Genomic DNA, 81,010 nt, shown 5'->3' on the forward strand with positions numbered 1-81,010 from the left:
GGGACGACGCCGGTCAGGCCTGGACCGGTGGCGCCCGTTACACCGACGCCGGTTGCACCTGTCACACCCGTGGCTCCCTCACCAGCCAATAATGTGTAATCCGGGGACGTTCCCGGCGTGCCTGTTGGCGATGCCACATTTGTAATATACGTGCTGCCGTTAAATGTTACGACCTGACCCGCCGGATACGTTGGTGCTACTGCTGGATCGAATGGGACAACGCCGGTCAGGCCTGCACCCGTGGCTCCCGTTGCACCCGTATCTCCGGTTCCGCCCGTTACACCGACGCCAGTTGCACCTGTCGCACCGGTGGCTCCTGCACCAGCCAATAATGTGTAATCCGGGGATGTTCCCGGCGTGCCTGTTGGCGATGCTACATTCGCAATATACGTGCTGCCGTTAAACGTCACCACTTGACCCGCTGGATACGTTGGTGCAACTGCTGGGTCGAATGGGACAACGCCGGTCAGGCCTGCACCCGTGGCTCCCGTTGCACCCATATCTCCGGTTTCGCCAGTTACACCGACACCTGTTGCCCCTGTCGCACCGGTGGCTCCTACACCAGCCAACAACGTGTAATCCGGGGATGTTCCCGGCGTTCCCGTTGGTGATGCCACATTTGTAATATACGTGCTGCCGTTAAACGTCACCACTTGTCCTGCCGGATATGTTGGCGCTACCGCCGGATTAAACGGTACAATCCCACTCAAACCTACTCCAGTCGCTCCCGTTACACCCGTAGGCCCTGTTGGTCCTGCGCCTGCAATCAACGTATAATCCAATGATGTTCCCGGCGTCCCCGTTGGCGATGCTACATTTGTAATATACGTACTGCCATCGAAAGTTACAACTTGACCCGCAGGATACGTTGGTGCTACTGCTGGATCAAACGGAACTGCTCCATTCAAGCCCACGCCTGTTGCCCCGGTTGCACCGGTGGCTCCTACGCCAGCAAGCAATGTGTAGTCTGGTGATGTACCTGGGGTTCCAGTTGGTGAAGCTACATTAGTAATATAGGTACTACCGTCAAATGTCACTATTTGACCCGCTGGATAGGTTGGTGCTACCGCCGGATCAAACGGTAATATTCCACTTAAACCTATGCCGGTGGCTCCCGTTGCCCCTGTAGGTCCTGCACCTGCCAAGAGTGTATAGTCCGGTGAAGTACCGGGAGTTCCTGTTGGCGATGCCACATTTGTTATATACGTACTGCCGTTAAATGTTACGACCTGACCCGCCGGATACGTTGGTGCAACTGTGGGATCAAACGGAACAGAACCATCGAGTCCCACACCAGTTGCCCCAGTTTCTCCGGTGGCTCCAGTAGCTCCGGCCGCTGCTAGCAAAGTATAATCCGGTGAACTTCCCGGTGTACCCGTTGGCAATGCCACATTTGTTATATACGTACTGCCGTTAAATGTTACGACCTGACCCGCCGGATACGTTGGTGCAACTGTGGGATCAAACGGAACAGAACCATCGAGTCCCACACCTGTTGCCCCTGTTGTTCCGCCTGACACAAACAATGTGTAGTCTGGTGAACTTCCCGGTAAACCCGTGGGTACATTCACATTAACAACATAAAGACTGCCATTATACGAAACCACTTGACCTTGTACATAGCCAGGTGCCTGAACGGGATCAAAAACGGATATATCATACAGTCCAACTCCTGGCAACCCCTGCGGACCTGGTACGCCTTGAGGACCTACAGGACCTACAGGACCTACGGGTCCAGCTGCTCCACCTGGCCCGACTGAACCTGGCACCCCGGGTACACCCGGAACCCCTGGAACTCCCGGGGGACCTGGAGGACCAGGGGCTCCTGATGTACCAAATGAACTTGTAGCACGACTCAATGATACGGATATGGATCTAATTAACCCGACCAGTTTGTCTTTTTCTGTAGGAGGAACTTCTAAAAGCAACGTCACACTTAATAAATCATCGAGCAAATTTTGCAAGTTGCCTGCTAGATTAATAATAGCTACAGGCACAACTTCAGAACCTGCAATGGTTAGTTCCAGAACGGATTGCAACTCCGCTTTCACTCCAGCTCGGAAACCAGAGGTATTAACAAAGTTGAGCAAACTCCGCAAACTATTTTGCAACGCGACAATATTAGACGCTGTAGGCTGACTGACAGCCGCAGGAATAGTCACTGCCAGTGCTTTCAAAATGGATTCAAACTGCTCCACTTCACTCGATGTTATTGGAATGAACGGTGATCCCGCTCGAAACGATCTTCCTTCTAAAAAAGCTTTAATATTCACCCTTTTTCTTTCATCAGACATGCCTAATCCACTCCTCCTTTAACATCTTCGCTTTTCAAGCTTATGTTATATTAGAGGCAAACTTATCTTGGACACATATTTTGATGCAAAAAAAGTGAACATACTGTTCCACGTTGAACAAGATTAAACGGTACTGTTCAACAAAAAAGCACCCTCAGCATGAGGGTGCTTTCGCACTTTTTGTATGAAATCGGGCTATTTCGATGAATCCACCGGAAATTGTAAAATAAACTCAGTACCTTCGCCAAGTACGCTATTAACGATAATGGTACCGTGATGCGCATCTACAATGTTTTTTACAATTGCGAGCCCCAGTCCTGTACCGACACTTTCACCCCGAACACGAGCCTTATCTGCTTTGTAGAATCGTTCAAAGATGAATGGCAGATCGGAAGACGGAATGCCTACACCTTCATCTTTTACAGTCACTTTAGCTACAGGTGTCCGGATATCGGTTAACAGCTCTGCCGATATGACAACATTTTTGCCTGAGGGAGTATGCCGAAACGCATTATCCAGCAAATTGGTAAATACCTGTTCAAGCCGATCCTCATCGGCCTGATGAAGTTCAATGGAAGACTGCTTACACTCAAACCGAAGATGGATATCCTGTTCTTTGGAACGTACCGAGAACTTTCTGTATACACGCTCCAATAGTTCAATCAGATCCACTTCCTTCACGGCCATATCTGTATGACCCGCTTCCATTCGCGCAAGATCAAGCAGATCTTTAACCAATCTGCCCATACGCAAAGACTCATCATGAATCACTTGAATTAATTCTTCACTTTCTTCTGGGGAAGCCGCCATCCCATCCAAAAGAGCTTCACTATACCCTTGCATCATGGATAGCGGAGTACGTATTTCGTGAGATACGTTGGCGACAAAATCACGACGCATCTTCTCCAGTCGTACTTCCTCCGTCACGTCACGAAGCACAGCTACTGCGCCTCGAACTACACTATCCGCGTACAAAGGTGCCATCTGAACAGACCAGACTCCCTGCTGCACATGCACGTTAGAGTTCTGATCGCCGCCCTGCTCCATCACCTTTTTGAACAAAGGAACGAGTGGTTCCGGTACCTCTCGTGAAGAACTCACAGCATTCTCCGAATCCTGTCTCTCGCCCATCTGTGCCCAGTCCAAATCACACCAAGCCTGCATGATTTTCTCACCAGGTGGGTTTGTCAAAATAACCTTCCCCTCACCATCGAATGTCACTACGGCATCGGTCATGCTTCGGAGCACGCTCGCCAGATGTTCTTTCTCATGGTTAAGGTTGCGAATGTTATCTTCCAGCTGTGCAGCCATATGGTTAAATGTATTACCCAATTCTCCAATCTCATCGCTCGTTACAAGGGAGAGACGCGTACCGTAGTTTCCTTTTCGAATCGCATTGGCTGCCTGAATTAACTGCTGCATCGGCTGCGTAATTTTCGTAAAAAGAAACAGCGCAAAAAAGGTTGTCAAACTGAAACCGATAATACAAACATATGTGAACAAACGTTTGATATCTCTCGACTCAGATTCCGCAAAATTCGTATCAATATACGGCAGCAAAAAAAGACCCAATGCTATGAGTACACAGCCCACAAGGCAAATAATCGTAATCCATAACTTCCCGACCAGCGATCTCCAGAAACTAAAACTACTTCGGTACTTCCAGTTTATAACCCACACCCCACACCGTCGTAATCATCGCCGCTGACTCTGGCGAAACCTTGTTTAACTTCTCTCGAAGACGCTTCACATGCGTATCCACAGTACGAAGATCACCAAAGAATTCATAATTCCATACATCCTTCAGCAGCTCTTCTCTGGAGAAAACTTTATCTGGAGATGTCGCGAGATAATGCAAAAGTTCATATTCTTTTGGTGTTAGACTGATCTCTTCCCCACCTGCAGTTACGCGGTGAGCATCATGTTCGATGACCAAATGAGGAAATACGATATTGTTGCTTGAATTACTTTCCTTAGACAGATAAGCTGTCGCAGAAGAACGACGCAAAATCGCCTTCACCCGGTAAATCACTTCACGTGGACTGAACGGTTTAACGACATAGTCATCTGCTCCAACTTCAAAGCCCTGAACGCGGTTAATTTCTTCGCCTTTTGCAGTAAGCATCAAAACCGGGGTTGATTTCACCTGACGCAAACGGGTACATACTTCAACGCCGTCCATGCCCGGCAACATCACATCAAGCAAAATCAGACCATAGTCACCTGCAGTTGCTTTTCGCAGCGCAGTTTCCCCATCCTCTGCTTCATCGATTTCATAACCTTCTTTTTCGAGATACATTTTCAAAAGCCGTCGGATTCTTTCCTCGTCATCCACGACTAGTATACGGTTCTCATGTTCAGCCATTCCACTCCAGCCCCTTTGCAATAACTCCTCATCACTTCTATTATGTTCGATCTGGCGAACAATATTTGAATGCCCCATTGAACGTAGGGGCTTACGTATGTTGTTTCATGGATTTCTCTCGGGAACTTCACGAAACTACCTATCCTAGTCTGCCCCTGCGTATGAATGCAACCCGGCGATGATCAAATTCACACCAACGAGCGTAAACATAACGACCAAAAATCCAAGTACTGCAAGCCAGGCAGACTTGCGGCCCTGCCAGCCTCTGGACAAACGCAAATGCAGGTACACACTATAATATAACCATGTTATCAGTGCCCACACCTCTTTGGGGTCCCATCCCCAGAAGCGGCTCCAGGCAATCTGAGCCCAGATCATGGCAAAAATTAATGCTCCCAGCGTAAATATCGGGAATCCGATAGCAATTGCGCGGTAACTAATCTCATCGAGATCGTCAGCATCAATGCCATCCAGCATCGGTTGCAAAGCTTGTCCAAGCGGTCTTCTTACAATTAAACGAATAAGTCCATATAAGATCAGCCCTACAATCAAAGACCAGACTACCGTATTCAGTTTACGTCCAGCATTAACTCCGTTCATCCAGGAAGGTGTCTCAAGCAAAGGTTCCTTCATGCCAAGAAACGGTTTTATGCTCTCCACTTCGCTATTGTAAGGTGCAAAAATAGGAGGCATGCGATAAATCACTTTCTCTATTGTACTATTTTCCTGTACCTCTGTGTCAATGCTCGTGGTTTTCTGAACAAAAACCGCCTCATATCCGGATGCACGGAAAGCAAATACCGACCCGATAAACCCCACCACAACGACGATAGTGATTAATGTAAACTCAACCCATCCGCGCTGGCGTCTGGATGACTTATCTTTGCCACTGAAATCGACTGTGCGTAACAAATACATGAATCCTGCCGCAAAGCCTACGGCGAAGAATGCCTCGCCAAGCGCAGCCAACGTCACGTGGATCTTAAGCCATATCGATTGCAAAGCAGGGATCAGCGGCTGTACTTCCTGAGGAAATACGGCTGCATATGCCATAATAATGATGGTTAGTGGCAATGCAAATAGTCCTAGCAACGATTTTCGATAAATTGCGTAAACTACAATAAATGCGACCATAATCATCATGGATAGAAAACTCATAAATTCATACATATTACTTACTGGTATATGGCCTGCTCCAGCCCATCGTGTACCAAAGAAGATAAGATGTGCAGCTAATGCAACCGTTGATGCAATAAAGGCTCGCTTTCCCCAGCGTTCTACATGAGCTTGCGGGTCACGATTACTCCATTTCTTGCCCATGACGGCAACGCCATATAACATAAATGCAGCACAATATAGAAAAAAAGATACGATAAATGCGTCGCTGCTGAAATCCAATAAACTCATGTTTGGTTCCCCCCGTTATCCAACGACTTCTCATCCACTTCCACATTCATATGTTTTAACACAGCTGCAACCTCACGCCTAAATCCAAACCAGTTTTTGTTCGTATGGCCGCCTAGGGTGAGTTGTCCATCATCAATCCGAATCCAAATACGTCGGTGGTGCCAGTAAAAGCCCATAACCAGACCCAACATAACGATGCCTGCTCCAACCCATACAAAAGGCATGGCCTTATCAATACGGATATTGAGGTAACTCACGGACTGAATGATGTCCACCTTATCCATGCTATCGACCTCTAGCTGCAAAGGAATTTCTCCTCCATTCAGCTGTTTGTTAATTGCGTCCTGTTGAAAACGCTGTTTATCTATCTGCTTCGCAAAATACAAGTACTGCATGCCCTCTTCAGGTAAATTGGGCCCCTTGATGTTAAATAGAAATGCAGGCGCATTAGGCGAAGGGGACTTTGATTTTGGCTCTCCATTTTCATCCAGCCCAAAATCCATATATTTTTCTTTCACATTCAGACTATAAGGTCCAACTTCAAACGTTCGATGCGTATCCACCATAGCAATTTGGATTGCTCCATACTTCTCACCCGTCTGGGCATTGACCAGATCAGGCGTTACCGAACGAATTGTTGGTGTCAGATCATAATCAAACTGATATGCTTTCAAACCGTGGTAATTCAGTGGATGGTTCACTCGAACATCATGTCGGTCCACCTCGCTCAATTGAGGTTTTTTCGAAGGATCCGAGCAATCTGCCGTACATTCGTACAACACCACTTTGGTTTCAAACAGTTTTGGAACGGTTTTGTTCAGATTACGGAACTGTTCTGGAACCTCATCTTCACTGTAAAACTCAACATTAAACTGTTCATTCTTCAAATACATGGAGGTATTCGGTATTTTCTTGATCTCACCTTCGGGAAAAGCAACATGCTCATCCAGATTCAGCCCGGGAAGTCCACGAGCCAGTACTGCCAGTAGAAAGATAATCAAGCCGATATGGATAACATAAGGTCCCCAGCGACTGAATCGCTGTTTCTCAGCCAGCAATGCAGTACCCTCGGTATGCACACGATAACCTTTCTTTTTAAGCGGCGTAACCGCTTTCTTAATCCAGTCTTCTGATGCCTCTTCTATGGAGCCTTGGTACACCAGTCGCTGACGTGTAAGAAACTGCATGTGTTTGCGTATTTTCTGTTTATTCAGCGCTTTGTATAATGGAAGTACCCGGTCTAGACTGCATATGACCAATGAAGCACCGATCAGCACCAGTAGCAAAATAAACCACCAGGATTCGTATGTATGGGACAGACCCAGCAGATAATAGATATGACCCAACTGACCGTATGTGTCCTTGTAATATACGGATGGATCAATATTCAGAAATGTACTTTCTTGTGGATAGATCGTGCCAAGCATGGAACCTACAAGTGTAAACACAATCATGTAAACAGCAATTTTGACCGATGAGAAAAAGTTCCATATGCGGTCAATAATTTTGGGATTCGTACGCTGCGAACGACGCGCCATGCCATCATAACGCATTTCCAATACTTCATCCGATTTGACCTCGGCCTCCAGCAGCGGCTTGCCGCATGCTTCACACAGCACAGTGCCCACCGGATTCTGGTGTCCGCACTCACATTTCGTATTTTGGAACACGACTAGACCTCCTGTCAGGGCTGTTTCGCCAGTTGTGAAATTTGAGCGTCAAGTGTGTCCAAATCAAGTTGACCGATATGAATGGTGGAGATTTTACCCGTGTCGGAGACAAAAAATGTCGTTGGCATCGGAGATATACCGAAATCCCGGATCGAGTTTTTGTCACGGTCGAGCATAATCGGAAACGTAACGCCCACCTGTCGCACAAAATTTTCCACGGTCATCTGGTCTTCCCCAACATTGATACCAACAAATTGCACACCCTGGTCCTTCCATTTGTCCGCTTGCGCTTGTAGCGCAGGCATCTCTTTAACACAAGGCTCACACCAAGTTCCCCAGAAGTTGATCACCATGGCTTTGCCTTTGTATTCCTCAGACGTATGAACTTGTCCATCCAGGCCCAGCAGTTCAAAAGAAGGAGCCTTGTCCCCTTCTTTTGGCTTGCCATTCGAGCCGGATACCGATGTAGTAATCGCATATCCGCCCAACACCAGGATCAATAACAAAATGACGATTTGCACCGTTCTTCTTGATTTCCCCATGTGCTGCTCCCCTTTTAATTCAGCATTTTGCATAATTTGATTCTAAACGCTCCCGGGTACAAGACTTAGACGAATAACACCATTTCGATCTAAGTCTTGCTGATTGAAAGTCGCTCCGGGGATTTATGCAAAAAGCTTGAGTGACTAGCATTCGCATATAACGGTCTTGGATAACTGTGAACATCCTATGAACAATTATAGCGAATTTCGTCACAAAACTGCGGCGCTTTTATGAAAATTATGTGTCCTCACATTACCTTTTTTTCATTTTTTTGGCGGGTTCTGATTTTGCGAGCGTAATCAGGTTGTTGACTTCTTCTTTGGTTAGATTACGTGTGAGTCCCCGTTTCAGGTTTTGAAGCAAAATACCACCAAACGAAATCCGTTTCAGACGTGTTACCGGATGGTTAATCGCTTCAAACATACGTCTAACCTGACGGTTACGCCCTTCGTAAATTGTAATAGAGATAACAGATTCATTTGCTGCGGTATCCACATCTTTGTACTCAATCTCTGCCGGAGCTGTCATACCGTCGTCCAGCATAATGCCTGTCTTTAATTTCTCCAGAGCCGAACCATGTGGAACACCTTTAACGGTTGCATGATACGTTTTGGGTACGTGATGCTTCGGATGCGTCAACAAATGCGCAAACTCGCCATCATTGGTCAGGATGAGCAATCCTTCTGTGTCATAATCCAGACGACCCACTGGGTATACCCGTTCCTTGACACCTTTAAGATAGTCGGATACAATTTTCCGACCTTCAGGGTCTGAAGCACTTGTGATAACACCCTTCGGTTTGTTCAACATCATGTACACTTTCTTTTCACTGCGGATCGGTTTACCATTAACCGTAATCATATCCTCTTCGGGGTTCGCTTTCGTACCCAGTTCGGTTACGACCTCCCCGTTAACTTCTACTTTGCCGGACAGGATCAGTTCCTCGCTCTTGCGGCGGGATGCAATGCCTGCCTGTGCGATAATTTTTTGTAATCTTTCCATGTTTGTCATGTCACCTCACACTAATGATACCCATCAAGGCCGGAAATCACAAGGATAATCCATCGATTTTGTAAATGCAGGGGTTGTAAACACCTTTAGAGCTGCATTTAGCTAAGTATTTAGACCAAAAAAGCTCACCCTCTCACTACCTGTATGCGACAGGAGCGTTAAGGTGAGCCGTTCACTTTCAATCGTATGTAACCACTGCAATAAGCATAAGGTTAATTGGCTACTTTACCTGCAACAACGACCTGTTTTTTCGCAGGGGTTGCACTTTCTTTAATGAAGGATTGCAACGTTTTGGAAGTAATATAATAAGTACGTCCTCCGTATACAAAGGTCATCATGCCAATAACCCGATTGTTCTGGTCCAGAACAGGGCCACCTGAATTGCCTTGTGCCACTGATTTTACGATACTTCCAATGCCCTTCTTGCCTGGAACGTCCGAATCTTGTGAATTAAATACTCGGCTCTTGGCAATTGTATTATAAGTTGAAGGGAAATCTTCGTCCAACAGCACAAGTTCCCCGGCAGAATTTTTAGGAAATCCGATGGTATAGACAATTTGATTATCTTTGGCATTTGCAAACGTCACCGGTTGTGCATCGATTTCTTTGTCCAGCTTCAGCAATGCCATATCTGTCACCGGATCTGTTTTAACGATTTTGGCTTTAACCGGCTTGTCCAGATGACCTGGGCTTGCTACAGTAAGTGTGCCTTCATCCCCATCAGACAGTTCAGCATAATCCTGAACGACATGATAGTTGGTTAGCACCTCATCTTTGGAGATCAGTATAGATGTACCTACATCATAATATACTGAATCGGGTTCATCCTGCTTGACCAGACGTACGTTCACAACTGGAAAAGAATCCGCTGTAACGGCCAACTGAGCACGTAGTTGTTTATCGAAGTAACCCGTAAAATGAATCGTATTAACGGCTTGAGCCGCAGCCAACCCCGTCTGTCCTGCAAGCAACGCAATGGCAAGCATGCCTGACATTCCAAAGCGGAGCATTCGTTTCCAACTCTTTTGCATGGTTCTCACTCTCCTCCGCTATCATTCTAGCATAATTCGTATATCGGAAGGAGAGGGCATATTTTTAACCAAATACAATCAAACAAATGACCAAGGCGGCAATGAAACCAACTACATCGGAAAACAACCCTACTTTGAGCGCATAGCGACCATTACGTATGCCTACGGCTCCAAAATAAACAGTCAATACATATAGGGTTGTATCCGTACTTCCTTGAATCGTGGAAGCCATGCGGCCAATCATCGAGTCGGGGCCATAGGTTTTAATCAGGTCAGTCGTAAAGGCAAGCGAGCCTGTCCCGGTTAATGGACGCAAAATACCGAGTGGCAATACTTCTCCCGGAACCCCCATCCAGGACACAAGTGGTGCGAATAGGCTGATCACATAATCCAATGCACCGGAAGCACGGAATACACTGATCGCTACCATCATACCTACCAGATGGGGAATAATGCTAATTGCCGTAGAGAAGCCATCTTTGGCCCCATCAACAAAGGATTCGTAGACCGGGACCTTTTTGGTAAACGCATATAATGGAACAAACGCGATGATAACCGGAATGGCCCAGACGGAAATCCAGTTGATGAAGGTTAACAACTTTGCTCATCCTTTCATACCGGGATTGTCACTTTTATGTACACGCGGCGGCCTGTGAAGTGCCCTGTTTCGATACCAGCGATCGGCTACGATGGCTGCAAATGTCGCAATAATGGTTGCCATTAGCGTGGTGCCAACAATTTCCGTGGCATTCGCAGAATGATAATTAAGCCGAATGGCTATCAGGGTTGTTGGAATAATGGTGATACTCGCTGTATTCAGAGCCAGCAGCGTGCACATGGCAGGGGAAGCCGTTTGTTTATCCGGATTCAGCTCTTGCAGTTGCTGCATGGCTTTGATCCCCATTGGGGTTGCCGCATTGCCTAGGCCGAGCAGATTGGCACTCATGTTGGATAAAATGTAGCCCATGGCTGGATGATTCCGTGGAACATCCGGGAACAAGAAGCCAACAACCGGACCCAGTAGCTTTGCGATTCGTCCCAAGAGCCCTGCATCCTCAGCCATTTTCATCATCCCCATCCAGAACACGAGCACACTGATCAGCCCAAAACATACCGTTACTCCGGTTGCTGCTCCATCAAAAGCCGCTTGGGTAACAACTTCAATTTTCCCCTGTGCTGCTGCAAAAGCAAATCCAGTTACAATCATGAGAAGCCAGATTAGATTGATCAAAAGATAACCCTCCCCTCATTATGGAGATAACAAATGGCTTAATACTGCACGCCATGCGGAAGCCCAGGTAGAAATTTCACCGATACCCCCCAGAGTTGCATCCTCTGTCTTCGCCTCTGGCGGAATATAACTTCCTTTGCGATACACAGGAATTGAACCCACAAGTTTCCCATCAAGCTGCATATCAATTCGGCCGGCCAGTCCAAAAGTAGGATCAGTCGTTTTTGCATCTCCCTCTGTACTCTCTTGGACACGCTTATCGAGTAAAATCAGCTTTTTCGTCAATGAGGATGTCTCACTCTTCGCCAGAGGATAGGTGAACCCGCGGCCTGTGACCACATCCGTGTTTTGTACAGGCTGTTCTTTTTTTGCAATTTCCACCAAAGGGAAGTTTTCAAAACCGAAATCCAGCATACGTGCATGGTCATTCCAGTCGTCGCCATCGTTCAGGGTTACCGCAGCAAGCTGTTGTCCATTGCGAGTAGCAGAGCTGACCAGACAACGGAACGCTTTTTTGGTATATCCGGTCTTTACGCCATCGGCTCCCTCGTACAATCGCAGCATTTTATTTTTGTTTTGCCAGGAGTACTCCCAGCTCTCATTCGGATTTGGGGCCGATTTGTTCTCCGTAGCTACAATTCGTTTGAATACCGGATTCTTGAGCGCATACGCGGTTAGGCGTGCCAGATCATTGGCGGTAGAGTAGTGACCGTCTGCGTCAAGTCCATGGGGATTCATAAAATGGGAGTGGGTCAGACCAATTTGCTCTGCCTTTTTGTTCATTAATAACACGAAGCCTTCTTCAGATCCACCGACATGTTCAGCAATCGCCGAGGCCGCATCGTTACCTGATCGAAGCATGAGCCCATACAGCATGTTTTCCAGCGTCATTTCTTCACCCAGCTTGAGATAAATGGATGACCCTTCTTTGGCAAAAGACGAAGAAGTTACCTTTACTTTGTCATCCAGTTTACCGTGTTCAATCGCAACAATTGCTGTCATGATTTTGGTCAAGCTGGCAATTCTGAGTTCCTTATCCCCGTCCTTGCTGTACAATATTCGGCCCGACGTCACATCAATGAGAGCAGCGCTTTGCGCATGATTTGAGGGGCCAGGTATGGTTCCCTGGGCTTCAGCAAGTCCAAAAGAGGGAAACAAAAACAAGGGTACAAGCATGCATGCCATAAATTTCATTAATTTTCGCATCGATTCATTCCTCCGGGTCACTTGGAATCTTGTACTAGCTTATGACAGGACAACCCGAAGTATGTCCCAGTGTTAGCAAACAGCAAAAATCCCTCTCGCACATGCTGCGGAAGGGATCTTAACCGAATCATTATTTAGCTGTACGTAGAAGGATCAGGTGTGACAGGAATGCCGGACTCTGCCGGTTGGGCTGTATTACGATTGCGGAACATGTCCTGAATTCTATCCATCACATACGGTGTGGAATCGATCAATTTCTCGAACAGATGCGTTGAGTTATCAAGCGGAACGATGTGAACGCCTTGTTTTCCAACCACCAGGAACGCGATAGGACGAATGGATACGCCGCCCCCGCTTCCGCCTCCAAATGGCGAGGCAACCGATGCGGAGCTGGAATGTTCAGTAGTACTGTTTCCGCTGCTACCACCGCTTCCACCTTTGCCGCTTCCATCACTTACATGAAAATCACTGCCACCCGCAGCGAATCCGAATCCTACTTTACTGATCGGCAAAATCACAGTACCATCAGGTGTTTCGACCGCATCACCCACGATTGTATTGACATCCACCATGGCCTTGATATTTTCCATTGCGGTTTCCATTAAGCCTTGAATTGGATGATCTGACATTTAAATTCCCTCCAGTTTCAATTTAAGCTAGGTTTGATCTAACCATATCATCCCCAAACTTGAAGGGACTTATGTAAGCCAGCCATTTAACTAAACCTCAATACTTCAAGCCGCTGACTCGGCAAAATATAACCCGGCAGTTGCAAGCAAACTGTGGAAAATTTTTCGAATACTCTGTTTCTTCTTAACTAACGAAATGATCTAGCCAAGGAGCAGCCAAGGTGCATAGTTCCGTTCCACCCGCAGTTATCTTCATGAAATCTATATAACACGGGGACAATAAATACATATACTTATATTTGTGATTTACTGTGTTGTTTCTTCAGCTTCAGCTTGCGTTTGCGTCGTTGCTCTTGTAAGAGTTTGAACCACATCCGCCATCCTCCCTCTACTTGAAGCACTCGGGTTAACAACGTAAGTCCTGCGATCATGACTGCTGTAATCCGGATCTTTAGTTTCCAATCCAGTTCGGTTTGGAACTCCATCTCGTCTTCCCACACCGGTACAACTTGTAACTTTGGCGTTTGTTCAAAACGGATTTGATAAGAGAGGTATCCAATGATGATCGACTTGATACTCCACACCCAACCTATGAGAACAGCCGTATATGCTGCATCGCCGACGCCAATACGAGTAGACCAGGACAGATGAGTCATATGTACACGAGTGAGCGTTTGCTTGATCCAGAGCTTTAATGCTTCCGTTGCCCTGAGCATGATTTTTACGTCCTTAGCCCATTTTTTGACTTTACGTTTGTTAACACGCTCACTGCTCTGGGCTTCCCCCCTCGAATGATTCATTCGCTGCTCCGTTTTCACCAAAAAACCTTCCTTCATATTACGAAAGACAATACTAGGAATTTCATAGTTAATACGCACAATGCCATATAGCAGACGAACCGTAATCTTGGCATAATCATCGTGATTGTGTTTCTTGAATGTAAAATGCACATGAACATACGAGATGAGGACTGCGACAAGAAGCAGTGCGATCAACAAGCCGATTCCTCCAAGCCAAATCCACACAGGCCTTACCTCCAAGCCCTCAATTCTTTTCTCGTCTAGTATGACACTCTATATAGGAAAAAATTCACGTCTGACCTGAAAATTCCATTTAATCTTTGAACGCTCCCTTGCAATCCATTCCACATACCACGCCAAAAAAACCGGCACCCCGAAAGGGTACCGGTTTTGAATCGATCCAGACTGCAAAGTTATGAGTTCGAAGGATCATCTTCGTTATTAATATCGTTTGAATTTGCATCATCTTCGAGATTTGTACTATCCAGGTCCACATGCTGCACGTCCAATTTTTCAAAGAGCAGCTGTGTTTCTTCTTCCAGGTTTTCGGAATCTTCAAACAACCCCGGCTCCGGCAGATCTTTGAGCGAAGCCAAACCAAAGTAATCTAAGAAAGACTTGGTAGTGCCATAAAGGATTGGGCGTCCAATTGCCTCAGCCCGTCCCACTTCCTGAATGAGATCCTTGTTCACTAGGGTATGGATAGCACGTTCGGATTTTACGCCACGGATCTCTTCAATCTCCACCCGTGTGATAGGCTGACGATACGCCACAATAGCGAGCGTCTCCAAAGCCGCCTGGGATAAAGATGTACGTGCAGGTGAATAAGCCAATTTCTCAAAATAAGCCGCATGTTCCGGCAAGGTACCCAGTTGGACTACCCCTGCAATTTTAAGAATTTGTACGCCTCGTCCCTGCTTGGCAAATTCAGCGATCATTTCCTCAATCGCATCCGATACCAGTTCGGCTCGCTGATCCACGATCTCGGCGATTTGTTTGATACTCAGACCTTCTTCTCCGGACAAAAACAGCAGGCCTTCAATAATCGATTTCAATTTCGGAAAATCCATGATTCTTTGTTTCCCCTCTCCACTCCATAACGATATCCTCAAACATCCGCTCCTGATAACAGACAATCTGCTTCATCTTCATCAGCTCCAGCACCGCCAGAAAAGTTACGACAATCTCATGCCTATAAATTTGATTATCCAGCAACTTGGAGAATAACAGTCTGCCCCCAGGTCCCATACTTTCCAACGCGCCGATGACATCACGAATACGATCCTTAACCGAGATTTCATCCCGCTGGATCCGAGTCACGGTTGTCCGCTTCTCCGCCTTACGTAGCGCCTTCTGGAAGGCTGCAATCAGATCCGAGGTATGCAAACCCTCGACCGGATTCGATTGTGCTTCTACAGGCATATATGGCCGCAAATCCTCGGGCTCTTTGGAGAAAATAAGGCTGCGTTCCCACTCCCGTTCGTGCAAATGACGCGCAATTCCCTTGTATTTGCGATATTCAATCAGACGCGCAATCAGTTCTGCACGTGGATCATAATCTTCATCTTCCATATATGCATAATCCTCAAAGTCCTCGATTACCGGTGGTTTGGGCAGTAATAGTTTGCTCTTGATTGACAGAAGTGTTGCCGCCATTACCAGAAATTCACTCGTAATATCCAGCTCCAGCTCCTGCATCGAATGCAGATACGCCATATATTGATCGGTAATATCGCTGATGGGAATATCCTGGATATGAATCTCTGCCTTATCGATCAGATGAAGCAGCAGATCCAAAGGCCCTTCAAAAGTCTCCAGTTTGTATGTAACTACCGTCACTAGACGAATCCTCCCGCCAGAAAAATAAAAACCCCTGCTAAGCCGCCGAATCCGGTCTCCCGTTTTCGTCTGCGCAGAGCAGGGCACTATATTAAATAAGCACTATTTTAGCTGTTTCGTCAAGTTCGCCATTTCAATTGCTGCAGTAGCTGAATCCCAGCCTTTGTTTCCTGCCTTTGTTCCAGCGCGCTCAATGGCTTGTTCAATATTCTCTGTTGTAACCAGGCCGAAGATTGTAGGTACGCCTGTTTTCAGGTTAATTGCGGCTACACCCTTAGCCATCTCATTGCACACATAATCATAATGTGTTGTTGAGCCACGGATAACCGTCCCCAACGTAATGACAGCATCATATTTGCCACTTTCAGCCATTTTTTGGGCAATCAACGGGATTTCAAAGGCTCCTGGAACCCAAGCTACATCCACTTCATCATCTTGTACACCGTGACGTTTGAACGCATCCAGTGCTCCGCTGAGCAATTTGCTTGTAATGAACTCGTTAAAACGTCCTACGACTACTCCATATTTTAATCCTTCTGATACCAAATGTCCTTCAAAAAAGTGTGGCATTCAAGTCATCTCCCTAATTGTATTATATGATGTACGCAACTGATCTTTGGAAACTAGTTCACCCTGTTTAACCTCAGAAAAGCTACTCAGTTTTTTTCTTCATTCTGCTCGATATCGTCGAATTTTAGCATATGGCCGAGTTTCGCCTGCTTCGTGTGCAAGTAGACCGTATTATCCTCATTCTCTTCCATTTGAATGGCAACTCGTTCCACCACTTCAAGCCCGTACCCTTCAAGCCCTTTAATTTTGCGTGGATTGTTGGTTAACAAGCGAATTTGACGAACGCCAAGATCCTTAAGAATTTGGGCACCAATACCGTAATCTCGAAGATCGGCAGCAAACCCAAGCTTCAGATTGGCATCCACGGTGTCCAGACCTTCCTCTTGCAGTTTGTAGGCTTTGAGTTTGTTGATCAGTCCAATGCCTCGTCCTTCCTGTCTCATATAGAGCAGGACGCCATTGCCTTCGTCATGAATTTGTTTCAATGCTGCATCGAATTGTGGACCACAGTCGCATCGATGAGAATGGAATACATCCCCTGTGAGACATTCGGAGTGTACGCGAACCAATACAGGTTTAGATCCGTCTATTTCCCCTTTAACCAACGCAACGTGCTCCTTGTTGTCCACCGCATTGGTGTAGGCCACCGCCTGAAATTCACCAAAGTCCGTTGGCATACGTACAGCTACTTCGCGTTTAACCAACTGCTCCTTCTCATTACGGTACCGAATCATATCCTGGATGCTGATCAACTTCAGATCATGCTTACGGGCGATCTCCTGTAGATCCGGAAGTCTGGCCATCGTGCCATCTTCCTTGATCACTTCACAGATTACACCTGCCGGATAGGAACCGCACATAATGGCGAGATCTACAGCCGCTTCCGTATGGCCCGCGCGTCGTAGCACACCGCCATCTTTAGCAATAAGTGGGAACATGTGGCCCGGCTTGCGGAAATCTCCGCTTTTCGCTTCGGGATCAATTAGACCCTTAACTGTAATGGAGCGTTCATGAGCCGAGATGCCCGTTGTGGTATCTTTATGATCTACAGAGACGGTAAAAGCCGTCCCATGAAAGTCCGTATTTTGCTGGACCATAGGTTTCAGGTTGAGTTCATCGGCACGTTGCTGCGTAATGGGAACACACACCAGACCTCTGCCTTCGGTAATCATGAAATTGATCACTTCAGGTGTAGCCTTTTCCGCCAATGCGATAAAGTCGCCTTCATTCTCCCGATCCTCATCATCCACCACAATAACCGGTTTACCCTGCATGAGATCGTAGATGGCTTCCTCAATAGAATTCAGAATGGATTTCTCTGACATAGGTCCCCCTCCAGTTTCTATTTCAATTTATATTTGTAGTTAATCAATTACGATTTGTTAAGCAAATCCGTGATTAGCGAGGAAATCCTCACTGATACTTCTCGGCTTGCCCGCACCTGTCTCCTGATGTCCCTTACCATAGTTCAGCAGATGATCCACATATTTGCCCAAAATATCACATTCAATATTGATGGTATCACCCGTCTTTTTCACATTTAATACGGTCTCACCAATGGTGTGTGGAATAATGGATACAGTGAATGCGGACTGTGAAGTATGCACAACGGTCAGACTAATTCCGTCCAGGGTTACAGACCCTTTGGGTATCAGATATTTGAACAGCTGCGTATCATCAGGTTTGATCTCGAAAACAATTGCATTCTGGTCACGTGTAATGCTGCCAATGACCCCAGTGCCATCGACATGGCCCTGAACGATATGCCCGCCAAAACGACCACCTGACAGCATAGCTCGCTCCAGATTAACTTTGCTGCCTGATTGCAATTGACTAAGATTGGTATGTCGATATGTCTCGGGCATCACATCGGCAGTAAACCCGCCACCCTCCAGGGTTGTCGCAGTTAAGCATACCCCGTTTACAGCTACACTATCGCCAATCTTCAAGTCGTTCATGATGGCGGAAGCTCCGATATTCAGGACCATCGCTTCGCCTTTCCGACCTATGCGCCGGATCTGACCGACTTCTTCCACCAAACCGGTAAACATGCTACCGCCTCCTTTATTTATTTCGTTATCGTTAATTCATTTATTCAGGCCAAACCGGAATTCCGCCAATGCTAATATTATCTCCAACTTGCTCAATTTCCAGCTGATGCAATTGAATTGCCTGACTCATGCGCTCTACACCCTCGAAGCGGAAACTGCCTGGTGTTTCGTATCCTCCGACAATTTTCGGAGCAATGAACATGAGCAGTCGATCTACCAACCGGGCTTCCAGCATCGCACCATTCAGAGTACCTCCGCCTTCAAGCAGAATCGAACCAATTTCACGCTCACCAAGTTTGCTGAGTGCGCTCAGCAGATCAACACGTGGTCCTGGACCACAACGTATAATCTCCACCCCATAGGCTTCCAGCCGCTCAGCCGCTTCAGGGCTCGCCTCATCCGTTGTAAGCACCCAAGTTGGTGCAAGGCCATCCTTGACCATTTTCGCTCCTACAGGCAGACGTAGCTTGGAATCGACCACGATTCGTACTGGGCTGATCCCTTCCACTTGCAAACGAGTCGTGAGTTCGGGATTGTCTGCAATGACCGTTTCCACACCAACCATAATTCCTTGATGGCGGTGGCGAAGCGCGTGTACTATCTCGCGAGCTGACTCGTTAGAGATCCATTTGCTGTCACCGCTACGCGTAGCGATTTTGCCATCCAGAGTAGAGGCCGTCTTCAAAGTTACAAAGGGGAGACCTGTTGTAATGTATTTGATGAATTTCTCGTTCATCCGTCTTCCACGCTCTCGCAGCACTCCAACTTCAACTTCGATCCCTTGTTGACGCAGCATGCTGATCCCTCTGCCGGAGACTTGCGGATTCGGATCTTCGCAACATACGACGACACGTTTTACTTTCTCATGAATGAGACGTTCACTGCATGGTGGAGTCTTGCCATAATGGCTACAGGGTTCAAGCGTAACGTATACTGTACTGCCTTCAGCATCACTGCCCGCCATGTTCAGCGCATGAACCTCTGCATGACCCGTTCCCCGTTTGAGATGACTTCCGAGGCCCACGATACGTCCTTCTTTTACAACGACACAACCTACTACCGGATTGATTCCGGTCTGTCCTTGTGCCCGCTCTGCCATATCCAGTGCCAGCGCCATATAAAATTCATCATTAATCATTTCCAAGTCCGTTCACCCCACGGTTAAAATCTTAGTTATAGACCTCCCTTCCAACAGAGAGGCATGTTCCATATCCAATAAAAAATCCCCGTCGAACAAACCGTTCGATGGGGATGATGAGAGACATGTGTCACCAGCAGTACTATTGATACATTGCCAACAAAACATCGCCCAAAACTTCATTTCAGGCAAGTGAAAGCAGACACATACCTTAATGAACTTCAATTACAGGTAAAGAGCTTCTATGATGTGGCATATGTATGAAGATTTCCAGAAGTAACCGGATTTCTCCCTGCACAGGAAATGAATTCGTCAAAAACTGTACAGCAACACTCCTGCGGAATGCGGCCCCTAAGGACTGCACCCTCTCCTTCTCCCATCCAGACTATACTGTCGGTTCTGGAATTACACCAGATCAGCCATCTGCCATAGGCAGACGGGTCACGGACTTTGCATCAATGCTGGATAGATATCCTCACATACTGCATCACCGCCGGTAGGGAATTACACCCTGCCCTGAAGGATTCGTTGCGTTATTAATTGGATGTTAGCACTTTAACGTCAAAAAATCAATTGTTTTTTGTTCCTTTTTGTCACATACTAACTTTTAATAAGCTTAAGTGTAAACAAAAACCGCTTCGCTAATTGCGAAACGGTCTACATACGGTTATTGATTAAGCTTCTACTACTTCAACAGTTTCCATTTTGTCGCGACCTTCGAAAGCGTCTACGAACTCCATACCTTTGGTTACTTTACCAAATACAGTATGTTGTCCATCCAAATGCGGTTGCGGTTGGTAGCAGATGTAGAACTGGCTTCCGCCTGTGTTACGGCCTGCATGCGCCATAGCCAATGTTCCACGCTCATGTTTGTTCGGGTTGATTTCACAGTTGATTGTGTAACCTGGGCCGCCTGCACCGGAACCGTTAGGGCATCCGCCTTGAGCTACAAAGCCCGGAATAACACGGTGGAATACAAGACCATTGTAGAAACCGGAGTTAGCCAGTTTCTCAAAGTTTGCTACTGTGTTTGGAGCTTCTTGATCGAACAAATCGATTACAACTTCTCCGCCGTTTGCCATTTTGATTTTCGCTTGTTTCGCCATATGTAAATGACTCCTTTCGTATTGACCATCGTTAATGGTGCCAGAACGCATGACCCTGGGCCAAGCTTTATAGCACTTTTCTTAGTGTACACCGAAAATGGATTGATCGCAAAATAATCAGCAAGATTTTTTTCAAAATCCGGCCCTAAAGATGCAAAAGAAGACAAAAAAGGAGTGTCCTTTTTTGTCTTCTTCATATAGAGCTCCGCTATTTGAACTTAAATTAACGGGTAACTGGCTGTTTTGCAATACGCTCAGGTACCAGATCATTCTGGATGATGTCCTGATACGTCTCACGGCGTACGACAACATCCCCCTGACCGTCTTTAACAAATACAACTGCCGGACGACGAATCCGGTTATAGTTGCTTGCCATGGAGTAGTTGTACGCGCCAGTGCAAGCTACTGCGAGCAGATCGCCGCTCTGTACTTTAGGCAGGTCCAAATCCCAGATCAACATATCGCCGCTCTCACAACATTTACCAGCAACAGATACCGTTTCCTGAGCTGCCTCATTTGCACGGTTTGCCAATACAGCTTCATATTTGGACTCATACAGCGCTGGACGTGGATTGTCTGTCATTCCACCATCCACAGCTACGTATTTACGAACCCCTGGAATATCTTTGCTTGTTCCAACGGTGTAAAGTGTTGTTCCCGCTTCACCTACGATGCTGCGGCCTGGTTCAACCCAGATCTCAGGCACGGCATAGCCGATTTGAGCAAAATGATTTTTCACCGCATCCGTGATAGCTTTCACGTATTGTGAAACTTCAAGCGGTGTATCTCCATCAATATAGCGGATACCGAAGCCACCACCCAGATTAACCACTTTGAATGCCACGTTAAGACGCTCATACACAGCTGCTGCAAACTCAGCAACGCGTTGAACTGCCATTTGGAAACCTTCAACTTCGAAAATTTGTGATCCGATGTGTGAATGCACACCGAGTAAAACTAAGTTCGATTGTTTGGAAGCCAATTCAATGGCTTCAAATGCGGTTCCGTTTCCGATATCGAATCCAAATTTGGAATCCGTTTGCCCTGTCGAGATATATTCATGCGTATGCGCTTCAACACCAGGAGTCACACGCAGCAAAATGTTAACTTTCCGATTTTTGTCTGCGGCTACAGCTTGTAGCAAGTGCAGTTCATTGAAGTTATCCACAACGAAGCAGCCAATCTCTGCATCAAGCGCCATTTCGATCTCTTCCAATGTTTTGTTGTTACCGTGGAAGTGAATACGCTCTGCCGGAAAACCGGCTTGTAGTGCCGTGAACAATTCACCATCGGATACTACATCCAGGGAAAGTCCTTCTTCCGCAGCAAGGGCACACATAGCCATTACGCAGAATGCTTTACTTGCATAAGCAACCTGGAAACCCAGGCCTGAAGCACGGAACGCTTCCATGTACTCTCTGCAACGCTCACGAACTAATTGCTCGTCCACAACATACAGGGGAGTTCCAAATTGTTCTTTCAGGACGGTAGTATCGACTCCGCCAATTTCCAGATGTCCCTGTGCATTTATTTTACTTGTACCATGTAAATACATATCTGCATTCCTCACTTTTTATATACTGGAACAGCTGTTATTCCAATGATTTTACACCAGTATATCAAATTAGTGAATGAGAAGAATGGATTTTTCGGCAGATCATTTGTGTTTTTTACTTTTTTGCAGTTCCCCGTCCGGATCACTGTCCATTTTGGTATTGTCACGCGTTTTGTTGATCGAAGGACGTTTTTTATTCTCCAACAGTGGCAAACGGAATAAAAAGTTACCCAAAGCCTTTGCATTAAACGGTATGAATGGCCAGAGATACGAAGAGTTGTAGGAGCGATGCAAGGTGAGCGCCACAATAATGAAGGTCGTCCCGACAACGAATCCGGGTACCTTGAATATCGCCACAGCAACGAGCAAAAACAACCTGACCAATCGATTCGCCAAACCAAGCTCATAACTAGGTGTTGCAAACATTCCAATGGCGGCAATCGCCATGTAAAGTACAACTTCATTTACAAAATAACCTGTTTTCACGGCGATATCCCCGACTAAAATGGCCGCAATCAAACCCATGGCCGAAGCGAGTGGCGTCGGGGTATGGACTGCTGCCATCCGCAATAAATCCACCCCGAATTCAATAAGCAGGAACTGCAGAATCAGCGGAAGCTGTGCATTCTCGTGAGGGCCGATGAACTCCATTCCTGCTGGCTTAATGGCAGGGTCAATAACCATCAGCAACCACAACGGCAACAGGAAAAGTGAAATCAGAATACCCCCAAATCGTACCCAGCGCAGATAGGTTCCCATAAAAGCGGTCTGTCTGTTCTCTTCCGCATGCTCACATAGGTCAAAAAAGGTCGTGGGTAGAATCATTACACTGGGTGAAGTATCTACAAAAACAACAACTCGTCCGTCCATCAGATGGGAAGCTGTCACATCCGGTCGTTCCGAATACCGAACCAACGGATACGGGTGCCAGCCCTTGTTAATAATCGCTTCTTCAAGCTGCTTATCGGCGGCAGGGATACCGTCAATATTTACTCGTTTGATTTTTTCACGAACGGAATCTACCTGAACCTTGTCCACGATATCATCAATATACACAACGCAGACATCCGTTTGCGATCTGCGTCCGACCTGCATAATTTCAAACTTTAACCCAGGGTCCCGTATTCTTCGGCGTACTAACGCCACGTTGGTCAGAAGTGTCTCTGTAAATCCGTCTCTTGAACCACGGACCACTCTCTCCAGCGAAGGTTCCTCTGGTGAGCGTACCGGATAGCTACGGGTATCCATAACAATAACGGAACGATCCCCTTCGACGAACATGGCACTCATGCCTGTGAGAACCTTGTTAATGACGGCGCTCATCTTCTCCACTCGCTCAACTTGAATATGAGGAATGTAACATTCGAAATATGACTTCAGCGCATGTCCAGACACTTGCTCCGGTGTAAGATAAGTTAGCCTTTTTAACACTTCAAGCAGAATCTCATCCTTTGCAAATCCAGTCAGCAGCAACAAACCAACGTGTTTGCCACCCAAAACCATTTCCCTCATATTCACATCAAAGGACTCTCCAAGTCCCAACACTTGTTGAAGCGTATATCTGTTATCACTCATACGAGGGGAAATATCGTCGTTTTCCTGCCAATATTCTACCGATTCCTCGATACTGTCAGACATTTCATTTTGCTTCTTTTTTTCGTAAGCCTTCTTCTCTTCTTCCTCCTGAATCTCATAAGGAGATTTATGCATCATCTCTTCGGATGTTGCCTCGCTGGAGTTATGCCCGTCGTTGTCTGATCTTACGTCCATTTCCCATCCTCCTTAGGCCTAACGTTTCAACGCTGGTATACAAAAAAGTCAAACAAGGAGCCTGTCATCTTCCCCAAAATCATCGCAAGCAGCAATCCAAATAAATACGATTTCATGCCTAGTCGTTTCGCCAGCACTGGCAATACATTCAATACTTCAGTCAGTGCCGCCGCAAGCAGACCGATAAACACACCGCAAAACAGTCCGATGATCGGGCTAAGCAACAGTGCTCCATGCACCTTCCAGTGCCAAAAATCCGCAACGGTGCCGAGCAGCGAACCTCCGATTAAGGCCCCTTCATACCAATGGGTTTTGTCATAAGTTCGCGTAAGCTGAGCTAGTCTTGGGATCATATCAAGCACGAGAATAAGCGCAATCACACCACTTCCGACCGCGATCCCTCCCGCAATACCCAGCACAATGCTGATTGCTCCGTTAAGAACGCTCATCCGCATTCATCTCCCTGCGTTCCTCTTCATGCATACGTTCAGTTTCTTCAATCACCACATACTTGTCAACATTTTGCTGATATAGGAACATTTCCACTTCCAAAGGGGTAGGTTCTTCATTCCACTTTTTCTTGAATAAATGATTGAAGAACACGGCCATGCCAAACCCGATCCCGATGGAATACGCCACCTGAAACAGATACGGATGCTCATCCCGGCGGCCTGTAATCATCTCTACAATTCGAATCTGAACTTCCTGCATGTTTACGTCCGCATGAAAATTCATAATGGTCAACGCTGATCCAAAGAAAAGCAGCAGCCACACCAGGATAAACAGAGATTTGGAAGGCTTGCCACTTCCCGCAACTACCTCAACAAGGGTATGACCCGATCCGATCAATTCAACGGTGACATCTGGTAAGGCCCGACGGATCTGGGGGATGATCTGCAATATATCAATGAGGATCAAATTGCCGTCCTCCGGTCCGGGGCGCAGCAATTCAAGCTCAAGCAGCCTTCCTTCCTGTTCTTCGGGAGAGGTGAGCAAGTGAGCTACATCTCCAAGCTTGACACTTCGGCCCCTTTGGATGCGAATACGGCTGCGTAAACGAACATAGACCGTTGGAGTGGGTGTCAGGGACATCCGGAACACTCCTTTACTGCGTAATTTAGGTTAGTATTTGAAGAATGTGCAAATTTATTACATTCTGGTTGGAAAAAGGTTGGCGGCGGAGACCCTGCGGACGCTTCGGGATGGATCGGCCATAGGTCGCTGTTATCCCCGGATTTCTTGAATCTCCTTTATCAAGGAGGAAATCCGGTGCTAAAGGCGAACGCTCCGCTCCTTTGTCCGATTCCATCCCTCCACTGCATGGGTCCCTCTTTTCCAAACGCCTGTAATACATATGCTGGGAGGCGGTAGTAGGAGAAGTATCCAGGCACTCCAGCAGCAGACCAACCTTCCGATCGCTGTTGTCTCCAAATTATCTTGATTGATTTCTACTAGTGTAGAAATTCGGAGACAAAGGCGAACGCTTCGCTTCTTCAGGTCTAATCTGCCGCCTGCGTTGCTTGTGTGTATCCTTAGACGAACCCTCACGCTTCGCTCCTGTGTCCGATTCCATCCCTCCGCTGCACGGGTCCCTTTTTTCCAAAGGCCTGCAATAAATATGCTGGGAGGCGGTAGTAGGAGAAATAGTAGCTGGTGAATTTGGACTTTATTTTTTCACAATCCTTTTGTTACTCAAACAAAAAAAGCCGCTAATATAGCGACTTACTGAGAAGAGAAGAGGGTATGGATTGACTGGTAAGAAACTTGGGGATCAGGTATCTTTGGGAAAGGGATGGAAATAACGCATGTAAACAAAAGCCGTGATTATCAGCAGCGCGGATAACAATACCTTCATTTTTTTCACTGTTCAATAACCCTCCTTATTCCTCAACTCCATTTCTCTTCTGAACTTTAACGGGGTGATTTGCATCGTTTTGCGAAACTGATTAATAAAATAGCTCGTGCTATTAAATCCAACTTCATAAGCAATCTCGGTAATACTTCGTTCCTGGAGTTGCAACAGCTCCACGCTCTTTTGGATGCGATAATCGATTACATACTGCATAGGGGTTGTCTTCAGCATTTGCTTGAAATAACGGCAGGTTTCCGAGCGACTTAACTGACCCGCCCTCGCAATATCCTCCAATTTGATTGGTTCAGCGGAGTGCAGGTGAATCCATTCAACCATGTCCTTCATTCGCCTGTTTCTGATGATTTCAGATGGGTCATATTCCAGCGCGTATCCACTTGTAATCAGATGTTTCCATATCGTCAAAAGGCTTGAAGCCACATGCATTTCGTAAAATGGAGCCTGCTCATCCAGGTCCTTTTTAACATGCCGAATGGCGTTCAGGACTTGAGCTCCCCAGGGAATTTCCCTTTTGATATGAAGATAAGGTAAATTGGTTGCTGAGATATAAGGATGAACGTACTTCAAATATAACTCGGATGGCACAACAAAATGCGGAGAGACATTTAGACAAAGATAAATACAATTATCCTTCTTCCCCCGTTCCTCTGCCATATGCATACAACCACTGTTGATAAACACCCCGTCGCCTTGCGGCACAACGATCTTTTGATCATTCACATAAAAAAGAGCTTCTCCCTGGACAACCAAGACAAACTGCAATTCATCATGCCAGTGCAAAGGAATATGCCCGTGAACATTGCGTACAATTGTGGTTTTATAACACGCCACAGGCAGTGTAACCGTACGATGCTCCGTTAGTTCCCTCCCGTTTTGATCAATCCTGAATTCTGTCTTAAGCATATTTTCCTCATCTCAATATAATGATATTTATCTGTGCGATATTGATATTATTATAGCCTATTTCATTTTAATATAGCACTATTCTTATATTTAAGGTGAGGACGCTATCCATGAAAATATCTACTCAAAGATCTAGAAAATCTGGCCTATTCTTCGTTCTTACAGGAGCGATATGCTGGGGCATTGGCGGAACGGTTTCACAAAAGCTGTTTCAACAATACGGAATCGAAGTCAACTGGTTTGTAACAGTTCGGCTGCTGATTGCGGGTGTACTGCTGCTGACGGTTCAATCCTTTACAACAAGGCGCTCGCAAATTTTCGATATGTGGAAGCAGAAAAAAACAGCCTTGCAGCTAATCACTTTCGGATTATTCGGGATGCTCGCTGTTCAATATACATACATGGCGTCTATTCAACATGGCAACTCCGCAGTGGCGACACTACTTCAATATCTGTCACCAGTCATGATCATGGTCTATATGATCTGGCGAAAACAGGCTGTTCTAACCAGAAAGGATGTTGCATCAGCGATTCTGGCTCTGAGCGGGTGTTTTCTCCTACTGACCAATGGTTCTCTCTCCCAATTGTCTGTGCCTTTACCCGCAGTTTTGTGGGGGTTGTTATCCGGAGTTGCCGCTGCCTTCTATACCCTCTACGCCGTGAAACTGATTGAGAAGTTTGATTCACTCGTCGTAGTAGGCTGGGCAATGATTATCGGAGGGGCTGCACTAAGTCTCATCCACCCACCATGGAAAATGGACTTTGCCAGCTTGCGTTTGGAAACCTACGGATATTTGGCCTTTACCATTATTTTAGGGACGATGATTGCATTCTGGTTCTATATCGAAAGTTTAAAAAGCCTGACAGCCAAAGAAACAAGTTTAATGGGAAGTGCGGAGCCTCTTGCTGCCGTTGGCACCACTGTTATTTGGTTACATGAACCTTTTGGTTTATTTCAATGGCTGGGAACCGCATGTATCATTGGATTGATATTATTATTGCAGTCGAATCGTCGCAAACCCATCCAGACTAACGACAAACAACCTTCTTCGCATATTAATACGCGATAGAAGGTTGTTAGTTGTCTTATATTGGTGTTTTAACACCAATATTGTTGTCTGCAATCCAAAATCACTGTGCGATCTGGTTGCGGATGGATTGAAGTATTTTTTTCTCCAGCCGTGACACCTGCACCTGGGATATACCCAGCCTACTAGCGACCTCGGACTGGGTCTGATCCCGGTAATACCGGAGGTATACAATCAGCCGTTCCCGTTCACTGAGACCGCCAATTGCTTCGTTTAGCGCCAGTTTGTCAAACCACCGTTCCTGAGACTCGTCGGCAATCTGGTCCATTAGTGTAATCGGATCACCGTCATTCTCAAAAACCGTCTCATGTATGGAGGTAGGCGGTTTGTTCGCTTCCTGCGCAAAAACAACTTCCTCCGGGGTTACCCCCAGCTCTTCAGCCACTTCCTTGATCGTGGGCAGACGGTCCAGGTTTTTGGACAATTCATCCCTTTTCTTGCGGACTTTATTCGCCATCTCCTTCAGTGAACGACTGACCTTAAGGGTGCCGTCGTCCCGCAGGAAGCGCTGAATTTCTCCGATAATCATCGGGACAGCATAGGTGGAGAATTTCACATCATAACTGAGATCGAATTTATCCACCGATTTGAGCAGCCCGATACAACCAATCTGGAACAGATCTTCCGGCTCATATCCCCTGTTCATAAAACGTTGTACGACGGACCAGACGAGTCTGATGTTGCAGTTCACCAGCGTATCCCGTGCGACATGGTCACCCGACTGACTGAGCGCAATCAGCCGTTTGACCTCGGCATCGTCCAAATAGGTCTGTGAAGACTGTTTCACTTCAGCATCCATAAGACCACCAACCCCTAATTATACAATGCTTTCTTGGATTCAATCCTTTTCTTCATCTTGATGGAGGTGCCTCTGCCGGGCTCACTGCTGACTTCGAATTCATCCATGAAGTTTTCCATAATGGTGAAGCCCATGCCCGAGCGCTCAAGTTCGGGTTTGGACGTATACAACGGCTGTTTGGCCAGTTCAAGATCTTCGATGCCTTCACCGCGGTCTTCCACAATGATGGTGATCATGTCATCGCGAATCTCGGCTTGAATGGACACGACACCTTCCGGATTGTTGTTATAACCGTGGATGATGCTGTTCGTTACGGCTTCCGAAATGACTGTCTTCAGATCGCTAAGCTCGTCCATCGTAGGATCAAGCTGGGAGATGAAGGCAGCAACCGTCACCCGTGCGAACGATTCGTTCTCCGACTTGGCCGCGAATTGCAGATTCATGAAATTTGTCCCCGTTCCTTCATTCATGAGACGACCTCCAGACCCGAGAGAGCAGTTCCCTCATTTTCGTAAATCGGCATAATCTTGAACAAACCCGACATTTCCAGCAAACGATACACTGGCGGATTGACATCACAGACAACCATCTTGCCGCCTTTATTCTTAATGAGCTTGTATCTTCCCAAAATGACACCCAGACCCGAACTGTCCATAAATTGCAGATCTTTCAGGCTGAGTACCAGATGCTCGCATTGTCTGCGCTGGATGGCTTCATCCATCTGCATCCGTACCATGTCAGCTGTATGGTGATCCAGCTCCCCGGATAATCGCACAATCAGAATCCCGCGGTGATGTTCCATTTCCACATGCAAGTTCACGTTTGCTCACTCTCCTCCCTGTCTTGAACAAGGATTTCTACGTCCCCGAAGGCTTTTCCTGCCCCCCGACAAAACTAGAAGAAAACCCCTATTTTACTACAAAATATGTTCAAAGGATGTACGCAACCTGCATAAATCGCCGTTTAATCGAACAGATTGGAGGTTGTGCGTTTGAACAGCTTCCACCAGCCAGCCTTGTCCACATCCTGCGGAGCCTGAATGTCGAATTCCTTGATGACTTCATTGCCCTGGTAGACGACTAGTTTACCTACACTCTGACCTGCTTTGACCGGAGCTTTTACTTCTTTGGCCATCAGCAATTCATGACGGATCTCATCCGATTTCGCACCTTTGCGCATCAGCACACTATAATTTTGTGTTGCATTCAGCGGCACTTCAGCAACTTCACCTTTTTCAATTTTCAGACTACCCAGCAGGTCCCCTGACTTGTACAGAGCTTTCATCGTGTATTGCCCAAAAGCATAGTCAAACATCGAGGACACCTCGCTGTTCCGTGTTTTGGTATTTGGTTCACCCAATACCACGGAAACGACACGCAGCCCATCTTTCATCGCTGTAGCCGAGAGACAAAACTTGGCTTCAGAAGTATATCCTGTTTTCAACCCATCCGCACCGGAGTAGAAACGAACTAACTTGTTCGTATTCACCAGCCAGAATGGCTTCTCGCTATCTTTACGAAGGTAGTCCTGGTATGCACCGGTATATTTCGTAATCCCGGGATGCTTTAGCAGTTCACGGCTCATGACCGCAATGTCGTGGGCCGAAGAATAATGATTATCTACCGGAAGTCCGTTACAGTTGGCAAAATGAGTATCCTTCATGCCAAGCTCCTTTGCCCGCTCATTCATCAGTTGTACAAAAGCTTCCTCTGAGCCAGCAATTTTCTCAGCCATTGCTACAGAAGCATCATTACCAGAGGCCATAGCAATCCCTTTTAACATATCGTCGACCGACATCTCTTCCCCAGGTTCCAGAAAAATCTGTGATCCACCCATGGATGCAGCATATTCACTCGTTCTCACTTTATCCGTCAGCTTCAACTTGCCAGAATCGACCGCTTCAATGGTGAGCAGCATGGTCATAATCTTCGTAATGCTCGCCGGAGGCAGCTGATCATGACTGTTTTTCTCAAAAATGACCGTGCCCGTATCTGCATCCATCAAAATGGCGGAGCGTGCCGACGGGGCCAAATCTGTTCCCCCCGCTGCTTTGGGAGTTTCTTCAGCCAGCGCGGTTGATGCCATCAGGGGCAGCAGGATACAAAGGGTCATGAACGATGCCATTATTCGTTTCTTCACTAGGGTTACCTCCTCAAATGACTTGCTTACTGCATGTTCCATGCATGCATGTACTGCTAATCATTGTCGGCCCGATTGAACTAAATTATTCCATGTAAAGAATGATTTCCCGAACTTTTTATATAATCCGTGTGAAACACCAAAAAAAGAGCCTGAACTAATGAATGAGTGAACGGCCGGGTAAGGAAAATAAAAAAAGGCAACTTGCCCCAATGAATCACATTAGGGTAGATTGCCTTTTCTTAATGATCAGTTACATTTGTGGAATAACAGCCAGCACAAGGGCCAGGAACGATTCACGAACACGTTCTGTCGTCTCCATAACTTCATCATGCGACAACGGCTGGTCCAGAATGCCGGCAGCCATGTTGCTGATACAAGAAATACCGAGCACTTCCAGGCCGGCGTGGCGTGCTACGATAACCTCAGAAACGGTAGACATGCCGACAGCATCCGCACCCAACGTACGCAGCATCACGATCTCAGCTGGTGTCTCGTAGTTTGGACCAAGCATACCTGCGTACACACCTTCACGTACATCAAAACCTTGTGACGCGGCTGTATCCTTCGCCAGCGCACGCAGACGGCGGCTGTACGCTTCGGACAGATCCGGGAAGCGAACACCCAGTGCGGAGTCATTCGGTCCGATTAATGGATTCTTGCCTGTGAGATTCAGATGATCCGAGATCAGCATCAGGTCACCAGCCTCATAAGAGGTATTCACTCCACCTGCAGCGTTCGTTACGAGCAAGGAAGTTACACCCAGTTCTTTCATAACACGCACCGGGAAGGCAGTAAGTTCCGGACCATATCCTTCGTACATGTGGAAACGACCTTTCATCATGACGACCGGACGGCCTTTGATGGTTCCTACCAGCAATTCGCCTTCATGTCCCTCTACTGTGGACACCGGAAAATGCGGAATATCCTGATAGGCGATGCTGACCCCATCTTCAATCAATTCTGCTAAAATGCCAAGTCCTGAACCTAAAATCAAACCGACTTCCGGTTTAATGGAACTTTTGCTTTGGATGTAAGATGCCGCTTCCAAAATCATCTGTTGGTTTAATGCTGTCATAAGATGTTCCCCCTTGAGTTGAAACGATCCGTCTGTATCCGCAAATGGCATCAATCAAAACTACACGCTGAAATGATGCATTCGCTTATGTATAACGGCGTTTAAATGTGTTCAATTTATTTTATCCTAAATCAGACTATTGTTCCGCTTTTTTTTGCAGATTTATATCCAAGTAGAAACTATTTTGCCCGCGGATGATGAGATTCATAAATCTCTTTCATCGTTTTGCGGCCATGATGTCCATATTGTTGCCCAGGCTGCTCCACATGACCGAGCATGTCCTGCACCGCGCGGGTATCTGCCCCACTGGCAATCAGGTGAGCGGCAAAGGAATGACGCAACGTATGTGGTGTAATTTCACCCGAGATTCCTGCATCCATCGCTGCTTTTTTGAGCAGCTTCCAGAAGCCCTGCCGGGTTAATCGTCTACCGGATACGTTGACAAAGAGAGCCTGCTCGTCCGTATCATTTTTAATTAGCAGCTTGCGGTACTCGTTCACATACACACTTGCCCACTCTGCTGCAGGCGCACCTATTGGCAAAATTCGTTCTTTACCGGCACCTCCACAGCGGATAAAGCGCATGCGTGGCTGTACGTCCCGCACATCCAGTGCAATCAGTTCGGATACACGAATGCCTGTCGCATACAATAGCTCCAGCATGGCCCGGTCACGCACCCCTTGCGGTGAACGGGTATCGGGGGACGCGAGCAGCAATTCGATCTCTTGGATGGTTAACACCTGCGGTGGTGTTTTGTCTGCTTTTGGAGCCTCCACATCAAACGTAGGGTCCTGTAATATGTCACCACGCCGCATCAAAAAATGAAAATAGGAGCGCAGGGATACGACGCTGCGGGCAATGGTTGCATTCGCACGTCCTGCCTGTTTCTGCTGACCTACAAACAGGATAACATGCGTCCGGCGCACCTGCTCCGCTTCCCGGATACCGTATTCTTTATCCGCAAATTCGATGAACTTGTCCACGTCCCGAAGATACGATTCCAGCGTGCTGCTCGACATCCCTTTATCCTCTTCCAAGTATAAGGCATAGGCGTGTATCGTCTGCTTCATGCACAACGCTCCTCATCTGACAGGACTGCCACACGGGCAACCTGCTTCCGTATTTGCATCCCTGGCTGTTCAGCTACTCTCCGTACCAATAGAATAAACGGAGACGCTCTGCCATTGTAGGACGTCCTTCCCCGTTACTTGGCCAAACCGTTTCCTGAAATACTTTAACCGCATTTCCTGTTGGCATCTGATATTGGTCCACAGGTGAGATCCATCCGTTGAACAAATCCAGGACATGATAGAACAGATAAACTAATGCAGCAAAAAATACGATAAATCGAATAAAACGGAGTCCTCTCCGCAGCGATATAATCATGGGTTGTACCCCTTTCTGGTTCAAATCCGACTCATCTAGAATCAGGGTATGTTAACGAACACAGGAATATGACATTCAGGGTAAACCTCACATCACACGCTGGACCAAAAAAGCTCTCCCGTCAAAACCGCCGGTGAGAGCTTGAAGATATGCTATGTTATTCTTCGTCTTTGGGCTTCTGGTCATTTTTAGCTTTGCAACGGTAACAAATCCCATGGAAATCCAATCGGTGATCTACTACCGAAAAGTTAAATTCCCGCTCCAGTCGCTCTTCAAGCGGTCCAAGCCAGTCTTCACGTATTTCATCCATACTTCCGCATTGAACACAGATTAAGTGATGATGGTGATGCTTGGATGTATCTCCGCGTAGATCATAACGCGCTACACCGTCGCCGAAGTTGATTTTCTCTACAACATGCAGCTCACTCAGCAGTTCGAGGGTACGGTACACGGTTGCGAGACCGATTTCGGGAGCCTTTTCTTTCACGAGCATGAATACGTCTTCTGCGCTCAGATGATCTTCTTCATTCTCAAGAAGTACTCTTAAGGTGGCTTCCCGCTGGGGCGTTAATTTATATCCTTGGGACTGTAGTTGCTGCTTAATTTTATCGATCCGTGCTTCCATTTTCTCCCTCCCCCTAGGAAATCACTGCACACTGCAACTTAACCCACTTCTTTCATTATAGGGGGAGTACATAATTAAAGTCAACATTTTACACTATCACGCGCAAAGCTAAGCTGGTAGTAGCATCGGTGTGACCCAGCGCATCATCGCAGGTGTAACCCATGTTTCAAATGACGCAACCCCTAACAGCAGTGCTGCCATAACGAGAGTTAACACCATATATGAAGCAAAAGGCTTCTGACGACCTGGCGTTCGCTGCATCAGAACACGGTTCCGAATAATGTATAAGGAAAAGGTCATCGCCGACACACTGCAAATTAGCAGTACCGGAATCACGAATAAATTATGAGGCGCAACGGAAACCAGGGCAAACAACAGCCCTTTCCATGAATACTGTCCGACAAGGTAACCCACTGTAAAACCAATGAGCACTCCTTTCAGAAAATCCAGAACCAATATGCCCGGCAGGCCGATGACCGATAAACCCAGAATGAAGATCAGGCCAACCCACTTTAGATGAAGCATAGCAATGTCCCAATAGGTTCCGGTCTCAATCACCTGTCCGCTGTGCTGTACCGTCATGAAGAAGTTACCGAGGTATCCCTCCAAATCCTGGCGTTGTTCAAGGGATAGGGCATTAACCATCAGGGCGCCAAAAATGACACCCACCAGAAACAAGACAGCCACGAATACATATAAAGAGGTTTGGCCTTTGAATGTGAAGTAGGCAGAACGCATACAGGTACGAGTCCCCTTTCCGGTTATCATGCTGCAAGGATGTCGAGTGAAATCCTCATAGTCATTCTTATGAACCGGAATGCACACGTATGACTTCTTGTCCAGATTCCAATTTCTTCTTCATGACAAAATGCCATTCCCGCACCAAATGATGCTAACTTCACTTTATGACCCTACCGCAAACTTCTCTACTCTGAACTTTCCTTGCTGGACACCTTTCCGTAAGTGCCTCCACCACCAGATGACAATTCCAGTTGACCATTCCGCGCAGCAACGATAAGACCTGAAAGAACCGGTCCAACGACCTCTGCAAGTTCATCCTCGCTTGTACGATGTAATACGTTCATTTCCGTACCAAAGCGGTCCAGCAGCTGGCGCAGTTTGGCTTTCCCCAAACCCGGGATAAATTCCAAAGGTATCTGATAGTGATAAGCAGGTCGGTTTGCTGGAACATGCGGACTCTCCCGATCAGCAATTGCCAGTATACGATCCAGTACACCCTGCACAAGCTTCACACTGCCACAGTGTGGACAACGTTCTGCCGACATCTCATGCTCGTCCATAATGCTTCCGCAGGATGCACAATAGGTACGATGGTATTTGCCGAGTCTTGGATTCAAACCGTAGTTGGCTGTAATGTTTCTGCCTGCTTGTCCTTTAAGTGCCATATTGAATTCGTCAAAGGAAGGCTTTTCGAGTTGTAACTCGTTGTACTCTCGTCCAATCTTACCCAGAGAATGAGCATCCGAGTTAGTTAGAAAAGGAACTTGATCCAGTTCCCGAATATAACTGGCCATGGATGAATCGGAGCTTAGCCCAAGCTCAACGGCATCAATCAGGCTAGTATCCAACACATCAGCCATACGAGGGGCCGTGCTGCCATATATGCCTTTATGCGGGGTAAACGCATGCGCTGGCACAATAAGCCCACCACGCGCCTTTATCTCGCCCTGCATCTCAAGCGCGGGTACATATACCCGCTGTGAACTCAGGTTTACATTTTTCATATAACGTTTCATCCAGTCCGTGAAGGACTTCATGGTTTTCAGATCACGGAAGTAGGCCAGCATATGGAACTCCCGCATTCCTGGCTCACGCAGCTCCAATTCCGTACCCAGCAGGATGGTTGTGTCCTGATACGCAATGCCCCCTCCCTCAAGCTCGGACATCGTGCCGTTCTCAAGCAACTGTTCGATGTCCATCTGTACAACCGGAGAGTGACAATCAATGACACCGAGTAGATGAATTCCTTTACGATCTGAGGCTTCTCTAGCAATGTTTTCGAAGGTCAGATCACGGCTTCCACTGATTTTAACAGCTTCACCGCGCGAAGTTCGTCCAATGTGAATATGGAGGTCTGCATAACAAGGCTCCCACCCTGCAGATGCTGCCTGTTGCTCATTCATCATTAAAACCGTCCTGTTGTTCTGTAAAGATCCCATGCATACACAGCCATCATCGTTTTGGCATCACTGATCCGATTCTGATCCATCAACTGATAAGCCTCTTCAATTGTAATCTCGGATACTTCAAGAAATTCATCTTCATCCAAAGCCATGTCCCCTGCTTCGAGCTCCTCTGCAATATACAAATGGATGATCTCATCCGCAAATCCTGGCGAAGTGTAAAATGAACGCAGATGCCGCAGTGATTTGGCTACATAACCGGTTTCTTCGCGCAATTCACGTGCTGCTGCCACTTCAGGTTCTTCTCCCGGGTCCAGTTTGCCTGCCGGAATCTCGACTTCGGTACGTCCCATGGCCTGACGATACTGATCAACGACCAGCATACGATCTCCATTCAGCGCGAGGACAGCCACTGCTCCAGGATGACGGATGATCTCACGGGTAGCAGTCTGACCGTTAGGCAGCTTGACTGTGTCGACTTGAAGGGAAATGACTTTGCCCTCGAAGATGGGCTTTGTCGATATGGTCTCTTCGTCAAGTTTTGGATTGGCAGGATGCTTATGATTGGTTGGGTTCATCTGTTCTTCAACTCCACTTCTTCGAATTTTGGTTTTCTTTATACGTATAAACCTCTGTTTTTTGGCATATGGTGAGCTTATAGCGATTTCAAACAAATATAGCAAATCAGGGGGACAACCAATGAACAGTTATTTAACACCGCAATCCGTACACGTGGTAGGACAAGCCAGACAAGTCCAGCTCATACTCAAACAATGGGTACGTGAGTGGGGTCCAGATGCCAAATTAATCGATATGCTCGCTGGACGTAAATGATATTGTTCTTGGTCTGCAATACCCATGAAATATAACATGGTTTTGCCAAAAAGTCCGAACTCGGTTTGTACCGGATTCGGACTTTTCAGTTGAAGCACGGGGGAGTTTCACCCTCAGTCTCTTTGGATTACTTTTTACTTGCAGCCGTTTCCTGAATAATAGCCACAACCACTTCAGATAGTTTCACAATATCCTCGGCGCGGATGCGTTCTTTCGTCGTATGGATGTCCTCATAGCCTACAGCCAGGTTAACCGTGGGTATGTTGAACCCATTGAAGATGTTGGCATCACTGCCACCACCGGATGCAAACGTGCTAGTCTCCAGCCCCAGGCTCCGAATGGCACGCTGTGCAAGCTGAACAACCTCGTGTTCATCATGGAAGCCAAATGCAGGATACAGAATCTCACTGCGGAACTCAGCAGTTGCACCATATTTGCGGCATGTCGTTTCCAATGCTTCACGCATCTGGGCCACTTGAAGTTCTACCTTCTCCTGCACAATACTGCGGGCCTCAGCCTCAATTTGGACAAAATCGCAGACGACGTTCAGTGCTGATCCGCCCTGGAATTTGCCGATGTTCGCCGTAGTCTCATCATCAATTCGTCCCAGCTTCATCGCTGCAATTGCTTTGGCCGCCACTTGAATGGCACTGATGCCGTCTTCTGGATTCACGCCCGCATGTGCGGATTTCCCATAAATCTTCATCTGAATTTCCGCTCTGGCCGGAGCAGCCACACAGATTGTACCCACGGCTCCGTTGGAATCCAGGGCATAACCGAACTCGGCTTCAATATCCTTCGGATTCATTGCACGTGCACCAACCAGACCCGACTCTTCACCTACGGTAATCACAAATTGAATTTTCCCATGTGGAAGGTTGTTCTCTTGAATTGCTCGAATCGCTTCAAACAAAGCGGCAATCCCCGCCTTGTCATCTGCACCCAGAATTGTCGTGCCATCACTGCGAATCCAACCGTCTTCACCCAGCTCAGGTTTAATTTCTTGTCCAGGCGTTACGGTATCCATATGACATGTGAAAAAGATTGGTGCTGCTGCTTCCGCACCCTCGGCTTCCCAGGTAATTACGAGATTACCAGCGCCATGTCCAGTTTTCTCCATGGTGTCGTCCTCATATACACTGAGGCCCAGCTGAGTAAACTGTTCTTTTAACACTTTTGATATATTTTGTTCATGGGTTGTTTCACTATCAATCTGCACCAGTTCCATAAAATGATCAATAACACGCTGCTGTTTTATCATAGGACTTTCCTACCTTTCTTCGATACGGTACAATACAATTACTATGGTCTCTTTATTCATTTGTTGAAAGGAGTTCTCTCATCATGCAAAAAAAGAAATGGTTCCGCATCATTATCTATCTCATGCTGCTCGCCATGATTGGGTCCACCCTTTTCATTGCGCTCGAACCTTTATTGTTCGGATAGAAACCTGAAGCCTTTTGACTGTCTGATTTACAGACGGGGAAGGGCTTCTTTTTCTGTAATCCAGGTAATCTCATACGGGAAAATCCGATTAAAGTATGGAACGATCTCCTGCGCAACCTGTTCCACAGTGTAGGTCTTACCTGTAATATCCTCCAACGAGGTCACACCATACTGCTCAATCCCGCAAGGAACAATACCCTGAAAGCCTGCGTGCTGAATGCCCGAGGTGATATTAAAAGCAAATCCGTGACTCGTCACGAAGCCGCGCCGATGTTTACACCGATTGAACTTTACGCCGATGGCGGCAATTTTCAAATCTCCGATCCACACTCCTGTGTAAGACTCTTTACGTCCCGCTTCAATACCCTGATCAGCCAAATAATCAATAATCATCTGCTCCAGACAACGTAAATAGCCATGTAAATCCAAGGCTTCATCCCGCCCAAGAACAAGTAACGGGTAACCTACCAACTGGCCAGGGCCATGATAAGTAATATCACCGCCACGGTCAATTTGAAACAAGGAGATGCCTTGCTCCCGCAGTTCGTCTTCACTGAGAAGCAGGTGCTCCGGGTGATTCTGTGAACCGATCGTATACGTCGGCGGATGCTGGAGCAACAGCATCTGTTCCGCTCCTTCTCCCTCATCCAGTTGCTGCACAATCGCTTTCTGGCGGTTCCAAGCCTCTTCATAATCAAGCATCGGTATGTATACCACATCCAGCGGCTTGCTCATGATTTCCCCACACCCTTCTGTTTCAATGTTCATTGTATGATGATGAGCATTCTATTGAAGAAAACGGGAAAAGTGCACGGCCATTGGCACATACACTCTCCCATTATCCATCTATTCAGGGCTTGGCATCATTTAGTAACTCATTGAAATGATGCACTTGCTCTCTCTTAATACACTTTCGATTCCATCGTGTATCCTTCAAGATTCTCTTTTACACGTTGCAGGAAACGTCCGCTAATGACTCCATCCAGAATACGATGATCCAGGGAGAGACAAAGGTTCGCCATGGAACGGACAGCAATCATGTCATTAATGACCACAGGTTTCTTGACGATCGACTCAAAGGTAAGAATCGCTGCCTGCGGGTAGTTAATGATAGGTTGCGACAGAATGGACCCAAATGATCCGGTATTGTTAACCGTGAACGTTCCGCCCTGCATATGGTCCAGCTTCAGAGTGCCTTCACGTGTTTTACGTGCCAGCTCATCAATTTCACGAGCCAGGCCAGCGATGTTGCGCTGATCTGCATGTTTAATTACAGGTGTAAGTACAGAGTCTTCTGTACCCACTGCCATGGACAGGTTGATATCCCGTTTGACAATAATTTTGTCAACAGCCCAGACGGAATTCATGATTGGATAGTCTTTAATGGCATTGACGACACCCTTCATCATGAAGGACAGATACGTCAGGTTGATGCCTTCTTTGCGCTTGAACTCATCCTTAAGTTTGTTGCGCAGCATCACCAGATTCGTCACGTCCACTTCAATCATCGTCCACGCGTGAGGGATTTCCGACACGCTTTGACGCATATTACGAGCAATGGCATTACGAACTGGAGTAACGTCGATGAAGTATTCGGATCTTCCCTGTCCGCCGCCATCTACTTCGATTTGCGGGATTTTCGGACTTTCGGTCAGATGTATGCCGGAATGTCTCACAGGAACACCTGCATCGGCTGCTGGAACTGTTTCTCCCGCAGATGCGCCCAAGTCTGCATTCCCCCGATTCATTCCGCTGAAAGGAGAACCTGAAGGTACTCCTGAAGAGACCTGCTGTCCTGCTACTGTAGAAGACTGTGCAGACGCTGCGCCGGTGTTTCCACCCTGTGCAATGACTGCCAGTACATCCTTACGTGTAATCCGGCCACCTGCTCCAGTGCCCTGAATGCTCTGCAAGTTCAGACCATGTTCAGCTGCAAGGGACTGAACCGCAGGAGAATAGCGGTTACGCATCGGCTGATTGGGATCATGTCCTGATGTACTCGCTGCACCAGCAGTAGGTACGTAGTTCGCACTTTGTTGCACATGAACATGATCACCATTCTGTTGCTGCGAAGCTTGTGTTACTTGTTCTGCTGCTTCCGCATCAGAAGCAGCTACCTGCATGCGGCAGATGGCTTCGCCAACCGCAATGGTCGTACCTTCCTCGACCAACAAATCACCCATAATTCCATCAACGGTTGATGGAATCTCTGCATTGACTTTATCCGTAATTACTTCACAGATCGGTTCGTATTGTTCAACCCGGTCACCCGGTTTTTTCAACCATTTCGCAATGGTAGCCGAGACCAGCGATTCCGCCAGCTGCGGCATAATGACCTCGATCCATTTCATACTCATTGGTTATATCACTCCAAACTTTACTTTTAAACTATCTCACTACACGAATCAATACTCGGCGAGTGTACGCATCGCTTCCTTGGCTTTATCCTTGCTCAGCATATAGAATTTCTCCAATGTTGGGCTAATCGGCATTGCCGGTACATCCGGTCCGCAGAGACGCTGAATCGGCGCATCCAGTTCGAACAGACATTCTTCACTGATGATAGCCGCAACTTCCGCTCCTACACCACCAGTTTTATTATCTTCATGCACAATCAGCACTTTGCCTGTCAGACGAGCGGAGGCAATGATGGCTTCGCGATCAAGTGGCTGCAATGTGCGCAGATCCAGTACATGGGCAGTAATGCCTTCCTCACGCTCCAGCTCTTCGGCAGCCTGCATGACAAAATGAAGTGGCTGGCTATAACCGATAACCGTAATATCTGCTCCTTCGCGAAGCACGTTGGCTTTACCAATCGGAACGATATAATCATCCTCTGGCACATCTTCCTTGATCAGCTTGTAACATTTTTTATTTTCAAAAAAGAGAACCGGATCCGGGTCGCGAATGGCAGCTTTGAGCAGTCCCTTCGCATCGTATGCCGAGTATGGAGCTATAATTTTCAGACCTGGTGTGCCAAAAAAGATCGATTCCGGACATTGGGAGTGATACAGCCCACCAAAAATACCGCCGCCAATCGGCGCACGAATAACAATCGGGCAACTCCAGTCATTGTTGGAGCGATAGCGAATTTTGGCCGCTTCACTAATAATCTGATTTGTTGCAGGCAGCATGAAATCCGAATATTGCATCTCGGCAATAGGTTTCATACCGTACATCGCAGCGCCAATAGCTACACCTGCAATCGCTGATTCGGACAAAGGTGTGTCCATGACACGCATTTCGCCGAACTGATCCTGCAACCCTTTGGTTGTAGTGAACACACCGCCTTTAACCCCGACATCTTCACCAAGGATAAAGACATTTTCATCCCGCTCCATCTCTTCTTTCATCGCGAGACGGATTGCATCAATATATTCCATAACCGCCATACTTACCGTCCCCCTTCTTCGCTGTCCGCATAAACGTGCGTCAGAGTGTCCTCAGGTTTCGGATATGGCGCGTTGTCTGCGTATTCAGTCGCTTCTTTCATTTCCAGCGCAAGCTGGGAAGCCAGATCCGCATCCCGGGCTTCGTCCCAGATGCCGCAATCGATCAGATAGTTCTTCATGCGAAGCACGCCGTCCTTCTTCCAGTTCTCTTCAACCTCTTCCTTGGTCCGGTATGCCAGATCATTGTCGGAAGTGGAGTGTGGAGACAAACGATACATCATCGCTTCAATAAGTGTAGGTCCTTCACCAGCGATTGCGCGGCGACGAGCTTCTTTGACTGCACCGTATACTTCCAGCGCATCGTTTCCGTCTACACGCAGTCCAGGGAACCCGTAACCAAGTGCACGATCCGATATTTTCCCACTCAGCTGCTTGTGAATTGGCACCGAGATGGCATACTGATTGTTCTCACACATAATGATCACAGGAAGTTTATGAACACCTGCGAAATTGGCACCTTCGTGGAAATCTCCCTGGTTGCTTGACCCTTCGCCAAAAGTTACAAAAGAAACGAATTCTTGCTTTTTCATTTTGGCAGCCAGTGCAAACCCTACAGCGTGCGGAACCTGTGTCGTAACTGGACTGGAGCCCGTTACAATCCGCAGCTTTTTGTGACCGAAGTGACCCGGCATTTGCCGTCCGCCACTATTCGGATCTTCCGCCTTCGCAAAAGCAGACAGCATCAGCTCACGTGGAGTCATGCCAACCGCCAGTACAAAGCCATAATCGCGGTAATACGGTAAATAATAATCGTGATCCCGGTCCAGACCAAATGCAGCGCCTACTTGCGCAGCTTCCTGTCCTACACCGGATACGTGAAAGTTAATTTTGCCGGCCCGCTGTAAGAGCAAGCAACGCTCGTCAAACTTGCGTGCGAGCAGCATGTATTTGTACATATCCAATACTTCACCATCGCTAAGTCCCAGCTGTTCATGCCGATGGACCGCGTCTGCAGTACCTTTTGAACTCATATGAGGTACCTCCTTTTAATCAGAGCCTATGCCCGTCTTACTACCCGATCTTATAACCTGGTACTAAGACTTGGCTTAACCTTATTATAATCCCATTTGCCCAAAAAAGGAAAGGACCATTCTCATAAGCCTGTCCGGCTTACATTCCAATCGATTTTCCGTCTACTGCCAACATGGCTTCACCCATGATTTCCGACAAAGTTGGGTGAGGATGGATCGTCTGTCCCACTTCCCAAGGTGTGGCATCCAGCATTTGAGCCAAAGAGGCTTCTGCGATCAGTTCCGTCACATGGGTACCGATCATATGTACTCCCAATATATCATTCGTCTTGGCATCCGCGATTACCTTCACGAATCCATCCCGACTTCCATGAACCAAAGATTTTCCAATCGCCTGGAACGGGAACTTGCCTGTCTTCGTTTCATAACCACGCTCTTTGGCCTCGCGCTCCGTGAATCCGATACTCGCTGCTTCCGGACGAGTATAGACACAGCGCGGAATTCGATGTGATTCGACGGCATGTACCGTTTCACCCGCCAGATGATTCACTGCCAAAATGCCTTCATGACTCGCTGCATGTGCTAGCTGTAATCCGCCGATGACATCGCCGATTGCATAAATGTGTCCCTCACCCGTTTGAAGATGTTGATTCACGGCAATAAATCCGCGTTCGAGTTTGATATCTGTATTTTCGAGTCCGATATTTTCGACATTGGCCTGGCGACCAACCGACACCAGCATCTTGTCCGCTTTCAGGGTCTCTTGCTTCTCGTCCCCCAGCTTGACATCAATCTGAATTCCGTCTTTCTGTATGCTATATGTCTCTGTCAGAACGCTAGCGCCTGTTAGGAAGCGAACACCGCGTTTCCCAAGCAATCTCTGCATTTCTTTCGCTATATCTTCATCCTCTGCTGGCAATACATGAGCAGCGGCTTCAACAACTGTAATTTCTACGCCAAAATCATTCAGCATGGAGGCCCATTCGAGGCCAATTACGCCACCACCAACAATGATCAGAGATGCTGGTAATTCATCCATTCGCAAAGCCTCATCACTGCTCATGATGTATCGGCCGTCTGGCTCAAGACCTGGCAGTACCCGTGGGCGAGACCCGGTAGCAATAATGAGGTTGGTTGGCACAACCGTATCCATCTCGCCATCTTCAAACTCGACAGCCACTGCACCGCTCTGAGGGGAGAAAATGGAAGGTCCGATCACACGCCCTTTGGCGTGTACGACCTGAATTTTATTTTTTTTCATTAAATACTGCACACCTTGATGAAGCTGCTCCACAATTGCATCCTTGCGCGCCTGAACCTTAGGAAATACAAGTGTTGCTCCAGCTGTTTCAATCCCATACATTTCGCTCTCTTGTATCTCAGCGTACACTTCCGCACTTCGTAGCAACGCCTTGCTCGGAATACAGCCACGATGCAGACAGGTGCCTCCCAGCTTATCCTTCTCGATAATAACAACCTGTTTTCCTAACTGTGCGGCACGGATGGCAGCAACATACCCTCCCGTTCCTCCTCCAAGAATGGCAACATCACATGTAATTGGCATCTTTAATGTTCTCCTCTATCCATATAATTTCAATACAATTTCAATATATTTGTAAGATGATGATTCGAATGAATCTCTTTTTCATAGACGTTACCTATATTCCATTGTACTCCCCTTAAGCAGTCAACTCAAAATTTGACCCCGAAACGCATGGACAGCTTCTGAAAACCAAGCTATGATGGAATCAGGTATGACCTGTAAGCGCAACCTTTATTTTACGTCAACCTCAGGCAGAAGGAGTTTAATGGTGATGAATACTAGACTGATCTTTGCACGATTCGTGGCGATTATTGTTCTGGTCATTCCCGGGTTAATGGCAATGAAGGGTTTTCTAATGATGAAGGACGCCCTTTTCCTGTATTATGCCGAGCATGGGAACGAGCAGATCTCACCAGGATTTCAATGGCTCTCCTTTGGTGGAGGACTTGTCCTGTTCGCCGCAGGCATGAGTTTTCTGGGAGGCTGGATTCTGTTCCGTGACCGCAAGCGTAATTATGTAGGACCCCGTTTTCGTTCAAAAAACACACCCTCAGCCGACAAAGCAGAGACGCCCGGTAGGACTTCCTGAGTCCGGGCTTTTTGTCATTTTTTCTGGCTCCGCAACATTTCAACATCCTAGCCTTACATCTGCCTTTATATACGGTACTCGATCAGGTATAATGCTTATTTATTCAAACACGTATTTTGCATAAATTCAGTGTTAGCATCTTGAATATGCACAATGCCCACTCTTCCATAGACAGGATGGATCAACATGGTTTCGTTTATCATTACGCTAAAAAGATTGCTTAAAGGCATTTTCCATGCCTTCAAGGACCAGAAGTTCCTGGCTCTGTTTGTATTAACTGCGGCGACACTTCTCTCGGGCACGTTATTTTATACTCGCGTTGAAGGACTGCACTGGATTGATGCCCTCTATTTCTGCGCAGTAACTCTAACGACAGTGGGACATCCGGATTTTGTACCATCGACCGGATTCGGCAAGGCATTTACTGTCATCTATATGTTTGCAGGTATCGGCCTCACCTTCGCCATGATTGCCAGAATTACAGCAGGCATTCTATTTCCCCGCAAATTGCAGACAGAAGAGAACCCGGAGTAGTCTCCGGGTTATTCGTATAATGCATCCCGCAGCTTGGTAGACATGCGCGACTCTTTCGAAGAGGACTTCAGAATCGTTCTGCGCAACGTCAGATTACTGGCTTGCAGCCGCTCCGCTTCAGCGAACAAGTCTGCAAACAACGCCTGCGCAGCTTCGTCAAGGACTGACTGTCCTTTCAAACGTTCATATCGCTCTTGTAATTCGGATAATGCTTCACTCATCGTTAACACCTCTTTTCAATCGCTCCTGGCTTTGCACTACACTGCCGTAACCAACAGCTTAACAATCCATATAGTAACACAAAGCTGATCAGATTAGTTCTGGCTCTTACTAAAGATTTTGTGGTACTCTGTAATGGTCGCTTTTTTTTGTTGAATCCCGTATGTGAGAGGAGTAGCAGAACTGTGCAAACAGGACGAATTACCGTAATTACAGGACCTATGTTTAGTGAAAAATCCGGTGAACTCATTCGCCGTTGTCAGAAATTAATTCAATTTGGCCGTAAAAAGGTCGTTGCCTACAAACCAGCCGAAGATGATCGGTTTGCCCAAGACGAGATAGTTAGCCGTATCGGCTATCGTCTGCCTGCCCATTCCATTCCCCGGCAATTGACCCCGGAATCCGTAGAGATGATCCTGACTCAGACCAAAGATGCTGATGTTGTTGCATTTGATGAAGTACAATTTTTCAGCAGTGCCATCATGGAACTGGTCTCCGAGCTAGCCTACTGTGGCAAACATGTCATTGTGGATGGACTGAATATGGATTACCGTGGCAAGGAATTTGGATATGTAGGCGGTTTGCTCGCTATGGCGGATGACATTGAGAAACTGTCGGCATTCTGTGCCGTATGCGGAAGCCCGGATGCGGCTTTCACCCAGCGTATCGTTAATGGAGAGCCTGTGACGCTTGGACCAGTCGTCATGATTGGCGATTCAGAAGCGTATGAGCCGCGCTGTCGCTGCTGCTTCATTCCTCCTCACAAAGTTGAATGCTGAGCTGTCTCAGTTATTCAATGATCAATCTATAGGTTCTGATCGGCGGTATCTGCTGCTACAGGTTTCCTGAGATTTCAAAAAAAGCCCCTGTGGGCTTTTTTTATTATAACTCCTTTTTACCAGCATGCCCTTAATATACCCTTCCTCAACTCGTCTTGGACACTTTTTATATACAAAAAAGCACCGCCTCACAGCGATGCTTCCCATTCGTCATCTCCCGCTAGTCCCGGGAAACAAAATATTTGTTGGTCATGTAGTAAGCGTCGCCACGCGACGTTTCTACCATTCCTTTTTTGGCATCCAAAAATACGATTTCTTTGCACTTGGTGCAGTACCATTTGGTGCGCTTATATGGAGATTCCGTAACATATGCCGTGCCACATTTGCAATCAATCTTCATTAATAACTCGGTTGATTTATATGCGCTGGACAAACGTTCCATGTTATCCTGCTGCTGTGTAGGCATAATTGTCTGCTGATAATCCGATAAATGATTCTGAACTTTAAAATCTGCTACCAATCCTGCATTCAATCCAAAAAACTCCTTGCCGATTTCGGTCACGAAGCGCTTCTCATTTCTGTAGCAATCCAGCCACTCAATAATCTGCTTATTTGACAGTGGAACCGTACCCTTGATACCGCTGTTTAAGGTGTAGGTCATGATGTATAAAGTATCGTCTTGTCTACCTGAGTACATTAGAATCCTCCTTCGAATACATTTGCTAATGTACTACAAAAACGCTCATAAATCAAAGCAATGTTATTTCCTGAGCGTATCTCTTCCTTATTAAATGGGTAACATTCCTCGATGTTCCGCCACTGATTTACAAGAACTGCATACACCTGTAACATTTCCCTGGGAAGTCGCATAATGCACGATGGACTTCACTTTTTTACTACAGATGGAACAATATTGCCTCCTTTCCTTCCTGGGAGTGTAATCGGATAGTTTTACTACGTTTGAGTTTGATTTGAACCTGCGCACAAAGTTCAGCCATTTCATCTCTTTCTCTCTCTTCCTTGTTTGCCTTCTAGGGGGTAAATTGCTTATGCTTGGGCAAAAATTGATCCTGCATTGGTTATGTATACGATTCCAAGTTGTGCATGCCTATCTCATAATCTATTCGACGTTTTGAGCCTTTTTCCTGTTTTTGATCTCTACGCATACAAAAAAAACCGACAGAACCTGCCTCAAACCTCTTGTAGGAGAAAGGAACTTCCGTCGGTTAACTTGCCTTATTTATAAAACGTTCCAAGAACCTCCAGCTCAGGTGAGCGCTCAATTCGAAACGGATAGATATATCCCTGATTCAACTTCACAAACTTTCGACTCCACAGATCAAGTCCAGTTGTAAATTGGTACGCCTGATATATAAATTTGGAACAATAGTTTCGTTCAATGCTGCGCAGATTTGTCTGCAATCGATAAAATTTCACCTGCTTGTAATGATCCTGTACCCACTGCGCTGCCTTCACTCCAGCCTGATTCAAACGGGAACGAAACACAATGAAACGATCTCCCTCATAAAAGCGGGTGATGTACCAATCCAACGAATCGGCAAAAACAGGTCCATAAGGATGTACGTGATACACTTTACCGTCGAGTCCAATAATCCCCATATGCCCGGCGTAATAGGTCGATTCTGAACTTGGTGTATATAAAATATCTCCCGGCTCCAGCTTCATCTGGCCTAAAGCGGTAATGGGCAAATCCTGATGCAGTCTTCTGGCCGCTGAACGTGCGCGCCTTCCTTCCACCAATAGTCGGTGCATTTTTCCAGCAACAGCGAGATAAACTTCCGACCATTTGATCCATTTTTTCTCAGGGCCTTTGAACCACCGATGAATGAATGTGGATATACGTTGAGATTCTTTTTTCATATTCTGCACTCCACTCTAATCTGTTTGACGTTTCTTGATGTTTCTCCTCACTTCTAAGGCTCATTATAGACAGTTGATGATGCATGTTCAATTCCGGTGCCTGTTCTATGATGTGCAATTTGAGAAGGTTCATACCGAAAATGGAAACAAAAAAAAGCAGTTCCGGCATTAACCAGAACTACTTCGTTTGTTTTGAACTTGGAGTTGAAGTTTATATGAAGAGATTCTATTCTTCCACAACACCAAGTGCTTTATTTTTCTCCTTGAAACGGCTGTTATGGGAAGACACATAGGCAACTTTATCCGCCTCAGGATCCATATACAGTTTTGCACTGTTTACCGCGAGGGCAGCATCCGTAAATGTACCAGCAATCAGATACAGTTTACTTCCGTAATCTACAAAGTCTCCTGCAGCGAAGACGCCTGGAATATTTGTTTGCAGCTTCTCAGTTGTAGTGACATGCCATTCACCAAGATCAAGTCCCCAATCCCGGATCGGGCCAAAATCACTCTTCATGCCGTGGTTAACGATAATCGCATCCACATCAAGAACTTCTCTCTCACCTGTCTCAACATGGGATATCGTCACCTGTTCGATGATCTCCCCACTTTGACTATGTAGGGTATCAACGGCGTATGGTGTACGAATATCTACTGAGGATTCTCTCATCCGCAGTACATTGCGCTCCAATCCGCCAAAGCGGTCACGACGATGCACAACCGTCACTTGCTCTGCCAGTACTTCAAGCTCATTGGCCCAATCGACAGCGGAGTCACCCCCACCAGAGATCAGTACCCGTTTGCCACGGAAAGGTTCCAGCTCCTGTACTGTATAGTGAAGATTGGTAACCTCATAACGGTCAGCGCCTTCAAGCTCCAGCTTCGCCATTTTATATATACCATACCCGATCGCCAATATGACGGTACGTGTCCAGTGTTGTTCTCCTGTATTCGATGTCAGCAGAATCGTGCCATCAGGCTGACGCTCGAATCCTTCAATTTGCTGTTCAAACACAATCGTTGGCTCAAACGTTCTCGCCTGTTCTTCCAGCTGTTTAATCAAATTTTCACACAGAATCGGAGTGACGCCGCCAACGTCCCAGATCATTTTCTCTGGATAAAAGAGCATGCGACCACCCAATCTATCCCGCGCCTCAATCAACTTGGTCTTCATATCACGCATCCCGCTGTAAAATGCAGAATACATGCCGGCAGGTCCCCCGCCGATAATTGTTACATCATATAATTCCAAATGCTGATCCATGTAGTTACCTCCATCAGTTCGATCCAAAGCACTCGACTATTTGATATCGATTCTCATTATCACTCTTTTCCTAGTCTAATGGGAAACTTATCAAATTACAATGGCTAAAATTCAAACATTTCTTATACAAAACTACCATCGGTTATTTATTTGTTGATTACTTAACTTTGGAAGCTGCCAATAGATGCTCGACAACGAAATCGATTTGCTTGTTGATGGAATAGATATCCGAGTAATAGAAGAAATCAAAGTCAATTTCGATTAGACGGCCTTCTTTGATAGCGGGTATGCTATTCCAAATTGGGTTATCGTTAAGGTTATCTGCGCCTTCATATACTGAACGAAATACGTAGTCTCCCATATATTCAGGAAGAACTTCCATAGACAAGGTCGAACCTGCCGCGTCAGAAACGACGTCAATTTTTTTCTGGACCGCTTCAGGTGCTTTCATTTCCAAGTACTCGTATATAGCCTGAGATCCTCGGCCGTACTGCTTACTTTCTACAATGACCATCTCTTTCAGTCCACCCTCGACGATGGAGGCCGTTTTGTCCAGTATGCCTGCATCAGCAAGTGTTTTCTTGCTCTCTTCAACTTTACTGTTAAGATTGTCGATTAAAACGTCTGCTTCCTGTTCTTTGCCGAAAATGCTAGCGATACTATGAAGTCTTTCTTCCGTTGTCATTTTCTCATATGGGACATACACCGTTGGTGCAATATCTTTTAATAGCGTGTAAGTCTCTTCTGAAGGAACAATGATCAAATCCGGGTCCAGATCAATGACAGCCTCAGGGTTTGGTTCAAACCAGGTGCCTAGTGAATTTACACCTTCAAGCTCATTTTTATATGCAGCCCCATCAAATACGTCAGACGTCGCAATAGGCTTAATTCCAAGCGCTACAACATCTCCTTGAAGATAAAGTACAACCACCCGTTTAGGATTTGCCGGGACAACAACATCACCTTTAACCGTGGAGACCGTGCGTGTTCCATTTTCATTGTTCGTTTGACTACCTGAATCTGATGATGAAGATGCGGCTGTGCTCGTAGATGAGTTCGTATTCGTGCCTTCCCCCGTAGCTGTTGTTGTTGCAGAGCCAGTTGAGCATGCCGATAAAAGCATTGTGATGCTTAAAAGTGCAACCAAAATCATGCTGGAGCTTGTTTTTCTTCTTTTCATTGATGTAGACCCTCCGTCTATATATTGATAATGATTCTCATAATCAATATATCCTCGCTTCCATCTCCAGCCAATGGACGATTCGGAGAATTGTAATGGATGATCCTCTGCCAAGGTCTGGTCTCTTATTTTCCGCTGATAGAGTGTGGGGGATAGGCCCACATGCTTTTTGAAAATACGGCTGAAATAATACACATCCGTGTATCCCACTTCTGCCGCGATTTCTCGCAGGGTTGCATCGGATCGCACAAGCAGATTCCGAGCCTTGGTCAGTCTCGTTTGAATGAGATAATCAATCGGGCTGTGTCCTGTCTTTCGTTTAAATTGCATAGATAAATGACGGGAGCTGTAGTTGAATTGTTCAGCCAGAAAATCCAGAGTCACCTGTTCCCTATAATGTTGCTGAATGTAGCGAAGTGTTTGCTCAATAGGGTCTGGAAGCACTGTTCTGACCTCCTGCTCTGCCAATTGAAACAACAGCTCATGAATGAATTGGTAGAACAAACTTTTCACTTGCAGCAAGTCCAGTCTGCTCGCCTGATCCCACGCTTTCTCCAGTTCACCAAAATAGCGCAATATAGCAAGAGGATTGCTCGGCGTAAACCCATATTGCAAAGAGAACGGAGCAACCTGAACCTGAGGAGGTTGTGATAACCGCCATGATTTACGATGAGTTGGGAACGCAAGGAATGCCCTGTAGAACAGCAAATAATATTCAAACCTTTCGCTCACCCGAATATCCAGTGATGACCCTTTACCACCATGCAGAATACAGAATCGCTGTGCTTCGTGTGTTTTCCCATCCAATTTAAGTTGAGCTGCACCCCGAATGCTGTATATAAAAGCGTTTGCCGGAAGCAAATAGGATTCCTGTATCTCCCCTGCCTCCATGACGATCCGGCGTATATCCAGAATTTTAACAGCCGCGTGATTCCAGCTATGCATCTGTTCGTTTAATTGCATCGATTACTCTCCAATCCCAGTCTCACCAGGAACAAAGACCTTGTACAAGATCATTATTCTGCAAACCATCCTTAACCGAAGCGTTATAGTGGTTCACTATTATTCCTTCATTATAGATGATAATAATTTTCATTATCAACTGTATTTTGACCAGGACTCAATTTCACCAACCAATGATCCGAAAGATTTACTTTTGATCCGATGTTTTCGTGAACCAAGCTGCCAATTCCTCCGTCTGATCCAACGTTGCAATAGGGTCAAAGTACCATGAACGATCCGGACTCCAGATAAACACACGATCATTCTTAACGGCATCAAGCGAACTCCATACCGGCTTAGATTTCAATTCCTCTACAGTCAGGTTCTCTGCCGTAAGAATAATGTAATCACCAGCAAATTCGGGTATGGATTCGGACGAAACTTCAACAAGCTGATCTTTCATTAATATCACTTTTTTGTCTGCTGGAGGATTCAATCCGAGAGCACTGTACACTGCCTGACCTCCACGCCCAAAATTATCACCAAAGGCTAATGGTGCTTTATCGTAAAATTGCATAACTGATACTTCTGCATCTGCATCGATTGCTTCACTTACACGCTTCTTGGCGTCCGCAATTCGTCCGTCGTAATCGGCCAACCATGACTCAGCCTCTTTTTCTTTGTTCAACGCTTTACCGAAATAAGCGATCTCTTCATGGGTATTTTTCAACTCACCATAAGGAACAACAAGCGTAGGCGCAATTTTGCTAAAAGAATCAAACAAATCAGGATCACCTGTGACAATCAGGTCTGGTTGAAGTTCCAACACCTTTTCAAGAGAAATGGTTTCGTATTCACCAATATTTTCTACGCCCTCAAGTGATTTGATAAAATAGGGATTCTTCAGATTCATTTCCGGTGTACCGACTGGTTTGATTCCCAAGGCAATCAGGCTTCCCAAATATAAATCAACCACAATTCGCTTGGGTTCAGCCGGGACCGTGATATCTCCCTTAACCGTCGAGATGATCCGAGGCTCGGAATTGTTTGATTGGCTATCTGCCGTTACTGTGCTGGTAGCACTCGAAGTCCCTTTGCTTCCGGATGTTTCTCCCCCAGAATTACTAATTGCCCCTGGCGAGCAGGCACTCAGCAGTAAAATGAGACTTAATAAAATACTAAGCAGCATTCCCGTTCTTGTCTGTCTATTCATGTACAATGACCCTCCGTGTTTATATTGATAATGATTATCATCATCGTTATAAACATACCTTCCAGCTCTTCCACTGGAAATGTCATTTCGCGCCAAGGTCGATGTCAGATCAGGCCATTTTAGGGGTCCAGATGTTTTCTCCTTGAACTGAAGCGGAGAAAGGCCTGTATGTTTTTTGAACATACGTCCCAGATAATATCCGTCCGGATAACCGATACCTGCTGCAATCTCATCCAATGTAGCGTCGGTATGCAGCAGCATCTCCTTGGCCTTGAACAAACGGAACTGAATCAAATAGTCGATTGGACTATAACCCGTGGCCTGCTTGAACTTGCGGGACAGACTTCTGGGACTGCTGCCAACCTTCTCTGCCAAAACATGCAACGTCAACGGCTCAGCATAAGAGGATTCCACAATTTCAATGACTTTACTGACCTGATCCGTAACGGAATAGCGAGTTGCAGCATGAGGAATTTGTGCTGATACCTTCTCTACAAAAGGGTAAAACAGGCTCTTTGCCTGAAAATGATGTATGGGGTTCTTTTGATTCCATAAAGTGTGTATCTGTTTTACTTGCTCATACAGCACAACTGGTGACTTGGGGGCAAAACCATAGGTTAGCTGAAATGGATTCATGCGCTCCATCATGTTGCCCAAATCGGTTCTTCCTCCACTTGGCAGACTTGCTTTGTACATAAGGTAAAACAGATTCAGTCCGGATTGTCCAGCTTCAATATGCAGCACGCTTCCCTTTCCACCATGAAGAACATAAAAACGACTCACTTCATGCTTCTGGTCGTTTATGGTTACATAGGCTTTACCCTGGATGGTGAATACAAACGTGCTCGCAGGAAATTTATATGTTAGCTCCTCAGTTGGCCCTAAATCCATATAACGTATATCCGCAATACTCACAGCAGCATAGTTCCAGAGTATGTAATAGTTATTCCACATTTCATTAACCCAACTCCGTCTAAATAGATTGAGTAAACAGTCCTTCACTTATTGATAACCATTATCAATTATTATTAGCAAGTAAGCAACACAGAAGTGAAAGTGAACTTATTCGCCAGCATATCTTCATTCGCTTCTCGTAACATCCGATATATGTAAGTATATCCACGATATAACGAAGAAGGGGAAAAGACCATGAATTCAATTTCACCTGCCTCCAAAAGCAGCTTCACCCCAGAGAGCCAAGTCTCCAGCAGAGATAAGGAAATTCAGGGACTTATGAAACAAAAAATCAGGCTCAATGAAGAACTGCAATCTGTCAAATCTAATGATCAGTTGGACTCCAAAATCAAGGCGGAACGCGTTAAATCTATAACGAGTTTCATCCAACAGGTCGATAATCAAATCGCTCAAATCAAAAGCGAGGAAATTCAAGAAAAAAATAAATTGAAGCAGTCTGAGCAACCTAAGCAACAGGAGCCGCAACCGTCTGAGCTCTCTGGCGAAAATCAGGCTCCGGCAATGGGTCATCTAATCAAACATAGCCAGACTTATGATCAGTTAGGCAAACTGGTTGGTTTGCGTGATCGCATGCACGGGTCCATTCAAACACTAGAAGGAGAAACCCGCTTCGACCGGATCGTTCTCGATAATGACACAGGAAACGACATGGGCAAGTCGATGATGCTGGAGAACGCTGAACAAACTGTTTTTCAAATGAAGCGTGAGATGGTTCAAGAGATTGATTCTCAAATCCGAAAGGTTGATCAGTCCATCGGGGAAAAATTAAAAGAAATCAACCAACCGGTACCAACAGAAGCTATCCATTCTACTCCACCATCTCATGCAGATGAAGATCAGGAAGTAAATAAAGAAAATAAGGCTGAAAACAAATCGAAGATTTCCAATTTTATGCAGAATGATAAAGACCTAGGAAAAATTCAAGGAATTCAAGCAAATGCTTCCTCTGCTCCATCCAACACTTCTCTTGACATCCGGGTTTGACCAGATGACAGAGGTGATGTCAAATTGGTTCACATTTATTCCACTGCTAAGAATGAAGCGCTGCAGATCTTCATAAAATCCAATATTATACTTATGAGCATCATTTGTAGAAAAGAAGAAATCTAAGCTGTCACTATGATAAGAACCGTTTTTAGTAAAAGTGACATTCGCTGACCAGCCATCAAAATCAATAGTTAGTATTTCTTCACTCTAACTTAACCATTGTTCATCTGAATATTTTTTTAAATTATCAATAAGAACTATTTCTTGACCAAAATAACTCATCAAATTATCTGCTTCATGATACTTAGAGAAGATTAGTTGTGAAATTTCAATTTTATTCAGTAGATTCTATCTCCTTTGCACTTCTTTTAAGCATAAAAATTTATTTCATTATAACAGGAGTAGAGGTTACAAACGCCTCCTACATGTATAAAAAACCGTTACAAAAAGGCTATTTAAGCCCGATTGTAACGGTTTTTTTTGGTTGCATTATTTATGTTAGATCATAAAGTTCAATCTGCTCATACATCAGTAATCAAGAATTGTTCTGTATCATTCCTGATCCTTTCAGGATACCTTATGCTCAATTCTCAGCTTGTCAGCAACCATCGCGATGAATTCCGAATTCGTCGGTTTCGACTTGCTGATATTGATTGTATAGCCAAACAGATGGCTGATGCTGTCGATGTTGCCACGTGTCCAAGCCACTTCAATGGCATGACGGATGGCACGTTCGACGCGAGACGGCGTTGTTTTGAACTTTTCGGCAATCGCTGGATACAGGGTTTTCGTGATAGCACCCAAAATTTCGATATTGTTATACACCATAGTGATGGCTTCGCGTAAATACTGATATCCTTTAATATGCGCAGGAACGCCGATTTCATGTATGATGGACGTAATGCTTGCATCCAAATTTTTGTGTTTACCCATCGGCACCACATTGGACTTGTTCATAAACATCGATGAACCGCCACCACCACCTGTGGAGATCGTGGTTTGCGTGCCAACCAGTTGACGTACACGATTCGCGAGCACTTCCATGTCAAACGGTTTCAGGATGTAATAAGAAGCTCCGAGTTGCACGGCACGCTGCGTGATATTCTCTTGTCCGAAAGCCGTAAGCATAATGACTTTGGGCTGTGGAGACAGATTCAGGTTGCGCAGACGCTCCAGTACACCCAGTCCATCCAGGTGAGGCATAATAATATCCAGAATGAGTACATCCGGTACATCGCGAGTCTGCTCCAGCAACTGCAGCACTTCTTCTCCATTGTAAGCAATTCCGGTTACTTCCATATCTTCCTGTTCGGATATATATTCGGCAAGCAAATTCGTAAATTCACGATTATCATCGGCCAGCAATACCTCAATTTTTTGCAAAACGGTATCCTCCTTTAATTTAAACATCGTTTCGTACATTTCCTTACAGGTTAAATTTTCGACACAGGGGAGGAAATTCCTTCTGTCGAAAATTATTTTTCTTTATTTTTTTTTCTCATTGCTATATAATAAATAATTTATTTCATTATCCGATATTATATGTTTACATTCGACAAAAAAACCTTAAGGAGGTTAACCCGCCTTAAGGTTTTTTGCATTATCCTTTTTCATCATGACTCCTGCATCTTGTAACATCCACTCAATGAAGCAGCCATAACCTGATTTAGGATCATTGACGAACACATGCGTCACGGCACCAATCAGTTTTCCGTTTTGAACAATGGGGCTACCACTCATCCCTTGTACAATGCCTCCGGTCTTATCCAGCAGCTTCGGATCTGTGATACGAAGCACCAGACCTTTGGTCGCCGGTTCGGATTGGTCTGCTACGTGAACTATATCAATTGAGAAACGTTCAACCTGCTGACCCTCAACAACTGTGAGAATTTCTGCAGGACCTTCTTTTACTTCATGGGAGAAAGCAACAGGAATCCCTTTTGAATACAAACTATGTTCAGGATTTCCGGACATTTTACCAAAGATACCAAAAGCCGTATTACGTTCAATATTGCCCAAAATTTTGCTTTCTTTCAGGAAATGAGCTCGTTTTTCACCCGGATCACCGGATTCACTCTTAGAGATTGACGTTACATTGGACTGAACAATCTGACCACTACCAACAACGATGGAGGTCTGCGTGTTCATATCCGTAATGACATGTCCCAGAGCGCCATATACGCCTTGATCCGGAGCGTAGAAGGTTAATGTTCCTACTCCTGCGGCGGAGTCACGAATGTACAATCCAAGCCTCCAGGCTTTGTCTTCCGCATCATAGGCCGGTGTCAAACGGGTTTTGACCGTTTCTTTGCCGCGTTTTAATACAACATCAATTCCTTTTTTGCTCTTACCTGCGAGCTCAACAGCTTCAGCTACACCCGATACACCATCAAGGCGTTTGCCGTCCATATGGGTAATCAGATCTCCAAGCTTGATGCCTGCTGATTCTCCAGGTGATACACGTTCATCTTGTCCAGAACGAACCAGATGGTGTCCTACAACCAGAATACCTGCAGATTTTACTTTGACGCCAATGGTTTGTCCCCCGGGTACTACACGCAAATCCGGAATCACGTTTACGTTAACCGTTTTTACCGGAATTTTGCCCCACAACTTCAACGTTAATTTGGCATGTCCCGTTTGTTGGGGATGAAGATGCAAAGGTTGTTGCTTCGTTACGTGAACCGCAGTTTCCTTTCCATCAAAACCGACGATGTCAGGACGATCCACAACAGCGCTTGAAGCAGCCGGTACAGCGAGATGAACGTCAGTCTGCCTGCCTGCAAATACCTGGAGTTCATCAGGCAATGAAGCATAACTTTGCACAGGCTGAATGGCCTGGCTAATCACACATAGAAAGAAGGCAAATAAAAGACCTAGCAATTTCTTCCTGAGGGGGGAATTCAATGGCTGTCACACTCCCTTTGCTTCTTTCGCTTGACGAAAGGTGGTCGCCAATTGCGTACCTATAAGATAACCTCGCCCCCAGGCTTTTATTACTGTCAATCATTACGCCAGCCGCTCGTTTCACCCTTTTTTGGCTTCCGCCAAATTCAACATTTCCTGTGCATGATGCAGCGTTTTTTCTGTAATTTCCACACCGCCCAGCATACGTGCCAATTCCTTCACTCTGCCTTCGTCTGACAGCGATTCCACTTGTGTCATCGTGCGCCCATCGTACACATGCTTTTCGATGAGATACTGATGATCTGCCATACAAGCGACCTGTGGCAAGTGAGTAATAGAGAAAACTTGGCAAGTAGAAGACAGACGGTATAATTTTTCCGCAATCGATTGTGCTGCTCTTCCGCTCACACCTGTATCCACCTCGTCAAAGATCAACACCGGAATCCGGTCATGACGTGCGAAAATACTCTTCATCGCCAGCATCATTCGGGACAACTCACCACCGGAAGCAATCTTGCCGAGCGGACGTAAAGGCTCACCTGGATTCGGAGAAATCAGGAATTCCGCATTATCTGCACCCTGACGCGTAAGACGAATACGACGCCCATTCCATTCAATCCCTTTTGCATCTTCAAAAGGAGTAATCTGAACTCGTAACGTCGTTCTCTCCATTTGCAAATCCTTAAGTTCACTTTCCACCTGCGCTGCAAGTTCCTCGGCACATTGTTTACGAACACGGCTAAGTTCCTCGGCAGATTCCATGACTAATTTGAGCAATTTGTCACGTTCATTACGCAGCTTCTCCAGACGTTCATCCTTGTTCTCCAGCTGATCGGTTTCATGGCTAATCTGTTCATAATAATTCAAAATAAGTTCCACACTGTCGCCGTATTTCCGTCTGAGGCCAGAAATCAGATTCAGTCGCTGTTCCACTTCTTCCAATCTACCCGGGTTAAATTCAATTTTCTCCCGATAATCACGCAACTGAAAAGTCGCGTCTTCCAACTGATAAAATGCAGACTGCAGCTGTTCAACTATAGGCTGTAGCCCTTTGCTGTCATATCCCGATATATCTTCAATTCGTGACAATGCAATACTTACAGCTTCTAACCCACGTTGACCGCTAAGCAGATCATATGCGCCAGCAACACTGTCCATCATTTTCTCACTATGGGATAGTTTGACCCGTTCTTCTCCGAGTAATTCATCCTCGCCCTGTGTTAGAGAAGCAGCTGCAATCTCTTCAAGCTGAAAGCGATACATATCCAGCAATTGATACGCACGTTGACTTGACTCCTGAAGTGCACGCAGTTCTTTTTCCGCAGTAATAAATTTACTGTAGCGTTCCTGATATTCCGTTTTGACTGGACCGATGATTGCTGCCCCGTATGTATCCAGAAGCCCAAGATGGCTTTCTGCGCGCAACAAACTTTGATGTTCATGCTGGCCGTGAATATTAATTAATTTTTCTCCGACTTCACGGAGCATCGTCAAATTGACCAATTGGCCATTAATACGAGATGTACTTTTACCTTGAGTATTCAGTTCACGGCGAATCACCAGATGCTCCTCCGGTTCACAATGGATGCCAAGCTTCTCCAGCGTTTCCCATACCGGATGGCTTGGCTCCATTTCAAACAGAGCCTCCATCTCGGCCTTCTCACATCCATAACGGATCAGATCGGCAGAGCTTCGTCCACCAGCAATCAGACCCAAGGCATCAATAATGATCGATTTACCCGCTCCCGTTTCACCAGACAAGACATGGAAACCCGGGTGGAAAACAACATCAACTTCTTCTACAACAGCCAGATTACGAATCGATAATGTAACTAACATCTGCAAAAACACCTCCGGATGACTCACTCAGAAATTATGTTTTTGAACCATTTCTATTCTAAGAAATATAACCCATAATCCGCTCGATTACGGTCACGCTGTTACTTTCCGTCCGGCAGATGATCAGTATGGTATCATCTCCACAGATGGTGCCCATTACTTCCGTCCACTCAATATTATCGAGCAAAGCAGCAATGGAGTTAGCTGTGCCAGGCAAACACTTCATCACGACCAGATTGTTGGTATGATCGATGTGTAAAAAGTTGTCCACGAGGGCACGTTTCAGTTTCTGAATCGGATTATATCGTTGGTCTGTAGGCAGTGAATATTTATATCGTCCATCATCCATGGGGATCTTGATTAAAAGAAGCTCCTTAATATCCCGTGATACAGTGGCTTGAGTCACCTGAAATCCGGATTTACGCAAAGCTTCAACCAGATCATCCTGGGTTTCAATTTCGTTTTGACTAATGATTTCACGTATCTTAATGTGTCGTTGTCCTTTCATACATGCCTCCAGTTAAAAGTTCAATGTATTGCATAAAACGGCTAATTCTAATTTCCTTAACGTTTGTCTTCCTGCAATTCGTCATTCGTTATATAAACAACTCTAAGGTTTCATAAATACCCTTAGTCCAGATCATCTCCATCGTACACGTCCTCCTGATAATCCATGAGCCTGATTACCTTGATATCCGATTCCTCCATGTCCACATACAGCAACCCTTCACAGCCGGGATATAACAATAAATAATACAGGAAGCGATCTCGCAGGGAGGGTCCAGTAAGTTCAAGAGGTTGCCTGCGACGGGACGTCTTTACCAGATATCTCTCATCATCTCGCTCTGCTACATAATCAATGAAAAGCCTGCTGTAATAAACGGATTCATCCGCTTCAAAGGCTAAAGGAATTTTCATTTTACCTCCGATGACTTCATATCCTTCCGCTTCAAGCAGATCCACTGCCGGTGAATCCTGAATTTCTAAATTCAGTTGCATACCCGACAAGCTTACTGGAATCGGACGATTAACCCAATTCCGAAAGCCAAAGAACAGCCATAAAATCAAGCAGACAGCAAGTACACCAATAACAATTGTGTCATATTGCCCATCCATCATCGCTCACCTCGAAGACATATTCGAGATTCGACAACCGATTTCCTTTTAGAATGTCACCTTTCCAGCGAAAAGAAACTCATCCTATGATGAGTTTCCTGTAAAAGTATGGGCAGCTTCCATTGCAACTTGATCTGCAAGTGCATCAAGTGAAGCCTGAACGTTCTCTTGTTGTGTTGCCTCTGGTTCTTCCAGACGCCAGTGAGCGAGAAATTCAATATTTCCTTCTCCGCCTGTAATCGGCGAGAATGTTAAACCTTTTAGCTTTAATCCAAGCTCATTGGCGAAACGAAGCATCGTCTGCAAAACGTCCTTGTGAACCTTAGTATCACGAACGACGCCAGACTTGCCGACTTTCTCACGGCCTGCTTCGAACTGAGGTTTAATTAACGCTACAATGTCTGCCGGTTGCTTTAGAAGTGCCAGCAACGGCGGCAAGATAATCCTCAGCGAAATAAAGGATACATCGATACTGGCAAAATTCGGGACAGGTCCATGTAGATCTTCGGGAGTCACATAACGGAAATTGGTTCTTTCCATTACAGTTACCCGTTCATCATTACGGAGTGACCAATCCAGCTGGTTATAACCTACATCGATGGCATATACATGAGATGCACCATGTTGTAAGGCACAATCGGTAAATCCACCAGTGGATGAACCGATATCGAGCATCACAAGTCCATTCATATCGAGATCGAAGTGACGGATCGCTTTTTCAAGCTTTAATCCGCCTCTACCGACATAGGGATGTACTGAACCTTTTACTTTAAGTTCGGCTTCCCTTGGAATCTTCATGCCCGCTTTTTCAATCCGCTCATTGTTGGCATATACCAGTCCAGCCATGATAGCAGCTTTTGCCTTCTCACGACTTTCGTAATATCCTTGCTCAACCAGCAGAACATCAATTCGTTCTTTCGGGAGTGACATGTCTTTCTCCTATCATGTAGTAATCCTAATTAATCAATAATGTGTTCCAGTTATGAAGGGAACCGAGTTCTGGACATACCATATGAAGATTGGGCTGCCATACTGCGCAGCTCCGAACTCACATTCTCAACCGTGAGTCCCACTTCAGCTCTTTGATCCTCAATACTGCCATGTTCAATGAATCGATCCGGAATGCCCAACAGTTGCACATGAACATCATGCAGCCCTTGTTCTGCATAAAACTCCAGAACTGCACTGCCCATACTGCCTGCTTGGGATGCTTCTTCAAGCACAATTAACTTCGTGCCTCGAACTGCCAGATCACGCAGCATCTGCTCATCAAGCGGCTTAAGGAAGCGTGCGTTAATTACGCCAACCGTAATGCCTTCTCTTTTAACCGTCTCTGCAGCTTCTTCAGCAAGCTGTACCATTGATCCCGAAGCGATGATAGCATAACCTTCAGATGGACGAAGCTGTTCCCATGTACCGATTGGAATCGGAATGAGTTCATCATCAAGAGGCACGCCTACAACATTGTTTCGTGGATAACGATAAGCAATTGGACCTTCATTATATTCAAGCGCCGTCTTCATCATATGGCGCAATTCATTCTCATCCTTAGGCATCATCAGAACGATATTCGGAATATGACGCATAAACGCCACATCGTACACACCTTGATGCGTTTCACCATCTGGACCGACAAATCCGGCACGGTCAATGGCGAACATAACATTGGCGTTATGACGACAAATATCATGTACAATCTGATCATACGCACGTTGCATAAACGTCGAATAGACGGCAAATACCGGCTTCAACCCTTCCATTGCCAGTGCTGCACACATGGTTGCTGCATGCTGTTCGGCAATACCCACGTCAATCATGCGATCAGGGAATTCCTTACTGAAAGGAATGAGACCTGAACCTGTTGGCATGGCTGGTGTTACCGCTACAATTCGTTTATCCTGCTTGGCAAGATCAATCAACGTTTTACCAAACACTTCCGTATACATCGGTTTGCCTACAGCTTTAAGAACTTGACCTGATTCAATTTTGTACGGAGAAATTCCGTGCCATTTGTGTGAATCGGCCTCAGCTGGCTGATAGCCTTTACCCTTGGTTGTCAGCACATGAACCATTACAGGTCCATCCACGTTATCAGCCTGTTTGAACGTTTCAATCAATTTCGGAATGTCGTGTCCATCAATGGGTCCCAAATAAGTAAAGCCCAACTCTTCGAACAGAACTCCTGGAACCATCATGTATTTGACACTATCTTTAATCCAGCTCGCCGATTTGGCCAAACGATCCCCGATGGCAGGAATTTTCTTGAGCATTCCTTCCACGTCATCCTTGGCTTTCAAATAATGGCGATCGGAACGAATTTTGCTCAAATATTTATGCATAGCCCCGACATTCGGAGCAATGGACATTTCATTATCATTGAGGATAACCATCAGCTTTTTCTGCTCATGACCGATGTGATTGAGAGCTTCAAAGGCCATACCACCTGTAAGCGCTCCATCCCCGATCATCGCGATAACCTGATTGTCTTCACCCTTGAGATCACGGGCAAGCGCCATACCCATCGCAGCAGATAATGATGTACTGCTGTGACCCGCTTCCCATACATCATGTTCACTCTCGTTACGTTTAACAAATCCGCACAAGCCATTATGCTGACGCAGTGTATCGAAGCGATCCATCCGCCCCGTTAGAACCTTGTGTACGTAAGCCTGGTGCCCTACATCAAAGATCATTTTGTCCACTGGGCTGTTATAGCAGTAATGCAGGGCTACCGTGAGCTCAACCACTCCTAAGTTGGGTGCGAGATGGCCCCCTGTAACGGACAGCTTCTCAATCAGAAACTGCCGGATCTCTGCCGACAAAAGAACGAGATCATCCTGAGACATCGACTTTAGATCACTGGGTTGTTTAATTTGTGGAAGCAGCACGAGAATCTCCCCGCTTTCCTAGATTGTTTGATTTGGTGTAATCCATATATACACAGTTTATTAAATGACATTAAAACATTATAACATAAAAGAACAAGAATCATAATTTACGGCACTATACTCCAGATAACGAGCATTTTCGCCAGCAAGGTTCGTATGATCTTCCTCAATATGTATTTCTATCTCCACTTGGGACAGACTCTCTTCATGAAGCCCAGAAAAAGCACATTAAATTGATTACACGATTTTGGGTGATTTGAAACAGTGATGCTCAACCAAAAACTAATGATCTCGACTCATCAGATAATCTGCAATCTCCATCAGTCTGGAAGGGTCTGGTAACTTCGCTCTGCCGAGTGCATCTTTCGCAGATTGCGTCAGGGACTTCACCTCTTGAAGAGAGGCATCCATACCAATAAAATAAGGGTATGTGACCTTTTGCTGATTCACATCGCTTTGCGTCTTCTTGCCCATTTTCTGCTCGTCACCCGTCAAATCCAGAATATCGTCCTGAATCTGGAAAGCTAGCCCCAGGTCTCTACCAAATACGCGCAGTGCCTCCAACTGTCCTTCTGTCGCACCACCAATACGAGCGCCGGCAATGAGGGAAAACACAATTAAATCTCCAGTCTTGTGCAGATGAATGTATTGCAATTGGGCAAGATCTGTCATGCCCTGCTCGCCTTCCATATCAGCCACTTGTCCTCCAACCATACCTCTTGCTCCAGCCAGTTCGGACAACTCCTCCACAATGGACAACAATGCATCTGCAGACACTCCGCTGCGACGACCAGACTGAACAATACTATAAAAAGCATGCGTTAACAGTGCATCGCCAGCCAATATTGCTGTCGCTTCACCAAATACTTTGTGGTTCGTTAATTTTCCCCTGCGATAGTCGTCATTATCCATGGCAGGCAGGTCATCGTGGATCAACGAATACGTATGAACCATCTCCACGGCGCAGGCTACCGGCAATGCAGCTGTACGCTGTGCACCGAAGGCTTCCGCCGCAGCAACGACCAGAAGTGGACGAAGGCGTTTGCCCCCGGCCATAAGTGAATACTGCATCGCGTCGACCAGTGACTGAGGTACATCCCAGTGAACAGGAAGAGTCAGCTTCAACTCTCCCGTCACTTCAGCTGTAACTTCCTGAAGATACGTTTCAAACGAAGGACGATTACTCATTGACTTCACCGCTTTCGTCGACGGCAGCGCCGAACGGTTTCTTGCGAAGTTCCCCATCCTCTTCTACGATCATCTCGATCTTACGTTCCACTTGTTCCAGCTTCAAACCACAAAGTTGGGAAAGCTTCATTCCGCGCTGAAACAAATCGATGGCCTGTTCCAGTGGAACATCACCATGCTCAAGCTGACCTACGATGTCTTCCAATGCCGCCATTGCCTCTTCAAAATTCAATTCCGGTTCATTCGCCATGGGTATTGTCGTCCTCCTTCATTCCCCAAACCTGACAGTCCAGCTGTCCGTCTGTTAATTTTATCTTTATCGAATCTCCAGGCTGTACATCCTTCATCGATTTGATCAATCGTTGTTCCTGTTCGTCATAGACGAGGCTGTATCCACGCGACATTACTTTAAGCGGGCTAAGCGCATCCAGATGACGTACAGATGATTTCCACTGCTGCTGCTTCGCTCTCGTAATAGATCGGATTGCAACCTCCAGTTGACGCCGGGCTGATGCATTCTCACGTCTTGCTGCGTTCACCTGTTCACGAGGATTGAACCGTTGCAGCGCTGCACGCAAACGCTCCTGTTTCTCGGTTGTCCATTTCATACGTGTATCTACAGTTCGCAGAAGACGCTGCTGCATCATATCCAGTCGCTCCGTATGCTGCATTAAGGTACGTCTAGGATGCACAAGCACAGGTGAGCGTTGCAATCTGGCCAGTCGCTCCCGATTATGAACAGCACGCTGACGTAAACTGTGCTGCAGCTGACGCTGACGCTGAGCGATCTGATCAAGCAGCTCAGCTCGATTGGGTACTGCCAGTTCGGCAGCAGCCGTAGGCGTTGCCGCACGCAGATCAGCAGCAAAATCGGCAATCGTAAAATCCGTTTCATGCCCAACCGCTGAAATCACAGGAATGGCCGAACCCACAATCGCTCTTGCCACGATCTCCTCATTGAAAGCCCATAACTCCTCCAGTGATCCGCCGCCTCGTCCAACAATCAACACATCGGCTTCGCCCATTCGGTTCAGGTTGTTGATGGCCTTCACAATGGATGGAGCCGCACCTTTACCTTGAACGAGTACAGGATACAGAATCACTTGGGCAGAAGGATATCTGCGTTGCAATGTAATCATGATATCCCTTACCGCTGCACCTGTAGGTGAAGTGACCACACCAATCGTCTGTGGAAAACGGGGAATCTGTCTTTTCCGTGATGCAGAGAACAGTCCCTCGTCCTCCAGCTTTTTTTTCAGCTGCTCATAGGCCAAGTACAGACTTCCAATACCGTCCGGTTGCATGTGTGTAGCGTAGAATTGATATTGTCCATCCCGCTCATACACCGAGACATTACCACGAGCAATAACCCTCGCACCCTCCTTAGGTACAAAGGGCAATCGTTGATTATGTGAAGCAAACATAATGGACTTAATTCGGCTGTCCTTGTCCTTCAATGTAAAATACATATGACCGCTGGAGTGATGTGTAAAATTGGAGATCTCTCCGCGCAGCCATACATCCGACAGTACCTGATCTGATTCCAGCTTCATCCGGATGTATCGGTTCAGATCTTTGATGGAGTAGATCTTTTGATCTGCCACAGATGCGACCTATGCCAATCCGTGAGCGCGTTTGGCAGCGATCAGTGTATTTTTCATCAACATGGTAATGGTCATTGGACCAACGCCACCAGGAACGGGTGTAATTGGACCAGATACCGTCTTCACGCTTTCGAAATCCACATCCCCTGCCAGTTTGCCGTTATCCAGACGGTTCATCCCAACATCAATTACAACGGCACCCGGTTTGACGAAATCGGCATCCACAAAGTTTGCACGTCCGATAGCAACCACAAGAATGTCTGCCTGACGCGTGATCTCTTTCATATTCGCTGTACGGGAATGACACATCGTTACCGTTGCGTTCTCACGTTGTAGAAGCAAGGATACAGGTTTACCGACAATATTGCTGCGTCCGATAACTACGGCATGTTTGCCTGACATTTCGAGACCCGTACGCTTGATTAGCTCAATTACGCCCGCAGGGGTACATGGCAACAAACTATCGTCTCCAATGACGAGGTTCCCTACATTAACTGGATGGAATCCATCCACGTCTTTGTCCACGGCGATCGCATCGATAACCGCTTTCTCTTCGATATGCTTCGGTAATGGGAGCTGAACCAAAATGCCGTTAATGGATTCCTGTTTGTTCAGCTTGTCCACCAGCGCGAGCAGATCCTCTTGGGAGGTGTTTGCATCTAGACGATGAACTTCGGAATAGAAACCGAGATCGTGACATGCTTTTTCTTTATTACGTACATATACTTGGGATGCCGGATCTTCCCCGACGAGCACAACAGCCAGCCCAGGTACTACCCCCTGTTCGCTAAGCTGTTTTACTTCTGTCGTCATGCTTGCGCGGATCTCTTGGGATACTTCTTTACCGTTAATAATAGATGCTGTCACTGTACTCTCTCTCCCTTATGTGAACATATTTTTAGAGGTTGTTCAAAAAGTCCGCTTTTGATTACGAAGGATGCCTATCGGCATCATCAGCATCGAATATGAAATTCAGCCGAAATGTCCGTTGCTCACGTAGTTTTCCCTACGCTCCGCTACTCCATTTCTAGCTTCATCCCATCTTCTCGGTACTGAAAATCGGTCTTTTTGAACACGCACTGTAGTTAATTGTAACTTAAGACAGTTTTGCTTTGATGGTGCTGACTTCCTGAATCATGCGCCCAAGTACGCCGTTAACGAACTTACCCGATTCATCTGTACCAAAATACTTGGACAATTCAATCGCTTCATTGACGGACACTTTTGCCGGAATATCATCACGGAACACCATTTCATACGTTGAAAGCCGTAAAATCTGGCGGTCTACACGCGACAGACGACTAATTTGCCAGCCTTTCAAATAATCGACCAGTAATCCGTCAATCGCTTCTTTATTGTTCCAAGCGCCCTGTACCATTTCGGTCACGTAGGTACGCATTACATCTGCATCATGAATAACCACTTCGGTTTCATTGTCTTCAGCGGCTTCATTAATCAGCATATTCACGGCTTCAGCTGCGCCCACTTCATTCATTTCCATCTGATACAGACTTTGTACTGCAATTTCCCTTGCCAAACGTCTTTTCATGTCCTGCCTCCTGCAGCGCTCCCTGTGGAGCGTCATCATGCTTATTTTAAAATATAAAATCTTTGATGGAATCAGAGATCTTATTATATTGTTATCCCTTTTCACAAAAAAACCTGCAATCGTTTCCTCCAAAAAACGGGCAACCTAAACTACAGCTCTATTTTCGGAAGAAACATATTGCAGGGTTCAGGTGGCTCACTTAAAGGGACGCCAGCGATCGCCAAGCCATTGCCCCCATTCCCTCCAGGGAATGAACGAGCCCAGCTTCGAGTCGCTTCGTCTGCCTAACGTATAACCGATGAACACCAAGAGTGCAAAGAACAACATATCCCAAAAACCGATCCATACATAAAGAAATCCAAAAAAGATGCCGCCGACAATTCCGGTAATTCGGCCTCTGTGACTATCCCAAATCTCTCTCCACAGCATCAGTGAAACTCACCTCATTCCACTCGACTCTTGTAGTTAGGCGACTGGGTAACGTTAGCAATATACACGGTGACAAAAGAAACCGGGATACCCGTAATCTCCTGTACATGATCATGTATTGCCTTCTGCAGATCGGCTGTCAGCGTCGGGATTGGCGTCTCGCCGTCCACTACTGCACGGATCATAATCTCCAGTCCGGACTCAACCACACGAATACGAGCTTTGACATCACGAACTCCCCGGAAACGGGAAGTTGCTTTGAGACAGAGATTTTCGATCGTTTCCATCGAAATCTGCACATCACCATACTCAGTACGCTGATCTACAGATGGCAATGAAGCACGATCACGCCGAACCGAGATGTAGAAAAATCGCAAACTCAGGATAAACAAAATCGCTGCTGCAACTACCGCCGCAATAATGACATTTTGTTCCTGCTGGTAATTCAATTCGTAAGGCAGCACACCACTGATAAGAAGTATGACTGCTGCCGATATTGCTCCAACGCTTATGCTGTATATAAACAACAGAAGCCGATCCAGTATTTTAGCCACGAACTGCACAGCCTCCCTTGCTCACTAACATGGCTTAACCTGCCCTTTGACAAAAAGATGATCCTCCGGTGCAAGCTTCCGCTTTTTATGAAGACCTGTCCAAGACGGGATAACCCCCGGCAGTGATGCCGGGGGAATCTGTCTTCTTTTATTTTACGCGCTGACTGTTCAGGTCGATTTCTTCCACTTTCTCGGTGCTCTTGAACTGAACATCATGAATGTGCACATTAACTTCATTCACATTCAATCCTGTCATGTTCTCGATGGAGCGTTTCACGTTCTGTTGAATTTCGGTAGCCACCTGTGGCAGACGGTAACCATATTCAATAATTACGGAAACATCCACTGCAGCTTCACGCTGACCTACTTCAACCTTAACGCCTTTGGAAAGGTTTTTGCGACCAAGCAATTCAGCAAATCCACCAGCGAATCCGCCGCTCATGCCTGCAACACCTTTGACTTCAACTGTAGCCAGTCCAGCGATCACTTCAATAACTTCAGGTGCGATCTGGATTTCACCGATATCCGTTCGTTCAAATTCTGTCGGCAGTGTACTCATAACTGTTCAACACACCTTTCGCGAAATAAGTTTGCGGCCATCCGTCAGGGCGCTGGTACTCAGGCCAATCTAGCCTTCAGAACCCTTCCGGTCCGGCTTTACCGGAACTCCTGCAACCTTCATCCGCATATGTGCGGCGGCTTATCCTCTGCAGGAGACATGCGCTCTTATTATTACATACTATATCATTTGGGCTACATTATGACAAACAAGCCCAATATACCTTTTAAATCTCATTTTCCTCAAGAAATTTGATATCAAAGTCACCCCGAACAAACGTTGGATGATCCAGCAATTTCTGATGAAAAGGAATCGTTGTGGAGATGCCTTCAATCGCGAACTCAGCCAAAGCACGCTTCATCTTCGCGATGGCCTCTTCCCGGTTTGCTCCCCATACGATCAATTTAGCGATCATGGAGTCGTAATAAGGAGAGATCGTGTACCCCGGATAAGCTGCACTATCTACACGTACACCCGGTCCTCCTGGTGCAAGGTAGAAACCAATTTTGCCTGGTGACGGCATAAAGTTACGGTCCGGATCTTCTGCGTTAATACGGCACTCAATGGACCAGCCATTGATCACAACATCTTCCTGACGGAAAGAAAGTGGATTGCCTTCAGCTACCGAGATCATTTCGCGGATCAGATCCACTCCTGTGACCATCTCTGTTACAGGGTGTTCAACCTGAATACGTGTATTCATTTCCATGAAATAGAATTCACCGTTAGGGCTGAGCAAGAACTCAAGTGTACCTGCTCCCGAGTAATCCACGGCAAGCGCCGCCCGTACTGCGGCTTCTCCCATCAATGTACGCACATCTTCGGAGATGATTGGACAAGGTGCTTCTTCCACCAGCTTTTGACGTCGACGCTGAACGGAACAATCACGCTCGCCCAGATGCACTGCATTTCCATGTTTGTCTGCAATGATCTGAATCTCCACGTGCTTCATGCCTGTCAGGAATTTCTCCAGATATACTCCGGCATTACCGAAAGCTTTCTGTGCTTCCTGCTGGGCAGCTGTTATTTGCTTAATCAGCGTTTCTTCATCTTCAGCAATACGAATCCCTTTACCTCCACCACCAGCGGTAGCTTTGATAATGACAGGATATCCAATATCTCTAGCAATCATAATGGCTTCATTCATATTTTCAACCAAACCGTCGGATCCCGGAATGACAGGTACACCTGCATCCTTCATCGTTTGTTTGGCAACAGCCTTATCACCCATTTTAGTAATGGCTTCCGGAGATGGGCCGATGAACGTAATATTGCAGGAACCACAGATTTCTGCAAAATCAGCGTTCTCAGCCAGGAATCCGTAGCCTGGGTGGATCGCATCACATTCCGTCAGTGTAGCTACACTCATCAGGTTTGTGAAGTTTAGATAACTGTCTTTCGAAAGTGTAGGCCCGATACAATACGCTTCATCTGCAAGACGAACATGCAGGGAGTCTTTATCCGCTTCCGAATAGACTGCTACCGTCGAAATGCCGATTTCACGACAGGCACGAATAATACGTACCGCAATTTCGCCACGGTTCGCAATCAGTATTTTTTGAAATTTCATTTCGTTATTGTCCTCCTTCGAAGCTCATGCAGTTGACGTTATGCGGCTGTAACCGTTATTCCGGTTTTACCAGGAACAGGGGTTGTCCATACTCAACCAGCTGTCCGTTCTCAACCAGCACTTCAACGATTTCTCCCTTGATGTCAGCATCAAGCTCGTTCATCAGCTTCATCGCCTCAATGATACATACCGTTGTTTTCTCAACAACTTTATCACCAGCGCTTACAAAAGGACCTGCTTCCGGCGAGGAAGCTCTGTAAAAAGTACCCACCATCGGAGATACAATTTTATGTAAATGACTTGTAGTATCGACTTGCGGAGCAGCCTCAGCTACAACTGCAGCCGGTTGCACCTGTGGTGCAGCAATCATTTGCGGTTGAATAGCAGCTGCCTGAACATACTCGGTTTTACCCGGTTTGCGAATCGACAACCGTGATCCTTCATTTTCAATTTCCAACTCTTGAACGGAACTTTCATCTACCAGTTTGATCAGCTCTTTGATCTCACTCAATTTAAACATTTCCATTATTCACTCCTTCGGCATCATGCCAGTCTCACTAGGACGGTCATATGGCTTTATGTATTATATCATAATCATTAAAAATGGAAAGAGCCCGAGATCTAATCCAGCTCTCGGGGCTACTTTTCCATATTTTAGATTACTGTTCTGTCACGTATTGCACGCTGATTTTATTTTGGGATACAGCCAGTTCTTTCATAACCAGATCCACAATGGAAACCGCTTGTTTTACATCCAGTTTGTCACTGAGAACAACGACTTTATACTTATCGGCATCCTCTTGAACGATGGCATTGGCAAACTGCTGCGACAGGGTTTCTTCAATACCATTGATTTTGGCTTCTTTTTCTTCCAGCGTACGAAGCTGCTCTGTTGCTTTGGCATTTTCTTCTGGTGTTTTGCTCAGATCACCCGCAACGGTCATAAGTTCTTCATACTTGCGATTGTTGCTCTCCTCACGCTGCCACTGGTAGTTCTGGAACTGGCTGCTCGCAGACGCCGCCGTATTCTGTTCTTCCATCTCCTTGAGAACGTCCTCATCGGTTTTCGTTGCACTGCTGTCTGTTCCGGCACTTGCATCAGGAGTGGTTGCTGCGCCTTTGTCTGTCCCTTTCTCGCTGTCTTTACCTGCTTCACCTTGTTTCTCTCCGGATTCCGCAGCAGGTGACTTCTCGGTGTCTCCAGCTTCTTTACCATCTACAACCGCAGGATTATCCACAGATTCAGTTGCCGTTTGATCTCCTTCAGTGCCTGTAACTTCGCCGCTATTCACTACTTCATTCACAACCAGACCTTCTGTCGGATCAAGGATTCCAGCCGTTTCCTTCGCTTCTCCCTGTTTCATACTATCCACCTGCGTGCTCTCAGCTACAGGCGTATTAACCGGACCGGAATCTTCAGTGAACAGGTAATAGGCGGACAAAATGACCATCAGACTCAGCATGGATACGAGCCATACCGTTTGACGTTTATTATTCATTAGAACTTCCTCCTCGAATTGGCTTCATTCTTATGACATCAAATCTTGTGTTTCATGGTTTCGGACTAATCCTGCTTACGCGGAACAACCGAAATCCGGTAGGCCGCAACATTCAGTCCTTTTTCCACAGCATCTGTAATCAGGTCCTTCACAACCTTGTTCTCTGCACCTCTAGCAACGACAAGCACGCCCCGGATCTGCGGTTTGAGCTTTTTCGTGACAATCGGTGTCTGATCCCCTGATATTTCATACGTAATAATCTCACCATCCCGGGTATATTGCGTCATATGTCGCTTGCCCCCGCTTGCATCCGTTTCTTCCGTGAGCTGCTGCGAATCTTTCACATTACGCTGTACAACAAGCTCCTCTGTAGAATCCACGGTAACCATCACATCAACAGTTCCCACACCTACGATATTTTCCAGCACACCCTTGATCTTGTCCTCAAATGCGACCTCTATCGCCTGAAATGGATTCTGATCCGTCGGATCCGTCTGTATGGATGCCATGGATGTAGCCGGATCAGGAGGCTCACGACCGATATTTTCAGAATCAATCTTTTTGACATTGACGAAAGAGTTGAACAGCATAATTCCGACTCCGATCAAACCAAGGATAATCAGCCAGCGAAAGGTTTGACTGCGCCGTTGCCCACCTTCTCCTCCGCCGAACCAGCTTTCCATCTTTTTGAGCCATTGCCTCATCGGATACCCTCCTTCTTACAGCGTCGAAGCGCTTTTCTTTTCTTTCACCTGTACTTTGTTTGCATCAATATCCCACTTCTCTGTCAACAACGTAATAATTTGTACTGCTCGTTCAGATCGGGAGGATGTCTGTCCTTGCTGAGAGTTTGTCTCTGCCTGCTCACCCGACACAGGTGTGGAGTCTGCTACCTGTCCATTTTGGGGTTCGCCAGAGTTACCGTTACCCATGTTACTTTCACTTTTGCTACCGCTGTTCACCTCGATCTGTACATCAGACACCTCAATCTGACCAATCTCGATTGGCTCCTGAACTGGAGGAGATTCAATGGTTTGGGATTCCGGGTCAGAGTCGAATATCGGTTTTGTCGTTGCCGTTGCTTCCTGTTGGGCTGTATCGGAGTTGACTTTCCCAGCTGCTGTCTCACCTGACATCTCCACCAAAACATACTGGATCACCGGAAGTTCCACCGAGGAGGCCAAATCCGTCTCCGGTTTGCTTGTATCCATGGCGAGCTTTACCTCAACAGACTGCACTCGCTCCCCGGTTGTTTCTTCAATCTGCCCTTTCATTACGTTAGCCAGCTCTTTGGCTGTCCATTGCAGCGATTGTTCCTGTTCATTGGATTGCAGCCGCCTGCCCTGAGCCAAAATCTGTTCAAGTGTTGCATTTCCATCAGATGGCGAATCCATGGCGGTCATCGCTCGCTTAAGCTCGCCAACCGGATCACTTTTCAAAAGCTTCGTTATTGGCGATAACAGGGTTAGCAGGATAAGAAGGCTCAGCACAAGCTTGACATAGCGTTCCATGGATCTGTTGGGCAATAACATATCCACGAAAGTCGCCAGCAGAACGATCATGATCAATTCCCGGAGCCAGCTGCTCAGCCACCCCATCCTTCCAGCCCCTTTCTATCGAGCATCCCCTCATCTCATCATGACGGTCAGATTGCCTGCGGTTAGTAGGATCGTGATTGCCAGAAAAAACATCAGTCCGACAGCTGCCAGTGCCGCAAATACGTAAAGCATGCTTTTGCCTATCGCCTGCAGACATCCTACAATTGGCGTATCCCCCAGCGGTTGCATGATCGCGCCAGTAATGTTGTAGATCAGAGCTAGCGTCAGAATTTTAAGTGCAGGGAACGCACATAGAAACAAGATGATGATGACACCCGTTAGTCCGATTGCATTTTTCACCAGCAGTGACGCTGTGATAACCGTGTCCGTTGCATCCGCAAACGTTCTACCGACAATGGGGACAAAGTTGCCTGCGATGTACTTCGCCGCTTTCAGACTGACACCATCTGCCACGGAGCCCGATGCCCCCTGCACCGAAATTACGCCCAGGAACATCGTAAGCAGTATACCGAGTAGAGCCACACTAATGTTCCTTAAGAGATCTGCCAGCTGTGTAAGCTTGTACTTGTCGGACAAGGAACTGACGAGATGTAATACGGCTGAGAAAAAGAGTAGCGGGAACACCAGCAGGTGGATCAGTGTACCGACCAGATGAATCATGAAAATGATCAGTGGATGGGTCACAGAAACGGTAATGACATTCCCCATTGAAGCCAGCAGCGTAAACAACAGGGGCACCATGGCCATCATAAAGTTGATCATGCTGGCTATGGCATCCTTGGCGTATCCAATCGCCACACTGAAGCTATTGATGGCGATGATAATAATGACCATGTAACAGATGGAGTAAGCGATTTTGCTAATGTTATTTTTCTCAAAAGCAGTCTGCAATGTCTCCAGAATCATGCTCAGCACACTTAGCATCACAATCGTGACCAGGAGTTTGCCGTTATATAAAATCTCATGCAGCATGAAGGTTCCAATTGCTATAAACACCGACTTCAGGCTGAACCCTTCATTGCCGGGCATTAACATATCCATAAAGGAAGGTGTTTTTCCTTCCGGGAAAAAACCGCCGTATTGTTGCATGAGTTGGTCCCAATATTTTTCTACCTGATCCTTGGGAAGCTGGTCAGCCTGCTGCTGCATCCACTCTCCCGAGGGAGAACCTGCGAATACCTGTCCCATGATCGCAAACAGAAAACACAGCGTCAGCACGAAGGTAAGGCGCCACTGCGGCTTATGATGCATCATTTTCATATGAAGTCCGCACGCCTCCCTCTACACCGGCATCAGCTTCATGACGGTTTCGATAATAATGCTGATGATCGGTATCGCGAGTACAAGGATCAGCACCTTGCCAGCAAGTTCAATTTTGGAAGCAATGCTCTCCTGGCCTGCATCCCTGACAATCTGTGCTCCGAATTCAGCAATGTACGCTATGCCTATAATTTTCAGTACAGTTTTCAAATAAATGCTCTCCATGCCTGAATTTTCGGCAAGCCGTTTCAACACCTCGATTACCGCGCCAATCTTGCCAATCAGCAGCATGAAGATCACGATGCCGGTTGCAGCCGCAATCAGAAAAGCGAACATGGGCTTCTGTTCTTTGATAACTAGAATGAGCACCGTTGCGATGAGCGCCAGACCTACAACTTGGATAATTTCCACAGGTCACCACCATCCCGGCTTCATGACCGTTTTCATTGAAAAAGAAATATCGATTTGATCTCTTGCAGCAGGCTGTCCAGCATACGGACCACCATGAACAATACAACGACAAATCCGATCACGGTCACCCAGTGAGCCATATCTTCCTTTCCCATTTGTTTCAGCACCGTATGAATCATTGCAATGATGATTCCGATGCCCGCAATTTGAAAGATTGCGTTCACTTCTAAATTCATGACCTTGGCACCTCACTATCCCGGCTATTTCAGAAGATCAGAATGACGATTAACGCTCCGACAAGCATCCCGAGACTGCGGCACATTCGTTCATATTTCATTTGATCGGCTTGGGCACGGGATTCCTCATGCATAAGTTGCTGAATGGCTAACGAGATGTGCTTGGTCTGATCCTGACGATCGCTGGTGCCAAGGCTGAAGCTCAATTGCAGCATGACTTCCCGCTCGTCCGCCTTCATGGCTGATCTTCCCCACGCCTCTTCTATACCAGACTGAAGACTCTCACGAGCAGTGTGTCCATGAGGTGGTTCCATCTGTTTGGCTGCGTGGAGAAACAGCGTCCGAACAGGCTCTTTTGTCTGGGCTCCCATTTTCCCCATGGCATCAGGTAACGGGGTCAGCCCGTAGTTAATCTCTGTCATCAACCGCTGGAGAGCGGCGATTAACTCTCGCAGTTGTCTTGGCCTCAAGGCATACTGCCTTGCCTTGTAGAATCCGGCGAGGGTACTAGCCAGCAGAATGATGACGGCACCGAGCATGTTAACCAAAGGCCTCACCTCCCACTTCCGCCTGCTGGAGACCACGCATTTTGCCATCGGCCAATCGAAAGGTCATGCCCCTGCTCGTCCGTTGCAGCTGTACATAGCGTTGGAACATCTGCTCGACGATCAGGGTTCTCAGTGCAGGTCTGGAAGAAAGCTCGGCCAGATCACGACCATGCGCAGTAGCGATGACAGATACGCCTGCATGGAGTGCTTCCATGACCGCCTCCGCATCTTCCGGTCGGCCTATCTCGTCCACGATCAGGACATCGGGAGACATGGAGCGAAGCATCATCATCATGCCCTCAGCCTTTGGACATCCGTCCATGACATCGGTGCGAGGTCCTACGTCAAATCCGGGTACGCCCTTATAACTTCCAGCAATTTCGGACCGCTCATCAACGATGCCAACCTTTAGACGTGGACGTATGCCCTGAACAAGTTCATTGACACCCGCAAGTTTGGTACCACTGCTAATCTGTCTTGCCAGATCCCGCAGTAATGTGGTCTTGCCTTGCTGCGGAGGTGAAAGAATTAAGGTGTGCATGACCTGTCCACTTTTCATGTCCAGCAGATGCGGCAGAATCCGATCAGCGACTCCATGAATCTCTCGGGCCACCCTGACATTAAATCCATTGATGTCGCGCAGGTATTCGACGCGGCCTCCACTTAACACCGTCCGGCCAGCCAGTCCAATTCTGTGTCCGCCAGGAATGGTGATGAACCCTTTACGCAGCTCCTCTTCCAATGTATAAAGCGAATGATTGCTGATCAGATCCAGCAGCCTGTGTGTTACCTCTTTTAAGGGAATATAGGCTTCATCAGGCTTCGAAGTCGGACTGCCCTGGGGTGTGAGGAAGTGATAGGTGTCTCCTGCATTGATTTCCAGTGGTCTTCCTTCACGGATACGTACTTCCTCCACTTTATCTAATAAAGCGGGCGGCATTCTTCCCAAAATGGTTCGAATCGGTTCCGGAAAGAGATCCTTCCAGTTCACCATCATGAATTGGCCCCTCCAACCTTAAATTCGGTTTTATTGCGTTCCTGGTGCTTGTTCATATCTCAAGTTTATGTGTGTACATTGAATTTATGACGCTGAAATCTATCATTTTCTTCAAAATAGGGAGGAGCGTTAAAAATCATAGATCAGCCTACTGTTCCAGTTCTAGGCACCCGTCTAGATCCAAGTGCATATAGTGCTTGCAGACAGGTGATAAACATTCCGGGATAAAAAAGACAGAACCAACTATCCCCAAATATAGAAAGGAGTTGTGGGGAGTGCGAGTCGATGTAGTAGGCAATGTGAATGAAGTTCGAAAAATGGATATTGCAGGACGATGTGTGGTCGTTATCGATGTGTTGCGAACAACCAGTACAATTGTTACGGCACTGGCATACGATGCAGCGGACATCATTGCTGTAGAAACAGTTCCTCAAGCGAAACAATTGAACGTGAAAGATGCCATTCGTGGCGGGGAGCGTTTTGATAAAAAAATTACAGGATTCGAGGTGGGCAATTCCCCCTATGAATATATGACTCCGAATATTGCGGGTAAAACCATTATTCTGACTACAACAGATGGTACACGTGCCCTGATCAAGGCCTCCAAGGCTAGACATGTGTTTGCAGGCTCATTTCTCAATGTGAAAGCGGTGGCGGCTGTTCTGTGCGAGCTGCGCAGGGATATCTTATTGTTATGCGCCGGGGATCAGGATGAGTTCGCGCTGGAAGATGGTTTATGTGCAGGCAGCATTATCGAGGAGTTGTACCGACAATCTCCTTTTCCCATTATGCTGAACGATTTGGGGCTGGCTCTTCATCAGGCTGCTACTCATGCCGAGGACAAATTACCCGATCTGATTAGAGTATCCGCTGGTGGCCGAAGGTTGGAGAGGCTAGGGAGGGTGCATGACGTAACGTATTGTACCCAATTGAACTTGCTGGACTGCGTTCCAGAGATGGGTGAAGGGAACCGAATGCAACCATTCAGAGGAACGCGTAAGGAACCGCTGTTTAAGTTACTGTGAACAATCTAAAAAGGTGTACTGCGATCCCGAATGGGAATACACAGTACACCTTTGGTGTGTCTTTGCAATTTTCGCTTTTTATCTGCGAACTTGCGGTCCGCCAATTACGGCTTGCTCAGCTGTATCCAAATCATACGCTGTATGCAGCGCCTTGATTACGTCATGAAGCTTCTCTCCATCAATTACACAAGATACCTTGATTTCGGAAGTGCTAACCATCTTAATGCTAACGCCTTCGCCCGAGATGACTTTGAACATCTTCGCAGCAACGCCAGGATGGCTAACCATGCCTGCACCAACGATCGAGACTTTAACCAGGTTTTCTTCAGAAGTAACTTCACGGTAAGGCAGGCGGCTATGAAGAGCTTCAATGACACGCAGTGCGTTCTCCCGGTCAGATAGCGCAACAGAGAACGAGAAGTCTGCTTTACCGTCCATCACACCGCTCTGAACGATAATGTCGACATCCAGCTGTTCTGATGCAAGGGCACCAAATACTTCAGCAAGAACTCCCGGTACGTCTGGTACACCCAGAATACTGATGCGAGCCACATTTTTGTCATAGGCAATTCCACTAACTACCACACCTTGTTCCATTGTTGCTTCCTCCTTCACAACCGTTCCTTCATTATGGTTAAAGCTGGATCTTACAATCAAAGGCACACCGGAATGCTTCGCGTATTCAACTGCACGCGGATGCAATACCGCTGCTCCCAGGTTGGCCAGTTCCAGCATCTCGTCGTACGAAATTTCCTTAAGCTTGCGTGCAACCTTCACGATACGCGGATCGGTGGAATAGATACCGTCTACATCCGTGTAAATCTCGCAAGCGTCAGCCTTGATGGCTGCTGCCAAAGCTACTGCTGTTGTATCCGATCCGCCGCGGCCTAACGTCGTAATCTCGCCGTCTTCCGTCATTCCCTGGAAGCCTGCAACGATTACAATGTTGCCTTCTGCCAACGCCTGATTCACCCGTTCCGGATGAATATCGTTAATCCGTGCTTTGCCGTGTACCGGCTCTGTTCGGAATCCCGCTTGCCAGCCTGTAAATGAAATGGCTTTGCGTCCCAGCGCCTGAATCGCCATAGATAACAATGAAATCGAGATCTGTTCTCCCGTAGTCAAAAGCATATCCATCTCACGTGCAGGCAGTTCACTGTTCAGCTGTTTCGCCTGATCAATCAAATCATCCGTGGTATCCCCCATGGCCGAAACCACGACTACACACTGATGTCCTTCATCCGCTTTTTCTACAACACGTCCGGCTACACGCTTCATGCGCTCTGTATCTCCGACCGAGCTGCCCCCAAATTTCATGACGTACAATGACAACGCAAATCCACTCCCTACCTTGTGCAGTATGCATAATTGATGTCCATCGTCATTATTCTCTCCGAAAAATGACTTTAACCCAGTATATTACGAAAGCGTCTGATAGGCTAATCTTTTTTCGAAAAAACCCTTTGCCAGAGAAACGGCAAAGGGTTGAATTAACGCTTTATTTAGCTTACACCATGTGAACGTTACGCGCGGGAAGAGTATTTACCTTCACGAGTATCGATCAGCAGGACATCGCCTTCGTTGATGAACAATGGCACTTGTACATTCAAGCCTGTTTCAACTTTAGCATTTTTTGTAGCGCCTTGTGCTGTGTTACCTTTTACGCTTGGCTCTGTCTCGATAACTTTCAACTCTACGCTTGTAGGCAAGTCAATTCCGAGGATTTCACCTTGGTAGCTAACGATTTTTACGTTCATGTTTTCTTTGAGGAAGTTCAATTCCCATTCCAATTGGTCGCTTGTCAGTGTGAACTGATCATATGTTTCGTTGTCCATGAACGTGTGCTCTGTACCACTTGCATACAAGTAGGATACGCCACGGTTTTCAATGATGGCACGGCCAATGGTTTCACCTGCACGGAATGTTTTCTCAACGGTGTTACCATTGCGCAAGTTTTTCAGTTTGGAACGTACGAAGGCAGCGCCTTTACCTGGTTTAACATGTTGGAAGTCAAGTACGGTATAGATGTCGTTGTCAACTTGTACGGTCAAGCCTGTTTTAAAATCGTTTACTGAAATCACAAAAAATCCCTCCTGATATGGTTGAAAAGTAGGTGATATAAGACGATGAGTTAATTTAAGTTTGAACAAGTCAAACCGTCATATTACACAGACCATTACGATGGCAGAACAACCTTCCGATCGCTGTTATCCCC

The 81,010-nt window shown here is 46.5% G+C and carries 83 protein-coding genes and 1 riboswitch; of the genes, 8 read left to right on the top strand and 75 right to left on the bottom strand.

The genetic code is table 11. The annotated features are described in order from the left end of the window. The 25 genes from G3352_RS31370 to G3352_RS30270 all read right to left on the bottom strand — a co-directional run. Positions 1-2,294: collagen-like repeat preface domain-containing protein (locus G3352_RS31370; protein WP_240343294.1), on the bottom strand; the 2,294-nt coding region annotated here is incomplete at its 3' end. Positions 2,295-2,489: 195 nt separating this feature from the next. After that, entirely contained in the window at positions 2,490-3,887 is a 1,398-nt protein-coding gene (locus G3352_RS30155) for an ATP-binding protein (RefSeq protein ID WP_345940829.1), read from the bottom strand. Positions 3,888-3,942: 55 nt separating this feature from the next. Continuing rightward, positions 3,943-4,659, bottom strand: a complete 717-nt coding sequence (locus G3352_RS30160) for a response regulator transcription factor (protein WP_017687664.1) — start codon at positions 4,657-4,659, stop codon at positions 3,943-3,945. 144 nt (positions 4,660-4,803) lie between these two features. Beyond that, positions 4,804-6,066 carry a cytochrome c biogenesis protein CcsA gene (ccsA, locus tag G3352_RS30165; RefSeq protein WP_076291923.1) on the bottom strand — a complete coding sequence of 421 codons (1,263 nt, stop codon included), beginning with the start codon at positions 6,064-6,066 and terminating at the stop codon, positions 4,804-4,806. Beyond that, complete coding sequence (resB, locus tag G3352_RS30170; protein ID WP_163761652.1) at positions 6,063-7,736, bottom strand: cytochrome c biogenesis ResB family protein; 1,674 nt, start codon at positions 7,734-7,736, stop codon at positions 6,063-6,065. Before resB ends, ccsA begins: the two co-directional genes overlap by 4 nt. Positions 7,737-7,750: 14 nt before the next feature. Then, entirely contained in the window at positions 7,751-8,278 is a 528-nt protein-coding gene (locus G3352_RS30175) for a redoxin domain-containing protein (RefSeq protein ID WP_163761653.1), read from the bottom strand. 253 nt (positions 8,279-8,531) lie between these two features. After that, complete coding sequence (locus G3352_RS30180; protein WP_063568319.1) at positions 8,532-9,281, bottom strand: pseudouridine synthase; 750 nt, start codon at positions 9,279-9,281, stop codon at positions 8,532-8,534. A 221-nt stretch (positions 9,282-9,502) separates the two neighbouring features. Beyond that, positions 9,503-10,321: a S1 family peptidase gene (locus G3352_RS30185; protein ID WP_163761654.1), complete on the bottom strand. Its 819-nt coding sequence runs from the start codon at positions 10,319-10,321 to the stop codon at positions 9,503-9,505. A 64-nt stretch (positions 10,322-10,385) separates the two neighbouring features. Continuing rightward, a complete protein-coding gene (locus G3352_RS30190; RefSeq protein ID WP_062324415.1) occupies positions 10,386-10,919 on the bottom strand; it encodes a spore maturation protein in 534 nt (177 codons plus the stop codon). Positions 10,920-10,925: 6 nt separating this feature from the next. Then, positions 10,926-11,552, bottom strand: coding sequence for a nucleoside recognition domain-containing protein (locus tag G3352_RS30195; protein ID WP_063568316.1), 627 nt, complete (start codon positions 11,550-11,552; stop codon positions 10,926-10,928). A gap of 18 nt (positions 11,553-11,570) precedes the next feature. Further along, complete coding sequence (locus tag G3352_RS30200; protein WP_163761655.1) at positions 11,571-12,758, bottom strand: D-alanyl-D-alanine carboxypeptidase family protein; 1,188 nt, start codon at positions 12,756-12,758, stop codon at positions 11,571-11,573. A gap of 134 nt (positions 12,759-12,892) precedes the next feature. After that, on the bottom strand, positions 12,893-13,387 hold the full coding sequence (gene ytfJ / locus G3352_RS30205) for a GerW family sporulation protein (protein ID WP_163761656.1): 495 nt from the start codon (positions 13,385-13,387) through the stop codon (positions 12,893-12,895). Between the two features lie 293 nt (positions 13,388-13,680). Further along, positions 13,681-14,412 carry a DUF2953 domain-containing protein gene (locus G3352_RS31650; protein ID WP_163761657.1) on the bottom strand — a complete coding sequence of 244 codons (732 nt, stop codon included), beginning with the start codon at positions 14,410-14,412 and terminating at the stop codon, positions 13,681-13,683. A gap of 188 nt (positions 14,413-14,600) precedes the next feature. Continuing rightward, positions 14,601-15,257 carry an SMC-Scp complex subunit ScpB gene (gene scpB, locus G3352_RS30215; protein WP_163761658.1) on the bottom strand — a complete coding sequence of 219 codons (657 nt, stop codon included), beginning with the start codon at positions 15,255-15,257 and terminating at the stop codon, positions 14,601-14,603. Beyond that, positions 15,226-16,026: a segregation and condensation protein A gene (locus tag G3352_RS30220; RefSeq protein ID WP_024630942.1), complete on the bottom strand. Its 801-nt coding sequence runs from the start codon at positions 16,024-16,026 to the stop codon at positions 15,226-15,228. Before G3352_RS30220 ends, scpB begins: the two co-directional genes overlap by 32 nt. Before the next feature lie 102 nt (positions 16,027-16,128). Continuing rightward, positions 16,129-16,596: a 6,7-dimethyl-8-ribityllumazine synthase gene (ribH, locus tag G3352_RS30225; RefSeq protein ID WP_063565743.1), complete on the bottom strand. Its 468-nt coding sequence runs from the start codon at positions 16,594-16,596 to the stop codon at positions 16,129-16,131. Between the two features lie 86 nt (positions 16,597-16,682). Further along, a complete protein-coding gene (locus tag G3352_RS30230) occupies positions 16,683-17,921 on the bottom strand; it encodes a bifunctional 3,4-dihydroxy-2-butanone-4-phosphate synthase/GTP cyclohydrolase II (protein WP_064636806.1) in 1,239 nt (412 codons plus the stop codon). A gap of 57 nt (positions 17,922-17,978) precedes the next feature. Continuing rightward, positions 17,979-18,647 (bottom strand): riboflavin synthase, encoded by a 669-nt coding sequence (gene ribE / locus G3352_RS30235; RefSeq protein WP_163761659.1) that lies wholly within the window; start codon positions 18,645-18,647, stop codon positions 17,979-17,981. A gap of 40 nt (positions 18,648-18,687) precedes the next feature. Next, a complete protein-coding gene (gene ribD, locus G3352_RS30240; protein WP_076291914.1) occupies positions 18,688-19,791 on the bottom strand; it encodes a bifunctional diaminohydroxyphosphoribosylaminopyrimidine deaminase/5-amino-6-(5-phosphoribosylamino)uracil reductase RibD in 1,104 nt (367 codons plus the stop codon). Positions 19,792-20,149: 358 nt separating this feature from the next. Beyond that, positions 20,150-20,313, bottom strand: a riboswitch (FMN riboswitch). A gap of 146 nt (positions 20,314-20,459) precedes the next feature. Continuing rightward, the gene (locus G3352_RS30245) at positions 20,460-20,891 is read right to left on the bottom strand and encodes a peptidylprolyl isomerase (RefSeq protein ID WP_024630947.1); all 432 of its coding nucleotides are present in this window, start codon (positions 20,889-20,891) and stop codon (positions 20,460-20,462) included. A gap of 223 nt (positions 20,892-21,114) precedes the next feature. Beyond that, positions 21,115-22,446 carry a diaminopimelate decarboxylase gene (gene lysA, locus G3352_RS30250; protein WP_163761660.1) on the bottom strand — a complete coding sequence of 444 codons (1,332 nt, stop codon included), beginning with the start codon at positions 22,444-22,446 and terminating at the stop codon, positions 21,115-21,117. 102 nt (positions 22,447-22,548) lie between these two features. Continuing rightward, entirely contained in the window at positions 22,549-24,159 is a 1,611-nt protein-coding gene (locus G3352_RS30255; protein WP_099858268.1) for a spore germination protein, read from the bottom strand. Between the two features lie 83 nt (positions 24,160-24,242). Then, the gene (locus G3352_RS30260; protein WP_063565738.1) at positions 24,243-24,665 is read right to left on the bottom strand and encodes a stage V sporulation protein AB; all 423 of its coding nucleotides are present in this window, start codon (positions 24,663-24,665) and stop codon (positions 24,243-24,245) included. Next, positions 24,652-25,308, bottom strand: coding sequence for a stage V sporulation protein AA (locus G3352_RS30265; protein ID WP_163761661.1), 657 nt, complete (start codon positions 25,306-25,308; stop codon positions 24,652-24,654). Before G3352_RS30265 ends, G3352_RS30260 begins: the two co-directional genes overlap by 14 nt. 775 nt (positions 25,309-26,083) lie before the next feature. After that, a complete protein-coding gene (locus tag G3352_RS30270) occupies positions 26,084-26,989 on the bottom strand; it encodes an AraC family transcriptional regulator (protein ID WP_163761662.1) in 906 nt (301 codons plus the stop codon). A gap of 110 nt (positions 26,990-27,099) precedes the next feature. On the opposite strand from G3352_RS30270, the gene G3352_RS30275 reads away from it, so the two are divergent. Beyond that, a complete protein-coding gene (locus G3352_RS30275) occupies positions 27,100-28,059 on the top strand; it encodes an EamA family transporter (RefSeq protein WP_205525132.1) in 960 nt (319 codons plus the stop codon). A 61-nt stretch (positions 28,060-28,120) separates the two neighbouring features. Here G3352_RS30275 and sigF read toward each other — a convergent pair whose 3' ends face one another. The 11 genes from sigF to G3352_RS30330 form a co-directional block, all read right to left on the bottom strand. Beyond that, entirely contained in the window at positions 28,121-28,876 is a 756-nt protein-coding gene (gene sigF, locus G3352_RS30280) for an RNA polymerase sporulation sigma factor SigF (protein WP_163761663.1), read from the bottom strand. 14 nt (positions 28,877-28,890) lie between these two features. Continuing rightward, entirely contained in the window at positions 28,891-29,346 is a 456-nt protein-coding gene (gene spoIIAB / locus G3352_RS30285) for an anti-sigma F factor (RefSeq protein WP_062324397.1), read from the bottom strand. After that, positions 29,343-29,696 (bottom strand): anti-sigma F factor antagonist, encoded by a 354-nt coding sequence (gene spoIIAA, locus G3352_RS30290; RefSeq protein WP_036663380.1) that lies wholly within the window; start codon positions 29,694-29,696, stop codon positions 29,343-29,345. The genes spoIIAB and spoIIAA overlap by 4 nt, the downstream gene beginning before the upstream one ends. 143 nt (positions 29,697-29,839) lie before the next feature. Then, a complete protein-coding gene (locus G3352_RS30295) occupies positions 29,840-30,961 on the bottom strand; it encodes a D-alanyl-D-alanine carboxypeptidase family protein (protein WP_240343298.1) in 1,122 nt (373 codons plus the stop codon). 307 nt (positions 30,962-31,268) lie between these two features. Beyond that, a complete protein-coding gene (locus tag G3352_RS30300) occupies positions 31,269-32,093 on the bottom strand; it encodes a purine-nucleoside phosphorylase (protein ID WP_076291905.1) in 825 nt (274 codons plus the stop codon). 179 nt (positions 32,094-32,272) lie between these two features. Next, entirely contained in the window at positions 32,273-33,163 is an 891-nt protein-coding gene (locus G3352_RS30305; protein ID WP_163761665.1) for a tyrosine recombinase, read from the bottom strand. A 73-nt stretch (positions 33,164-33,236) separates the two neighbouring features. Next, on the bottom strand, positions 33,237-33,479 hold the full coding sequence (locus G3352_RS30310; protein ID WP_024630960.1) for a DUF4227 family protein: 243 nt from the start codon (positions 33,477-33,479) through the stop codon (positions 33,237-33,239). A gap of 157 nt (positions 33,480-33,636) precedes the next feature. Continuing rightward, the gene (gene fur / locus G3352_RS30315; protein ID WP_063565729.1) at positions 33,637-34,104 is read right to left on the bottom strand and encodes a ferric iron uptake transcriptional regulator; all 468 of its coding nucleotides are present in this window, start codon (positions 34,102-34,104) and stop codon (positions 33,637-33,639) included. 108 nt (positions 34,105-34,212) lie between these two features. Beyond that, positions 34,213-34,842, bottom strand: coding sequence for a stage II sporulation protein M (gene spoIIM, locus G3352_RS30320; protein WP_076291903.1), 630 nt, complete (start codon positions 34,840-34,842; stop codon positions 34,213-34,215). Between the two features lie 188 nt (positions 34,843-35,030). After that, positions 35,031-36,251: an endonuclease Q family protein gene (locus tag G3352_RS30325; protein WP_240343295.1), complete on the bottom strand. Its 1,221-nt coding sequence runs from the start codon at positions 36,249-36,251 to the stop codon at positions 35,031-35,033. Further along, a complete protein-coding gene (locus G3352_RS30330) occupies positions 36,251-36,826 on the bottom strand; it encodes an NUDIX domain-containing protein (protein WP_076291901.1) in 576 nt (191 codons plus the stop codon). The genes G3352_RS30325 and G3352_RS30330 overlap by 1 nt, the downstream gene beginning before the upstream one ends. A gap of 121 nt (positions 36,827-36,947) precedes the next feature. On the opposite strand from G3352_RS30330, the gene G3352_RS30335 reads away from it, so the two are divergent. Next, entirely contained in the window at positions 36,948-37,082 is a 135-nt protein-coding gene (locus tag G3352_RS30335) for a Z-ring formation inhibitor MciZ (protein WP_090810664.1), read from the top strand. Between the two features lie 127 nt (positions 37,083-37,209). Here G3352_RS30335 and G3352_RS30340 read toward each other — a convergent pair whose 3' ends face one another. Then, positions 37,210-38,343, bottom strand: a complete 1,134-nt coding sequence (locus tag G3352_RS30340; protein ID WP_163761666.1) for a M20/M25/M40 family metallo-hydrolase — start codon at positions 38,341-38,343, stop codon at positions 37,210-37,212. 83 nt (positions 38,344-38,426) lie between these two features. Between G3352_RS30340 and prli42 the strand changes: the two genes are divergently transcribed. Then, on the top strand, positions 38,427-38,528 hold the full coding sequence (gene prli42 / locus G3352_RS30345; protein WP_090810668.1) for a stressosome-associated protein Prli42: 102 nt from the start codon (positions 38,427-38,429) through the stop codon (positions 38,526-38,528). 27 nt (positions 38,529-38,555) lie between these two features. Here prli42 and lipB read toward each other — a convergent pair whose 3' ends face one another. From lipB to lpdA, 5 genes are all read right to left on the bottom strand, one after another. Continuing rightward, on the bottom strand, positions 38,556-39,263 hold the full coding sequence (gene lipB / locus G3352_RS30350) for a lipoyl(octanoyl) transferase LipB (protein ID WP_163761667.1): 708 nt from the start codon (positions 39,261-39,263) through the stop codon (positions 38,556-38,558). A gap of 167 nt (positions 39,264-39,430) precedes the next feature. Beyond that, positions 39,431-40,885, bottom strand: a complete 1,455-nt coding sequence (locus G3352_RS30355) for a dihydrolipoamide acetyltransferase family protein (RefSeq protein WP_163761668.1) — start codon at positions 40,883-40,885, stop codon at positions 39,431-39,433. Positions 40,886-40,933: 48 nt separating this feature from the next. Beyond that, positions 40,934-41,920: an alpha-ketoacid dehydrogenase subunit beta gene (locus G3352_RS30360; protein WP_024630968.1), complete on the bottom strand. Its 987-nt coding sequence runs from the start codon at positions 41,918-41,920 to the stop codon at positions 40,934-40,936. A 2-nt stretch (positions 41,921-41,922) separates the two neighbouring features. After that, positions 41,923-42,951, bottom strand: coding sequence for a thiamine pyrophosphate-dependent dehydrogenase E1 component subunit alpha (locus G3352_RS30365; RefSeq protein WP_063565722.1), 1,029 nt, complete (start codon positions 42,949-42,951; stop codon positions 41,923-41,925). Between the two features lie 139 nt (positions 42,952-43,090). Next, a complete protein-coding gene (gene lpdA / locus G3352_RS30370) occupies positions 43,091-44,515 on the bottom strand; it encodes a dihydrolipoyl dehydrogenase (protein WP_163761669.1) in 1,425 nt (474 codons plus the stop codon). Positions 44,516-44,759: 244 nt separating this feature from the next. On the opposite strand from lpdA, the gene G3352_RS30375 reads away from it, so the two are divergent. Both G3352_RS30375 and G3352_RS30380 read left to right on the top strand, forming a co-directional pair. After that, positions 44,760-45,083 (top strand): DUF2627 domain-containing protein, encoded by a 324-nt coding sequence (locus tag G3352_RS30375; protein WP_163761670.1) that lies wholly within the window; start codon positions 44,760-44,762, stop codon positions 45,081-45,083. Positions 45,084-45,269: 186 nt separating this feature from the next. Next, positions 45,270-45,617, top strand: coding sequence for a potassium channel family protein (locus tag G3352_RS30380; RefSeq protein ID WP_024630972.1), 348 nt, complete (start codon positions 45,270-45,272; stop codon positions 45,615-45,617). An 8-nt stretch (positions 45,618-45,625) separates the two neighbouring features. Here G3352_RS30380 and G3352_RS30385 read toward each other — a convergent pair whose 3' ends face one another. Continuing rightward, a complete protein-coding gene (locus tag G3352_RS30385) occupies positions 45,626-45,838 on the bottom strand; it encodes a hypothetical protein (protein ID WP_064636776.1) in 213 nt (70 codons plus the stop codon). A 183-nt stretch (positions 45,839-46,021) separates the two neighbouring features. On the opposite strand from G3352_RS30385, the gene G3352_RS30390 reads away from it, so the two are divergent. Next, entirely contained in the window at positions 46,022-46,615 is a 594-nt protein-coding gene (locus G3352_RS30390) for a thymidine kinase (RefSeq protein WP_024630974.1), read from the top strand. A 220-nt stretch (positions 46,616-46,835) separates the two neighbouring features. Here G3352_RS30390 and G3352_RS30395 read toward each other — a convergent pair whose 3' ends face one another. The 5 genes from G3352_RS30395 to G3352_RS30415 all read right to left on the bottom strand — a co-directional run bounded on the left by G3352_RS30395 (position 46,836) and on the right by G3352_RS30415 (position 54,049). Then, positions 46,836-47,312 (bottom strand): hypothetical protein, encoded by a 477-nt coding sequence (locus tag G3352_RS30395; protein WP_024630975.1) that lies wholly within the window; start codon positions 47,310-47,312, stop codon positions 46,836-46,838. Positions 47,313-47,851: 539 nt separating this feature from the next. Further along, the gene (locus tag G3352_RS30400) at positions 47,852-48,496 is read right to left on the bottom strand and encodes a hypothetical protein (RefSeq protein WP_163761671.1); all 645 of its coding nucleotides are present in this window, start codon (positions 48,494-48,496) and stop codon (positions 47,852-47,854) included. A gap of 226 nt (positions 48,497-48,722) precedes the next feature. Next, positions 48,723-49,760 carry an NAD(P)/FAD-dependent oxidoreductase gene (locus tag G3352_RS30405; RefSeq protein ID WP_163761672.1) on the bottom strand — a complete coding sequence of 346 codons (1,038 nt, stop codon included), beginning with the start codon at positions 49,758-49,760 and terminating at the stop codon, positions 48,723-48,725. Positions 49,761-49,917: 157 nt separating this feature from the next. Continuing rightward, a complete protein-coding gene (locus G3352_RS30410) occupies positions 49,918-51,903 on the bottom strand; it encodes an AraC family transcriptional regulator (RefSeq protein ID WP_163761673.1) in 1,986 nt (661 codons plus the stop codon). A gap of 187 nt (positions 51,904-52,090) precedes the next feature. Then, on the bottom strand, positions 52,091-54,049 hold the full coding sequence (locus G3352_RS30415; protein ID WP_163761674.1) for an AraC family transcriptional regulator: 1,959 nt from the start codon (positions 54,047-54,049) through the stop codon (positions 52,091-52,093). Positions 54,050-54,244: 195 nt separating this feature from the next. Between G3352_RS30415 and G3352_RS30420 the strand changes: the two genes are divergently transcribed. Then, positions 54,245-55,054, top strand: a complete 810-nt coding sequence (locus G3352_RS30420; RefSeq protein WP_163761675.1) for a hypothetical protein — start codon at positions 54,245-54,247, stop codon at positions 55,052-55,054. 570 nt (positions 55,055-55,624) lie between these two features. Here the strand turns inward: G3352_RS30420 and spo0A are convergent. From spo0A to spoIIIAA, 25 genes are all read right to left on the bottom strand, one after another. Continuing rightward, positions 55,625-56,440: a sporulation transcription factor Spo0A gene (spo0A, locus tag G3352_RS30425; RefSeq protein WP_076291888.1), complete on the bottom strand. Its 816-nt coding sequence runs from the start codon at positions 56,438-56,440 to the stop codon at positions 55,625-55,627. A 192-nt stretch (positions 56,441-56,632) separates the two neighbouring features. After that, on the bottom strand, positions 56,633-57,964 hold the full coding sequence (gene spoIVB / locus G3352_RS30430; protein WP_163761676.1) for a SpoIVB peptidase: 1,332 nt from the start codon (positions 57,962-57,964) through the stop codon (positions 56,633-56,635). A 120-nt stretch (positions 57,965-58,084) separates the two neighbouring features. After that, positions 58,085-59,803: a DNA repair protein RecN gene (recN, locus tag G3352_RS30435; RefSeq protein WP_076291886.1), complete on the bottom strand. Its 1,719-nt coding sequence runs from the start codon at positions 59,801-59,803 to the stop codon at positions 58,085-58,087. Between the two features lie 58 nt (positions 59,804-59,861). Further along, positions 59,862-60,311, bottom strand: a complete 450-nt coding sequence (gene ahrC, locus G3352_RS30440) for a transcriptional regulator AhrC/ArgR (RefSeq protein WP_063565708.1) — start codon at positions 60,309-60,311, stop codon at positions 59,862-59,864. A 122-nt stretch (positions 60,312-60,433) separates the two neighbouring features. Continuing rightward, positions 60,434-60,922 (bottom strand): hypothetical protein, encoded by a 489-nt coding sequence (locus G3352_RS30445; RefSeq protein ID WP_240343296.1) that lies wholly within the window; start codon positions 60,920-60,922, stop codon positions 60,434-60,436. Between the two features lie 81 nt (positions 60,923-61,003). Next, entirely contained in the window at positions 61,004-61,849 is an 846-nt protein-coding gene (locus G3352_RS30450) for a TlyA family RNA methyltransferase (protein WP_091001512.1), read from the bottom strand. Between the two features lie 50 nt (positions 61,850-61,899). Beyond that, positions 61,900-63,807: a 1-deoxy-D-xylulose-5-phosphate synthase gene (dxs, locus tag G3352_RS30455; RefSeq protein ID WP_163761677.1), complete on the bottom strand. Its 1,908-nt coding sequence runs from the start codon at positions 63,805-63,807 to the stop codon at positions 61,900-61,902. Between the two features lie 282 nt (positions 63,808-64,089). After that, positions 64,090-64,995 (bottom strand): polyprenyl synthetase family protein, encoded by a 906-nt coding sequence (locus tag G3352_RS30460; RefSeq protein WP_163761678.1) that lies wholly within the window; start codon positions 64,993-64,995, stop codon positions 64,090-64,092. Beyond that, positions 64,988-65,245, bottom strand: a complete 258-nt coding sequence (gene xseB / locus G3352_RS30465; protein ID WP_063565703.1) for an exodeoxyribonuclease VII small subunit — start codon at positions 65,243-65,245, stop codon at positions 64,988-64,990. The genes G3352_RS30460 and xseB overlap by 8 nt, the downstream gene beginning before the upstream one ends. Further along, positions 65,235-66,599: an exodeoxyribonuclease VII large subunit gene (xseA, locus tag G3352_RS30470; protein WP_163761679.1), complete on the bottom strand. Its 1,365-nt coding sequence runs from the start codon at positions 66,597-66,599 to the stop codon at positions 65,235-65,237. The genes xseB and xseA overlap by 11 nt, the downstream gene beginning before the upstream one ends. 9 nt (positions 66,600-66,608) lie before the next feature. Continuing rightward, complete coding sequence (gene folD / locus G3352_RS30475; RefSeq protein WP_163761680.1) at positions 66,609-67,466, bottom strand: bifunctional methylenetetrahydrofolate dehydrogenase/methenyltetrahydrofolate cyclohydrolase FolD; 858 nt, start codon at positions 67,464-67,466, stop codon at positions 66,609-66,611. A gap of 229 nt (positions 67,467-67,695) precedes the next feature. Continuing rightward, entirely contained in the window at positions 67,696-68,148 is a 453-nt protein-coding gene (nusB, locus tag G3352_RS30480; protein ID WP_063565701.1) for a transcription antitermination factor NusB, read from the bottom strand. A 195-nt stretch (positions 68,149-68,343) separates the two neighbouring features. Next, a complete protein-coding gene (locus G3352_RS30485; protein WP_053784412.1) occupies positions 68,344-68,577 on the bottom strand; it encodes a DUF2273 domain-containing protein in 234 nt (77 codons plus the stop codon). 14 nt (positions 68,578-68,591) lie between these two features. Beyond that, positions 68,592-69,131 carry an alkaline shock response membrane anchor protein AmaP gene (gene amaP, locus G3352_RS30490; RefSeq protein ID WP_076291879.1) on the bottom strand — a complete coding sequence of 180 codons (540 nt, stop codon included), beginning with the start codon at positions 69,129-69,131 and terminating at the stop codon, positions 68,592-68,594. A gap of 148 nt (positions 69,132-69,279) precedes the next feature. After that, a complete protein-coding gene (locus tag G3352_RS30495) occupies positions 69,280-69,690 on the bottom strand; it encodes an Asp23/Gls24 family envelope stress response protein (RefSeq protein WP_024630996.1) in 411 nt (136 codons plus the stop codon). A gap of 226 nt (positions 69,691-69,916) precedes the next feature. Further along, entirely contained in the window at positions 69,917-71,260 is a 1,344-nt protein-coding gene (accC, locus tag G3352_RS30500; protein ID WP_099858204.1) for an acetyl-CoA carboxylase biotin carboxylase subunit, read from the bottom strand. Positions 71,261-71,315: 55 nt separating this feature from the next. Then, positions 71,316-71,780, bottom strand: coding sequence for an acetyl-CoA carboxylase biotin carboxyl carrier protein (gene accB, locus G3352_RS30505; protein ID WP_063565765.1), 465 nt, complete (start codon positions 71,778-71,780; stop codon positions 71,316-71,318). 139 nt (positions 71,781-71,919) lie between these two features. Continuing rightward, positions 71,920-72,759 (bottom strand): SpoIIIAH-like family protein, encoded by an 840-nt coding sequence (locus G3352_RS30510; protein ID WP_163761681.1) that lies wholly within the window; start codon positions 72,757-72,759, stop codon positions 71,920-71,922. 65 nt (positions 72,760-72,824) lie between these two features. Further along, positions 72,825-73,463 (bottom strand): stage III sporulation protein AG, encoded by a 639-nt coding sequence (spoIIIAG, locus tag G3352_RS30515; RefSeq protein WP_076291876.1) that lies wholly within the window; start codon positions 73,461-73,463, stop codon positions 72,825-72,827. 15 nt (positions 73,464-73,478) lie between these two features. Beyond that, the gene (spoIIIAF, locus tag G3352_RS30520) at positions 73,479-74,357 is read right to left on the bottom strand and encodes a stage III sporulation protein AF (protein ID WP_163761682.1); all 879 of its coding nucleotides are present in this window, start codon (positions 74,355-74,357) and stop codon (positions 73,479-73,481) included. A 30-nt stretch (positions 74,358-74,387) separates the two neighbouring features. Further along, positions 74,388-75,578, bottom strand: coding sequence for a stage III sporulation protein AE (spoIIIAE, locus tag G3352_RS30525; RefSeq protein WP_076291874.1), 1,191 nt, complete (start codon positions 75,576-75,578; stop codon positions 74,388-74,390). 21 nt (positions 75,579-75,599) lie between these two features. Continuing rightward, on the bottom strand, positions 75,600-75,989 hold the full coding sequence (spoIIIAD, locus tag G3352_RS30530) for a stage III sporulation protein AD (RefSeq protein WP_017687586.1): 390 nt from the start codon (positions 75,987-75,989) through the stop codon (positions 75,600-75,602). Positions 75,990-76,021: 32 nt separating this feature from the next. Then, entirely contained in the window at positions 76,022-76,225 is a 204-nt protein-coding gene (spoIIIAC, locus tag G3352_RS30535; protein ID WP_017687585.1) for a stage III sporulation protein AC, read from the bottom strand. A gap of 29 nt (positions 76,226-76,254) precedes the next feature. Continuing rightward, positions 76,255-76,773, bottom strand: a complete 519-nt coding sequence (gene spoIIIAB / locus G3352_RS30540) for a stage III sporulation protein SpoIIIAB (RefSeq protein ID WP_090900804.1) — start codon at positions 76,771-76,773, stop codon at positions 76,255-76,257. After that, on the bottom strand, positions 76,766-77,770 hold the full coding sequence (gene spoIIIAA / locus G3352_RS30545) for a stage III sporulation protein AA (protein WP_163761683.1): 1,005 nt from the start codon (positions 77,768-77,770) through the stop codon (positions 76,766-76,768). Before spoIIIAA ends, spoIIIAB begins: the two co-directional genes overlap by 8 nt. 275 nt (positions 77,771-78,045) lie before the next feature. Between spoIIIAA and G3352_RS30550 the strand changes: the two genes are divergently transcribed. Beyond that, positions 78,046-78,795: a 2-phosphosulfolactate phosphatase gene (locus tag G3352_RS30550; RefSeq protein WP_163761684.1), complete on the top strand. Its 750-nt coding sequence runs from the start codon at positions 78,046-78,048 to the stop codon at positions 78,793-78,795. Positions 78,796-78,873: 78 nt separating this feature from the next. Here the strand turns inward: G3352_RS30550 and G3352_RS30555 are convergent, their stop codons facing one another. Continuing rightward, positions 78,874-80,127, bottom strand: coding sequence for an aspartate kinase (locus G3352_RS30555; protein ID WP_076291870.1), 1,254 nt, complete (start codon positions 80,125-80,127; stop codon positions 78,874-78,876). 191 nt (positions 80,128-80,318) lie between these two features. After that, a complete protein-coding gene (gene efp, locus G3352_RS30560) occupies positions 80,319-80,876 on the bottom strand; it encodes an elongation factor P (protein ID WP_024631007.1) in 558 nt (185 codons plus the stop codon). Positions 80,877-81,010 lie beyond the last annotated feature (134 nt).

It is taken from the genome of Paenibacillus sp. ALJ109b (assembly GCF_010747435.1).
Lineage (GTDB): Bacteria > Bacillota > Bacilli > Paenibacillales > Paenibacillaceae > Paenibacillus > Paenibacillus taichungensis.

Bases quoted from the DNA above. Each gene is read 5' to 3' on its own strand.
- G3352_RS30160 (WP_017687664.1), bottom strand. From the start codon at position 4,659: ATGGCTGAACATGAGAACCGTATACTAGTCGTGGATGACGAGGAAAGA.
- ccsA (WP_076291923.1), bottom strand. From the start codon at position 6,066: ATGAGTTTATTGGATTTCAGCAGCGACGCATTTATCGTATCTTTTTTT.
- G3352_RS30175 (WP_163761653.1), bottom strand. From the start codon at position 8,278: ATGGGGAAATCAAGAAGAACGGTGCAAATCGTCATTTTGTTATTGATC.
- G3352_RS30180 (WP_063568319.1), bottom strand. From the start codon at position 9,281: ATGGAAAGATTACAAAAAATTATCGCACAGGCAGGCATTGCATCCCGC.
- G3352_RS30185 (WP_163761654.1), bottom strand. From the start codon at position 10,321: ATGCAAAAGAGTTGGAAACGAATGCTCCGCTTTGGAATGTCAGGCATG.
- G3352_RS30200 (WP_163761655.1), bottom strand. From the start codon at position 12,758: ATGCGAAAATTAATGAAATTTATGGCATGCATGCTTGTACCCTTGTTT.
- ytfJ (WP_163761656.1), bottom strand. From the start codon at position 13,387: ATGTCAGATCATCCAATTCAAGGCTTAATGGAAACCGCAATGGAAAAT.
- scpB (WP_163761658.1), bottom strand. From the start codon at position 15,257: ATGGATTTTCCGAAATTGAAATCGATTATTGAAGGCCTGCTGTTTTTG.
- ribH (WP_063565743.1), bottom strand. From the start codon at position 16,596: ATGCCACACTTTTTTGAAGGACATTTGGTATCAGAAGGATTAAAATAT.
- G3352_RS30230 (WP_064636806.1), bottom strand. From the start codon at position 17,921: ATGTCAGAGAAATCCATTCTGAATTCTATTGAGGAAGCCATCTACGAT.
- ribE (WP_163761659.1), bottom strand. From the start codon at position 18,647: ATGTTTACCGGTTTGGTGGAAGAAGTCGGTCAGATCCGGCGCATAGGT.
- G3352_RS30245 (WP_024630947.1), bottom strand. From the start codon at position 20,891: ATGGCGAAACAAGCGAAAATCAAAATGGCAAACGGCGGAGAAGTTGTA.
- lysA (WP_163761660.1), bottom strand. From the start codon at position 22,446: ATGTATTTACATGGTACAAGTAAAATAAATGCACAGGGACATCTGGAA.
- G3352_RS30255 (WP_099858268.1), bottom strand. From the start codon at position 24,159: ATGATGCATAAATCTCCTTATGAGATTCAGGAGGAAGAAGAGAAGAAG.
- G3352_RS30260 (WP_063565738.1), bottom strand. From the start codon at position 24,665: ATGAGCGTTCTTAACGGAGCAATCAGCATTGTGCTGGGTATTGCGGGA.
- G3352_RS30265 (WP_163761661.1), bottom strand. From the start codon at position 25,308: ATGTCCCTGACACCCACTCCAACGGTCTATGTTCGTTTACGCAGCCGT.
- G3352_RS30270 (WP_163761662.1), bottom strand. From the start codon at position 26,989: ATGCTTAAGACAGAATTCAGGATTGATCAAAACGGGAGGGAACTAACG.
- G3352_RS30275 (WP_205525132.1), top strand. From the start codon at position 27,100: ATGAAAATATCTACTCAAAGATCTAGAAAATCTGGCCTATTCTTCGTT.
- sigF (WP_163761663.1), bottom strand. From the start codon at position 28,876: ATGGATGCTGAAGTGAAACAGTCTTCACAGACCTATTTGGACGATGCC.
- spoIIAB (WP_062324397.1), bottom strand. From the start codon at position 29,346: ATGAATGAAGGAACGGGGACAAATTTCATGAATCTGCAATTCGCGGCC.
- G3352_RS30295 (WP_240343298.1), bottom strand. From the start codon at position 30,961: ATGGCATCAACCGCGCTGGCTGAAGAAACTCCCAAAGCAGCGGGGGGA.
- G3352_RS30300 (WP_076291905.1), bottom strand. From the start codon at position 32,093: ATGACAGCATTAAACCAACAGATGATTTTGGAAGCGGCATCTTACATC.
- G3352_RS30305 (WP_163761665.1), bottom strand. From the start codon at position 33,163: ATGAAGCAGACGATACACGCCTATGCCTTATACTTGGAAGAGGATAAA.
- G3352_RS30310 (WP_024630960.1), bottom strand. From the start codon at position 33,479: ATGATTATATCGCTGCGGAGAGGACTCCGTTTTATTCGATTTATCGTA.
- fur (WP_063565729.1), bottom strand. From the start codon at position 34,104: ATGGAAGCACGGATCGATAAAATTAAGCAGCAACTACAGTCCCAAGGA.
- spoIIM (WP_076291903.1), bottom strand. From the start codon at position 34,842: ATGCGTTCTGCCTACTTCACATTCAAAGGCCAAACCTCTTTATATGTA.
- G3352_RS30325 (WP_240343295.1), bottom strand. From the start codon at position 36,251: ATGATGAATGAGCAACAGGCAGCATCTGCAGGGTGGGAGCCTTGTTAT.
- G3352_RS30330 (WP_076291901.1), bottom strand. From the start codon at position 36,826: ATGAACCCAACCAATCATAAGCATCCTGCCAATCCAAAACTTGACGAA.
- G3352_RS30335 (WP_090810664.1), top strand. From the start codon at position 36,948: ATGAACAGTTATTTAACACCGCAATCCGTACACGTGGTAGGACAAGCC.
- G3352_RS30340 (WP_163761666.1), bottom strand. From the start codon at position 38,343: ATGATAAAACAGCAGCGTGTTATTGATCATTTTATGGAACTGGTGCAG.
- prli42 (WP_090810668.1), top strand. From the start codon at position 38,427: ATGCAAAAAAAGAAATGGTTCCGCATCATTATCTATCTCATGCTGCTC.
- lipB (WP_163761667.1), bottom strand. From the start codon at position 39,263: ATGAGCAAGCCGCTGGATGTGGTATACATACCGATGCTTGATTATGAA.
- G3352_RS30355 (WP_163761668.1), bottom strand. From the start codon at position 40,885: ATGAGTATGAAATGGATCGAGGTCATTATGCCGCAGCTGGCGGAATCG.
- G3352_RS30360 (WP_024630968.1), bottom strand. From the start codon at position 41,920: ATGGCGGTTATGGAATATATTGATGCAATCCGTCTCGCGATGAAAGAA.
- G3352_RS30365 (WP_063565722.1), bottom strand. From the start codon at position 42,951: ATGAGTTCAAAAGGTACTGCAGACGCGGTCCATCGGCATGAACAGCTG.
- lpdA (WP_163761669.1), bottom strand. From the start codon at position 44,515: ATGCCAATTACATGTGATGTTGCCATTCTTGGAGGAGGAACGGGAGGG.
- G3352_RS30375 (WP_163761670.1), top strand. From the start codon at position 44,760: ATGGTGATGAATACTAGACTGATCTTTGCACGATTCGTGGCGATTATT.
- G3352_RS30380 (WP_024630972.1), top strand. From the start codon at position 45,270: ATGGTTTCGTTTATCATTACGCTAAAAAGATTGCTTAAAGGCATTTTC.
- G3352_RS30385 (WP_064636776.1), bottom strand. From the start codon at position 45,838: ATGAGTGAAGCATTATCCGAATTACAAGAGCGATATGAACGTTTGAAA.
- G3352_RS30395 (WP_024630975.1), bottom strand. From the start codon at position 47,312: ATGTACTCAGGTAGACAAGACGATACTTTATACATCATGACCTACACC.
- G3352_RS30400 (WP_163761671.1), bottom strand. From the start codon at position 48,496: ATGAAAAAAGAATCTCAACGTATATCCACATTCATTCATCGGTGGTTC.
- G3352_RS30405 (WP_163761672.1), bottom strand. From the start codon at position 49,760: ATGGATCAGCATTTGGAATTATATGATGTAACAATTATCGGCGGGGGA.
- G3352_RS30410 (WP_163761673.1), bottom strand. From the start codon at position 51,903: ATGCAATTAAACGAACAGATGCATAGCTGGAATCACGCGGCTGTTAAA.
- G3352_RS30415 (WP_163761674.1), bottom strand. From the start codon at position 54,049: ATGTGGAATAACTATTACATACTCTGGAACTATGCTGCTGTGAGTATT.
- G3352_RS30420 (WP_163761675.1), top strand. From the start codon at position 54,245: ATGAATTCAATTTCACCTGCCTCCAAAAGCAGCTTCACCCCAGAGAGC.
- recN (WP_076291886.1), bottom strand. From the start codon at position 59,803: ATGTTAGTTACATTATCGATTCGTAATCTGGCTGTTGTAGAAGAAGTT.
- ahrC (WP_063565708.1), bottom strand. From the start codon at position 60,311: ATGAAAGGACAACGACACATTAAGATACGTGAAATCATTAGTCAAAAC.
- G3352_RS30445 (WP_240343296.1), bottom strand. From the start codon at position 60,922: ATGATGGATGGGCAATATGACACAATTGTTATTGGTGTACTTGCTGTC.
- G3352_RS30450 (WP_091001512.1), bottom strand. From the start codon at position 61,849: ATGTCACTCCCGAAAGAACGAATTGATGTTCTGCTGGTTGAGCAAGGA.
- G3352_RS30460 (WP_163761678.1), bottom strand. From the start codon at position 64,995: ATGAGTAATCGTCCTTCGTTTGAAACGTATCTTCAGGAAGTTACAGCT.
- xseB (WP_063565703.1), bottom strand. From the start codon at position 65,245: ATGGCGAATGAACCGGAATTGAATTTTGAAGAGGCAATGGCGGCATTG.
- nusB (WP_063565701.1), bottom strand. From the start codon at position 68,148: ATGAAAAGACGTTTGGCAAGGGAAATTGCAGTACAAAGTCTGTATCAG.
- G3352_RS30485 (WP_053784412.1), bottom strand. From the start codon at position 68,577: ATGCTGTGGAGAGAGATTTGGGATAGTCACAGAGGCCGAATTACCGGA.
- G3352_RS30495 (WP_024630996.1), bottom strand. From the start codon at position 69,690: ATGAGTACACTGCCGACAGAATTTGAACGAACGGATATCGGTGAAATC.
- accC (WP_099858204.1), bottom strand. From the start codon at position 71,260: ATGAAATTTCAAAAAATACTGATTGCGAACCGTGGCGAAATTGCGGTA.
- accB (WP_063565765.1), bottom strand. From the start codon at position 71,780: ATGTTTAAATTGAGTGAGATCAAAGAGCTGATCAAACTGGTAGATGAA.
- G3352_RS30510 (WP_163761681.1), bottom strand. From the start codon at position 72,759: ATGAATAATAAACGTCAAACGGTATGGCTCGTATCCATGCTGAGTCTG.
- spoIIIAG (WP_076291876.1), bottom strand. From the start codon at position 73,463: ATGAGGCAATGGCTCAAAAAGATGGAAAGCTGGTTCGGCGGAGGAGAA.
- spoIIIAF (WP_163761682.1), bottom strand. From the start codon at position 74,357: ATGGGGTGGCTGAGCAGCTGGCTCCGGGAATTGATCATGATCGTTCTG.
- spoIIIAE (WP_076291874.1), bottom strand. From the start codon at position 75,578: ATGAAAATGATGCATCATAAGCCGCAGTGGCGCCTTACCTTCGTGCTG.
- spoIIIAC (WP_017687585.1), bottom strand. From the start codon at position 76,225: ATGAATTTAGAAGTGAACGCAATCTTTCAAATTGCGGGCATCGGAATC.
- spoIIIAA (WP_163761683.1), bottom strand. From the start codon at position 77,770: ATGATGGTGAACTGGAAGGATCTCTTTCCGGAACCGATTCGAACCATT.